The sequence below is a fragment of the Pantoea sp. GD03673 genome (genome assembly GCF_029844725.1).
Classification (GTDB): domain Bacteria; phylum Pseudomonadota; class Gammaproteobacteria; order Enterobacterales; family Enterobacteriaceae; genus Pantoea.
This window is the reverse complement of record NZ_JAOCKJ010000003.1, coordinates 400,705-489,892: the sequence shown is the minus strand read 5'-3', so window position 1 is coordinate 489,892 and position 89,188 is coordinate 400,705. Positions and strand designations below refer to the sequence as shown.

Here is an 89,188-nt window from a genome sequence, read left to right as displayed (position 1 = left end):
CTCAATGGTGCCGCCACCGCCGCTCCGGGCCGTCGCTGACGACTGGCTGCAGCCCGCCAGCAGCAGGGCACAGGCTGCAATGAAGTAATGATTAATCTTCATTTTGCATTCCTTTGTTGAATGATCAGATTTCGTGCACTTTGCCTGGCCATAACCGCGCGAGCAACGGTGGCAGAGGAGTTTCCAACAAATCGGCGAGCAGCCGGGCGGCATGAGCGTAATAGTGGCGGGCAGGCGCATTGGCCAGCAGGCGATCCAGCTCAGAATTAACAAACTGGACGCTGAACGGAATCAGCCTCTGTTTCAACCATTTACTACACCTTGGTCGCTCTACAGCGATATCAACTGGTTGCAGCCGTTCTGAAACGCACCGCCGTCCCAGTACCAGGGGCCACGGGCAGCGATTTGTGCATCGGGCAGCTTCTGGTATTTTTTCAGGTCGTGATAATCATCATCCGCCAGGTTACGCAGCGGGATCTGGTAATTGTCTTCGGTGCCCGGTTCTGCACTCTATCCCCAGTAAAAGCGAATAACCGGGGAACGACTGACGTCAGAGTAAGTGATTTTCCGAAGTTTTTTTCCTTTCTGATAAATATTTTCTTTAAGCTGCATATCAGGAGGCAAATTTAAACGTTCATTCAGGCCGTTGCAGAGATTTGTTTCTGCTGAATCATACCATTCACCTTCGGAGTTAACTCCATGAACAAAAATAATTAGCGCTGGAAGTTGAAGTGGGTGATAACAGGCAGAGCGTACTTTGATATTTTTATTTATGTCGTGATAATAAAAAATACCACCGTGCTAACAGTCCTTATAGTTTTGCAGGGTAAAAAACCGATGATCATCGATGCGGTCAATAACCTGCGGTGGCACATCAAAAACGTAATATTTGAAATCATTGCCAACACCTTTTGCCGCTATCGCCCCCAATGCAGCGCCAAACGCTGTACCTGATGTGGTAATGCAGTCGGTGAGATAAAAGCAAGAAATTATTATCCCTGACACTCCTGCAATCATAAAAAATGCATCTTTGATATGACACATTCTTATTTTCTTTTAATCAATTAAAAAATAATATCGTCCAGTGTTTATCCCTGAATCAACGGAGTTTTTCCCTGAGCATCTGTCACACCTTCCTGTACAGATCCATCCGGCAGTGTGAGGCGAAACCTTTGACTGGCGATAGGTTCCTCGCTAACAGGATGCAATCATGTAAAACTTTCATCGAAATTATCTGGCTCAAACGACTTCATTACCCCCTGCATACTGCCGGAGGCGGCTTTTTTGATGCCGGTAGTCTTAATAAGCAGCCTGCCCGGCCCGCCTATCTCCACGTTTCGCCCTTTATTCTGATGTAGCCGCCGCCGCATATCAGCATCAGCTCATCCTGTGCCGTCACGAGCAGTTTTTTACCGCTCGATATGTGCGTATCTTCTGTTGACCACGTCGTCACGCTCCCGACCTGCGCCTGTATATCAATATCGTTATGCGAGCCGAATAGTTTTGCATCCTCACGGCTGTACAGACTGAGTTGTTTACCTGCAGCCAAAGTGAAATCCTTCTGGACCCCGATATCCAGTTGCTTACCCGCAGTCAGCGTCAGATTGTCGCTGGCCTATAACTGCATATTTTCACCACTCACCAGCGCCATTCCTTCCGGCGCACTACCGACAATCACTTCCTGCTGAAGCTGCTCAATTTTCTGCTTCAAAAGCTTTTGCTGGCGGCTGACATCGGCCGCCAGCGCCTCTGCCTGCTGTGCACTGGCGGCCAGGGATTCCATCGCCATCAAGGCTGCTGAAAGTCGCGCCTGGGCAGGTTGCATCTCCAGCACCTGTCCCTGCGCCCCTGCCTGCCCATCAGCGCTGTGGTACCGACATGTCCTGATAAATGGCGTTCTGGTGCGAGCGGCTGAGCAGCATCCTCTCTTAGCTGATGCCGTGGTCAGCGCTGGTGAACGCCACCCGGTAGCGGAACGGTTCGCTCAGAGACTCGTGCCCCTCAAAGGCCAGCACACCCAGCTCAGATACACAGTCTTTGACCGCCAGCAGGTGGTGGTTGTGGGTAAATCTGCTGACAAACTCCGTACTCATGATGACTTGCCGCTGGCGGCGCTGAACGCAAGCGTGATCCCTTCATCGTCATTCCAGCCTAATGTCAGCATCTCTGGCTTCTGCTTCGCCGCCATGTGGCTCAGTAACTGCTGGCTCAGCACCGGTAGAATCTGCTGGTTCAGCAGGCTGTCAACGTTGCGCGCTCCGGTGTCCGGCAGCAGGCAGGCAGAAGTCAGTGCGTCATAGAGGCTCTCTTCCGTGTGCGTGATCAGACCATAGTGGCGTTGCAGCCGCTGGCTAACCTGCGCCAGCTTCATCTGTACGATAGTGCGCATCGCAGGTTCACTCAGCGGGCGGTAAATGATGGTCTGGAAGCGTGCCAGCAGTGCTGGCTGGAAATGATCGCGGAGGATCGGGCGCAGTAACGTCTGCAAATCGGCTTCAGTGGCGTCTGGCTGTTCGTCCAGGAGCTGCATGATGTGGTCGCTGCCGAGATTCGACGTCATCAGAATCACCGTGTTGCGGAAGTCGATTTCACGTCCCTCACCATCACGCATAAACCCCCGGTCAAACACCTGATAAAACAGGTTCATCACGTCACGATGCGCCTTCTCTACCTCATCCAGCAGTACCACGCTGTAGGGACGCTTGCGTACCGCCTCGGTCAGTATGCCGCCCTGACCGTAACCGACATAACCCGGCGGTGAACCTTTCAACTGTGAAACCGTATGCGGCTCCTGATACTCAGAGAGATTGATGGTGATGAGTGACTTTTCACCGCCATACAGCACGTCGGCCAGCGTGAGGGCGGTTTCCGTTTTACCGGTACCGCTCGGGCCGGTTAGCAGGAACACGCCCTGTGGGCCGTTTTCAGAGGTCAGCCCGGTTTTGGCAGCACGCAGACGCTGCGCAATGGCATTCAGCGCCAGCGTCTGACCGACAACGCGTCGGCCAATCTCATCATCAAGGTTCAGCAGTTCGGTCTGCTCATCCTTCATTAATGAAGAAAGTGGTACACCCGTCCAGTCAGCAATCACGCCAGCGACGGTACGGGCATCAACGTCTACCTGAATCAGCGCCTCATCCTGCTGTAATTTTTCCAGCGCCTGCTGCAGATCACGCACATCCGCATGGCCGTCCTTACCTGAGGTCTGGCGACAGGCCATCAGCCGTTCCGCCAGCGCTTTCTCTGCCGTAAAACGCTGCTGCTGGCTGGTGATATCTGCATCCAGGTCGTTCAGTCGCGTTTCGATAGCACTGAGTCGCTGAGTCTGCTCGTCGCCCCCGACCACGGCATCCCCGAGAAGCGCCTGTTTTTCAAGCTCCAGCGCTGTATGTTGCGCCTTCAGCCGCGTAATGATCTCCGGCATCGTGTCCAGGCTCATGCGAACCCGCGCACCTGCGGTGTCCAGCAGGTCAACCGCTTTGTCCGGCAACTGACGACCGGTCAGGTAGCGCCGCGACAGCGTTACCGCCGCACGCACCGCTTCGTCGGTTATGTGTACGCCGTGGTGTTCGGCATAGCGCGATTTTAAGCCACGCAGCATCAGGCAAGCCGTGTCGTCGTCAGGCTCGTCAACCTTCACCATCTGGAAGCGGCGCTCCAGCGCAGCATCGCGTTCAAAATATTGTTTGTACTCACTCCAGGTCGTCGCGGCAATGGTGCGCAATTCACCGCGTGCCAGCGCGGGCTTCAGCAGATTAGCCGCATCTGCCCCTCCCGCCTGGTTGCCCGCACCAATAATGGTGTGTGCCTCATCGATAAACAGCAGTACCGGCTCAGGAGACTGCTGTACCGCGTCGATGACGTTTTTCAGACGCTGCTCAAATTCACCCTTCACGCCCGCACCCGCCTGCAGCAGGCCCAGATCCAGCGTTCGCAGACTGACCGTTTTCAGCGAGGCTGGTACGTTGCCTTCGGCGATACGCAGCGCCAGCCCCTCCACCAGCGCAGTTTTTCCCACACCCGGCTCACCGACAAGGATAGGGTTGTTTTTGCGGCGACGTGAAAGGATATCCACCATCTGACGGATTTCTGTGTCGCGTCCAAATACCGGGTCGATACGGCCTTCACGCGCTTTTGCCGTGACATCCAGCGTGAACTTATCCAGCGCACTCTGTAGCGCGGGAGTGAGTTCACCCGGTTTTATGTCTGCCGCCGCTCCGGCCGGGCGGCCGATAAATTCGACGTCGCCGCCGTGCGACTGTGCCAGCGATGCTTCCTGCTGGACTTCAGGGCGTTCATCTGACTGCGCATCCAGCAGCGGGCGCAGACGTTCAAGCTGGCCCTGACCCAGAGTCAGCAGTGGCCAAAGACCATCACAGCGCACAAGCGCTGGCTTCTCCGTCAGTGCCATCAGCAGATGGATGCTGCGGATTTGCTCTTCACCAGCCAGCGATGCCCGCATCCAGGCTGCCTGCATCAGGCTCTGTATATTTTCAGCGAGCTGCGGACGGTTGCGCACCGAACGCGGCAGATTATCCAGCCAGCTCAGCAGCGCCTGCCACAGGGCATCCATGTCCCACTCATAACGGCGTGCCAGCACCGTAAGATCGCCCTCGCCCTGTTCCAGCAGTTTGAGCAGCCAGTGCTCGGGCAGGATTTCTGCATGCGCGCGCGTCTGACAGAGGGAGGCTGCACCCTCCAGGGCGCGGGCGCAGTAGGGATTGAGACGACGTAACAGGATGGCGGGATTTTCCATGTTCATAAACTCGCTGTCAGAGACCTTCAGGCACGCTACCGCCCCTCGCTTTCCTTAAGAGGAGCCTAAGCGCATCAGGTCAGATTTCTAGGGATATAGGGTGTTTTGCTCAGTGCCCGACTCGCAGGCACTCAGAAAAACTGCGGACAGGAAAACCTGTCCGCACAAGGCGATGGGCCTGAATAATTCGTACTGCCGGAAGGCGGCAGACTCAGGAGCGCTCGATCACACAGATTCCTGTGTCACCGGAATACGCAAACTGAGCCAGCGCACCTGCGGCGTGAAATGTGACGGGCGATTACGCGGTGGTACGTTCGTTCCATGAATCGGAATGAATGATGTTGCCGTCTTTGTAGGTCCAGGTGATTTTTTCGTAGCGCAGCTCAATCTGCTCAAGGTGATTGTGCTTCTCAAAAGCCATGTCCTTGATGTCATGCATCTTCGGCGCAACCTTCACCAGCTTCACGTTTTCCAGTTTAGTGTTGAAATACTCCACTTCCTGGCCCGCGTCGTTGATTCTGTACCACTTAAATTCGGCAGATTTCAGGGTCTGGCCGGTGGTCACCGCCTTATAGAGATACGGACTTGAGGAGTCGATCTCTTTGGTGAACAGGAATGGCGTGTGAATGCGGGTACCGGTCAGCTTGCCGGTATTGTTGTCGGTGGGGATATAGAGCTTGTGCTCCTGCGCCACCACTTCGATACTGCCTTCGCGGTCTTTCACATCAACGGAACCTTTGATGTCCGCACCGCCATCGTCTTTCAGCCACAGATATACCGGAATTGCCATGTTGAACTTCTCCATTTATTGAGTTGAAACGTCACTGTCATCCTGTGACGCGGGTACAGCATCTGGCATACGGCAGGCATCGGCCTGCGGTACCAGACTGATTTCGACACGCCGGTTCTGCCCCCGGCCTTCCGGCGTGTCGTTAGAGGCTACAGGGCGGCTATCGCCATAACCCTGCACCGCAAAACAGCTCTCCGGCAGGTCGCCGGTGTCGCGCATCCAGTCCCGGACTGCCTCGGCGCGTTCGCGGGAAAGCAGCTGGTTGCGCTGCGTATTACCGGTGATGTCGGTGTGACCAGCGACCACAATCAGCCAGCCGGGCCGGGCCTTAATGTCCACCAGTGCATTCACCAGCACTTTAGTTGATCCCGCCTTAAGCTCAGCTTTACCGGAGTCGAACAGCGACAGACTGTCGAGGCGGACTATTTTCGGTATAACGACCTTTTCTGGTTCGGGTGGTGGGGGTGGCGGTGGAATGTAAGAACGGATGGCTTCCAGCACTGGCATACGCAGGCGCTGACCGAGATAAAGTCCCAGACTCAACCGGACGGGTTCACCATTGCGTGCCCATTCATCAAGCTGTGCGGCATCCTGTCGAAGAACCTGAAGAGCATCGACTTTCGGCGCGTAGTTATCCGTTGAGATGCGATCATAGTGATCTATATCGAAACTCAGACGTTGCAGCAGTTGTCGGTTATTCCAGCCGCTGCACAGCAGGGCAGCCACGGCGGCCAGGGTGAACAATCCAAGTGCACCGCACCAAGCACGATCGCGGGGTGTCGGGCCCCGACCTTGCGGCAACAAAGGCAGAATAAAATCTGGCAAGGGTGAGATGGCCGCAGTGTCAGAATCCATCGGCTGCCAGCCTGCAACCTCTTTCAGGCCAGTGTGACGAATCAGCCAGTCGCTCCAGAGGGATGAGGCGAGACTGCCAGAAAGCCGGGGACCGCTACCCCATAACATCGCGGTGGGCATAACCGCGGCAATATCCGGGTTATCATCCACAAAAACTGCTCTGACGTGGTGGTGAAACCAGATCATCAGACTGTTCATCAGCACCTGCTGCTGCATCGCCATCGCGCTGCCCGTCGTCACCCAGACAGGAACAGCGTCAGGTACGGCAGACTCGCGCCAGACGCAAATACTCTCGCCCGGAGTAGCGGCCTGCCAGAGCAGTTCATTCATGATCGTGCTGCCAGTAACACCCATCAGTACGACCGGAACAGAATGACCAGACGTTTTACGAAGCTGGCTGATTTGCCAGCGTAAATTCATCAAGCGGCTGGTCAGTGCTTCAGTTTCTGCATGCATCTGGGGACAGACGCTGATCATCACCGAAAGCTGTTGTCCCCAGTCCGGACGCAGCAGCAGAAGCTGTCGCGCAACCTGATCGAGATCCTGATGATCCTCTACCCGAATCCAGCATCCCTGAGCCACGGTCAGAACCTGAGATTGCTCTGGCCACGGCTGCGACAGATCGCCGCAGACCAGGACGACCGGCTGCCGCCAGGTCACTTCCGGCAAATTTGACAGATCCAGGTTTACTTCAGGTGCTGCCTGACGACTCACCCGATATCCGACCCAGACCGCCGAAATCACTCCCCAGACTGCCAGTAAAATAAGTCCGGACATCTGCCAGGAAAGCGGCAGAAAGCCAAGGCAGACCAGAGCACTCAGCAGTGCGGCCCACAACGCCAGGAGTCGTTGCTGCGCACGACTCATTTCGTCACTCCAGGCAGCAGTGTCACCAGCAGGTGATCCAGCCAGCTGTTTAATCCCCACCACAACGCCACCACGACAGCAATACTCAGCGCGATGCGTGCGGGCCAGGAAGATAGCCAGCTAAAAAAAGCAGAACCCGCCGTGCTTTCGGCCAGAATCGGGGTGGTTTGCGGCGTGCTGAACGGAGGAACCCGATCGCTGAGTGCCTTCACAAGCTTCTGACGTTCAGCATCATCCACTGAACGAAAATGCCCGAGAAAGCCCAGCATCATGACGCGATGAAAACAGGTCAGCACAGCACGGTCTGGCGCAGGGTCGTGCAGAACACGCTGCATCCGTTCACACAAGGTGTCACCGGCATCCATTGTGCCAAGGAAATGCCCCTGTAACGGGATGTTGTACCACTGAACACAAGCATCATCCTGTACCCCTCGCCCTTTCACGGCCTCATCAAGCAGTGCGCATTGGGCGGTCAGAATATGCCGACAATTTTCCTCATCCAGCATGGCCGCTTTTAGTGCCTGCTGTACCCGTTCAGCCTCGGCGACGCAGCGGTTCCATAAAACCTGCCCTTCCCCCTCCTGAAACCGGGGGCCATAGCGCAGACTGATGACCTGCAGCCAGGTGTTCTGCAGCAAAGCATCAATATCAATCGCTGCGGCAGCGCCGTATTTGTCGTTGTTACTCATGTTCTCAGTACCGCAAAAAGTTCAAGCTCGGGTTCACCCAACATGCCTGGGGTATAAAACATGCAACTGCCGCTCTCCAGCATCTCCTGCGCCGCCGGGTGGGACAGGTCGAGCGAGAAATACTGATTTTCAAGTCGCAGTGGAATTGCTGCTGGCACATGACGAAGTGCCCGGAGTGGAATACCCTGGCGTGATGTATTCACCAGGCTGGTTACGAATTCCGGGCTACCCACTTTGCACTGCAGCGGGAACTGCTCCTGAAGCTGTGCCACAGGAATCGGAGAGCGCACAGAGAGGTAATAATCCGCCCCTTCACGCAGGCGGGGATCCTGCAGCCGTGCCTGCCACTGACGCAGCCGCTTATCATGCGTAAGTTCAACTGGCACTACACGGGACGGCAGACTCGCTTCCAGTAGCCCGGTCAGCAAATCAAACAACGGTGGAAAAACGGCGTTCAGCTGCGCATGCTGATAAACCGGAATTTCGCTGACCTGATGCTCCAGAGAGAAGGTCAGGAGGGAGCCCGCCAGCCTTGCCAGTTCGGGATACAGGCGCTCTGCCGGGCTTTGCGGGTAACGCAGAAACTGCCCGAGTACGGGTTCAGCACTGTTCAGCGCGTTAAGCAGCCAGAACAGGGAGACATCGGCCACGGCAAAATCGGCCATTCGTTCATTGCTTTCCCGACGCATAGCCATCAGACGAAAGAGACGGGCGCGAAGCTGGATCATCAACTGCTCAAGCTGCGTCACCAGCCAGCGGCTGCTTTCGACCCTCAGTAACGGAGGCAGAAAGGTGTCATCCAGCATCCAGTTGCCATGGGAGTCCTGCAGCAGACGTGCAACAGGACAGGTGAGATAGTCACTGTTGTCCTGATCGGCAAAGCGCAGCGACAGCGCTGGCTGCATTATGGCTATCTGGCGGGTATCTTCGCCAAACAGGTTACGAACATCATGCCAGCGCTGACGAAAGCGTACCGGGCGATCGGCCACTTCATCGGGCGTCAGACAATTGCCGCCGTTGGCGCGTAACAGTGGTAATGCCAGAACGATGCCTGTAACACCCGTCCGATCCTGCAGTGACAGCGCCGCAGGCAGACTGTCAGCATTATCAGTATCGATCAGCACGCCGTCCTGAAATCGGACATGCAGGTGGTGAGCCTGCAGGCGTCCGAGCCTGAGCATCTCAGGTTCAAATGTCGCCTTAATCACACCCCAGGGGTGATTAAGGCTTATCTGTGCAATTGATTCAGCAGACCAGGCTGCATAAGCAGCCTGCTGTTGAAAATGCTGGGGCGAGACCATCACGCCCCGGCCCCATAACGGTTGTTCCGTCTTCATTGGTTTCCTGCCTGAGTTACGATTTCGCCTTCGGCATCTGAGAAACCAGTGACAGATTGACATCCATGCCTTCCACCTGGAAATGCGGTACAGCATAGAGCCGCACGCGGAAGAAGCCCGGGTTGTCTTCAATATCCTCTACCATGACTTTTGCATCGCGCAGCGGGTGCGACGCCTGCAGTTCATCGCCAGGATCGGTCATCTCCGTTACCAGGCCCCGTACCCAGGTGTTCAGTTCCAGTTCCAGCAGACGGCGATCTTTGGTGGTACCAATGTTTTCACGCTGGATTAGCTTCAGATAGTGAGCAATGCGTGACAGCAGGAAGATGTACGGCAGACGCGCATTGATGCGACTGTTTGCTGTGGCATCTGCGATGTCATAGAGCGTCGGTTTCTGGGTGGAGTTTGCCGAAAAGAAACAGGCGTAGTCGCGGTTCTTGTAGTAGGAGAGCGGAATGAAACCCAGATTGGCAAATTCGAACTCGCGGGTTTCCGGGATCATCACCTCACTCGGGATTTTCACCTGATTACCGGTGCCCAGGTCATAGAGATGGATTGGCAAATCCTGCACCGCTCCCCCCGCCTGCGGGCCGCGAATCTGAACGCACCAGCCGTTATTGATAAAGCTGCGTACCATGTTGGCGGCGAAAGCAAACGACGCGCTGGTCCAAAGATATTTGTCGTGATCCGGGCCTTTTACCTCTTCAACGTAGTTGAAGCTGCGCACCGGTACGGTGTCCGGGCCATACGGCAGACGGCCCAGCACGCGCGGCATAACCAGACCGATGTAGCGTGAGTCATCCGTCTCGCGGAACGACTTCCATTTAATGTATTCAGCGCGGTCAAAGTAGTTGCCGATGTCCTTGATTGCGGCCACATCTTCCATCGACTCTTTAAGAAAGAATTTCGGGCCCGCTGAGCCAATAAACGGCATGTGAGCAGCCGCAGAAACTTTTGCGATGTTCCGCAGCAGCGCCACGTCCTGCGCAGAAGCGTCAAACTCATAAGAAGAGATCAGCGCAGCAACCGGCTCGCCTCCAGGGGTATCGTACTCATCAATGTAGGTATGTTTGTAGAGACCACTCTGGATGATCTCCGGTGCATCCTCGAAATCCTGTCGCAGGTCTTCCTTGGAGAGGTCGAGCAGTTCGATTTTGACGTTCTGACGAAAATCGGTTTTGTCGACCAGCGACTTCAGGCCACGCCACAGCGACTCTACCTGCTGAAACGTCTGGTGGTGCATTACCGCATCAAGCTGGCGACTAATCTGGTAGTCAAGCTCGGCAATGTGGTGGTCAATCAACGTCTTGTCCAGCTTTTCGACTTTCGCGCCCGCGTGACTCAGGCATTCAAGAAACACCTGCATGCTCGCGGTAAGGCGCTCGTCAGCAGTGGCATCAGACATTGCCTGATTGTCCTGCCAGTTCTCCAGCGCGCTCAGCGATGAAACCGGATTCAGATTGATTTTTTCAAAGAGCGACGCATAAACGCCACCCGCTTCGGGGCGATCCAGCACCACGTTTTCACCATCCGCGGCATTTTGAGTTTGTACAGACATCAGCATTCCTTAGTTAATCCGTTAATTGTCGCGGCCGTTATGGCTGTTCAGGGGTCAGAGAGGCCAGTTCGGCTCTCAGCTCAGCGCTGAGCGCCGGGTCGATCAGGATTTTTTCCAGCTCTTTACGGAAGGTGATGTTGTCGAGCAGGTTGGCCTTGAGGTCGCGGAGCAGGCTGCGCATGGCCAGCATCGCTTTCAGCTGGGGTATCTGGCGGGCGACCTGCTCCGGTTCAAAATCTTTCATCTCGCGAAAACGGAGGCTGATGCCCTCTTCAGAGCCGTCCCCCGCCAGGGTATTGGTGACTGACAGGTTGATGGCAGGGGCAAAATCGGCAAGTACACTGTCAAAATTGTTTTTATTGACGTTGATTTTTTTACGTTCGGAGAGTGGGCGCTGTTCACTGCCATTGCTGTAGTCGCCAGCAACGAGCATTTTGAGTGGCAGTTCGACTTTTTTCTGTGCGCCACCGGTGTGGACACTGAGCTGGATATTAACGCGGGCTTTGGGAATCTCGGACTGATAAGAGCTGGACATAACTATCCCTGTTTTCAAAATTACCAGATACCGTCAATGCCAGTGAGATGTGCTGAAATCGGCTTACCCTGCCATGAATCATTTCTGCTCTTAAACATTGTGTAAGAAGCAGATCCGGGGTCAGAAGCGAGTACATTCCATTTACTGGCGATATGACGCGGTGTAGAAGCATAAATCTCAAAAAGAAATTTTCAGATGAACACTCATGGCGCGAGTTTAGAAATAGTGAGTCATCTAATGGAAATGATAATTTGTAACTATATGTTTCATGAAAACGCTCAGGCTATAAATTTACACTCCGCTGATTTATAAGAGGTTTCTTAAGGGTATCGCGTCAGCCCGCATCAGAACCGGGCTATGCAAATGTTTCAGGAATGAATTGACAGAGGAGTCAGCTCGGGAAGGTCTGTGCACATAAAAAATGCGATCGCCATCTTTTTTACAAAGCTGTCCAGGGAGGGTGGAGGTTTAAGCAAAGCTGACAGAGTCATAAATTTTGTTAATGATTTGTAGCGTTTCTGAATGAGTGCAGGCCAGCACTCGTTAATAAACGTCGACCACCGGGCACGGCCGAAGCGTCACTGCCTGATAGCTGTGACGGCTATTCGTTGTGACGTCAGATGCCACGCTTAGCTCGCGTGTATTGCGCCGGGGGTAATGTCAGATGACAATTGAATGTGGCGTATGAATTGTCGTCAGACGGCAGTAAGGTCGTCCTGACCTGAAGATGATGACAGAAGAAAAGGCGTTACGGATGACGCTGACAGTGATTAACTGCTAAAAAATTCGATTATGAAAACCGGTAACCCCCCGGAAAAATCTGACAGACCGCCTGAAATGATAAAAGCCCTGACGGAAATTGCCAGGGCTTTTAAGTTACTGCAGATTTAACATTAACCATTAACTAACTTAATTGACAGGTATTGCTTCGATACTGCTATTTATGAACAGGTTCTGCGGATAATAATGAACACGAAACTTAAATGTCATTATTATTAGCGGTTTCAACCACCTGATAGTCTTTCAGGAGACAAAGACAGGTCAGGCCCGTATAAACCTGCACACCCCCATCGCGATATATACTCTTTGATGCGTTGCCTTACTTTCATTACGACGTTTAACCGCAATCGTATCCTGTCGTAACGTAACGTTCAGAACTACGAGGCCTTACATCATCGCGACGCGATACTGATCAAATCTACTCAGACTCCATTTAACAGCTTCATAATTAACTGACTGGCAGTTTATGAGCAACGTTTAACAGAACCACCAACGACCTGGACTTACCAAATTGTCGGCACCGTTTATGCATAACACCAGGGATTTTTTTGGTGTATCAGGGCAACTCTGCGCCGCTGATGTGTTTTAATTTACGCTGATAATAACTGATGTCAACACTGGTTTTAAATACATGTTTATATTTTCAGTAAATATGCCCAACACGAACTTTGCAGGTGAAAATTTCAGTCCTGTTTATTATCAGATGCGATTTAAATTGAATTCTAATCTATTTAATCTGAATAATTTATCATGTAACTATCCAGCCAGCCCCTGGTTCAGCATAAAAAAAGGCGCTCTGAAGCGCCTTATAAAAGTTCATGCATTTAGATGCTTAACTCGCCAGACTTGAGAGTAAGACTTTCGCTGTCTCAGCCGAGGAACCTGGGTTCTGTCCGGTAATCAGCAAACCGTCCTGAACCGTGTAAGATTTCCAGTCATCGCCGCGTGAGTAAAGACCCCCATTCTGTTTCAGCACATCTTCCACCAGGAACGGCACGACGTCAGTCAGGCCAACGCCCTCTTCTTCGCTATTTGTAAACCCGGTTACTTTCTTTCCTTTAACCAGCGGTGTGCCATCAGCGTTTTTCACATCACGCAGAACACCAGGTGCGTGACAAACCAGCGCCACCGGCTTGCCAGCCTGCAGGGTTTGCTCAATCAGCGAAATAGAGTGTTTGTCGTTCGCCAGATCCCAGAGAGGGCCATGTCCGCCCGGATAGAATACGGCATCAAACGAGTCCTGATTCACCGTATCCAGTCTGATGGTTGAAGCCAGTGCAGCCTGAGCTGCTGAGTCGGCATGAAAGCGGCGGGTTTCATCAGTCTGAGAATCGGGTTCATCGCTTTTTGGATCAAGTGGAGGCTGCCCACCCTTCGGTGAAGCCAGGGTAATCTCAGCGCCGGCATCCAGAAATGCATAGTAAGGTGCAGCGAGCTCTTCCAGCCAGAAACCGGTCTTCTTACCGGTGGTACCCAACTCATCATGCGAGGTCAAAACCATTAAAATTTTCATTTCCGATCCCTTTTTCAGCCAGTCAGTTTCAGGTCTAAGGATAGTCAGAATCAGCGGTTAAGCCGCCATCTTCTGCGTTCACCCACTAATCATGGCGGGCTTATGAATATTTATGAAATTTATTTCTTTAATTTCAGTTATTGACACAGCATTATAGCTCAATGAAATACGACCTGAATTTACTGCCGGTTTTACTGGTGATGATGGAAGAGCGCAATGTGACCCGCGCAGCGGAACGGCTTGGCATAACCCAGCCGGCGCTTTCAAATGCCTTAAACCGGCTGCGGGAAACGCTCAACGATCCCCTGTTTATCCGCGAACGCTACGGAATGCGCCCGACACCGAAAGCAGAACAACTGGCTCAGGTGGTGGGTCCTGCCCTGGCGTCTATAGACAAGGTAATTCTTGGTCAGCAGGATTTTGATCCGCTTCGCGCCACCCGGCTCTTTACGCTTGCACCCAACAGCTATGTTGAATTCATCATGATGCCTGCCATCGTGGCGTGACTGTGCCCCCGGTATCAGGCTTCGCTTAACCCCTTTTGGCAACGACGTTACGGAAACCGGTGTGATTTCTGGCAATACCGATATGGTGCTGGGCCGTATCGTTGATCCTCCTGATAATCTGGTAGTGCAGCACCTGATGAATGAAGGTCTGGCGTGTGTGATACGCGCTGATCATCCGCTGGCAGGCGATAGCCTCAGCGCAGAGCAGTATGAGCAGCTTAGACACGTGAACGTACTGCCGCCGGGCCGCATGCGCGCTGGTTTATATCAGGCACTGGAAAAGCGCGGCCTGCGGCGGCAGGTTGCCGTTTCGGTTACACATTTTCTGGCCGTACCGGAGATGATTGCGGTCACGGACTATTGCGCTACCCTGCCACGCCTGATCTGTCAGCATCTTTCAAGAGATCGGCGGCTCAGGATTCTTCCGGCACCGGTTGACCTCGGCACTTTTCCGGTTGAAATGGGCTGGCATGCACGCTATCGCGACGATCCTGCCCATCGCTGGTTCAGGACGTTGATTATGGAGACAGCTGAGACACTGGCTGACGCCGGGATAAACGGTCAGCATGGCCTGTAGTGAATAGGGAAACCTGCGTTTCATTACCGGAGGTCTGTCTCCTCTCCCTTTATTGTTCAGGAGGATGACAGTGATACCGTCGGGAGTCTTTCAGCAAAATAATTGCAGGCACGCTTAATGCGGGTGTTTTCATTATCGAGTCTGCCAGGTTAATCCTTTAACTCAGGTCAAAGCCCAGGATTTCATTACGGGCCGCAGCATTTCATTTACCCCTGCTATTTTCGACTTCACAGGTACTGTAACATCCTTCAGCTCTTTAGTATTGACCGCCGCCCCACCTGGATTTACTGCTTCTGCTATCTGATTTTCATCTCTGTTCACCGCCGGGATGGAAACCAGCATCCTGGACTGGGCTATCCCTGAGCATTGACATGCAAATTCACGAGGTATATCCATGCGAATCTGGCTAATCAGATCTGGCGTTATAATGCCAATTAAGGTCAGGCGGGAGTTTATTTGTAAATTGACTGAATCAGGTGCCTGGGGTTCGTTTTTTAAGGCACTATCTACCGCATCGGTAAAGTGAATCAGTCTGGCTGATGTCTGTTTTAGTCGGAAAGCGGAAATTTTTATTAGATAGATTACCTCTAAATTCCTGACAAAAAATGCGCTGTAAAGCCCTGATGCGTATGCAAAACTCAGCTGTCGAGCCAGCCACGGCCGGGTGTCCGAGAGGCAGCTATGCCTAAACCAAAGGCAGGCTGCAGATTTGCCGCGAGTGTTTTTGGGTTTGATGGGATTTATTCAGGAAAATAAAATAAGCAGAAGTCAAAAAGTCAGCACTGGTCCCGCAGTTTCCAGGCAAGCCAGTTATCCAGTTCACTTTCAGCCAGGGGCCGTGAATAAAAAAATCCCTGAGCATGGTCACAACCATATTGTGTCAGCGTGCTTGCCGTCTCAGCATTTTCAACTCCCTCGGCCAGGACCACATAATTCAATTCTTTGAGCATGCTGATGATGCTGCGGGCGATAATGCGTGACGCCGTATCGGAAGAGAGTTCACTAATGAGCGCACGGTCAAGCTTGATGACGTCAATCGGCATACGCCGAAGGTAATTAATATTGCTGTAACCTGAACCAAAATCATCGAGTGAAATGATGAATCCTTTTGATTTAAGTGCCTCCAGTGTCTTCAATGCATCCGGACTTTCAATAATCTCTTCAGTCTCCAGACATTCCACACCCAGGAGTGCAGCAGGAAGTCCTGCTCTGGTTATTTTATCATTGAGTGCCAGGGCAAATTCCGGGCGAGCCAGATCCTGTCCACTGACGTTAAACGTCACAGGAAGCTGAATGGAATTGTCACGCAAACGGGAGAGACGCAGAATAACCTGATCGGCCACCCAGTCTGTCAGGACGCAGAGCAACTCTGTCTGCTCTGCAAGCGGAATAAATGCTGCCGGAGAAAGCTCACCCAGCGTTGGATGCTGCCAGCGAATCAGTGCCTCAAGCCCCACAGGCAAGCCACTTTTCAGGCAAATTTTTGGCTGATAAACAAGATAAAGACCGGTATTGTTTCGAAGTGACAGGAGCAGATCGTTCATCAGAGTGAAGTCTCGTGTGCGACGCGCATCCGGAATTTCACTGAACTGTTGCCAGAGCACATTTTGCCCGATGGCTTCGTGCAGCGCACTCACAGATCGGCGGAGTACTTCCTGTGAAGGCAGTACATCTGCACAAAAGTCAACTTCTCCGGCACGCGGGGTAAGCGCTACCGTGAGCCCATCCCCAATATCAGCATGTATACCCTGAAGTTTGTCAGTAACCCAAGCGGCACTGAGTTTACTATCGGCTCGCGTCAGGATAGCAAAACGACCTGTCGCTACCGTGTAAATGGTATCCGTGGGATCCGGTCTTAACCGAAGCGGAAGCAACGTTGCCACATCTTTTAAAAGACTTTCTACCGGCCCCATGCCCATAGAACGTGCCAGTTCATAGGCATGAGACAGGTCAATACAGTCAATCAATATGAGTCGGCGCAGCGTTTTGTCACCTGCCGTTCCCAGAAACTGAAGATCACGGATAAGACGCTGGCGATTGGGCTGAGAAGTGACCGGATCGGCAAAACTTGATGCATGCCAGGCTTGCAGGAAAGACATCACCAGGGCTGCGAGCAGCTTGAGTGTCGTGACCTGCTCACCACTAAAGGTATGCGGAACAGCATCAGTAACACAAAGTGTGCCGAGTATTTCCCCTTCACTGTTCTTTAAGGGCGTGCCGGCATAAAAGCGTATGTATGGGGCACCGATTATCAGAGGATGTTTACTGAAACGATCATCACGGTGCGTGTCGGGAACAACCATTACGGTATCGCTGTCCACGACATAGCGACACAGGGAATCCGAGCGGGCAGATTCCTTTAATTTAAAATTTCTGGCCGCTCTTACATACTGTTTTTCATCATCGAGAACGGAAATAAAGCTGCCGGGGATGCCGAGAGCCTGAGAAGCAAGCCGGACAAATTTTTGCAGAACGTCATCCCGACTTTCATCAGGGGTGCGCAGCGCCAGCAAGGCACGACTACGGCGATCTTCGTCGCCTGTAAGATTCGTTAACATGTGTCCACCCGCCCTGGTGTTGGCGCGAAATAACGTGTGTAAGAACTTAAGAATCAGTTCTGTAAAAATCATTTTTTGACGTCTTAGCGGCTCTTTGCGGCCAGTAAGATTCGTCAGCATTTCCCATCCCGCCCTGGTGTTGGCGTGATACTTACTCTGTGAAGACTGCTAAATAATCAGAAGAAACTCTTAATTCACTAATAAAATCAGTATATTAATGAATTTTATCTTTGAGCAGTAATAGGGTTTCCTGCCAGCAGGATGGCTATCACGCTCCGTTTAATCTTTATAGCGCAGAATTAAATTTAGCGCCAACAATTTATGAATACTTTACTATTTCTTAACGGTATTATCGCTGTAAACACCTGACAAACAGTGATAATTAATCGAATCAAAAACGTTTCCGAACCCTGAACAGGAAAGCAAATGTAATCATCTGCCGACACCTTACCCCGCTCCGCTCTGCTGGTGTGTCTCCAAAGCACTGAAAGGCGATGTTCAGGATAATAAGGCTGCGAAACAAAGGCGGGTTGACTGAAATCCGGGCTGACGGGTATCAGGACACTACAGACCGGCCCGCGCATTCCGGCCAGCCAGCCTCAGAGGTAATGCTAATCGGTGACGTCAGCAACGGGATTTGCCGGATATTCACTGTCATACCCTCCCGGCATCCGTTTTTCAGATACGCATATTTTCATTCAGCTGATAGCAGGTTTCAGCGCTTTTCTGAACGGTCAGGCCTCTGTTCCGCGAGGTTCCTGAATAAGGTGCAATTCATCGGCTTTATCAGCGCTCACTTGGATGTGACAAAAGAGTCCGGCCAGTCCATAGGCCGGGTAAACCCGGCAACGTTCTGGTGTTTCCGAACGCTGCCTTACACGACCTGCTTTTCACGGCGTACAGTTGTCATCCTGCTTTGTCAGAAAGGGCAGCCAGCAACTGTTTACGAAGAACCGCCATATCCTCTCTCATTGCTGACAGTTTTTCGTATGGCAGACCTATTGCTGACACCACTTCATGCGGAACAGTGCTAGCCTGATTTTTAAGCGCAGAGCCTGCCGACGTCAGCGATATCATCACCTTTCTCTCATCTTCAGCGGCATTCCGGCTTCGGACAATAAATCCAGACTGTTCAAGCCTTTTCAGCAGGTGGCTGAGCGTGCCTGAATCCAGCTGAACCCGCCTGGAGATATCTTTAACCGTCAGCCCGTCCGCCTCCCACAACACCAGCATGACCAGATACTGAGGATATGTCAGCCCAAGCGCTTTAAGGTGTGGCTGATAAAGTCGCGTCATGGCAAGTGAAGCCGCGTAAAGCTCAAAGCACAATTGTTTTTCCAGTAAAACCGAAGGTTGTGACTCCTGAGGGCATTTCTCTGTCGATGTTTGCATTCAGACTACCTGCTGTGAAATGTTGATTATTCTGCACGTTACTCCGGGACAGGTCATCCCCCGCGATAGGGTCATATTTGTCAGCATCGCCCGTCAACGCCCGCAAAATGTATAAAGTCCTACTGCTTGTAATTACGTGGCTCAAACTCAGTTGTGTTAAATATAATCTGACACAACCATGAAGCCAGTCCTCATCCTGCCGATAGACATAAATAATTACATTATCCGCAGGAAAATAATATGAAGGTTTCAACACGTCTTGCCACTGGATTTGGACTGCTTGTTATTCTCCTGGTCATTTGCGCGGGCGTGGCATTACACGCACTGACGCAGGCCCAGAACGGCATGAACGATGCCGTTAACAACAAAATGAAGCGATTTTCTCTTGCTCTTGATATGCGGGGTGACATCCGCGATATGGCAATAGCGGCACGTAACCTCGCCCTGCTAAGCGACCCGGCAGAAATGCAGCCTGAATGGGAAAGACTCATCGCTCAACAGAAAAAATACCGGCAGGAAAGCGCGTTACTGGTAGAAAGCATGACTCACAGCGTTACTGCACGTGGAAAAGATATCCTTCAGGAGGTGCAGGCGTCAGAGAATGCAGCCCTGAATGCACTCATGACTGCGGGCAAACTCGGACTGGAAAACCGCCAGCAGGAAACCACCACTTACCTGTTGCAAACGGTCCGGCCAGCACAACGCAAGCTGCTCAATGTTCTCACCCAGCTGACAGACATCCAGAAGCAGCAAACCTTAGAAACGGTCAATGATACGGCTGCTACTGTTTCACGGGCCAGAAATACGCTGATCGTTCTGGTTCTGCTTTCCGTGCTGACGGCAGGGACCGGATGCTACGTCGTCAGCAGAAGTCTGATGCGCCAGCTGGGCGGAGAACCGGTCAAGGCACAGGAACTGGCCGCAACAATCGCAGCCGGAGATCTGACCACGAAGGTGACATTACGCCGCAACGATACCACCAGCCTGCTCGCCTCGCTTGATAGCATGCAGGCCAATCTTCGCGGGCTGGTCTCACAGATTAAAGACGCGTCAGCCTCAGTGGCGCTGGCTGCTGATGAAATTTCGCAGGGCAACACCGAACTCTCCTCCCGGACTGAGCAACAGGCCGCAGCCCTGCAGGAAACAGCCGCGAGTATGGAACAGCTGACTGCCACGGTGAAAAGTAACGCTGCCGGTGCCCGGCAGACAGCCGGGTCTGCACGTGAAACCGCGCAGCTTGCCCGTGTCGGCGAGACTGACGTTCAGCGCATGTCTGAAACCATGCACGAGATTTCAGTGAGCGCCACAAAAGTGCGGGACATCACCTCCGTCATTGAAAGCATTGCTTTTCAGACCAATATTCTGGCGCTTAACGCTGCGGTCGAAGCTGCGCGCGCGGGTGAAGACGGTCGTGGCTTTGCCGTTGTCGCGGGTGAGGTCAGAACGCTTGCCCAGCGTAGCGCAACGGCTGCACGCGACATTAAAACCCTGATTGAACAGGCCGTGTCACAGGTCGAGAGTGGCGTAGAAGTTGCGTCGGGAACGGGTCATAATATCCTCAAAATCGTGGGTATGGTGAGTGAGCTTGCTGAAGCCATGGACACCCTCTCCCTGGCCTCTTCCGAGCAGATGCAGGGAATCTCCCAGGTCAGCATCGCTGTCAGTCAGATGGATGGCGTAACACAAAACAACGCCGCGCTGGTTGAGGAGTCGTCTTCCGCTTCACAGTCACTCTCAGAGCAGGCCCATGCGCTGCGGGTCGTCGTGGAGACTTTCAAAGTCTGAACCGCAACGAATCTGACAGCCCTGAACTGAGCCGTTGCGTCATAAACTGTGCTGTCATGGATTATGAGGAAACCTGAACGCAGGCAGGCTGTCGCTGTGTAGCCTGTACGCGTTCTTCGTGGCGGATGCCGGTCCTGCCGGGGGCGCTCCGAAGATTAAGTTCATACCTCTTTTCGGATGCGCAGGTTCACAGTTCAGCCCGCGCAATGCCGTGCTTACACCCACGGCATTGCGCTTTTTGATGACGCGTCTGACGGCTGCCGCTGTAGTGCGATAGCTGACGGCGGGCCGTCTCTTCAGGCCAGCGCCATATCAATCATGATGAATAATTAATGGCCGCCCATCAGCTTTTTCACCTCTTCGGGTTTGTCATGCACGCCGAATCGGTCAACGAGAGTGCGGGTCGCGTCGTTCATTCCCCTGACCTCCACTTCAATGCCCTCGCGACGGAACTTAATTACGATGCGGTCCAGGGCGCTGACCGACGTGATGTCCCAGAAATGGGCATGGGTCACGTCGATAACCACGCGCTCCAGCACCTCGCGATAATCAAAATGGCGGGTAAACCGGTCAGCCGAGGCAAAGAAAAGTTGTCCGGTCACGCTGTAGGTGCGTGTACTGCCCTTCAGCACAGAGGAAACCGCCATAAAGCGGGCTACCATCGTGGCAAAGTTCAGTGATGCGATCAGCACGCCAGTCAGCACACCAAAAGCCAGGTTATTGGTTAGCACCACCACGGCCACGGTCGCCAGCATCACGACACTGTCTGAAAGCGGATGGGTGCGCAGGTTCGCAACCGATCGCCATGAAAAGGTGCCGATAGAAACCATAATCATCACCGCCACCAGTGCCGGCATCGGTATCTGCGACACCCACTCACGTAAAAAAACCACCATGAACAGCAGCACCACACCCGCTGTGAGCGTGGAAAGCCGTCCCCGTCCGCCTGATTTAACATTGATTACCGACTGGCCAATCATGGCGCAGCCCGCCATCCCGCCAATAAACGAAGTGCAGATATTGGCAATGCCCTGTGCCTTACACTCGCGGTTCCTGTCGCTCGTTGTGTCGGTCATGTCATCCACGATAGTGGCGGTCATCATAGATTCCAGTAGCCCCACCACGGCAAGTCCCGCCGAGTAAGGCAGTATGATGAGCAAGGTCTGGAGGTTAAGCGGTATATCAGGAATGAGAAACACCGGCAGGCTGTCGGGTAGTTTCCCCATCTCTCCCACCGTGCGCACGTCCAGGTGCAGCCACATGGCAATGACGGTCAGCACGATGATGCAGATCAGGGGGGAAGGAAGGGTTTTATTCAGGTACGGAAAAAGATAAATAATCCCGAGCCCGGCAGCCGTGAGCGCATAGGCGTGCCAGGTGACATGAGTCAGCTCCGGTAACTGCGCCATGAATATCAGTATTGCCAGTGCGTTCACAAAGCCGGTCACCACCGACCGCGAAACGTAGCGCATCAGGCTGCCGAGTTTCAGGTATCCGGCAATCAACTGGAGCACGCCGGTCAGCATGGAGGCCGCAAGCAGATACTGAAGCCCGTGGTCTTTCACCAGCGTGACCATCAGCAGCGCCATCGCACCGGTTGAGGAGGAAATCATCGCCGGGCGGCCCCCAAAGAAGGCCATGACGAGGGGGATACAGAAGGCTGAATAGAGTCCGACCTGGGGATCTACGCCAGCAATGATGGAAAAGGCAATCGCTTCCGGAATAAGCGCGAGCGCGACAACAATACCGGCAAGGACGTCACCACGGACGTTACCCAGCCAGTCCTTACGCGTCAGGGACAGCAGCATAATAGTTTCTCAGATTTTGAATACAGTCAGCCCGGGAGGGCGAAAAATTTCAGGTACGAAAACGTACATCCGCAAAAGGGATGTTCAGGGATGCGCGACTGACATGACTCAGTGCGACAGAGGAAGGTTACGACTCAGGGTGGCGTAAGGCGCATATTTTTGGGGTCTCCTTTACGGCATCAGAATGCCTTCAGGACGAAAGTAAACCCGCGCGTAACGATGTGATAACCGCAGGCCGTGATAGCTGTTCCGGGAGAAATGTCGACCAGAACAGCGCCATCACTATAAACGATAGCAGTGAGAGGTCAATCACAGTTGAAGCAGGTCAGTGCTTAACCCGTCAATGAACACAGACATCACCGCCGGTGTAAGAGGCGCAATCATTGTGCCTGATCCGTCCGCTTTTCATCAGGGCAAGCTGATGCCAATACGTCATTCCGTGGCTATTCTTACCGTGCAGTCAGATTACATTCAGTCAGGCTGAAGCCATAAGCGAAGCCACCGGACTTCTGCACAGGCGGGTGGCTGTGAAACAAAGGCTTAGATCGATTTGATGAAGACGCAGTAGCGTTATCTGTGTCTCTGATTCTTCTTTTTTAGCACTTTCAGCTCAGCACGGACCCACTGCTGTCGCACTGCTTTGCGTAGCAGGCGAACGCATGATGCGGAGCCGCAACAACAGACGTATTAAAAAGGTGACATGATGTCTAAAACGCGATGGCTTATTCTCCGGCTGACCCGACAACTCTGGTTTCGCAGTTCATTATTCGCGGTGCTGGCTATTATCACAGCCTTAGTCGCTATTGCACTTGGCCCCTTTATACCGGTTTCGGTATCAGGGATTGTGGGCAGTGACGCAGTCGATAAAATCCTGACCATACTCGCGTCAAGCATGCTGGCCGTAACCACCTTTTCGCTGAATATCGTGGTGTCGGCTTATAACTCTGCCAGCAGCAGCGTGACGCCTCGTGCTACTGTGCTGTTACTTGAAGATGGCACAACGCAGAATGTGCTGGCGACCTTTATTGGCTCTTTTCTCTACAGTCTGGTGGGTATTATTGCGCTGGGCATGGGCGCGTATGGCACCCAGGGGCGGGTTGTTCTGTTTTTTGTTACCCTGGTCGTCATTGCCACGATTATTGTGACTCTGCTGCGCTGGATACAGCATCTGGCGCAGTTTGGCTGCATGTCAGACACATCGCATCGCGTTGAGGAAGCCACAACACTCGCGCTTCACGATCGCCTTCGGGAACCCTGCATGGGCTGCTCTGCCTGGAACGGCGTTCTGCCAGAGGGTATCGCCCCGCAGCGTATCTTCCATCCGCAGACGGGCTATCTGCAACATGTTGACCTGCAACATCTTTCCGACTTCGCTCAGGAAAACGACTGCCATCTTTATCTTACTGCTCAGCCGGGCAGTTTTGTCCATAATGGTGCTCCGCTGCTCTGGTGCGATCAGTCACTTGAAGAGGATGACATTCAGCGGCTATGTAATGCCTTCACGCTGGGTGAACAGCGTTCCTTTGAGCAGGATCCCCGTTTTGGGCTGTGTGTGCTGTCCGAAATCGCCTCACGTGCTTTGTCTCCGGCGGTTAACGATCCGGGCACTGCCATCGATATTATCGGCCGGGCGGTCAGGTTGTTCACCCTGCCCCCGCATACGGACTCTGTCACCGCGCACTATCCGCGACTCTTTATGCAGCCCGCGCAAATCTGCGACATGTTTGACGATATCTTTACAGGGATTGCGCGCGATGGTGCCGCACTGGTCGAAGTTCAGTTGCGCCTGCAGAAAGCACTTCATTCGCTGGCAGTGATTTCACCCCATCGGTACGCCGCAGATGCGCAGCGTCATGCGTTGCTTGCGCTGACACGCGCAAATCACGCGATGAGCTGTGAAGCGGACAAGCAGGCCGTTAAAGTGCTCATTGCCGGAATGGCTGATTGAATAATGGCGATGGCGCATAACGTCGTGTTACCCACATGATGGCAGAGGCATTATTCGCAGGCTCTGAAAAAGACGCCGCAGCGTTATCCGCTGCGGCGTTCTCAAAAATTTAAGTGACTGGCATTTCACTATTTGATGTGGTGAATGAGTATGTGTGGCCGAGTTTAGTTGCCCGGCTGCTCTTCTGCCGGAACGGCCTGCACAGCCATGTCCGCTCTGAGCGAGGAGCGGACGTTACTGGATTAATTCCAAATTTCGTGACTCTGGCAAGCGGTCAGTAATGTGCCAGGCCGCCATCTACAGCATACTGACTGCCGGTAACATAGGATGCGTCATCGGACAGGAGGAAAAGTGCAACTGCAGCGGCCTCTTCTGCTGTTCCTGCACGACCCAAAGGAACCTGGCTTACCACAAAATCTTCAAACTGCTGACGAGACTCTTCTGGCATAAAGTGCCTGAAGTTAGTTTCAATCGGACCTGGTACCAAAGTGTTGGCACGGATGCCGCGTTCAGCAAACGCAGATGCCCAGCTTTTTACCATAGCGATAACGGCGCCTTTCGTTGCTGCATACAGGCTTGTCATCGCCGCTCCTTCATATACAGATGAGGATGATGTCACCAGAATGGACGCACCTGAATTAAGTGATTTGGAGAGAGCAGCCAGCTGTAGCATCGGACCACGCACATTAGCATTCATCATATGATTGAAAGAGTCTGCCGTTACAGATTCTGGAGAGCCTACCTCTGCAAAGCCGGCATTAAGCCATAATCCATCAAGTGAACCCCAGCCTCTGATAGCTTCCCCCAGTCCGTTTATGTCAGCTTCGCTTGCAGCATCACTTTTTAAAATAAGTGATGACGCAGGAAGCGAGCTGCGTGCACGTTCCAGCCTTTCTTCATTAAGCCCCGTAATAGCTACGTGGCCACCTTCAGTAACGATACGCTGAGCGCCTGCCAGCCCGATGCCACTGGAGCCGCCCGTGATCAGTATACGTTTACCCTGAAATCTTCCCATGCTTACTTCCTTTATTTAGCTGCGGAATCAGCATTTACCTTACGTAAACAAAACACTATTCGTCATCTGTTTCATTACGTAATCATAGGAACGGCTGGGTTGATGCCTGGACGTCCGCTTGTGGCACAGGACTGCTGTTGCAGCCCTCACAAGTCAGACTTCAATCGACTCTGATATCTCGAGGGCATCATCGACTTCAATACCAGGGCAACGTACGGTGCTTTCACTATTTGTGGCACAAAGTAATTAAATCGCCCGTAGATTCTTCGTTTTTTTATTAATCAGATATGGATTGGTTCTATGCGTGGAGTTCGTATTGTAGAGCGTTTCATAGAGTCCCAGCCTCTCACTCACTTCATGGAAAATACGATTATATTGTCTGGCTGAAATGTGTTGTGAAGAAACAATGCGGGACTGAAAAAGATAGTCAACACTACTTAGCCGAGCCATTTGACCCATGCGGCTACAGCTTCTCTGGTTCCCCTAATCAGCTCAAACTAAACAGGGCTGTCCGTTTTTTGCTGCAGTACTGTCGCTCTGCCTGAGACAAAGTGTCCATAGGCCACATCAGAAACTTTTAGCTTAACCAGATCTTAGCCCCAAAGTTTACTGTCAGAGCCATGTTAAACAGAGCTAAATCGCCGACTTTTCCTTCCAGTTAAAGGCGGATACGGATTCCCCAGATATGAGAGTTCTGAAAAGGTCGCTTCAGACTAATAATGTGGCTTTTGTTCCAAGGGGAAGCAGTCATATTCAGTCTCCATTGGGTCAGGAGATGTGATTACGGTTGTCCCATATAAGCGATAAGCGAACATATATTCATAAATTAAGGCAAGAAATCGCGTGGTGTTGAATTCAGAATGGCGCGAAAAGCAGCGGTAAAGGCAGCCGGACATGAAAACCCGAGCTTGTAAGCCACCTGTTTGATTGGGATGCCATTCGCGAGTAAATCTAGCGAAGAATAAATCCTTGCTCTCTGCTTCCAGACTCTGAAACTAAAACCCGTATCCTTAATAAACAATCGCGAAAAGGTACGTTCAGACATGGACGCGGTAAAAGCCAAATCACTCATTGATACGTCCCAGCGATGATCTACCACCAGTTCTCTGGCCGCAGCGAATAATCGTTCATCAGCTGGCATTGGAAGTTCCGCAGCTAAAGTAGGAGCTTCACTCAGTATTTCCAGAAGCAACAGTGCCATTTTCCGCTGGCTCGGTCTGTTGTAGTTCTCACTGAACAGACCCGTGATCAGTTCTTTCACTAACGGCGTAGCAGTAATGACATGCACCTGGTCACTCTTGGTGAAATTAGTGCATTCTGCGATAAGGCTGCCACTGAAATAGACGGCCCTGAGATCTGTGTGAGACAACAGATTGTAACTATGTATCTGCAGAGGCGGTAGCCATAATGCACGCTGGGGGGGGATAACCCAGCGGTTATTCTCGGTTTCGACCAGCATAACTCCTCTGGTTGCATAGAGCAGTTGCCCTTCAAGATGATGATGAGGAGGATCTGCTTCTCCACGCCGATAGTGAATAGCTGTGCCCGACCAGCCAGTGGATTCTTCATGTCTTGGCGCTTTGTCTATACTACCTGGCATTTCAAATTAAGCCTCTGCAACTATGATACTGACCACGAAACCTTCCATTTACGAACTTAATGTATGGGGAGGTCGTTTATCGTTCAGATTATCACAGGTAAGAGGAGCCTATCCTAATGCGGGTACACTTTATCGTACATGAGAGTTTTGAAGCACCAGGAGCTTATGAAACATGGGCCAGAAATCAAGGTCATGATGTGACTCACTCGCGTGTATACGAAGGCGATGCGCTGCCAATGGACGCCGAGGGTATCGATTTTCTTATCGTTATGGGCGGTCCGCAAGACCCGAACACTACACCTGAAGAGTGCCCGCACTTTGATTCTAAAGGTGAACAGGCGCTGATTAGTGCTGCCATTAAAACCGGTAAGGCCGTAATCGGAATCTGCCTCGGCTCCCAGTTGATCGGTGAAACTCTGGGCGCGCCGTTCGCTCACAGCCCTGAAAAAGAGATTGGTAAATTCCCGATCACCCTAACTGAAGACGGTAGCAAGGATGCGTTATTTTCTCACTTTGAGAAATCGCTTGAAGTCGGTCACTGGCACAACGATATGCCTGGTCTGACATTGGAGGCAAAAATTGTCGCTTTCAGCGAGGGCTGTCCACGCCAGATCGTATTATATTCAGACCGCGTCTTTGGTTTTCAGTGCCATATGGAAATGACGTTGGATGTTGTTGAAATGCTGATCGCTCATTCTCAGAAAGACCTGAGCCGTGCTGCAGATTACCGCTTCGTTAACACTCCTGAAGAGCTCAGAGCGCACGATTACAGTGAAATGAACCAGGTGCTGTTTGGCTTCCTGGATAAGCTGGAAACACGTTATAAAGCAGCTCAGGCGTAATCTTATACCCTGTGATGTTTGCCTCCGTTTTTTGAAAAACGTTAAGACTCGAACGTCCGCTTCTGGCATAAAGCGGACCTTCAGTCTTAATCCACGGTTAATATCTGCATCCAAAAAATTTAATTCTTACTCTGGCTATTCATCGCAATCATACCATTAAATAATTTAAGCGCAGTCGCCGATACATCGTACTCTTCGATGTTGGATAATACTGTAAGCGTAAACCCTTTTTGTTGCGAACGTATAAAATAACTTTCTCTGCCAAAAGTTGAACCAAGGTGGCAATAAATTTCACCTGAAGCATCTTCATCCCGCTCAATGCCAAAACAGTAAGGGCTATATTCTTCTATCATAACACCTGCTTCAGTAAGTGCTGGAAGAGGAGTAAGCATTCTTTTTATTAATTCCTTTCCCCCCACTAAGCCAGAGCAAAAGTTTAGCCCCCACTTCATTAAGTCACTGGCAGATGAGTACACAAGCCCAGCGCCGACCACATCCCATGGACTGAAAACAGGTGCAAATACGTTATTTTCTTTTTTCTGATAACCACTCACTGCCCGCTTTTCACTGTTCCCCTCAAAAACAAAGGAATGACTCATGCCTATAGGACGGAATACCTCCTGCTTCACAAAATCAGCAAAGCTTTTCCCGGTGATATTTTCAACTATTCGGGCAAGAAGAATATATCCGGTGTTGCTGTATTCATGCTTTGACCCTGGAGTGAAGTGGAGGTGCCTTTGTTCAAAAACCCCTGAGATTATTTCATCTCTGCTGAACTGAGAAAAATAATCTATTCCTTTTTCTTCAGCGATGTCGAACAGGCAGGGAAGTCCGGAAGTATGGTAAATCAGGTTCTCAATCGTTATATCATCCTTGAATACATCTGCTTCAGGGATGTAATGAGAAAGCAGGCTGTTTAATTTTAACTCCCCTTTCTTTTCAAGAAGAAGGATGCAAAATGCAGTAAATTGCTTTGATAAAGAGGCAATATCAAATATGCTATTTCTGTCTATTGGCGAGTTGGCTTGAATGCTCTCAACGCCAGAGCTGAATTCAAGAGACTTTCCATCATCGTATTGCATCAGGGCGATGACGCCGGGTTTATTTATTAATGATTTTTCCATAGTGCGAAGTTAAAGACGCTTTATTAGTAAGGGATAGACTGAGAGAATTATAACAGACAGCCACATATTATTGTAATGTTTACATTCAGACTAATCTTTAATAAGTGATTTTTAAAATAAATAAAAATTTACGATGGATGGCGTTCGCTGTATTCCCTTAATGTCCCCTTCCGTAACAAAGCGGTCCCTTCTACCCTTTGGTTTTAAGAGCCATCTTTTAAGCGCCTGTTCTATTTTCTCTGCGTCCTGTTCCACGAAAGCGCTCAGATGGGGGAACCGGCCTTCCTCCAGATAACGCCTGACAGAAGCGTTGCTTTACACTACCAGTCCGTGCGCACTCTGTTTAAGCAGATTAAAAACGCAACCGATGGTGCTGGCAATGGCTCCGGAAGGGATTGATTCAGTATGGCTGGTAAACACGCATTCGTTTTCTGGCAGCCCGGCATCGTCTGTTCCGGTTTAACCGATCGTTCTCTGAGGAGAATAATGAATGCCTTAAACAGGGGTTCCCGTCTGAATGAATGTCACGTTTTGCTTCTGTCAGAAACGACTGATCCAGCGATGGAAAAGACATTACCCGCAGACCAAAAAAAACGCCGCAGCGTTATCTGCTGCGGCGCGCTCAAAAACTTCACTGACAGGCATTATGCCCAAAAGCCAGCCTTTTTTAACCCATCAGGCAAGGCGGGTGGCTGGCGAGCTACCGGTGCGCCACCATAAAATAAGCGCGGCTAAGGCTATCGCCCCGAGAACCGCAAACGCCGTGCTGTAAGAATAACGCGCAGCGATCGCGCCAGTCATGGCCGGACTCAGCGCTGCGCCTGCACCCTGCATCAGCATAATAACGCTCTGCCCGGCATTAACATGGCCAGTGCCCCGCATCAGGGAAACAATATAGCCTGGCACCGCCACTCCCAAAATCCCAGCCGCAATGCCATCCAGAACCTGAACCGGAATGACAAACAGTGGCTCGGCAAAGCCTGCCGCAATCACCGCGCGCAGGGGCAGAATCATCAGGGCGACCATGATAAACAGGCGATAGCCGTGCGTTTCCACCCGTTTAGAGACCCACAGCGCGACCGGGATCATCACCAGCTGGGAGATCAAAACCGTTGCCGCAGCATAGAGACCCGGACTGACTGCGGCCTGCCCGCCTGCCGAGGCGACGCGCATACTCAGCATTGGCAGCAGCGCGGCATTGGCAAGATGAAACAACAGCAGCGTCAGGCCAGCAATCATCAGTGCTGGCTTACGCATCAGCATCGATAAGTTCAGCGCTGGCTGACGCTCTTCATTTTTTTCATAGCCTCGCGCCACCTCGTTATCGATCTCATCACCGCGAATCGCCAGTGTGGCGAAGGCAGCGAAAATCGCCATGACGGTCATAAGAATAAAGACCGCCCCCATCCCCCAGTACCAGGCTGAAAAACCCGCCAGCAGTGCTGCAATGGTGTTACCGCCATGATTAAAGGCTTCATTGCGTCCCATCTGATGGTTAAAACCGCGCTGACCGGTCAGCCCCAGGGTGATCCCCGCCAGGGTCGGGCCAATAAAGGCCGCAGCAATTCCTGCCACAATTTGCGAGACCATCGCGGTCCAGGTCTGATTGCTGTACCACAGCAGCAGCGTGGCAACGGTGATCACCAGACACCCCAGCAGCACAATCATTTTTTTATGGCGGGTAGCATCGGCGGCTATCCCGGCAGGCAGCGTAGCAAGTAATCCGGCGATGCCACCACAGGTCATCACCAGCCCGATTTCATCGGGACGCCAGTGCCGTTCCGTCAGGAAGATCCCCAGAAAGGGCCCCAGACCGTCGCGGACATCGGCCAGAAAAAAGCTCATTAAACAGAGCGCATAGAGTGAACGCTGAGACATGTTATTTCCCTGGAAGGTAAGTGTTAAAGGCAGTTGCGCTTCGGTTAACAGGAAAATTATGTGTTACAAAGAAGAAAGTCACATTTCGTTATAGTAACAAAATGAAAAAGGCCACCCGTAACACGATACGGATGGCCTTTCGCTTTTCACTTCACGCAGAACAATTTATTTATCCGTGCCGAAACCCTGCTTCAGCAATGCTGGCAGTACTGCCGGGAAGTAGATGTTTTTATAGTAACCGCTGACGCTTTCGCTCCAGCTCTCACCGTCGTGACGACCAATGTTTTTCCAGTGCTGAACCATCTCGTCGTTATAGGCCGCAATCTGCTGCTCCAGACCCTGCGTCTGATAGGTCTCATCATGGCGGAAGGTTGCCAGGGGCAGACGCGGTTTCTGATGTGCAGGTTCGTCAACGTGACCGATGACCACACCCGCAACCGGGAAGGTCAGCGGCGGCAGGTCCAGCAGTGAAATCATCGCCTGTGGATCGCGACGAATACCGCCAATTGGCACAATGCCCAGACCTTCTGCACGCGCAGCGGCCATGACCGAGCCCAGCGCAATGCCGATATCGGTAGAACCTGACACGATGCTCTCGATGCTCTGATGGGCGATCTGCTGCTGGTCGACAGCGGCCATGCCCACCGCTGATTTATGCATATCCAGCACGAAGGTAATAAACACCGGTGCTTTAGCAATCCAGGGCTGACCGCCAGCAATGGCGGCGATCTCTGCGCGACGACCTGCATCACGCGTGATCACCACAGAAACCTGCTGTGAGTTTACTGATGTCGGTGCGCGGTAAGCGGTACTGATAATACGATCCAGCACGGCTTCATCGACAGGTTGCTCAGTGAAACTGCGTTCACTTTTATGACTTGTAAAAATATTAATCAGTTCGCTCATGGTTCCTCCCATTTAAAGCGCAAGAATAGCAGTTAGTCACAGGGAAAAACTTAACCGCACTGGTCATGCTGCCGGGGCATTTTCAGCCTCCCCAGCGGCTTTTAAGATAGCTCACCGCCTGCTGTGTCTGCGGCTGATTCAGATAGTTTTCTCTGAACAGAATGGTGCCATTGATGTGGGGATTTGATTCATTCAGGTCGAGCTGCTTTTTCAGTTCAGGCACGCCACCCTGAAGCATCCAGTCAGGCTCAAGTTTTGACGGCTCGCCCACTTTGTAGAGCGCAAGACCGATATACAGCCGGGTATGGGTCGGTTTCACCACCTCTGCCCACCAGTTTGCCAGCACGTCGTAACGGGCAGCCTGACGGGCAAATGGCCAGTAGAGCTGCGGGGCGATGTAGTCCAGCAGGCCCTGCTGCACCCAGCGGCGGGTATCCGCAAAGGCTTCGTCGTACGCCGCAGCCCCGCGGGTATCGGAACCGGCAGGATCGTGCGAGAGATTGCGCCACACGCCCGCCGGGCTGACACCAAACTCAACCTCTGGCTTCAGCTGCTTGATGGTGCGTGATACCTGCTCAATCAGCTGCTGAGTGTTATGACGTCGCCAGTCCGCTTTGCTGGCAAAACCCTGACCATAGCGGCTGAAGGTCTGATTATCGCTGAGCAGTGAACCGGCCGATTCGGCATAGAAGTAGTCATCAAACTGCACGCCGTCGATGGGATAACGCGCCACCACCTCGGCAACAATGCTGGTGATCCAGTCGCGCGCCTCAGGAATGCCCGGATCGAGCACATAGCGGTCCCCTGCGGTGCGGATCCAGTCACGATGCAGCACAAACACGCTGGCCGGATGCAGTGACAGCGTGCGGTTCAGTTCGCTGACGGTAGACGCTTTGGTATTCACAGAAACCCGGTAAGGATTAAACCAGGCATGCACTTTGATACCGCGCTTGTGCGCCTCATCCAGCATAAACTGCAACGGATCGTAGCCTGGATCTTCACCGATTTTGCCGGTGAGCATATCGGACCAGGGCAGGATTTTAGAAGGCCAGAGCGCCGTCGCATCCGGCTTCACCTGGAAAAACACCGTGTTGATACCCAGGCTTTTCAACTTGTCCAGCTTGTCGATCAGCGATTGCTGTTGCATGCGGATTCGCTGCGCCGGAAGGGTGCCATTCACCGACGCCACAGGTGGCCAGTCGAGACGGGACACCGTGGCTAACCAGACGCCCCGCATCGGTTGCTTCACCTGAGGCTGTGCTGGCTTGCCGGGTGCAGGTAAGGGCTGTTTCGTTACCGGTGGAAACGGCGTCACCAGCGATTTCGGCGGTTCAGACGCGCAACTGACCAGCAGCAACGCCGCAGCCAGCGCAGCGCCGCGTTTAATAGCTGCTCTGGCCTGTGCAGAAAAGGGATGAAGGGCGATGATAAACTCCAGTATTGTCTGGTCGGGCCGCAAAGAGGTGTATTCTCGGTGACGCGGATTAAATGTCAATGTGTTAGCGCAGGCGCAGCCCTGAAACTGTCGCCGTTTCAACAGGCCACAGGAGCCGCTACCGTTGCGGACTGAAGACCAGACCCGCAGCCATCAGACAGGCTTTGAGTGTGCCAAAGGCGTCCTGACACTGCCGTTCATTGATGCAGGCATAACCCAGCAGCAACCCACGCGCCTCCTGCGGGTGCATGTAATATTGCGAAAGCGGCCGCACTTTGACCCCACGCTTCAGCGCCTCTGCCGCTATCGCCACGTCGTCAGCGCTTGCAGGCAGCGGCATCACCAGATGCAGTCCTGCTTCATGGTTGAATGCCGGTAAAAAGGCGGGCCCAAGATAGCGCTCGATCAGCCTGCAGAGAAACTGCCGTCGCTGCCGGTAAAGCAGGCGCATCCGACGGATGTGCGCCATGTAATGACCCAGCCGAATAAACTCCGCCAGCGCCCGCTGAATCAGCAGATGTCCGCCGCGATAGAGTTCCGCTGCCGCGATGCGCAATGGCTGTGCCAGCGGTTTCGGCACGACCATGTAGCCAATACGCAGCGCGGGATAGAGCGTTTTGCTGAACGTTCCCATGTAAATGACCGGCGCATCGGCTTCCAGCCCCTGCAGTGAGGGATGAGGCTGCCCGGAAAAGCGAAATTCACTGTCATAATCATCTTCCACAATCCAGCTCTGATGACGGCGTGCCAGTGAGATCAATGCCTGACGACGCGCCAGGCTCAGGTGTACCCCCAGCGGATACTGATGGGACGGCGTGACAAAAACCATTTTCGGTGCCGGCCCGCTGTCCGGCACAAGGCCCTGCTCATCCACCGGCATCGCACGAATCTTCAGGCCATTCATGCGCAGCAGATTACGCGTTCCCCAGTAGCCCGGCTCCTCCATCCAGACCCGATCGCCGGGATCACATAACACCCGTGTCACCAGATCAACGGCCTGATGTACCCCTTCGGTGATCAGGATCTGGTCGGCATCGGCCCTGACCGAGCGAGCCACCCGCAGATAGTCCACCAGCGCATGGCGCAGATCGGGACAGCCGCCGCCGCTGCTGTAGACCAGGCGGTGTACATCCGGTTCGCGGTTCAGCCGCGCCTGAATCTGGCTGAACAGCTTGTGGGGAAATTCGGTGACATCGGGCGCGCCAGGCACAAACGCGCCCCACTGATAGGGCGATGCGGTGGCATGGCCCAGCAGACTGGCACCCCGTTTTGACAGTGTCGCCGGGGGTTGCGCCCTCACCGCCTGAAGATCGGCAATCGCATCACTTTGCAGAGCGTTCTCCGGCAGCGTCTCGGCAATCCAGGTGCCGCTGCCGGTGCGGGCGGTGACATATCCCTGTGCCATCAGACTTTCATAGACATGCATTACCGTGTTTCGCGACACGCCGAGTTCACGCGCCAAATCGCGGGTCGGCGGCAAACGGCTTCCGCGCGGAAACACCTCTTCAGCGATCGCGGTCTGCATACAGTTCAGCAGCCGCTGATGTAATGAGCCGGTTCTTAGAAACTGTAACTGTGCTAATAGATGATCTGCGTACAAGAGTCGCAATTGGCTCCACCTTTCCTCTGACAATTGGCTCTGGCAACTCACCACGCCTCAGGCATAAATAAACGTGTTTGTCGGGAATTGTAAACACGCATATTAACGAGGTGGATGAAATGAGCGAAAATAATAACCTGATGCAGCAGCGCAAAGCACAGGCTCTCCCTAAAGGCATCGGTACGCTGTGCGACTGGTACGTTGCCCGGGCAGAAAACGCCACCTTATGGGATCAGGCCGGTAACAGCTGGATTGACTTCGCTGGCGGCATCGCGGTGCTGAACACGGGTCACCGCCATCCACGTATTGAAAAGGCGATTGCCGATCAGTTAACAAAGTTTACCCATACTGCCTTCCAGATCACCCCTTACGAGAGCTACATCGCCCTGGCCGAGCGTATCAATGACCGGGTGCCAATCGCGGGTGCGGCTATAACGGCCTTTTTCACGACCGGCGCGGAAGCGGTGGAAAATGCGGTCAAAGTGGCGCGGGCCTATACCCGCCGTCACGGCATCATCACCTTTGGTAACGCATTCCACGGCCGCACCTTTATGACGATGGCGATGACAGGCAAAGTGGCACCGTACAAACGGGATTTCGGCCCGATGCCGCCGTCGGTATTCCACGCACGCTATCCCAGCGCGGTTCAGGGCATCAGCATTGAGGCGGCACTCACCAGCCTGGACGAGATTTTCACCCAGGACATTGCCCCGCAGGATGTCGCCGCCATCGTACTGGAGCCGGTGCAGGGCGAAGGCGGATTCCACGCTGCACCTGAAGAGTTTATGGTACAGCTCAGGGAGCTGGCTGACCGTCACGGCATTCTGCTGATTGCGGATGAAGTCCAGAGCGGATTTGCCCGTACCGGCAAGCTGTTCGCGATGGAACACTACCCGGTGAAGGCCGACATTATTACTATGGCAAAAAGCCTGGCGGGCGGTATGCCGCTCTCGGCCATCGCCGGTCGTGCAGAGGTGATGGATGCGCCTTCGCCGGGTGGCCTGGGCGGAACCTATGCCGGTAATCCGCTGGCTATCGCCTCGGCACATGCGGTGCTGGATGTCATTGAAGAGGAGCAACTCTGCCAGCGTGCCGTTGAACTCGGTGCCCGGCTTGAGGCTGAACTGCAGGAGCATCAGCGTAAACATCCGGACATTGCCGACGTGCGTGCGCTGGGTTCAATGGTGGCGATGGAGTTCTATCAGGCCAGCACCGCGCAGGCGGTTCAGAAGAGGGCAATGGAACAGGGCCTGCTGCTGCTGACCTGTGGAGCTAAAGGCAACGTCATTCGCTTCCTCTATCCGCTCACCATCCCTGATGACCAGTTCAGCCAGGCGCTGACCATTCTCTCCACAGTGATCAATCACTGTGTTGCCTCTGCCGGACATCCCGTCGTCCTGGCCTGATTTCGCTGGCGCGTTAACGCCAGCCTGTTCCCCTTTCGTCCGACCATTCAGGCCGGGCGTCGCCTGGAGACGTTTACATGACGATGACTCAGAGTGCGAATAATGAAGATTCGCTGGCTCAAAACCTGAAACCGCGCCACGTGCGTATGCTCTCAATTGCGGGCGTGATTGGCGCAGGGCTGTTTGTCGGCTCCGGCCACGCTATTTCTGAAGCCGGTCCCGCCGTGCTGATCTCTTATGCGGCTGCCGGTGCGCTGGTGGTTCTGATTATGCGGATGCTGGCCGAGATGGCCGTCGCCTCACCCGATTCAGGCTCATTTTCAACCTACGCGGACAAAGCGCTGGGCCGCTGGGCAGGATTTACCATCGGCTGGCTCTACTGGTGGTTCTGGGTGCTGGTGATCCCACTGGAAGCCAATGCAGCAGGGACGATTCTGCACGCCTGGTTCCCTGATGTCGCCATCTGGCAATATACCTTTGCCATCACGTTACTGCTGACGATTACTAATCTGCTCAGCGTCAAAAATTATGGTGAGTTTGAGTTCTGGTTTGCCCTCATCAAGGTCGTTGCCATCATCCTCTTCCTGGGCGTGGCGGGTGCGGCGGTACTGGGTCTGCTGCCTGACAGCAAGACCAGCGGCCTGTCGCATCTTTATGACACGCACGGGTTCATGCCGAATGGTATGGGTGCGGTCGTGGCGGCCATCCTGACCACCATGTTCTCTTTTATGGGTACAGAAATCGTCACGATTGCCGCCGCCGAATCGAAGAATCCCGGCAAGCAGATCACCCAGGCCACGAACTCAGTGATCTGGCGTATTGCGCTGTTCTATCTGCTGTCGATCTTCTTTGTGGTCGCGCTGGTGCCGTGGAACACGCCAGGCCTGGTTGAACAGGGTTCGTGGCAGACCGTATTAACCGCGATGAACATTCCCCATGCCCGGCTGATTGTCGACCTGGTGGTACTGATGGCGGTGTGCAGCTGTCTTAACTCTGCGCTCTATACCTCATCGCGTATGCTCTACTCCCTCTCCCGCCGCAAAGATGCGCCTGCTGCCGCTTCACGCACCAATCGCAGCGGCACGCCGTGGGTTGCGGTGCTGCTCTCAACCGCAGCGGCGTTTCTGGCAGTGATTGCCAATTACCTTGCGCCCAGTGTCGTGTTTGAATTTTTACTGGCGACGTCGGGCGCGATTGCACTGCTGGTCTATCTGGTCATTGCCGTCTCGCATCTTGTGCTGCGTAAAAAGCGTGAAAAAGCGGGCGAAGTCCTGAGTTACCGGATGTGGTTATTCCCTGGTCTGACGTGGCTGACAATCCTGTTTATCTCGACGGTGCTGGTCATTATGTTGTTTGACGTGAAGCATCAGGCAGAATTGCTGGCAACCGGCGGACTAACGCTGCTGATTATCACCACCAGCCTTGTTCTGCGTCGTAAAAAGGAGAATCGGCAAAGCACTAAGTACTTTACCCAGCGGTCATCTGATCCTTATTAAGCAGCAGATGCGGCGCAGATAAATAATGCCCGGCTTTAATGTTAAAGCCGGGCATTTTTCATTTATGTTCTGAACAGATGCAACACCTGTTGTTCTCAGCGGTAAATTGAACGTTCGCGCGTTATCTGCTTATTTCCGTCTCACAAGCCCAATCAGGCAGAAAGCGGAGGCCTGTGCACAATAAAGTGCCTTACAGCAGGTAAGATGCCAGCCACACCTTTCAGCGTCGGGCTTAGTGAGCATGAATAAACAGGAAAGAAAATTAAAAATAGCTGACGTACATGACCCCGGTGGTTTTCTGGGGATTATTCCAGCGCATTTTCACTTCAGCAGGTAAAACCCTCAGCGATTCCGGCTTCGTCAGATCAACGGAAGTGATAATAGCCTTGCCACTGACAGGGTCGTGACATGCGATAACAACCGGCGTGGTAACCGTATTGATGTTGCACAAATCATGGGTAATGGTGCCCCTGAAACTGACACTCCCTGAATTCAGGTCTGCGCTCACATGCCCCGCCAGGCTAAACAGCAGCGTGGAAAAGCAGATCGATACAAAGGATTTCATTGTGTTTCCTCCAGGGGATTTACCCTTCATTATCGGCTCGGAGACCCGGAAATTCAGTGCTGAGTGCATGATAAAATCTCACCCTTAGCGCAGTGAAATCAGCTGTAAAACTGATATTAAGAATTATCCCAATCCAGAGAAGTCATGTGAGTGTAGTCCATCAGTGAAGAAGACCGCAGGCGTAAATATTTTTTATTCTTACATGACAGGCGCTACTTAAATCACCCGTCCTCTCATGCGGACTGGTAAGATTTACCGCCTGCGCCTCGCGCTGCCAGGGATGGTAAAGAGAAGGATAAACATGAAACTTACTGAGGAACGCGTTTATCTTTCGCGTTAAATAAAGGCAATCGCATTAAATAAAAACAACCGCTTTGATTTATTTAACTGAACGCTCAGACAACAACAGATTCAGCAAAAATCCGCTCACCCCCTGGCGCGCTTTGGTCAGTAATCATGCGAATGCCTTTTCGTTTATTCCAGATACTGACTGAATCGCAGCAGATAACCGTCCGGGTCCTGCACCAGAAACTCCCGCTGACAGGCGGTTGTCCCGCCAGTGTCATAGTGATTGTCCCGTAATGCCCGATAGAGCGGAACGGCATGCTGCGCTAAGCTCGCCAGCACAGGCCCGATGTCATCCACTTCGATCTGGAAATTAATGCCCCGCCCCAGTGGCCAGTGCAGGTCAGCCGTGTTCCATCCCCCGGAATGGCACTGCTCAATCATCAATTGAGCCTCACCATAACAGAGGTAAGCAAAATCGGGTTGCTGTCGCTGAATTCGCACCTCAAAACCCAGCACTGCGGTGTAAAAATGCAGCGACGCGGCAAAGTCAGTCACGGTCAGTTCCGGCACCATCCGGTTCCAGTACAGGTGGTTTTCGTCATTCACAGAAGACTCCATTGTTATCAGTTCGCTCCCCTCTCATCACCGGCTCTGAAGGCTGGTTTGCAGTTCATCCAGCATCATACGCAGGGCGGCAGACTGGTGTTCCCGCGACAGGTAAAGCCCCCAGATGCCAATCCGCTGTGGTTCATACTCGGTAAGGAGTGTCACCAGCTTCCCTGTTTTCAGCGCCTGGCGTGCCTCCAGTTCAGGCACCATCGCTATCCCGCAATCTGCTATCGCCGCCTCACACAGCAGTGACGAGATGCCAGCACTGAAATTCCCCTTTACGGCGACAGCGATTTTCTCACCGCCATTCGCTGTGAAATGCCAGCTCTGCCCGGCAAAACGGCTGTAATAGAGGCAGTTATGCTGCGTCAGATCGTCAGGTGTTTGCGGAATACCCCGCTTCTGCAGATAGCCGGGTGAGGCACAGAGGACGGAGTGACATTCACCGAGACGGCGAGCGATTGCCCCTGGCTCTGGTGCATCGGTGATACGGATAGCCAGGTCGATGCGCTCACTAATCAGACTCACCGGCTGATTGTTAATGTCCAGCTCGATGCGCAGGGCCGGATAACGGGCCAGAAAATCGGGGATCACCGGGCCAACGAGATGAAGTGCGGTGAAGTGGGCGCAGGCAATTCGCAGCGTTCCGGCCGGAACGCCCTGCGTGGTCTCCTGCTGGATCGCCTCTGAAAGCAGCGCCAGCTGGCGGGTCTTTTGCAGAATCGCCTCACCGGCTGGGGTCAGAGTCAGGCGGCGCGAAGAGCGATGCAGCAGACGGGTTCCCGCCCACTTTTCCATCTCTTCAAGATAACGGCTGACCATCGGACGGGAGATCCCAAGCGAACGTGAGGCGGCACTCAGGCTGCCCAGCTCGCATATCCGGTTAAACACGGCGGCTGCCGTTACTCTGTCCATCCCGCCCACCTGTTCGGATTATGAAACTCAGCATCTCTGATTGTGGGAATTCTAACAGATAATCAGATGCGTAAAATAGCACGCCTACCCTGAACATCGCCCACTGTCCCTGCCTGAGGCGGGCTTTTATCTCTGAGGATTTTCAATGAAAACTGTGCTGTTACCTGTGATGCTCGTTCTGGCTTCGGCCTCTGCCAGCGCGGCCACTCTGCAACTGGAAACCTATAATCCGCAGGAGAAAGGGATATTTGCCGTCTCCTCAACACTCGTCTCTGGGCCAACTGAAGCGATTCTTTTTGATGCCCAGTTCAGCACCCAGGATGGTGAAAAACTGGTGGAGATGATTAAAAAGAGCGGTAAAAAGCTGAAGGAGATTGTGATTACCTCAGGCGATCCCGACTTCTACTTTGGTCTGGAGCCCATTGTTAAAGCCTGGCCGGACGTGAAGGTCGTTGCTGCACCTGCGGTGGTGAAGCATATCCAGCAGACGCATGACGCCAAACTGAAATACTGGGGCCCTCAGATGAAACAGGGCGCGCCGGATAAGGTTTTTGTGCCAGCAGTCACGCATCAGACTCGCTTTAGCGTCGACGGCGAGGTGCTGGAACTGCGTCATCCTGATCAATACGCCGCCTACATCTGGATCCCCTCTCTCAGTGCTGTCCTGGGCGGTACGGCCCTCTCCTCTGGCATTCATGTCTGGACGGCTGACACGCAGACCGCTAAGAGCCGCGCTGAGTGGCGTCATATTCTGAGTGAGATGCAGACGCTCAACGCGAAGCAGGTTATTCCGGGTCATTATCTGGGTGCGCGTCCGGCCGGTTCGCAGGCCGTGGATTTCACCCTGAAATATCTGAAGAGTTTTGAAGCGGCGCTGTCAGAACACAAAACCTCAGCGGAGGTGATTGCCGCCATGAATACGGCCTGGCCGACACTGGCTGAGCCAGCGTCACTGGAACTCAGCGCGAAAGTGAACACCGGCGAGATGAAGTGGTAAACCTGCAGAGGGGCCAGCGAACGGCATAGTCTGCCGCTTCCCGGCGACGAATCTGCACGGACGCCGGTAACGGACCGTCAGGAAGACCGGGCGCTATCTTTTGGCCAGATAGCGCCTGTCGTCACGCGCCTGTAAACGTGCTTCTGCCGGTGTGGGAAAGATGTAGTCAAACAGGTCGCGGTAAAAACTCAGGTGCTTCAGCAATCCTTCCTGGATGGATTTACTGATGTCTTTGATCAGAAATTCCCGGGTGGTATTGAAGTTAGTCATGCTGAAAAAGGTTTTATCATAGACATTGACCACCCCTTCCCATTTCATCACCTGCTCTTCCGCAGACGCGCCTGCCGAGGCGATAAACATGCCTTTATGGGATTTCACACCCTGTTTACTGACATAGGTGGTTAACGCGTCATAGCCGCGCTTGTTGCGCCAGCGGCAGAATTCATACGGCACATCATAATGGGGCAATACAAAGTCCGGGCTGCGGGAATGTTCATCGCCGATCAATCCATCCAGCGTGACCGTGAAATGAAGAAAGTCCTGGAGGAAGTCGAACTGCCGGGTTTTGGTCAGCGTGACATTAATGGTGTAGTGGCCCGCCTGCACATACCAGTAATTGGTAAAGCCGGTGACCAGAATACAAAACGCCTGCCAGTCACTGAGCCTTCTGTCGCCCGCCAGTCCCCTGAAACGGCTGATCATCATCCGTGATTTGGGATGCTGATACGCTTTCAGCAGCGGATCGTTCATACTTTTCAGTAGCATCAGGCACACTCCTTGATAGATTGCGCTTATCCTGCCACGCCCTTATCAGGGTGAAAAGTGTCGTTGTTCTGAATGTGAGCACATTAAAATCTGGCGGGAGGCATGAATCGCACGATCTGATTTGGCGAATGAGGAACAACGTTAACCTGCCGGACATCACAGGCCGACAGGGTTTTCACGGTAATCGTGCGACGGATGAAATAGTGTGTTTGATATCAAAAAAAGAGGGTGTTTTGAAACATGTAGTGGCTGCCGGTGATAAACGTCCGCTCTGAGCGAGGAGCGGACATAGGACTTTCCGAACTTACAAGGTAATCTAATTTGTAGGGTTATCACGTGATAAATGGACAGAATTGGCAGATTTTAAAGGCGTTAGACATCAAGGAATGATTTCCATGTCCCGCAGGACATACCGCGCTTTGAGCCGGTTTTGAAATTCAGTTTTACTCTCGTCCTTCTGTAAGTTCTTCCGCTTCCAAGCAAAATTGAGGCTTTAATTTATCTTGATAAACACCGCCAATTAGTTTGAATATGGTGCAATTTCTCAACACAGGGTTTACCCAGATGGCTATGTCACCTCCTCCTATTTTTGAAGGCGACGACTATTACAGCGTCTCTGAAGAATTTTTTAGCAAATTACCAGCTGATCTAAGATCGCCTTTTGAACAAATAATGAAGAAAGGGGCGGAGATTATTAGCAGTTGCGATAAAGAGATTGAAAGTCTGATTAGACTTATAAAGGTAATACCTACTACAACAAGCCTTAGTTACATTTATCATCGGCTTCGTACGACCAAGTTTGAAATCACTACTGAGTCGATGCTGGAACAGGAGATGTTAACAACCGCTTTTGTGGTCAGCTATGCACGCTTGTTCGCCAAAAGCAATGGCACTTACGTTCTCCAACGGAATGATCTCCCTGTCCACCTACGGGCTGTTCATGATGATCTGTATAAAATTCGTAACGAACGTTATGCCCATAACGGAGGCCATAAATCGATTGACAGTTTAGTAGGGTTTGCGTTCAGCGGCACACAATTTTATGTGAAGGCACAAATGAGTTTAGGGCTTCATATAGGTGGAAGAAATGAGTGGGAAGACCTAATAAAATTCATCGACTCTTCAATTCACGAACGGCTTTATAAGATACTTGCGCGTTTGAAGGAGCAAACGGGCTATGAATGGATATTTCCAGACGGCCCGACACCAAGTTGGGTGGGCGATTACGGCGATTGAATAAGTCGTGCGAATTGATCTGCATCATTGACCTTCAAAGCCCTCAGTCAATAGGCACGCTTTTAAACCTCTTTTACGGAACACCGAAACCGGGCCATTAGCCCGGGCTAGAGCGGCAGAGCTAAATTTTTCTCTTCAATTTAGTTCAGGTAGGATCAATAACGGCAAGTTAGGTCCATTCCTGAAAACCAGCTGTAATGAGATCTTCTTTTAATTCTTTAAGGCATGATTGTGGTACAGCCAGAACAAGTTCTTTGCCCGAGTTATTGCGACATACCCGATACGACCTTCTTCATCACCTGTACCTGAAAGCAGTGCTTTGATATTGGATTTCTTAGCCACATACATAACCGCACCGATAGACTCCCCTTTAACCTGATGAACCGTCTCGACTCTTAGCCCGTGTCCTTGAGCCGAAACTGTACTGGTCAGTGTCTGATCTGGCAATAATTTCTTAGTAAGTTTAGTTCCTACTTTGCCAGCAACTTTATATCCGCAGTGCTTTTCAATCTCTGCGAGAAGCATTTTAACATTCGTTAATAGCTTGGAGTGCCAGTCAGTCTTAGCCACAAGCGCAGACGAAGGGAGTCCCAAATCAGCGTTGCGACTGAAACACCATAGTAATCGCTTTATTCCCTTCATCTCAGCATAATGTGATACCCCCTGAAGTCTAGAACTGAGGCTATGGGGAATATCCTCCAATAAGCTGAGAATAGCCCGGGAGACCAAATTAAAGCATCCATGGTAGTCACTATGCTGATCCCTTAACAATGATGCTTCTGCTAACAGCTTGACCATACCTTGTCCTGGAGGGACAGTCCTACCCGCAATTACTGCGGCTCTGTCTGCTCCCCGACATAGGAGCACAGCATCCTGATGTTGCATGCCTAACTCATCAATATGGGCCTTGAATGCATCAATTAATTTGGGAAGTTCCAAATCCTTGTATCCAATGAAATAAGCTCCACCTTGCTCTCCCTGGCGGTATGGTTCGTCTTGGCGGCCACTAAGAATGTTGGCGATATTTATGATTGGAAGCAGGGAACGATAATTGCGAGTAAGCTTGTAGCCGGTCACCTCTGCACGATCCTCATAGCTATTCAGGAACTCACCGTCAGCACCAGCGAAGCCATAAATCCCCTGATTAACATCCCCGATAAGCGTAACTTGAACCCCTGCAGTAATGAGTTGCTTTAAAATTTCCTTATGCAGTGTTCCCAAATCCTGAGACTCATCGACAAGTATTTGCGGGTAGCGGGTTGCCAGCGCCCTCAATACAGCAGGTTGAGAATCTAGGGTCCTATATACCCAGTATCGACCAATATCATGAGTGTAAGCCCCTAAACGTCCAAGATCATGAACAATCCTTAAAACCTTAGCTTTATCAATTATTTCGATGGCATTTCTTGTATCGGAATAAAAGACAAAGTCCCCATTTAATATGCTTATTTTTATGTCTTTTAATGGCATAGGGGGGTGACCTTCACGCCAATATTTAAACCTAGCAAGAAAAGGTTCAGAACCTGACACCAAGTATGCAGCCTTAGGTGCGGCCATAGTCCTGTAAGCATGGGGACGTAAAACATGTTTGGTAAAAAACCCGTCAAGTGTATCTACTTCCACCCTTCGACGACTAGCATCGTCTGGTAGGCCAGCAGCGATTTCCGCATATCCTGCATTGAAGGTATTGACAGCAACATTGGAGAAAGATAACAGCACAACGCGGCCGCGACTGTTTTGCATTTTCTGCCGAATGGCGATCAGGCGCCGAATGGCTGTAGCTGTCTTCCCGCTTCCTGCGCAAGCAGTGACAGCAATTGGCCCTAAAGGTGCTTCTATGATATCTATCTGTTCCTTTGATAGTTTCAAAGCTTGACCACTCCCTGACATACATGCTGAATAGCTTTTGTGAGGTACTCAGGGACTTCAAAATCACCTTCTTTCAAAATCTGTTCTGCTAATGCCTGGGCGAATCGACCTTTCTGAATATTGCCGTTGCCATTTCGCTCAAACATTCCGCAGAACAACGCTTTGGTTTTTGCGGTATTGTCTGGCTGTGCATCAACTATATTACGCAGAGCTATAGAGATTTTTGGATGCGGGTCGGCTAATGCAGTAAGCATTGGGTCGCGGTTCGCCTCAATGAGTGCCAGATCATATTCAAGGGTCTTCAATCCATGAAAAACTTTTACGAAATTATCCTCCAGACTCTTCATCTTGATGGTGTTTGCCGATAACCGCACCTGATCTCCCAACGCTGGGTAAACCTCTTTCCTTTTAACTTTTTTCTTTTTCTCAGCATTGCCAGCAGGCTCTTCATCATCAAGAGTATCTGTTTCTTCTTGGTAGGCAGCCTCAGAAAGTAAGTCATCAATTTCCTTTTCAGCCTGTTCACCCTCTGCAACGGCTTCAACTTCTTCTTCTTCAAATGGATCTGCATCGGTTACTACAGCGACGGGGATTCGCAGCCCCCGCTCTCCAAAAAGCGGGAGGAAGGAGTCAAAATTAAGTCCCTCAACGCTAATGAGACTGACCCCATATCCCTTGAGATCAAAGTTTATCTTCTTAGCAAGCGCGTCAATCAACATGAGTTCTGCTGCGCCCTCAACAAAAATCACCCGGCGTGCAAAAAATAGTTCAGCCCTTGTTACGTCCAGATACCGCTCTAACTTTTCACGTTTTCCTTTTTCAAATTTGATATCACGTGGAAAGAAGGTCTCAACGCCAGCTTCGTTTTCGATCAAGCATACAAGAGAGTCCAGCTTTGAATTACTGGCAAAGTTTGGGGAATGGCTGGTGACAAATAGTTGTACAGGCTTTTCGCCTTCACTCGTTGGAATTCCTGCAAGGTATTGCAGCAATACGCGCTGCAATTGGGGATGCAAATGCGCTTCAGGTTCCTCAATAATCAAACTCCTGAAAGCAGAATCAGTATTTTTAGCCAATTCACTAAGTACTACCGCCATGAAGATCAGATTATTGAAGCCCAATCCATTCTTATCAATTTCCATGGCTTCAGCTGTCAGGGTCAGTCGGGAAGAGAGGCGCTGAAAATCAGTCACGCTGAGCCCAACGGCAAGCTCCTGCGCTAGCTGAGCACCCATCATGGTATCATGTCTGGTTGATATCGCTTTATGGGTACTCTGAAGGGATTTGTCTTGTTTAAGTGTTTCGTCAAGTTGCTTTAAAGCTGTATTTATTGTGTCACGACCTGCATCATCGGTGAGCAAATGAAGTAATCGAGCCAGCTGGCTATTACGGTTAGGTCGAAGGCCCTGCGCGGCATCGCGGAGAGGCTGGAGATAGACCCCCCGAAGATTCTCCATCATATCTGAGGTAAGCGAAACTTCTGGGTGATCACCGCACCAACGCCGGACTTTGAATCGTCCCGTCTTATCCATATCGGTATACTGGACATGGATATGCGCCTCCATGGTCTTGTCCCCATTTGGCTTGAGGGCAGTAATAAAGTCCGCTTCATCTTCAAGGCTAAGATCACGGAAGACAAAATGGAAACTTATATCACCAGTTGGATCACCCTCATGCGGACGGTGTCTATCAGAACCATCGAGGCGAGGATAATTCTCATCATGACCTGCAAGAAGCGTTCGGAGTGCATCGATTGCTGCACTTTTCCCTACGTTGTTTGGGCCTACCAGAACATTTAAACCGGGTTGAAATTTCAGCGTGGCTTCGCGCAGTTTGCGAAAATTCTCTATAGTGAGCTCTGCAAGATACATAAAGATCCCTGTCCTATGTTGCTATGCTGAATAAATTACGCGAAGCGTGAAATTATTCCAGCTTGAATAAGCACGTATCCATTGACCTGCGTCCAATTTTTTGACATGAAATTTCTATCGAAACTTCCGCTTCTGGCACAAAGCGGACCATTAATTTATTCAGATTGAGTAGTGATGTGCATAGCCTGCTTCACCCAGAACCTTAAATTATTTGCTCAGCGGTATACCCAATCTTTTTGGCCTCTGAACATCTGACTCGTCCTGGCATAACGTGTCAACGCCATTCAGGACGAATCACGCTCTCTGCATCAGGCTGATTTTAGCGCCCTTTCTTCTTGCGTCCAGGCTGGACAAAGCGCTTACGCGAAGCACCAGTGGCATCGGCTTTTTCAGCCGGTTTCGCACCACTCCTTTGCGGCTTCTTAGCTGCCGTCGTTTTGGCCGGGGCTTTGGCTTTCTTTGCAGGTTTATCCTCTGAAGAGGAGTTCTCCAGCAATTTAAACAGCTCAATCAGTTCATCATCAGTGAGGTCGCGCCATTCCCCGAGCGGCAATCCCTTGAGATTAACGTTCATGATGCGCGTACGCTCAAGCTTCGTCACTTCAAAGCCGAAGTGTTTACACATGCGGCGGATCTGACGGTTCAGCCCCTGAACCAGCGTAATGCGGAAGACAAACGGTGCTTCCTTTTTCACTTTGCACTTTTTGGTCACCGTGCCCAGCATCGGCACGCCTGCGCTCATCCCGGCAATGAATTCGTCGGTGATCGGCTTGTCGACCGTCACGATATACTCTTTTTCGTGGTTATTACCGGCACGCAGGATCTTATTGACCAGGTCGCCGTGGTTGGTCAGGAAAATCAGTCCCTGAGAATCTTTGTCGAGTCGGCCAATCGGGAAGACGCGCTTGCTGTGGTTGACGAAGTCACTAATGTTATCGCGCTCGCCCTCTTCCATAGTGGTGATAATGCCCACCGGCTTATTCAGAGCAATCAGCACCAGATCGTCTTCATCGCGTGGTTCGATAAGCTGACCATTCACCTTCACCACATCGCCTGCAAATACCTGCGCGCCCACAGTGGCGCGTTTGCCGTTAATAAAAACGTTGCCCTGCTCGATGTAACGATCGGCGTCACGACGGGAGCAGATACCGCTCTCGCTGATGTATTTATTGAGACGAGTTGATGAGCCAGTCAGCATGATTCCTCCAAAAAACGCGGACTATACCTTACCGGCGGGGGCTTGCGAAGTCTTTGCGCGGGAAACTTTTGCCCGGCTTCGCCAGCCTCACGACCGCAGGCAGTCACAGGTCAATCGCCATCTCAAAACAGCGTAAAGCGCTGCCCGCCAGCTTTGACGGATAGAGACTTTCACCCCGCGACTGGAAGCCATGCTGTTCGTAGAAGCTGACGGCATTTGGCGTCGATGCGAGCGTCAACTGGCGGTAGCCACGCTGCCGCGCTTCTGACTTGATGGTGTCGATAATCAGTCCTGCCATTCCCTGTCCGGTGAAGTCGGGCAGCGTAAAAATAGCTTCAACACTGGCGGCGGCAAGATCCAGCGCCCCCGTCGCCACCGGTGCGCCATCCGGGCTATCAATGACGAAAAAGGGATTTGCGCGGATCATCGCGGGAAAACTGGCGGGCATCTGGTCCGGCGTCCAGGCCGCGAGCACATCGGATGGGTAAATTCGCTGACAACCGAAGCGAAGAGCCTGATTTCGGATGCTCCATAGTCTGTGCGCCTCTTCAGGTGATGCCTGTCTGACAATCATGATTTCCTCCGGCTGCTGGCGTGTCGCGCTTCGCTACGTTACCACAGCACATGCCGGTTAACTGCCATTCTGGACCGGTTATTGCGAATATCATGACGGGATGCGTCCACCGATCCAGGTGGCTTCCTTGCAGTGCTGCTGCATTGGCAACCCGGCTGCCTTAACCGTGTCGCATTTGCAACACGCTAACCTCAACCGAATCTGAATACTGCTTTAAAAACAGCAAATTACTTTATGGCACGGTTACTGCTTAGCTTTTCTTTATATCTGAAAGTTTGGAAAAAATTCTTGCCCCACTAATTCAGCTATATAAGGAGAGACCATGTCAGCGACACAACCTTTACAGTTTGCCTACTGGGTACCGAATGTCTCGGGCGGGCTGGTGATCAGTCAGATAGAGCAGCGTACCCGCTGGGATGCCGGTTACAACCGTAAACTGGCACAGATTGCAGAACAGGCGGGTTTTGATTATGCGCTAACGCAGATCCGGTTTACTGCCGGGTATGGCGCAGATAATCAGCATGAATCCGTCACCTTCTCGCAGGATTTGCTTAGCCACACCTCGACGTTAAAAGTGATCGCCGCACTGCTGCCCGGCCCGTGGAATCCGGTATTAGCGGCAAAGCAGATCGCCACCATCAGCCATCTCTACGGACCGCGCATCGCCGTTAACATTGTCAGCGGCTGGTTCCGGGGCGAATTCAAAGCAATAGGCGAACCCTGGCTCGATCACGAAGAGCGTTATCTGCGGTCAGAGGAGTTTATTCGCTGCCTGCGCGGCATCTGGCGCGAAGAAAACTTTACCTTTGCAGGCGATTTTTATCGTTTCCGTGATTACGCCATGAAACCCAAGCCGCTGTCACCGCTGCCAGAAATCTTCCAGGGCGGCAGTTCACGTGCAGCGCGAGACATGGCTTCACGGGTGTCAGACTGGTATTTCACTAACGGGAATACCCCGGACGGCGTTCGTGTGCAGATTGCGGATATCCGCGAAAAAGCGGCCCGTAATCAGCATCAGGTCAGAATCGGACTGAACGGATTTGTCATTGCGCGGGAGAGCGAGCAGCAGGCGCAGGCAGTGCTTCAGGAGATCATCCGTAAAGCCAACCCGGATGCGGTGAAAGGGTTCCAGCATGAGGTTAAAAATGCGGGCAGTGCTTCACCTGAAGGCGAGGGAAACTGGGCGAAATCGTCGTTTGAGGATCTGGTGCAGTATAACGACGGCTTCAAAACCAATCTGATTGGCACGCCCCAGCAGATTGCTGAACGGATTATTGAACTGAAGCAGGCGGGTGTCGATCTGCTGCTGCTGGCGTTCCTGCATTTTCATGAAGAAGTGGAATTCTTTGGCCGCGAAGTCATACCCCGCGTTCGTGAGCTGGAGGCGCAGGCGGCACTGGCCGAAGCGTGAAAACCACACGCCACTATTGAGAGTCACGCCAGAACGCCCGGCGCAATGAAAAACGCGCACTGCTTACGCCACGTCGTCTGCCGCCATCCTTTCAGAATGCGGCAGACGGCCATTTCACGGTCTTCTTATATTGTGACCTGTTCCTTAAAAACGGGCGTTTAGTCCGACATTCCAGGTCACCTGATGATAATCGCTACGGCCTGACACCGCTGAAACCCCAGCAAACGCGTTCACCGATGCGCCAATCGGCACGCTTGCGCCAAGGGCCATATCGATCCAGTTATCATCCCCTGATCCGCTGCTGCGGGTGAAGGCGGTGCGGGTCGATTTCAGACCGGCGGTCACAGCAGCGTCGCTGTCGCCAAACTGATGGTTATAACTGACCTGCGCCCAGGGGTTGATCAACAGATCTTTGCTGTCGATGCGCCAGCCCACCGAGCCAATTTGGGAGTGCAGCGTCTGATCGCTGAAGCGCATTGCGGTGCTGCTGTTGCCCTCTTCTCTGTAGCCATCGACCTGGGTGTAGTCGAGTGCATAGCGGGCCACAGGACCCGTGGAAACATAGCGACCTAGCGGCAGATCCCAGCCGGTCTGCACCCGCATGCCCAGCATTTTGCCCTCACTGCTGCCCTTCTCCGTGCGGGTCGCCGGTCCCAGCCTGACCTTACGCTCAATATCATCAACGTTGAGATCAGCATAATGGGCATCTGCATTAATCCATCCCCCATCCAGATAATTTAGCTGACTCCACAGCGCCACCAGATTGCCGCGTAAACGGTAATCAAAGTGCGATGAGGGATCCTGCCGTTGTGAGGTAGCAGAGAGCATCGCACCGGCCTGCCAGTGTTCAGTCAGCTGATAGCCCACCCCTACAGTACCGGTGGCACTGGTCGCATCGCCATCCTGCAGGCTGTCGCCGCGAAAATCACGCTGCTGCCCGGCGTAACCGCCGAACACGGTAAACTCACCGGCGCGGCCAGCCTGCTGACGCTGCTGTTGCAGATGCCCATCCAGCGTATTTTGCGCATCGGCTGCCAGTATCGACGGGGCCTGACTCAGCGCCGCCACCTGCAGCGGCGCATTCAGCACTGACTGAATATAGTCGGCGATCAGCGCATGCACCGCCGGACTGGGATGCAGTCGGTCGGCAAACAGATACTGCTGCGACGGTGAAAATCCTGGCGTGGACGAGGTGCAGTCCATTGATGAGACGCCTGGCGGGCAGGCCATGCCCGCCGTATTGCTGAGCCCATACAGCCGCGGATTATCAATCACCTCATTGAACAGGTCATTGATATCCACGCGTGCAATGTTGCCGCGTGCTGCCACCAGCCCCTGCTCTTCCGCCTGATTGTAACGATCGGTGAGGGTCGCCGCCTCCTGACTCAGCAACTGCCAGGCGGCAATCAGCTGTTGTGCAAGGGCATCGCGGACAACGGGAATGGTGGAAACCTGCCCGGCTGCCTCGTTAAGCGCGGTTTCAATCGCCTGCTCTCTTGCGGCACGGTCCGGTGTGGTGGTCGTGCTCAGTGACTGAAACAGCGCCGCCGTGGCGGGTTGCGCCGCCGGGCCCAGCACCTGCAGAATCGCCTGCAGCAGCGCGGGCGTCGCCCCCACATTCGGCACCGTGGGGACAACCACCGTTCCGGCTCCGGCATCCAGTAACCGGCTGACCTGTGAGGCCGCCGCACTGGCGCTGTTATCCACGATTTGCCGGGCAGCGAGGGGGGCAAGGGCTGCCGCCGCTAAATCATTGCCGCCAATCCAGTGAATATAAAGTCCGTCCGCATCCGCACGTCCGCCACGCGCCGCCAGGTAGCTATCAAGCTGATCCTGCGTATTAAACAGCGGATTGATGGCGGGCACCGCGACGGCACCGCCTTCGGCATAGTTGCTCCCGCCCTGGGATGAGGGCCGCAGGGTGTCGCCCAGCGACTGCGCCAGGATCTCGTCATACAGCGGATGGGTTGCGCCATCATAGGTAAAGCGTCCCACGTTGCCGCCATCACTCAGGCTATCGCCAAACACGGTGAGGTCGCTCCATGCCACCGCAGGCAAAGGCGACAGCAGGCTCAGGGTTGCACAGCAGAAAAGGTATTGCGCGTGAAGGGGTTTCATCAGCAGCTCCGCACAAAACAAAGGAAAGTGAGAAAGAGGAAGAACCGCACCCGGAGGTGCAGCACGCTCTAAGCGTAGTCGCCCTGGTAGACGGGCTGATGAAAAGACGCGATCGCGCTCGCAAAGCGAAGAAATTTGACTTAATGCGCAGCCGCGACGGTCAGCGTAACGCGGAAGTCCGGGCTGTTCCGGTCACGACTGCGTGAGACAGGTTATTTCTTGCTGGCAGGCTTAAGCCCGCGATAGAGGTCCTGTAACCGTTTCATGGTTTTAACCGTACGCTGAGGCAGCGTCGAAGCAACTGACAGGATCAGCATCTCCAGACAGACCATAATGGTGCCGTGCAGGGGGATACGCCCCTTCTCACCGCCACGGGGTACATTGATAACCACCTCTGCCTCGCGTGCAAAAAAGGAGTCGGTGGCGTTGGTCAGCAGAATAATGGGAATGCCCAGGCGTTTCGCTTCACGCACCACGGTCGTGCCTTCCCGGTGTGCCGACTGCTGAGCCATCATCACCAGCACGTCGCCCCGCTGTAGCGCCAGCATCTGTTCTGCCAGCGCAATACCGGCCCGGTTCAGGGAAAAGGCGGGCAGACCGATGCGGTTCAGCAACCGCACGCTGTAGTCCGCCAGAATACCTGACGCGTTTATGCCAAAAATCGCCACTTCCCGCGCTTCGCCCAGCAGCGCGACGGCATCCGCAACTGCCACCCGATTCTGCGGCTGCGATAAAATCTCACAGGCGTGCCGGTGGCCAGCAAGCACAAAGTCGATGGCGCTATTCACGTCACTGGTCACCTCACTGACCGTGGTGATCATTTTATCCTCAGAGGTCAGCGAGGGACCAAACCAGGCCCGGAGCGTCTGTTTAAGGTCGCGCAGTCCGCTGAATCCCAGCGCCTGAATGGCGCGGATCACGGTGGCATCAGAGGTGTCATTCGCTTCCGCGATCGCTATCGCCGTGCTGTCGAGCACCGTTTCCCGCTGTTGATCGATATAGTGCGCCACCGCCAGCAGGCGGGGAGAAAGTTGTTTTTCGCGGGCGCGAAGACGCTCTGCCACCACATCCACTTTGTTCTTAACGGGCCTGTTCTGTTTCATGCTGCACCTGTTGCTCGCGTTAAACGTTTTAAAATGCGCCCTGGTTCGGTTTATGCGGAGGCATTTCATGGCGTAAAGATGTAGTGAAAGCCTGAATCTGTTTCCTTTTTCACCTGATAAAGATGTGGGATTATGCCTCATCCAGCCTTAAAAATTAAAATAAAATGCGTTTATTCATCGCGTTAGAATAAATATTTATTTGCCTGCCTGCAAAAATAACCCAAGCCGTAAATGTAGTGATTTCCGTGCAAATTATGTTTACTACTACATTATCGAGTGTTTGAATGATTCTCAATTACAGATGAGAAGTATTGTCGTCCGGGTGCCGTCATGTTGCGGGAATCCTGATGCTGATCGCTTCTTTTTATACTGCTGCATCGTGCAGAACACCTCCAGGGAAGCCCTGAGTGACAGACAGCCTGTCATGCAGGGCGTAATGTGCTTCAGAAACAGACATGAAAAGAAAAATGAAAAACAAAGACTTACGATATCCGTCCCGACATCCCGCGCTTGTCGTGGCGATTTGCACCAGCATGATGCTGCCACAGGTCAGTGCAGCAATGGATAGCGCACCGGATATGACCGTGACCGCAGATGCCAGCTCAGAGGGCAATTACAGCGCCAGCGAAACCAGCGTTGCCAGTAAAATGCCGACTGCGCGAATCGATGAGGCGCAATCGGTCAGCGTGGTAACGCAGCAGCAACTGGAAGATTTTCAGGTCAGCTCTCTGGCCGATGCGATGCGCTTTGTCAGTGGCGTCAGCGAAGCGAATACCCTGGCCGGAACCGAAGATGGCTTTGTACGACGCGGCTTTGGCAGCAATGCTGATGGGTCGATCTACCGTGACGGCATTCGCAGCAGTCAGGGACTTAATGTTGATGCCACGACCGAACGGGTTGAGGTGCTGAAAGGCTCCTCCTCGCTGCTGTATGGCATTCAGAATCCGGGCGGCATTATCAATGTGGTCAGCAAAAAACCGCAATACAGCTGGCACACCAGCGTGACAGGACGTTACGCCAGTGAAGGCGGTGGTGCAGGCACGCTGGATGTCACCGGGCCACTGGGCAACGGCTTTGCCTTCCGGCTGATCGCGGAAAAGCAGAATCAGGATTACTGGCGCAACTTTGGCAGCGAAGAGCACACCCTGGTGGCACCGTCGCTGCAATGGTTCGGCGAGCAGGCCAGCTTTTTGATTAGCTATGCCGACTACCGCTATGACATTCCTTACGATCGCGGCACGGCCTTTATTGACGGCAAGCCAATCGATATTGGGTATAAAGATCGGCTTGATGACAAAGCCAACCACGCCTGGGGCCATAATAAAACCCTCAATGCCCACTATGACTGGCAGTTTAATGATGAGTGGCGCACCCGGTTAACCCTGGGCTGGAACCAGCGGCGCTATGACAACAATGAAGTGCGCGTGACGGCGGTGAATGCCACTACAGGCGTGGTCACGCGTCGTGCCGATGCCAATCGCGGGTTTAACCACAAAACCAAATACGTCAGCTGGGATCTGCTCGGCAACCCGGAGATTCTGGGTATGCAGCACGCACTGGTGGCAGGCACTGACTATGAGATGAACCAGACTTACCGTGCCCATCAGTATCAGGGCAGGGTTAACCGCCAGTTCAATTACTTCAGTCCCGACTATGACATGCTGTCACCGGTTACGGACGCCAGCACGGAAAACAGCGCCAATGCTAACAACCTGAACCGTATTCATAGCCGTTCGCTCTACGCTAAAGACAGCATTTCGCTTTCATCCGACTGGATTGTGGTGCTGGGGGGTCGTTATCAGCATTATGAACAGCGCGCCTCTCGCGGCTTTACGCCGCAGGTCGAAACCCTGAACGATGAGGGCAATAAGTTTCTGCCGCAGGCAGGGGTGATCTACAAACTCACGCCTGACGTCTCTTTCTACACCAGCGTCAGCAAATCGTTCACGCCTTCCACCGACGTGGATGATGACGGCAATGTCGGCAAACCGGAACAGGGCACCAGCTGGGAGGTGGGCAGCAAATGGCAGATTTCGCCAACGCTGTTCGCCACCGCAGCGCTTTACCGGATTGACGAAAAGGCGATGTCGCTGAACATCAATGGCAGCACGCGGGCGATTGATAAGGCCCGTTCCACCGGCGCTGAGTTTGAGCTGAACGGTGAGATAGCCCCCGGCTGGGACGTGAGTGCAAACTACAGCTATGATCAGGCAGAAATCGTCAGTGATCGGGTCAATCCGGATAACAACGGCAATCGTCTGCAGAACGCGCCGCGTCATGCCGGTGCACTCTATCTCAGTCATGAGTTGCAGGTCAGTGGTCTGCCCGGCTCGCTGCGTCTGGGCGGCGGTGCGCGCTATGTCGGCAGCCGTGCGGGCGATCCCGATAACAGTTTCACCCTGCCCGACTATGTGGTGGCCGACAGCTTCGTGGCGTGGAACAATCGCCTGTTCGGTGAGAAAACCCAGCTGCGTCTGAATATCAATAACCTGTTTAATCAGCACTACTACAGTTCAAGCGGCGGCAATCTGCGCGTCCGTGAAGGTGAAACCCGTAATCTGATGGTACAGGCCCGTGTGGAATTTTAATGCGCTACGTGCTGCGCTGCTGACGCTTACCGTGATGCTGGCCAGCGCCGCCACAGAGGCACGCACGCTGACTGACATCACCGGTCGTCAGGTCACGATCCCCGACCACCCGCAACGCATTGTGCTCGGTGAAAGCCGGATGCTCTACAGCGTCGCGCTGCTGACGCCCGGCAATCCGTTGCAGCATATTGCTGGCTGGCCGCAGGATCTGAAAAAGTATGATCCCCAGACCTGGCAGATTTTTGCCCGTCAGTTTCCGCAGATGGACACCATTCCGGTATTGGGACTGGATGGCGTCAATGACATGAATCCCGAACAGGTGATCGCACTTCATCCTGATGTGGTGATCCTGCCCCAGCTGGCACGCGGCAGTGAAAACGGCGCGGTGCTGGAGAAGATGCTCAGCGCGGCGCACATTCCGGTGGTGAAGATCGATCTGCGGGTGGAGCTGCTGAAAAATACTGAACGCAGCATCGCCCTGCTGGGTGAGGTACTGAATCAGCCGCAGCGGGCTGCTGAGTTTACTCAGTTTTACCGCAGCCACATGCAGCGGATTGCGGATCGACTGGCGAATTATCACGGCCCGAAACCCTCCGTACTGCTGCAACTGCATCTTGGACGGCGCAGTGAATGCTGCGTCACCTCGGTGAACGGCAATCTGGGTGAGCTGCTGAAGTTTGCCGGTGGCAATAATATTGCCAGCCAGCAGATCAAAGGCGTCTTCGGCAGGCTGAGTGAGGAGAGCGTGATTGCTGCCCAGCCGGAATACTATTTTGCGACCGGCACCGGCAGCGCCGATGAAGTGGGTGCGCTGAAGCTCGGCCCCGCCGTGACACCGGCCCAGACCCGGCAGAGCCTGCTGGTGCTGACCGGTCAGCAGAACGCGCTGAAACAGCTGACCGCCCTGCGGGCGGGCCATGCCGGGGCCATCTGGCACAATTTTTACCTCAGCCCGTGGCACGTGGTGGCGACAGAGTTCTTTGCCACTACGCTCTATCCGCAGCTGTTCCGCGACGTTGATCCTGAAGAAACATTGCGGCAGCTGTTCCGTGATTTCCTGCCAGTCCCTTATTCGGGCAGCTACCTCTACCGGCTGGCACCCGAGAAAACGCCGGGATCAGGCGGCTGACCGTCCACGGTTTTTCACCCGGACGATATCGGCCATAACCGACAGCGCGATCTCCGCCGGGGTTTTGCTGCCGATGGGCAGGCCGATGGGCGCATGGATGCGGTCCAGCTCGGCCTGATCCATTCCGGCAATCTGCTGCAGTCGCGCCCGTCGTTTTTCGCTGTTTTTCACCGAGCCCATGATGCCGATGTAGAACGCGGGGGTGGCGATGGCCTCCATCATCGTCAAATCGTCAATGCGGGGATCGTGAGTCAGTGCCACAATCGCCACCGCAGCGTGTGCCCCGTTCAGCTCCAGCCAGCGCGCCGGATGCTGTGACACCAGCGTCACGTTATCCGCGTCGCTGAAATGGCGCTCCAGCTCCGTCATCATCGCCGGACGGTGCTCACAGACCCGCACGTGAAACCCCAGCATCTGCCCGAACCGGATGCACTCATGCGCCACGCTGGAGTAGCCTGCGATCAGCAGTTCCGGAATCGCACCCACCGGCAGTAACATCTGCTCTTCACGGGCATCCAGCGCGGGCAACTGCCTGTCGGCGGCGAGGGTTTCCCACTGCGCACGCTCGCCCGGCTTTATCATTTTTACCAGCGGCTGTTGCCCGCTCAGTGCGCGCTGCATCGCCGTCAGCAGCGCCAGCGTGGCGTCGTCGGGCGGCAGAAACTCAATGACAATCTCCAGACTGCCGCCGCACGGCAGGCTGACGTCAGGCCGCATCCCGCCCTCGCCGTAGCGTACCCGCTGACTGCTGGCGCGCCAGGCTCCCGCCGCCAGCTGCGCCAGAAAATCCTCTTCAATGCAGCCGCCCGACAGCGAGCCACAGTACGCCCCGGTTTCGTTCGCCGTCATCAGCGTGCCGGGTGCCCGCGGTGAGGAGCCGTAGGTGCGCAACACCGTGCAGAGCCAGACCTGCTGACCCGCCTGACAACTGCTCAGTGCCGCATTAATGACGCGTTGATCCAGCGTTATCATGAAAATTCCTTTATCAGCTGCAGATCGGCAGGGAAATCGATATCACACAGGCAGCCGCGATCGTGAAGCGGCAGCCTGACGGCCTGAGATGTCACGATCGCCTGAGGCCCGGCATCACCCTGTAATGTGCTCAGCACCGGAAAATAGCGCTTCTGAAACCCGACCGGATGGCCCGGTCTGCCCTCAATGGCGGGCCTGACAATCGGCGCATCCACCAGCGCAGCGCTGACGGCGCGATAACTTTCAGGTGCCACAAATGGCATATCACCCAGCGCAATCAGCCAGCCGTCATAGTCGCGGCTGGCGTTAACCCCGGCCGCGATAGACTCGCCCAGCCCGCCGCTGTCGCACAGGACTAACCTGGCCTGCGCGCAAAGCTGCCGGATGGCCAGTGCGTCGGGACGCGTCACCACGAACAGGTCAAGCGCGCTGGCCGCCGCCTGCTCCAGCGTGCGTTGCAGCACCGGTTTGCCATCCAGATCAGCGAGCAGCTTATGCTCACCCGCCTGCTGGCGAAAACGGTGACTCAGCCCGGCGGCCAGCACAATCAGCGCTATCTTCACTTTTGTTCTCCGCTCAGCGTGAAAAACGGGCGCAGGATCAGACCCGCGCCCGCACACCCCCTGTCAGGCCTGCTGTCAGCAGGTCATAAACAGGCTCAGATAAGCTTGTCGAGGGTAATGGGCAGATCGCGTACGCGCTTGCCGGTGGCATGGAACACCGCATTACTGATGGCCGCTGCAACGCCGACGATACCCAGCTCACCAACCGCTTTACCGCCCATCGTGGTCGCCTCAAAATCGGGCTCGCCCACGTTGATGGTGGTAATGCTCGGGATGTCGCCGTTAACCGGCACCAGATAGTCCGCCAGATTGTTGTTTATCACCCGGCCATTGCGTGGATCGACAATCCCCTCTTCCATCAGTGCCTGACCAACGCCCATGATCATGCCGCCAATCCACTGGCTGCGCGCCAGTTTAGGGTTGTAAAGCCGACCGCTGTCGAGCGCCGCCACCATCCGTTTAACCCGGATGGTGCCGAAATCTTCATCGACCCGGACTTCAACAAACTGCGCACTCCAGCTGTGGGCAGAGAATTTTTCAGGACGGCTCATGTCATTAAGGTTGCGCACCATCCTGTCACGCTCGCTTTGTGACATATCTTCCGGGAACGTCCCGCCGGTGATGGTAAGACTCTCAGCCGGGGCCAGCGTCGCCAGCTGCAGGAATGAGACCGCCCGATCGCTATGCTGATGATGCTGTACACCGTCGCCTTTCAGCGTGAGCTGAGACGCAGGGGTGCCGTTCAGTGGCGACCGGGGCAGCTCGCTGGCCAGCTTCAGCAGATGGTCACGCATTCTTTTGGCCGTGTCGTTCACCGCTGCGGTCACGTTACCCGCCAGCTGCGATCCCCCTGCCACACCAGAGCGCGGCAGCTCAGTGTCACCCAGCTGCACCTCAATGGTGGTGGACGCAACCCCCAGAATATCGGCCGCGGTCTGCGCCAGAATGGTGTAGGTTCCGGTGCCGATATCTGCCCCGGCGCACTGCACCACGAAGTTGCCCTGCGGCGTCAGGATGATCTTCGCCTCTGCGGGCAACCTGTTAACCGGATAGGTGCCGGAAGCCATGCCCCAGCCTATCAGTTCGCGCCCTTCACGCATTGAACGCGGCGTCATGATGCGCTTGTCCCAGCCAAAGGCCTCTGCGCCCTTCTGATACGCCTCTTTAAGACGTCGTGAACTCCACGGCAGATCGAGCTGATAGTCTTTATCGGCCCAGTTGCGCAGACGCAGCTCCAGCGGATCGATGTTCAGGGCATAGGCCATCTCATCCATCGCCACTTCCAGCCCAAAGGCGCTGGGGTTTTCACCTGGCGCACGCATCCAGCCTGGGGTCACGGTATTGATCGGTCTGACCTGGTGTTGAGCTGAGACATTGCCTACCGCATACATGCGGGCGGTCACTTTGCTGCAGTTCTCGGCAAAGACATCAATGAGTGAGGTTTCACTGAAGCTGCGCTGGATAATCGCCTGAATTTTGCCGTCACGCGATGCCCCCAGCTCCAGTTGCTGCGAGGTAGCCGGACGTCCGCCGAGTCCGGTAAAGGTCTGCGGACGGGTCAGTGACACTTTTATCGGGCGCTTCAGTGCGCGTGACGCCACGCTTGCCAGCGCAACGTGGGTGTAAGGCACCGGCTTTGAGCCAAATCCGCCGCCGACATAGGGCGAGATGATGCGCACATCTTCCACCTCAATGCCCATCCACTCGGCAATTTCCACCTGCGCGCCTGCTACCCACTGGCTCGGCTCCCAGACGGTAATCCGTCCATCCTGCCACGACGCCACACAGGCGTGCGGCTCCATCGGCATGTTGTATTCACGCGGTGTGGTGTAGCGCTGACTCAGACGCACCTCGGCCTGCTGCATTGCGGCCTGCGCATCACCCATGTCGATATCCTGCTTTGAAACCGGCTTCGGCTCGACGCCCTCGTCGGTGGCGAAAATCAGCGCGGGTGAGGTTTCATACCCGATCTCCACCAGCGAAGCGGCATACGTTGCCTGCTCAAAGGTTTCTGCCACCACCAGACCGATGTTCTGCCCGTTATGAATAATCACATCATCCTGAATCGGGGTGTAGGTTGACTGCGCTGCGCCGCCATCGGCAATCGCAGTGGGTTTGTTGATTTTCAGCGGGTTCAGATGGGTATAGATCGCCAGCACCCCGGAGGCCTGCTGCGCTTTTTCCGTTGACATGTGGCTGATACGGCCGCTGGCAATGGTAGACTGAATCACCACGCCATAGAGGGGATTTTCCGGCTGATGTTCAACCGCATAACGTGCTTCACCGGTGACTTTGACTTTGCCATCACCCCGCGAGCGGGCGGCACCCAGCCCCTCAATCGTCTTCGTGGTTTCAGGTTCAGCCGTGGCCGTATCACTGGCACTGGCTCGCGGCATCTCCAGATCCGGGCTGCCTGTCGCTGACGTTGCCGCCGTTGTCTTCAGGACATCCTCGTTTACATCACTCATGCGGTTTCTCCTGCTGACATCAGCGCGCGGGCAATTACACGCGGTGCCAGTTTTACTTTGTAAACGTTGTGGGTCAGCGCCTGCGTTTCCTGCGTAATCCGTTCGGCGGCCTGGAACACCGTCTCTTCATTAAACGGCTGCCCTTCCAGTGCCTGCTCCACCGATCTGACGCGCCAGGGTTTGGTCGCAACGCCGCCCAGGGCGATATGGACATCACGCATCAGGCCGTTTTCAAGCGTGAAGCCTGCGGCCGCGCTGGCTGCCGCAAACTCATAAGAGCTGCGGTCCCGGACTTTAAGGTAGTGCGAGTGTCGGAGTGAATCCGTTTGCGGCACGTCAATGGCCACAATGATTTCGTCATCGCGCAGGTCATGCTCACGGTCAGGGGTATCGCCCGGCAGCAGAAAGAAGTCGTCAATTGGCAGGCGACGAATTTCGCCCTGCTGATTCTGCAGAACAACGATGGCGTCAAACGCCACCAGCGCCACGGCCAGATCGCCGGGATAGACCGCAATGCAGCTATCGCTGGCACCCAGAATCGCATGACTGCTGTTGACGCCATCCAGTGCAGCGCAGCCGGAACCGGGATTACGTTTGTTGCAGGCAGAGAACGTAGCCGGGTCACGGTAATAGGCACAGCGGGTGCGCTGACGTAAATTCCCGCCCAGCGTAGCCATGTTACGAATGTGCGGCGAGGCGGCCTGCCACAGGCTGCCATAGATAGCAGGTGCGTTCTGCTGACAGGCGGGATGATCAGCCAGCTGACTCATTGTCACCAGCGCACCGGCCGTTATTTTCTCGTCGTCAAACTGCAGATGTTGAAGCGTCGTTAAGCCGCTGATGCCGATTAACTGCGGCGGCGTGAAGACGCCGCATTTCATCAAATCGAGCTGCGTCGTGCCGCCCGCCAGTAACTGGCTGCCCGACTGCTGTTTCAGTGTGGCAGCCTCTTCAGGCGACCGGGCGACTTTCCAGCTGAATTCATTCATGCGGACTCCTTCGCCATCTCAGCAGCGGCCTGTTTTATCGCATCGACGATGTGCGGATAAGCGCCGCAACGGCAAAGATTGCCGCTCATGTATTCCCGAATCTCATCGTCGGAACCGGCATGACCTTCTTTAATGCAGGCAACAGCAGACATAATCTGACCCGGTGTGCAGTAGCCACACTGAAAGGCATCATTCTCCATAAAGCAGCGCTGCACCGGATGCAGCTCACCTTCGGCGGTAGCCAGCCCTTCAATACTGGTGACGTCAGCGCCATCTGCCTGAGCCGCCAGCGTCAGGCAGCTCAGCACCCGCTGACCATTAATCAGCACGGTACAGGCACCGCATTGCCCCTGGTCGCACCCTTTTTTGGTCCCGGTCAGGTTAAGATGCTCGCGCAGCGCGTCAAGCAGGGTGACGCGTGGATCAACATGCATCTGCTGCGACTGACCATTGACCTGCATTGTTAGCGATATTTTTTCCGACATTGTCTGCTTCCCATTGTTGGGGGCTAAAAGATGTAATTTTTTATAGGTTGAATTCTGACGGGAGTTAAATCGGGGAAAATCGTGATAACCCTAATCTTTACACGCGTATTGCTGTCTTAAGGTTTAGCAGCTTTTTGGCGGTCTGGCAGAGATGTCGGGAAAAAGTCAGCGTTATCTGAGGCGGAGAGGAAAATAAATCGCTTTATAATTCACAATACAGCGAATGCAAACTACTGTTTTATGGTATTATTTCATAAATAACGCAACCCTGTGTCGTTTACAGGGCTGAAGCGACCGACTCATTAATTTTTCACAGGCGTTCAGCCCTGACGGTCTTTAACACTCGCCGGGGAGTCCCAGATCAAAGCCTGCTGTTATTCTCTGACCGGACTTAGCTCAGCGCCGCAATCAGCAGGTGTTATTGCAGACAACGCGACGCCATTCAGACTCATGAACGTCTGCGGCATCATCCGTCAGTGGCCGGACTGAACCAGACGGTGTGAGAAGGCGGTTCAGCTGATAGCGCCACTTAGGGCAGTAAAACGGCCGTTTTCTGTACCGCATTTCAGGCGTGCTGAATTGTAATCAGCTGCCGCCAATAAGATGCTGACAACGATTTCTGGCATCCCAGTTATTCCGGGGAGGCGTTTTAAACGTCGAGGCAATTCTTGCAGGGTCGGAATGAACTGTAATGGCATAATCAGCCGAAATCTCCCGCGCACCATATTTGGCATCAAGAAAATAGCGCTTACCCGGTTGCGGGATAAACGGAACCCACTGTGAGAGCAAATAGCTTTGCGAGAATCGCGTTTTTTTTCCGTACTGGTCGTAATCGCTCTCTATCGTGTTGAGCTGCTGAAAAGCCATGAGCCTGCCCGGCTTTACCTTTGCTGTCATAACGCGCCCTGCTGAGGGGATAAGATTTGACGCCAGCTGATAACGATCAATCCTGTCATAGCAGGTGCCTTTCTTCTCATAGACTGAAAGATAAAATGTCCCCACAAATCCCTGAGGATTGATGGCCACAACAGTCGCTGCATCTTTACCTTCGTAATCTGTGTAATTAAGGGGCAAAAGCGTGGAACAGCCAGTGAGGAAAATAACGAGGAAAAACGCAGAAATTCTCATGATGTTTGGGATGACAGGCATTTATTTTCTCTTCCTAAGATGCGTTATGCTGGACGCTATCAGCAAGCGGGAATGACATTTGCAGATGTTTATCGACTTGCTAAGAATCAAAATTAATAAAAAAATCCGCGAGTTTACTGAACTGCAGTAATTGCCGACAATCGGTAATGCATTGATTTAATCATGTATTTATAGAAAGCATCACATAACAATCTTTATAAATAAACCATTAAAAAGCCCCATAGGGGCTTTTAGTTTAAATGATCATCAGACGTGCAGATCCCAATCAGAAACGGTATTGCAGACCGGCTGTAATGGTATAGTTTTTATTAGATATACCAGCCGCATCGCCACCAATGGATGCTGATTCACCGGAGAATCTGTCAATAATCTGAGTGCTGCCTTTGCCTTCTTCATATTTGCTGTAGGTAAATTCAGCAAAAACTTTAGCATTTGGCGTGACATAATATCCGGCATCTACCGAAGTACCGTAGTACCGCGAATTCGTCGTTTTCTCACGGAAGGTGAGATCGCGCATGTAGTGCTCATCGTTATCATGTGCCCGTACCCAGTCACTGAATTTAAATAAGGCATTAAATTCAAAATCATTAATACGATACTGGCCCGCAAGGCCAACATATGGCATGGAGAAACGCTGACTGTAGCCAATACCACGCTCGCCTCTTGGGAAATCACCGGTAGAAGCGCCGTTGTCGTAATTGTATGAACCGCCGAAAGCTGTCCAGCTGAAACGGGTTTCCTGATAACCCGCAGTCAGCCCGGCCTTATAGTTATCGCCCTGCAATACCCAGCCTTTTACGTTGAGATCGTATTCATTGGCGTAATTAACATCTGTGCGGGGATGAGATGAATGATCTGTCCAGTCAGACTGGTTGTCATCCAGCCAGTCATAGTCATCCATATGACCCGAACCCGAAGCCAGTGAAGTCCAGCCTCGCGCATTCAGCGTCAGAAAGGAGTAGGCATCCCAGGATAACTCGCCTTTGAGAATAGCAACATTCTTTATTTTCCAGTCCAGCTGACTGACTTTCCGGCCGGTTTCGGTGTCGTAAACCATCTCATGCGATTTGCCACTCAGCATCCCGGCTGACGTCGACACGTTAAAGCTTTCCGGAGAAAAATTCGGTGAATAGCGACCTGCTTCTGCACAGGCTCCGCCTGACAGAGTTGCCATCATCATCACTGCAACGGTGCTTTTTTTCATTTCAATTCCATATCCATAGAGGTAATCCTTGTACAGCAGCGCCGTTCTTATCGAAGCACGGCTGCTGAGCTTCTATACTCACCTGCGGGGTACAAGCCCCGGCCCCCCGGCGAAAAGCTGCGCGACGGCTCATGTGAAACCGCGGGTTTCTTCCACCTTTTCGCTCGCAGCTTTGCTGCCGTTAAGGCAAATTCCTTCATCGGCTGCTTTTTGAAAAACATTAATTTTTTTGTTATTTCGCCGTTTTTGAGTCGCCAGTCTCTCTTCTGCCCGGCCAGAAATGTCATTCAGGCGAGGGGGCGTTGTGACTGGCAGAAGTCAGTCCTGCGGATAAAAAAGCGAGGCGATCGCGACAATAGGGAGGGATAGCTGACTTTCGCGGGATTAGGTGGTAACAGGGGATGCTTTATTCTCCCCTCTATCCATTCTTGTTCTTTTACCTTGAATCAGAAACTGGAAAACGAATGTTGTCTGCGCGCTGAATAACAGGCAGGCGCCTGTCAGCCATTATCACCTGCCGGAAAAGCCGCCCCCGGAGGCGCTGAGACTGGCGGGGCCTTCAGCAGACGAACGCCACCGCCAGAGGAGATCACACCTGAAACGCTGCCACCCTACCCCGCAGCGCGTGCGCCTTCTGAGAGCGACTGAGTGGCTGAAGAGAACGCTTCAACCAGCGCTGCTTTATTCTGCGTCACGGCGACACTAACCTGAGATATGTCCTGCATCTGCTCTGACGAGAAGCTATCCGCTTTGAAATCTCACATTCACCGCGCCGTGTGATGGAATTAAGGTTGTTTATCCCTTCAGACGCCCTTTTCGTTATACCGATGTTTCAAGCGTTCCCGCTGCCGGGTTTTTCGCCCCGCGATTACCATCGCCACGACAAATACCAGCGCAAACAGCACCACGATCGTTGGCGCAGGCGCGCTGTCGATAAAGAACGACAGATACACCCCGCTCAGCGACACCAGCACCGACACCGCAACAGCCACCAGCAGCGCATGTGAAAAACGGCGGGTAAGCAAAACGGCTATCGCGCCCGGTGCAATCAGCAGAGAGATCGACAGGATGATCCCCACGGCTTTCAGCGTTGCCACAATGGTCAGTGAAACCATGCAGAGCAGCCCGTAATGCAGCAGGCGTGCGGGCAAGCCCGAGACCTGCGCCTGCTGCGGATCAAAACTGAACAGCATAAAATCACGCCACTTCACCGCAATGACCATGACGATCACCGCGGCGATAAGTGATGTCTGAAGGATGTCCGCGCCGGTAATGCCGAGCATGTCCCCAAACAGAATGTGATCAAGGTGGACTTCAGGTTTCACAGCGATGTAAAGGATTAGCCCGGCAGCAAACATGCCTGAGAAGACAATGCCCAGTACGGTGTCCTGCTTAATGCGACTGTTGTCCTGCAAAAATCCACTGGCGACAGCACAGAACAGACCCGCGACAAACGCGCCTACGGCCAGCGGCAGTCCCGCCATCCAGGCGAGCACGATACCGGGGAAAACCGCATGGCTCATGGCATCGCCCATCAGCGCCCAGCCTTTCAGTACCAGAAACACCGACAGCAGCGCACAGGGGATCGCCACCACCAGCGCGATTAACAAAGCGCTGTTCATAAACGCGAACTGGAAAGGTTCAAGGATCCACATCAGCCAGGCTCCTTTTCGGGTTGCTGACGGCCACGACGCCGGTTAACCAGCAGGCCATGTTTCGGCGCAAAAACAAACGCCAGCAGGAATAGCAACGTCTGCGCTACCACGATGATGCCGCCCGTTGCGCCATCCAGGTAGTAGCTCGCCCAGGCCCCGAGAAAACTGGTGATGCTGCCAATGGCAACAGCAATGATCAACAGACGCGGAAAGCGATCGGTGAGCAGCCAGGCGGTTGCGCCGGGCGTCACCACCAGACAAATCACCAGGAACGCGCCAACGGTTTGCAGTGCTGCCACGGTTGAAACCGCCAGCAGGGTAAAGAAGAGGACTTTCAGCCGTTCAGGCCGCAGACCGACAGCGCGCGCATGATTCTCATCAAAGAAGGTCACCATCAGATCTTTCCACTTAAACAGCAGAATGATGATCGACAGCCCGCCAATCAGGGCCAGCTGGAGAATATCGGCTGGCGCAATCGCCAGAATATTACCCAGTACAATGGTCTGAATGTTCACTGCAGTCGGATTAAGCGACACCATAAACAGGCCCAGACCAAAGAAAGAGGAAAAGATCAGGCCAATAATCGCATCTTCTTTTAAGCGGGTGCGCTGATTGAGCAGCAGCATACTGCCCGCTGCCAGCCCACCTGACAGAAATGCCCCCAGCGCAAACGGCAGACCCAGCATGTAAGCGCCTGCTACACCCGGAACGATAGAGTGTGAAAGCGCATCACCAATCAGCGACCAGCCTTTGAGCATCAGATAGCAGGAGAGAAACGCGCAGAGTCCGCCCACCATCGCGGAAACCCACATTGCGTTGAGCATGTAGTCATAACCAAATGGCTCCAGTAGCAGCCCCATGATCAGCTCCCCTCTTCCCGTGCAGCATGCGGCGCAATAAAAGGACGTTCATCATCGGTGATGATCTGATCGTCCAGCCCCTTCACCATCACATGTCGCAACACGCCGCTGAAAGCCCGCTCAAGATTGGCGGCGGTAAACGTGGTCCGGGTCGGGCCACTGGCCAGAACAGTACCTTTTACCATCACGGTGTAATCGCAGAATTCCGTCACCGAACCCAGATTATGGGTTGAGACCAGCATGGTCTTACCTTCATCGCGCAGCTCGCCCAGCAGGCTGATGATTCTGGCCTCGGTCTGAACATCCACGCCGGTAAACGGCTCGTCCAGCAGAATAACGCTGCCCTGCTGGGCAATGGCGCGTGCCAGAAATACCCTTTTCTTTTGTCCGCCAGAGAGCTCACCGATTTGACGATGGCGAAAATCCAGCATATCCACCCGCGCCAGCGCATCACTGACAATCTGCTGGTCGTGCGGTTTCGGCCGCCGCAGCAGGCCCATATGGCCGTAGCGGCCCATCATCACCACATCTTCCACCAGCACCGGAAACGACCAGTCCACCTCTTCTGATTGCGGCACATAGGCCACCAGACTCTGTCGCAGCGCCTGGCGGGTCGGCATACCCAGCACCGAAATGCTGCCGCTGGCGAGCCGGACAAATCCCATCAGCGCTTTGAACAGGGTGGACTTGCCTGAGCCATTCACGCCGACCAGCGCGGCAATCGACCCTCCCGGCACGCTAAAGCTGGCGTCATGAAGCGCGGTGTGGCCGTTGCGATAGGTGACGGTGACGCCGGAAACCACGATGGTATCTGTCATTGCGCTTTCACTCCTGTCTGGATGCCCTGCACCAGCGTCTCCGTGGTGACTTTGAGCAAATCAAGATAGGTCGGCACCGGTCCCTGAGCATTGCTCAGGGAGTCGACGTAAAGCACGCCACCGTAGTGCGCACCGGTCTCACGTGCGACCTGACGGGCTGGCTTGTCCGACACCGTGCTTTCACTGAATACGGCCGGGATCGCATTTTTCTTCACCTGGTCGATCACTTTTCTCACCTGCTGGGGCGTGCCCTGCTGGTCAGCGTTGATTGGCCAGAGGTAGAGCTCTTTCATGCCCAGGTCACGTGCCAGATACGAAAACGCACCTTCGCTGGTTACCATCCAGCGTTTGCCTTCGGGGATGGCGGCAATCTGCTGGCGTAATGGGTCCAGTGCGGCGGTAATTTTTTGTTTGTAGGCGGCAGCGTTCTGCCGGTAGGTCTCGGCGTTGACCGGGTCATATTTCACCAGCGCGTCACGGATGTTATCAACGTAGATCAGCGCGTTATCCGGTGACATCCAGGCGTGCGGATTCGGTTTACCGTTGTAAGGGCCCTCTCCAATGCCCATCGGCTTTACCCCGTCAGAAACCACCACTTCCGGCACCCCTTTCAGATGCTGATAAAAGCGCTGGAACCAGCGTTCAAGATTCAGTCCGTTCGCCATAATCAACTGCGCACCCTGCGCCCGTTTGATATCGCCGGGTGTGGGCTGATATTCGTGTATTTCAGCACCGGGTTTGGTAATGGATGTGACCTCTGCGGCATCACCCGCCACGTTCTTAGCCATGTCGGCTATCACCGTAAACGTCGTCACTATCTTAAATTTTTCTGCTGCATGACTGCTGCTCGCCATCAGGGTTGTCAGCAGCGCACTCAGTAACAGCGTGGTGAGTTTTTTCATCGGGACCATTGGGCGAACTCCAGAGGTGATTAAAAACAGAACATTATTAGCATAGGCTATTTTTTATAGCACAGGCTATACCTTTGGAACAGCGCAGAGGTGTGAAGTTTCTTCAGCGATTCACCCCGGGCGTCAGTTTTTGTAAATATTCCGGCTTAACCTCTGATATGATTAGTAATGTTTTTCATGATGCCCGGCATTCCGCAGGCAGAAGGCGTCGCGATAAGCGGGCTATCCGGCAGCGTCATTAACGCTCAGAGAATGTGTGGAGGGACAGAAGCACTAAAGCTACTGACAGGCGCTGATCGAAGGAGACTGGATTTTCAGATGACACGCCTGTTACAAAGGCATTAAATGCACTATTAAAATAATCTTATTGATAGGCCAAATTAATTAAGGCTGATGAATTTTTTTGCTACAGTTAATATTACTTACCGCAATCACTCAGGAGGATATTTTGTATTTTTCCAGCGACGAAAAAGCGAATGTCATCATTGGCGAAGCTGCAATGAACCTGTTTAATGCCGGTCAGGATGTGAACGTTGAATTGCTGATTAAAGAGCTTAAGGTTATGGCTGATTCAGAAGTGAATGAGTACCGCCTTGAGCAGATGCAAAATGCACGTCAATGGCTGACGGGTTTTAAAACGATTGGTTCACGCAGTACCAGCCCGGCAAACTGGTTATCCAGAAACACGGGTAACGAACCGGCTGCAAGCGCATCTGCTGATGATATTTTCTTCAGGCATTAACATTATCGCCTGCCCTCTGCCGACCTGAACCCTCAGGTCGGAGCATGAGAGGGATTGCTCCTGTACAAGATTATGGTACAATTTTCACCTCGCAACACCCTCCTCGTAACATCTTGTTTTAAAAACCATAGCACTTTTTGCACAAAAAAAATAATTCCAAAAATCCAAAATCCTGTACAAGTTTTTTAAAAGATGTATAACTTGCGCATCTGAAGTGCTACATATTTATACCACCTGAGGACACCCCTATGCGTCAGAACGGACAAGCCCCGGAAACAATTAGCGACATTGCCCGTTATTTCAATCAGGCCAGCTCACCGACGCAACAGGAAACGCTGGGTTCGGTTGTGGTTGAAATTCTGCGCGCAGGTCACACCCTTAGTCGTAAAACGATCTGCAGTAAACTGTTGCGCCGCCTTGAAGTGGCTGCAACGCCTGAAGAAGAGAGCCATCTGCATGAATTAATCGCGATGCTTTTTCGTCGCGAAGAGTAATGCCCGCTCACAGCTTCAGAGTTTTTTCACGACGCCAGCTTTCAACAACATTCAGGATGATTTACCCACAGGAATGAAGCCCAGCACTGCTTTGCCGTATCTGGTGCACTAAGTTGCACCCGCTGACCTATACGGACCCGCAGCATGGCCATTGATTCGCAATCAGAGAAGCCAGTATGTACAGAAGTGAAGATGAGAAACTGACAGATGTCATGATCGGCGAAGCCGTTCTGACGTTGCTCAAGTCAGACAAACCGGTATCCAGTAACGCTCTAATCGCACAGCTTGAACTTATGGCCGCTGACGCCGATGACGACATGAAAGTGTCAGTGATTCGTAAAGCCATCACTGAAGTTCGAAATGGCATGGTGGCCGCGCGTAAACGTGTGCAGGGCGAGGGTGCTGAACGTGATAAGGCTACGCATCGTATGAGCAGCGACGGCCCACCTGATGGGTCTAAAAAGCACTGATAAAGGGTATTACGTGCCTGTTACACACGGCTAACGTTAAGCGAAACGGCAGCCTTTAAGCGAAATTTTTTTTGGCAGGCTGGGCAAAACGAAAACAGCGTCTACACTCGTTTTTGACTTCACCCATTGCGTATAACGAATTTTCCTCAGAGAAAGAAAAATCATGCAACACTCTTCATCAGATTTATCCATCATTGACTACTTTCGTAGTGAAGGCGATTTGCTGGCACCGGAGACCGAACTGCTGGGCGCGGTGATTCGTGACATCGTGGCCGATCAGGGACGTGTGACCAATAAAGCGATAATTCTGTATCTGATCGCCGAACTGGAATGCACTTCCGACGTGATCAGACTGGATGTGTTGCGCAGAACGCTGGAAATTGTGGTTGGCCGTACCCCTGACGACGCTGATATCTGATTAACGACCCTGCGTTGTCGGTGACAACGCAGGGTAATCCCCTGAATTTTTCTTTTCCAGACAGCTCACTTAATACACGCCAGTGCAACAGAATCCGAAGCAAAATAAAACTCTGCGGCATCCTGCTGATAATATAGAAATTTCTTATAAGCCACTTTGAAGTAAGTTTTTCATCGCCCCGCCTTCTGAATAATACGTAAGGCCGGTGAAATTATTTATTGAGATTGACGTGTCAGGCTCAGCCCCATATAAAGCTGTTCTGCCAGAATTTATAAAGGGGTAATTTAAACGCGCTTTCATGAGGCGCGTTCAGTCCACTTTAATCAGCCTGTTAAATGCGTTTTATTCTCTGGTATAGCGACTCTGCGAAGTCAGGGTGACAGGGTAAGGTTCCGGAGGGCGCACGCCATGGGCGCCATCGGCGTTAATGCATCTTGCGGGTAAAAAAGCCAATTGCTTCCAGGCACAATGCTTTAAGTTTGCTGTCACGCGTCTCTTCGCTCAGGCGAAACAGCGCGTCCGTAATGTCATGAAAATGAACCGGCTCTCCCGCCTTGATCAAATCACTGACGACCGCACCAACCAGCGCACGGATCTCATTATCGTTGTCGTACTTCACACGACCTCCCGATGGTGTATGCATATACAGTCTAACATTATCAGGAGTAGAAAAACAAAAAAGCCACCATAACGCAAATATAAGCGAAGCGGCAGAAAGGTTATAATTTATACAAAGCAGAGGTAAAACCTGTTTAATTACAGCCGGCGTTATGCGTTGCCATTAAATAGCAAAAAGGGTGAAAAAATTGCCCGAATCTTTGTCTGCAATTACAGACCTGAGCTTTTCAATTTTATTTCCGTCACCCTGCTGTCTGGTTTATAAAACCGGACAACCCTGGTGCTTTGTGCCCCCTTTGCGTCAGCCTGCCTGTGACCCGCGTGTTTCAGTTGAGCCGCTGTTATCAGCCAGTGGTATGATAAAACTGTCATTATCCTCTGCTGTCGCGAGTCGCCTATGGCTAAATTCACCCTCAAACAGATCGCGGCCCAGTCGGGCCTGAGCCTGGCTACCATCGATCGAGCACTTCACCAGCGCGGCAACGTTCATGCCCGCACCCAGCACCGGGTTCAGCAGGCTATAGCGGACCTGGAACTGCTGCAAAAGACCGCGCTGGCGAAAGGAAGGACGATCTATTTCGACGTGATCAAGCAGACGCCTGACCGCTTTCAGCCACTGGTACGTGAGGCGCTCAGCAGCCAGATCGCCAGCTTTGCTGCTTTCAGGCTTCAGTTGCGTTTCCACTTTGGCGCAAATCTCACAGCAGACGCCATTAATGCACTGCTGAACAAAAAGGCCTTTCACAGCCACGGCGTCATCCTGAAAGCGGCCTGCTCTGATGAACTGAACCCCACCATTGAATCGCTGCTGAAACAACGCGTTCCGGTGGTGACCATGATGAGCGATCTACCCGGCAGCGCTCGCCTGCGCTATATCGGCATGGATAATTTTGATGCCGGAAAGGTGGCGGCTTTTCTGATGTCAAAATGGCTGCGGGTCAGCCGTTCACATATTATGGCGGTAACCGGCAGTCGCGATTTCATCGGTGAACAGGAGCGAATCCAGGGTTTTCAGCGTGCGATGCAGCAGTTTGCGCCCCAGCATCAGGTGAGCGTCGTAGCAGGCGGTTATGGCATTGATGCGCGGATGCATCAGTCGGTGACGCAGTTTTTGCAGAGCCATCCCGATACGGACGCGGTGTATACGGTCGGCGGGGGGAATCCCGGCATACTGCGCGCTTTTGCCGAACAAAAGCGGCACGTGAACGCCTTTATAGGTCACGATTCCGACCGGGAGAACTGTGCGCTGCTGCAGGCCGGTAAGATTGATGCACTCATCGAGCATAATTTACAACTCGACGCCTTGCACGCCTTCAGAACGCTGCTGGAATTTCATGGGTTTCTGCCCGCATCGGCATCGCCCGCGCCCTACTCCAAAATCAATATTATTACCCGATACAACATGACAGCCTGACGTTGCCTGCGGACTCACCGGCGAATCAGCGGAGAAGGCGCATCGGTGGCATCACTGTATGGCTCGGTTGACTGGCTGGAGCCGGTCAGCCCTGTCCGCACGGAAAAACAGCCTGTCATGCCTTATCAGAGTCTGACGTGATCGATCAACGCCCTTAGCTTGGGGGCCAGATTTTTACGACTGGGAAAATAGAGATAAAACCCGGCAAAGCTGGGTAACCACGCATCGAGTACCGTAACCAGTTCGCCACGGGCGAGGTAAGGCTGGAATGTCTCTTCCATGCCAAAGCTGATGCCGCCCCCGGCGCAGGCGGTGCGGATCATCACCCCCATGTCGTTGGTGGTGAGCTGCGGATTAACGGCGACATCAAACTCACGCCCCTGCCCGGCAAACTCCCAGCGATAGGGTGCCAGGCCTGGCCCTTTTCGCCAGCCGATGCAGCGATGATTCACCAGCTCATCGGGATGTTGCGGTGTGCCCGCACGCGCCAGATAAGCGGGTGACGCCACCGCCACCTGACGCTGTGCGGTTGATACCGGCACCGCAATCATATCCTGAGCAATCACCTCGCCCAGCCGCACGCCTGCGTCATAGCCCTGCCCGACAATATCAAACTCCTCATCGGTCACGGTGATATCCAGTTCAACCTGCGGGTACGCAGTAATAAAGCTTGCCAGCAGTTCGCCGCCCAGCATCCGCTCAGCAATCGAGGAGATCGCCAGCCGCAGCTGACCACGCGGCTCAGCCGCCAGTTCGGCAATTTCGGTAACGGCGCGGTTAAGCTGGTTGATCGCCGGAGCCACCTCCGCATAGAGCCGCTGTCCGGCTTCTGTCAGCTGCACCGAACGCGTGGTGCGCTGCATCAGCGTGATATTCAGCCGGTCTTCCAGCCGCCGCAGACTCTGGCTGATCGCCGGACGCGAAACGCCAAGCTGTTCCGCCGCCAGCCGGAAATTTCGCGTCTGCGCCACAACCACAAAAACGTCGAGAGCATTAATATCAGCATTCATTGGTCAGATTTGGTTACCAGTCTGTGAAGCGTCAGGTGGATTATCTTTATAATCCAGCCGCCGTATGATCGCCAGTGACAACCTGACTGGAGAAACACAATGACGCAGAAAGTGATTTTAATTACCGGCGCTTCAAGCGGTATCGGTGCAGGCATCGCCCGTGAGCTGGCAAAAACCGATGCCATTTTGTTACTGGGCGCACGGCGGGAAAACCGGCTGGCGGCGCTGGCCGAAGAGCTGCGGTTTAACGGATCTGAGGTGGCGATCAAAGCACTTGATGTCACGCGCCGCGAAAACGTTGCACAGTTTGTGGATTTTGCGCGGGAGAAATGGGGCCGGGTTGATGTGATCATCAACAATGCCGGGATAATGCCGCTGTCACCGATGGCCTCGCTCAACGTAGACGAGTGGGATCAGATGATTGATGTCAACATCAAAGGGGTGCTCTATGGCATCGCGGCGGTGCTGCCAGCCATGCTGGGCCAGCAGCGCGGTCACATCATCAACATCGCGTCAATTGGTGCGCTGGCCGTGTCGCCGACGGCGGCAGTGTATTGCGCCACGAAGTTTGCGGTGCGGGCGATTTCTGATGGATTACGGCAGGAGAACCGTCAGCTGCGGGTAACGTGTATTCATCCCGGTGTGGTCGAGAGCGAGCTGGCATCAACCATCACTGACCCGACAGCTGCCGAGGCGATGCAGCATTATCGCGCTATCGCGCTGCAACCGGACGCCATTGGCCGCGCCGTGCGCTATGCCATTGAGCAGCCTGAAGAGGTGGATGTTAACGAGATTGTTGTGCGGCCAACCCGCGCTCAGCAATAAACAACCGGCCCAATGCGCGATGTGCATCGGGCCGGCCTGTCAGTAAAGGCTTCTCCGGGTTCGCTGTACGGTAACCGCAATCGCCGTTAGTGCGACCAGCATCAGAAACACGCCCAGGCCAACCATCGCGTTGAACCCGTAGGTTTTAAACAACAGTAAACCGGCAATACAGCCGCTCAGGAAGGAGAACACCGTGGTCAGATGGGTGTGTAAAACCTTCTGGAAGAATCGGCGATCGTCGGTTTCAAGATGCACAGCGTGAGACGTATGCGCGAAGATCCACGACCCCAGCGCAATGCCCGCATCGGTCAGCGTGCCGGTAATGTGTGTTGATCGGACGCGGCCATTGGAGAGCTGCGTCGACGTCGCATTGTGAATCCCCATTAAAAAGCCCAGCATCACCAGCACTTCCCCGTTAAAGCTTGGCCGGTAAAACACAATTTCAAAGATCGACGCCGCCGTCAGCGCCGCACCCTCAGCCAGAATAATCAGACAGAAAATGGTGCGTAACTTATGTTTGTGCCCCACCACCACCGCCAGCCGCGCAACGGTACAGCCCACGACAAAGGCAATAATCAGTGCCATTAAAAACAGCATCGTGTGAAGGTCGCTGGTGGTAACTTCCTGGGATATCTGCGACGTGTTACCGGTCATATGCGACGGGAAAAAGCCAAACGCGCCCAGCGCCATAGCATTGAGGATGCCGGCAGTGGTGGCCAGCACCAGCGCCAGCAGACGGTCTTCGGTATGAGAACGAACTTTCTTCTTTTTTATCAGCACAGGCTTCCCCACATCAGGTGAATGCAAAACGTTCTTATAAGGCTTCAAGCATACAACCTGATGAAAATTATTCCTGTCAGAACCAGATAACTCCGATGAAATAAGCCATTAATTTTGCTGATTTTTATAAAGCAGATTCAGTTTACTTTTAAAAGTGTCAACGACGCGATGATCTGCCATGCCCGGCAGAGGCAGGCAGCAAACTCAGTCAACGATAAAGAGCTGCGCCCCTGTGGTTGTAAAAGACCGGTGCGGTTCAGCATCATCCGCCACCTGGTAGCTCACGCCTGGTGTCAGTACGAAACGGCGGCCATCTGCCAGTTCAGTGTGCAACTCACCCGCCATACACAGCAAAATATGGCCTTTTGTACACCAGTGATCGGCGATGTATCCCGGCGAGTACTCGACCATACGTACCCGGATGTCGTTAAATTTTACCGTTCGCCAGGTCGCCTGGCCCTGATCGCCAGGATGAATCGTCTCGTCGATCTGGTCCCAGTGCGTCAGGCCAAACGGCAGATTGTCAATTTTCATGCGATTTCCTTATTGAGGACGAACGTTAAGAAAGAGCCTGGATAACCGCCTCTTCCGCGTGGATCAGTGTGGTATCAAACAGCGGCACGCTGGCATCGGTGGCATCAACCAGCAAAGTGATTTCCGTGCAGCCCAGAATGATCGCCTCAGCCCCCTGCGCCACCAGCGCCTGCATAATTTCCCTGTAACGACCACGAGATGCGGGATTAATTTCGCCCAGGCAAAGCTCGTGGTAGATCACCTCATGCACAAACAGACGATCGGCTTCTTCGGGCGTAATCACCTCAAGACCAAACTGCTGCTGAAGTCGGCCGCGATAAAAATCCTGTTCCATCGTGAACCGTGTTGCCAGTAACCCGACCCGGCGTATACCGGCCTGCTGAATACGGCGTCCGGTGGCATCGGCAATATGCAGCAGCGGGATGTCAGTCGCCGCGCTGATTTGCGCGGCGACTTTATGCATGGTGTTGGTACAGAGCACGATGAACTGCGCACCTGCCCGTTCCAGATTGCGTGCCGCTTCAGCCAGAATCTCGCCCGCCTGCTGCCACTCACCAGCCGCCTGTAACTGCTCAATGCGCTGAAAGTCGACGCTCCAGAGTACCAGCTCCGCCGAGTGCAGGCCGCCCAGCTGCTGTTTAACCTGCTGATTCAGAATGCGGTAATAGAGCGCGGTTGACTCCCACGACATACCGCCTAACAGACCAATGACTTTCACACTGCACTCCGGGTTAAGGGGGGGTGATTCCAGCATGCCAGATCGCCAGTGTTCGGCAACGGCTTTGTTCAGGCTCCACGCTTATCGGGTCTGAAGCATCGGGCCATCATCATCAGCGCAACCACGCCAGCGCTCATCATCAGCCAGGCCTGGGTCAGTGACGCGCCGCTGTCGCGCACCCAGCCTGCCACCAGCGGCATCAGCGCCGCAATCAGGTATCCGCCACCCTGCACGCGTGAAAGGAGAATGCTCGCTTCCGGGGCACTGCGTGCAGAATCCAGCGTAACAATCAGCGACAGGGGGAAGAGTGCGCCGATGCCTGTGCCCAGCAACACGACAGAAATCAACGGCATCGCATTCGGGTAGAACACCAGGCTTAGCAGCCCTGTCAGCAACAGGGCCAGCACGCCGGACAGCAGCGGGCGGCGATCGGGAAAGCGATGTAATGTTGCTGAGACGATGAAGCCTGCCACCACTTCGGTTAAGGTCAGCGCCGCGAGCAGGTAGCCGCTGTGCCGCGCACTCCAGCCCAGCTGAATGTAGAATGGCGGCAGCCAGGCCAGCACCAGCGTGTAAGCCCCCGTGCCAATGCCGAAAAAGAGCGTCAGCAGCAGGGATCGCGGCGCAGGCAGCATCGCCGTCTCAGACGCCACGCTCATCTGCGGCGTTCGCCTGACTGAAAAGAGCCAGATTAATAGCGTCATCAGCGCTAACCCGCCGGAGAGCGCCAGCGCGGGTTGCAGCCCCAGCCAGGAAAACAGCGGTTCGGCACTGGCTGCGGTCAGCGCCGCGCCTGCCATAATTCCCGTGCTGAACAGCGCCATCAGCGTCGCCGCTGCGTGAGCAAAGCGTTGGCGGATCAGCGCGGGCATCATTGCCTGAATCACGCCAATGCCTGCGCCACCCGCCAGCGCGGTAAGCATCAGCTGAGCGGCGGTCAGGCTAACGCCGCGCCACAGGCAGGCGAGGGTCAGACAAATCAAACCGGCCGAGATCCCTGTTACCGCCCCGAAACGGGCGATCAGCCACGGACCAGAGAGTGCCGCCAGGCCCATCATCGCCACCGGCAGTGTGGTCAGCAGGCTGAACACCATCGCCGATAACCCGGCCTGCTGTTGCAACACCGGAAACAGCGGACCGATAATAGCCAGCATCGGGCGCAGGTTGAGCCCGACAAGAAAAGCGATGGCGGCAAACAGAATGGGAAACAATACCTCTTTTTTCATCATCAGCGCCTTAACAGAGAATTGACGATGACAGCACCGGGCTGTCACTATTTATCTTAACGTTAAGACAAATAATGGTCGCTGTTAAGAGGCTGAGCACAACCCGACAACATAACCCCGACATTTGCAGGTGATTTATGCACGATCATATTGATTTCGTTGTCAGCCAGTGGGACAGCGCGATGCCCGACCTGGACGCTGCTTCCATGCAAATCTTCGGCCGCGTGCTGCGGCTGATGAAACATCTGGCGAAAGCGCGCAGTGAAGCACTGGCACCTTTTGGTTTTCAGGAGGGAGAATTTGATGTGCTGGCGACATTACGGCGGGCAGGATCACCCTATCGCCTGTCACCCACCCGGCTTTATCAGGCGCTGCTGGTGACGTCCGGCGCAATGACAAATCGCCTGAACCGGCTGGAGCAGCAGCATCTGATTGAACGAATCGCCTCCCCGGAGGATAAGCGCAGCATGCTGGTCGGGCTGACGCCCCACGGCAGGCAGCAGATTGAGCACGCGCTTCGTGTGCATACGGCAACGCAGGAGGCGGTACTGGCTCCGCTGGCCGCGTCAGAGCGCGACGAACTGGCGAGGCTGCTGAAAATGCTGCTGCTGGCGTTTCCCGGTGAAGCGACAGCCGCAGAATAGCGCCGTCAGCGCTGTAGCTCGGCCACCGTCATGGTGAAGATAACCGGCTGTGCATTCGCACTGGCGTAGGCATGCGGCATATCCGTACGCGCCACGGCCGCGCAGCCCTGCCGGACGACAAGAGTCTGTTCACCCACGGTTAATGCCAGCGTTCCCTCTTCAACGTGCAGCAGTTCGAGTGTACCAGACGGGTGCCCGGCGGAACTGAACACCTCGCCCGCAAACATCTGCCAGCGCCAGAGCTCGATCATATCGGGCCCGCGTGTCCCGGCCAGCAGCTGCGCACTCCCGCCCTGCTCACCCTGCCACAGCATCGGCATGTCGCTGTTCTCAATCAGCCACGCGTCGGGTGCTTGTGAAACGTTAACGATATCCGCTACCGAGACGCCCAGCGCGGCCGCCACCTTACAGAGGATGGCAATGCTGGGATTGGCGGCACCCTTTTCAATTTCGACCAGCATCCCTTTACTGACGCCTGCCCGGCGGGATAACTCATCCAGTGAGAGTTTCTGGCTTTTTCGCCAGCTTTTTATGCGGTCTGAAACCGCCTGATTGACGCTGGCGAGATCGGCACCTGCGTCGGTCATTATATTGACTTTTCTGGTCATCGGTCATTACTATGATATAAATTAGTCATTGAGAGAGTATCTGATGTTATCCGTTCATCCGTCAATCGACCCCGCTGTTTTTGCGCTTGCTCCCGGCTTTCGTGCCATGAGCATTGTGGTGGAAGCCACACCCCTTACCCGTCCAGAGATCGCCAGCGAAGCGCTGAAAAGCGCCTGTCAGCAGGTGGTAAATAATGATGCGGCTTGGGCAGACGCGCATCTCGCCGCCTGGGCTGAGGTGTTTAAAGCCTTTGGTGCCAAAGCGAAGCGCACACCCTGTTCTGCTGACGCATTACGCAGGCGCGTGCTGCGGGATGGCACACTGCCTGCAATCGATCCGGTTGTCGATCTCTACAACGCCATCAGCATTCGTTACGCCCTGCCGGTGGGCGGCGAGAATATTGCGGCTTATGCGGGCGCACCGCGTCTGGTGATTGCTGACGGCAGTGAACGTTTCGATACCGTCAAAGAGGGCGAAGTCGTTTATGAATCGCCGGAATCGGGCGAAGTGATCTGGCGCGACGACCAGGGCGTAACCTGCCGCCGCTGGAACTGGCGTCAGGGCGTGCGCACCCGACTGGATGCCAGTGCGCGTCAAATGTGGTTTATTCTGGAAAGCCTGCCCGCTATGCCGCTCTCCGCGCTGCAACAGGCCAGCGACGAGCTGATCTCGGGATTGCAGCAGATGATGCCAGGTGCGCAGATCGGTAAGACGCTGATCGAAGCGCCTGCCCTCTGAACAAAGCCTCAACACCGGCTAAACAAGGTTAACGGTGGACGGAATCTGTGGCAGGATACGCGCCCTGTGTCTGCCATACCCGGCTGACTGACCTGCTGACAACCGGTGAAAAGAATGGCTAAAATAAAAATCCTCCTCCCCCTGCTGCTGATCCTCGCCCTCGCCGCGTGGTGGTTTATCCCGCACGACAGTGAGGAAGACAAAGCGTATTACGTCGCGGTGTTCTGCGCGATTGACCATCACGGTGAGCAGCCACTCGACCAACAGATGCGAAATGTCATTGAAGGCGGCAATTCTGACTATGCGCTGCAGAAAATTGCGTATAAACCGGCGCTGGGTCGCAGCATGATACGCCGCTGGCAGCAACTGACGCCCGATGAGAAACAGCGCGCCGCACAGGACAATGTCATCTGCCAGCAACTGCTGAAGCCTTAAGGTGTGGCGGGGGAATAATATCTGATGATTCAAATGATGAAGGAGACAATATGACCTTGCCAGAACGCAAAAATTACCCGGAACTGGGTGAAGTCAACGCGCCTTATGTGCACGCAGTGAAACAGGGTGAGACGCTGTATGTCTCCGGCCTGACCGCCTTCGGCACGGCGGCTCAGCAGGGGAATATGGCTGAACAGGCAGAAGCCATTTTTAAACAACTCAAAGCCCTTGCCGCCGCTGAAAACAGTTCGCTTGCCGCGCTGTTGAAGGTCACGATATTCATTACCTCTTTCGCAGAAATCACCGCACTGCGGGAAGTGCTCTATCGCAATTATGGCGAGCACCTGCCCGCCAGCTCGCTGGTTCAGGTAAGCGGACTGTTCTCCGCTGACCTGCGCATCGAGATTGAGGCCATTTTTGCCCTCTGAGTGGCAATCCGCAACAACGCTGCGGCTACAGCTGCAAATCTGACGCGGCAGCGCCTCGCGCCAGATAACCGATGCGATAGACCTCCGGCCCGGACGCAGATGGCTGTCGTGATGCGCTAACTGTTAATCCCTGCCAGCGGGTCACATCCCAGGCGCTGAAGCCTGTGGTCATCGGCAGCGTTGCCAGGTGCGTATGCGGCGAAATGGTCCAGCGGTGCAGGGCCATAAAACGGGCTTCAGCCAGATCGGTGATGTGAGTCTGCTCGTCAAACGCCAGCCAGCTTTCGATGATCGGCCAGCCAAAATCCCTGACCAGCTTCATAAAGCCAGGGCTTTGCAGGAAACGCTGCATGCCGCTCGCCTCCCGCCAGAAATAGAGCGGCGCATAGCGATTTTCATTGAGTCCCCCCTCCTCGCGGCAGGCGTAAAGATACGCTTTTGCCACCAGCCCCGGAAAGCCATCCAGCCGGGCACCGTTCAGGCTGATGCGCTGTGCAATGATGCCCATGTCGTAGTCCGCAGGCAGCGTAAAGCGGTAATGCATGATAATCATAACGCCTCCTGTGCCAGCATCTGCCCGCCGCTGAAACTCCACTCTTCGCTGCTGTTAAACTGAATGATGATCATCACATCATCAGGATCGATTGCCATTTCTGCCTGAAGCGCGGCGCAGAGGGCGTGATAAAACCGTTGCTTCTGTTGCCGTGAACGCGGACGACCTGCCGTCACCTGAAACAGCACGAAATTTTCGCTGCGACCGCCGCTGAGATAATGGCGATCAAACACACGCTGTACGTCAGGCAGCCTCTCAATGATCTGAAAGCAGTCCTGCTCAGGCACGTCAAACTCCGCAACCAGCGCCTGCTGAAGCAGCGTGGAGAGCAGATGCAGATCCGCATCGCTGTAACCCTGACGCAACGTAATTCGGGTGAAAGGCATCAGAGATTTTCCTTCAGATAGCCGAGCGCGGTGACGGCGGCGGGCCAGCCTGCATAAAACGCCAGATGCGTGAAGCTCTCCACCAGTTCATCCTGCGTCAGTCCATTTTGCCGGGCGAAATCAATGTGCCACGGCAGCTGCTGGACGCGCCCCAGCGCAGTCAACGTTGCCAGCGTCAGCAGGCTGCGTTCACGCGGTGACAGCACGTCGCGCTGCCAGATGTCACCGAACAGCACCTGCTGCGTCAGTTCAGCCAGTTTTGGCGCATGCTGCGCCAGTGTTTCCCGATCCCGTGAATTTTTCATTGCACACTCCTCTTTGGTCAGAGAGAGTGTCACTCAGGCCATTAATCCTGAAAATCAAATTAATCAGCACTTACCATCCGTATTTTGAGGACAATAATGAACAGGGTACCGGAGTCACTTGATATGGATGCGCTCCGCAGTTTCGTGGCGGGCATTGATGCGGGCAGCTTTGCTCTTGCGGCACAGCACCTCTGCCGGTCCACCTCAGCCGTCAGTGCGCAGCTCAAAAAACTTGAGCAGCAATGCGGTACGGCGCTGGTGATGAAAAAAGGGCGGCATCTGCAATTAACCCGCAGTGGCGAGCAGCTGATGAGTTACGCGCGCCGTTTGTTGTCACTGAATGACGAAACCTTGCGGGCAGTGAAAGGCGAAGCGTTGCAGGGTGAAATTCGCATCGGCATGCAGGAAGATTTTGGCGAGGCGCTGATGCCTGCCATTCTCGGCGCGTTTAACCGGCAGCATCCGGACGTGATGCTGACCGCACGCGTCGACAGAAATCTGGCGCTATTAACGGCACTGGCCCGCCATGAGCTGGATTTGGCTCTGCTGTGGCAGGCGGAACAGCAGACGGGCGCGCAGTTGATTGGTCAGTGTCCGTTAGCCTGGATACAGCATCCGGCGTTTGATCTGGCGGGCATTCTGCAGCGCGGCGAGCCGCTGCCGCTGGTGGTGTTTGATGCGCCTTGCGTGATGCGATCCCGCGCCACCGGGGCGCTGGATAAGGCAGGTATCCCGTGGCGCGTGGTGTTTACCAGCCACAGTCTGAGTGGCATCTGGGCCGCGCTGCAGGCCGGGCTGGGGATCACCCTGCGCACCCGTGCGGGGTTGCCGGAGGGGCTGGTGACAGAATCACAGCGTTTGCCGCAGGCTGGCCATCTGGGTATTGCGCTGGCCCGATCAGACGCGGGTGAAGATCCCGCGCGTGCCCTGTTGCAGCACCTGATCACCGACGCCGCCCTGCCCTTTGTTCAGCGCTGATTTAAAATGCCTGCTGAATCAGTAACGAACAGTATTCCGCTGAAACGTCGCGGTCACCGAACAGGATATGGAACATCACGGGAGCCACCGCCACATCAACAAGGCGATCGACGTCAAAGCCCGCTTCACCCCGTTCCAGTGCCCGGTTATTGAGGGTTTCAAGATGCTGATAGGTGAACACACAGCATTTCTGGCTGGCTTCTTCAGCATAACTGCTGATCACATCGGCCAGCAGTTCACGGCCAACTTTCGAGGACATCTCTTCGGCATATTGCTGCAGGAACGCGATGAGATCCCCGATCATCGACCCGGTATCTTCCGGATCGGCAATCGGCCGCATCCGCGCAACAGCCACATCCGCCAGCAGTTGGGCCAGATCACCCCAGCGGCGATAAATCGTGGAGGGCGTGACGCCTGCCTGTTCGGCGATCATCGGAACGGTAATGGCGGAACGATCCAGCGTTTCCAGTAAGCGGTTAACGGTGTCATGCACTTCCGCCTGAATACGGGCGCTGCGCCCACCCTGACGAATCATCTCCCTCGCCATCTCTTTCTCCTGCTTTTATCAGCGTCAACGTTTTGGTTAACGCAACGATGTTGCATTAACAGATAGCGGCAGTGTACCGCATCTCAGACTGAGCAGGCGTCAAAGTGTGCGATCAGGCAATTCACAGTCAGGGCTGAAGTTTACCCAGGCCCGCTCTGACGTGCTCTGCGCCTGAATGAGACGCACGGTTATCTGATGCGCCTATCCATAACAGACTGACTGCCATTACCGCTGAAATAAAAATTGTACGAATGTCCATAAATCCTCCCCTGAGTAAGGCGGGTAAGGTAATTCAGTCAGCAGGGAATTAATCGCGGGATAAGAGAGGGTTTCTCAGGGGTTTAAGGCCGTAAGAGGACGCAGACAACGCCGCGTCCGAATCACAAAGTGAGAAGTCAGACGTTAGGGACGTTGCCCGCGTCAAGCCATTCACGCCGGCTAAGGGCATACATCAGGCTGGGAGGCAGCCCTTCCAGATCGTTGACCTTTTTCAAAAACGTTAAGCCTGCTTTTTCCAGCACCCGGCGCGAAGCCAGATGGTTTTCACGCACCACGCCCGTGATGACGCTGAGCCCGGCCTCTTCAAATCCATAACGAATGGCTCTGCGTGAAAGCTCAGTGGCATAGCCTTTTCCCCAGGCATCTGGCTCAAACCGGTAACCGAGATTATTGGTCTGACGACCGTCAAACTGGCTTCTGAAGACGCCACCAAAGCCGATGATTTTTTCCGGATGGGCTTTCTCAAATATCGTCCAGTCGCCAAAACCCTGATCCCGGTAGCCATCCTGGATACGCTCCAGCGCCTGAACCGCATATTCCCTGTCAGGCCACGGGCCTCGGGGGTTAAATTTATGCGTTTCCGGGTCGCCATAAATTCTGAAGAGGTCGTCGAGATCCTCACGAAGGGTAAATCTGTAGAGCAACCGCTCTGATTCCCAAACCATCCTGTGCTCCTTTTGGGTACTGATCAGGTTAATCCTTTATATCAGCCGCCGTTCCAGACACCAAGAGCCGGGTCTTTGAGGTTAGCGGTAACTCGCTGAAAGTGTGACTGGCGGGCGGGCTCCGGGATTGACGCAACACAGTGACGCGCGATCACAAAGGGCCGCGCGGTGCTCTGACTCTGCTGCTATTGGTGTTAAAGTCCTGCATGAATCTGCGCGTCCGATCTGTGACGTATCATCGTCAGGGTCATGAGGATCAATCAATGAAAGGAAAGTGCAAAAATGGCTGAACAGAGCAGCATAATTACTGAACTGACCGAACTTGAGCGTCTTTACGGCACTGTCGCCCGGCCCTCAGTGGCTAAGGTGACCGATCATATTCACCCCGCCTATCGTCCCTTTATCGCTGCCTCACCCTTTGCAGTTCTGGCAACATCAGGAGCGGAAGGACTGGATGTTTCACCGCGTGGCGATCCGGCCGGATTTATCGAAATCGAAGATGACAAAACCCTGCTTTTACCTGACCGACGCGGTAATAACCGTATCGACAGCCTGCGCAACATTCTTCAGGACAATCGGGTCGCGCTGATTTTTCTGATCCCGGGCATTGGGGAAACGTTACGGGTCAACGGAACGGCCGCGATCAGCACCGATCCGGCGCTGCTTGAGCGATTCGCTGTCAATCATCAGCGACCAAAAACCGTACTGCGCATTACGGCAGAGCGCGTTTTCTTTCAGTGCAGCCGGGCAATTATCCGCTCCGGGTTGTGGGATGCTGAAACGCAGATCTCACGGCAGGCGCTGCCCAGCACCGGGTCGATTCTCCGACAGATTGCGGAGATTGATGGCGATGCCTATGACAAAGCGCTGCCGGAGCGATTGAAGAATTCGCTGTATTAAGCGACAACGCAGATCTGCAGGACTCATGAGCGCCGGGGGAGCTGCGGTGTTAAAGGCGCGCTCTATGGCGACAGATCAACACGTCCCTGCAGGTCGTATACCCGAACCCGACCGGATTACTTCATGTTCTCAAGAATCTGTTTGGCCTGAAGGTAATCGTAAGACGTCACTTCGATTTTATTATTACTGAGATCGCTAAAATAAACGGACATGGACACGTCGTGGTCACTGACGCTGAAAGGGATTTTATTCTCTGTAAGGACAGGAATAAGGTCGACAAAAGATGCCGCTGCCACCCCAAAAACCACCGTATGGCCAGGAGGCTGAGACGTTCGCTGGAAAAGGGAAAGTGATGCCCGGTTATTGCTGATGACTCGTGGCCCACCCTGTTCAGACCAGAAAGAGAGGGCACTGTCGCGAGTAAATCCCAGAATCTCTTTGTACCATTTTTCTGCCTGCTCAATATCGTCTACGTACAGATGAATATGATCAATCTCCGCTATCTCCATAATCCGGCTCCCTGACGGTTATTTGCTGTGATACTCGCCTGAAAATTATAGATTATCCTCCCGCAAAACACATGAATTTCTGTCAGGTAAGCGGCAGGATTCAACGATCGGCTTGCTGGCTGTTCCGGGTCAAACCCTACGGCATGCCTGCTTCCTTGTATATTTTTGGCAGAGCCGGGATGGGTCTGAACTTATCCTGTGTTTTTACTGATGCTTCAGCACGATCGACATCCTGGAATTAACAAGCCCGCGGGTGAGCACTATGCGCAGCATCACTATCAGCTATAGCGCGAACAATAGCCTGATGCATCAGAAGCCCGTATCTGTAAGGCAGGGAGAACTGAAATGAGCAATAAAACATCTGTCGGTATTGATGTATAGAAGTTCGCTTAAGATGTCTTTATTGATATCAGCGAGACTGTTAAAGGAACCGGGAGGCCTTCATGTATCAGCGTTGTCATGGAGGCAACAAGCCGGTATCACTCTCATGCTGAATCAATGCTGATTTCAGCGGGTTGCCTGTTGCTGTCATTAATCCGCGACAGATAAAGAATTTTGCCCGGCAATGGGGAAGGTGGCGAAAAGCGATTCTATCGATGCCAGAACAATATGCGAATATGGTCGTCGTATGAAACAGGAATTCAGACTTGCCAGCGGACAGTTTCGCGGTAAAAGGCTATCCGGGGAGGCAGGGCTGGCCTACGGGCAACACTCTAAATGGTGATGCTTTCCGCGGTTCGATATAACCCTCAGAGTAAAGACTTCTATACATCCCTCATTTCACGTGGAAAAGTAAAAAAAGTCGCGATCACAGCCTGTATCAGGAAATTCATAACGATACTCAATGCTATGTTCAGGGACCAAAAGGATTGGATATATAGCTGACGAGACAATTTACGACTCTGGATGAAGCAGACGATACGTAACTCTGTTCAATCTGAACGAATAGAGGGTCCGCTTTGTGCCAGAAGCGGACGATTATCTGCATTATTCATAATTCATACACCCTTTACTTAAAAATTATCTTAATGCACCGTTCTCTTCACTTGCATAAGGGATAGTGCTCGGAGCATAGATATATTTAGCTGGATTGGGAGTTAAACATTCTCTTAATCGCTTTACCGAGACAGCCTGAAACGCATATTTGTAATTCAGTCGCGAAATATTATCCGGCCTCTGATTATTCAACCTGTCCATTTTCAGGGCGTAACAGAAACAGCACCAGCGAGGACATGCACACTGCTGTCTGAATCCCCCCTAAGGCGACAACTGCAGGTATCGGCAGAATAGAACTTATCCAGGTTGTGGCCGCAGCCGTCGCCATTGTCAAAAAACCCAGCAGTGAGGACGCGAGACCTGCTTCCTTTCCGACCGGCCCCATTGCAATAGCGGTGCCTGCGGGGTTGCCCAGTCCCATACCCCATAAAAAAACTATCATCGAAAAGGCATACCATCCGAGTCCTGGCGTTTGCGGCCCGATTAGCAGCAAAATTCCGCCGACAAGAGCGGTGAATATGCCAAGTGCAGTAGTTTTCGCGGCACCGAAGCGATGTGTCAGTCGCGGGCCAGAAATACCGGCGGCAAAAACCACAAAGACGGTTGCGAAGAAGAAAATTCCGGCCTGTAAGGGTGACAATCCCATTCCGCTCATGAGAATCGCCGGCGCAGCAGCGAATGATGCGAACAAACCACTCATCAGAAGGCTGACCGCAAATGCGGGAAAGATAAATGCGCCGTTCAGGAACAGGCTGATGTAAGCCTTAAAGACGCCGGTGAGAGAACGCCTGATTCTCCGCCCGGCGGGGTGTGTTTCGCCCAGAACTCTGATATAGAACATACACACTGCGAGAGCCAGCAGGCCGACCAGAATAAAAATCGACCGCCATCCCAGCGTGACGGTAATAAGGCTACCCACCAGAGGAGAAAAACCCGGGGCTGTTGCGGTCGCAATCATCGTCAGAGCCAGCGCCCGCGCCAGTCTTTCCCCTTCAAACAGGTCACGGGAGATTGCCCGGGCCAGAACGGAGGCGGCACATACCCCGGATGCCTGGATAATGCGTCCGACAATCATCACATTAAGTGAGTCTGAAAGGCCACTGATAATGGTTCCGGTCAGGAAGATGGCGAGCCCGCCGGAAACAATTTTTACCCGCCCAAAGCGATCGGATAACGGTCCGACTATTAGCTGCGCCAGCGCAAAGGTAATAAAAAAGCACGACAGCGTCAGGCCAAGCTGGCGTGAAGATACCCCAAACTGCGTACCGATAGCCGGAAAAGCGGGAAGAATAATGTTCGTGGATAACGTGCTGATGGCGGAGAGACTGGCAAGTATCATTATAATTTTTCCAGTCAGCTGTCGTTGTTCCAGTGAACTTTTGTAATTATCAGCGACTGCCTGGGTTTTTTTTAAATTCATACTCTTCTCTTTGAACTATCGAAAATAAGCTGCTGTTATTTTATGGGAAAGAGAATCGCAGGCTCTGCACCCTTTATCAGATGCAGAGCCTGAAGCCAGGCAGTCAAATCAGAATGATTTTATTTGTTGCCGAAAGATGAAGCCTGTCTTTTTTGTAAGACATACTACTCCACCTTAGTGCGCTAATATCATCTGCTATTCACGTGTCTGAATGATTTGCCTGAAGCCAGCTATGACACTCAGATCAAACCGCTTCCCACTGGCGAAAGAGAACGCTGGCATTCACGCCGCCAAACCCAAATCCGTTCGATAACGCATGCCGGATGGCAGAATAACGCGCTTTTAATGCAACCAGGTCCAGCCCCTCTGCTGCTTCATCTGGATGGTGTAAATTCAGCGTCGGCGGAATAACCTGATCCCGCAAAGCCAGCACGGTAAAGATGGCCTCAATACCGCCAGCCGCGCCCAGCAGATGCCCGGTAGCCGATTTGGTCGAACTGATGGCAACTTTGCTGAATTTGCCAAATACGGACCGGATGGCCGAGAGTTCACCTTTATCCCCAACCACCGTTGAGGTGGCATGAGCATTGATGTGCTGTACATCACCGGCACTCACATCTGCCTGAGCCAGGGCCAGCTCAATGGCTCTTCGGGCTCCGCTTCCATCTTCAGGGCCGGCAG

General features: G+C 53.6%; 81 protein-coding genes and 4 pseudogenes (1 of these 85 cut by a window edge). 25 read left to right on the top strand and 60 right to left on the bottom strand.

Features of this window, described 5'->3' with window-relative positions:
- Positions 1-124 precede the first annotated feature (124 nt).
- From N5J69_RS08165 to N5J69_RS08110, 12 genes and pseudogenes are all read right to left on the bottom strand, one after another.
- A complete protein-coding gene (locus N5J69_RS08165; protein ID WP_279769422.1) occupies positions 125-307 on the bottom strand; it encodes a hypothetical protein in 183 nt (60 codons plus the stop codon).
- 494 nt (positions 308-801) lie between these two features.
- Complete coding sequence (locus tag N5J69_RS08160) at positions 802-1,044, bottom strand: hypothetical protein (protein WP_279769421.1); 243 nt, start codon at positions 1,042-1,044, stop codon at positions 802-804.
- A 44-nt stretch (positions 1,045-1,088) separates the two neighbouring features.
- Positions 1,089-1,867, bottom strand: a pseudogene (locus N5J69_RS08155) (DUF2345 domain-containing protein); the annotation flags it as partial.
- Positions 1,866-2,093 (bottom strand): annotated as a pseudogene (locus tag N5J69_RS08150) (hypothetical protein); the annotation flags it as partial. The pseudogenes N5J69_RS08150 and N5J69_RS08155, both read right to left, overlap by 2 nt.
- Positions 2,090-4,756 (bottom strand): type VI secretion system ATPase TssH, encoded by a 2,667-nt coding sequence (gene tssH / locus N5J69_RS08145; protein WP_279769448.1) that lies wholly within the window; start codon positions 4,754-4,756, stop codon positions 2,090-2,092. The pseudogene N5J69_RS08150 and the gene tssH, both read right to left, overlap by 4 nt.
- A 298-nt stretch (positions 4,757-5,054) precedes the next feature.
- Positions 5,055-5,546 carry a type VI secretion system effector Hcp gene (gene hcp / locus N5J69_RS08140; protein ID WP_279769417.1) on the bottom strand — a complete coding sequence of 164 codons (492 nt, stop codon included), beginning with the start codon at positions 5,544-5,546 and terminating at the stop codon, positions 5,055-5,057.
- Between the two features lie 15 nt (positions 5,547-5,561).
- Positions 5,562-7,268 carry an OmpA family protein gene (locus N5J69_RS08135; RefSeq protein ID WP_279769414.1) on the bottom strand — a complete coding sequence of 569 codons (1,707 nt, stop codon included), beginning with the start codon at positions 7,266-7,268 and terminating at the stop codon, positions 5,562-5,564.
- The gene (gene tssL / locus N5J69_RS08130) at positions 7,265-7,957 is read right to left on the bottom strand and encodes a type VI secretion system protein TssL, short form (protein ID WP_279769413.1); all 693 of its coding nucleotides are present in this window, start codon (positions 7,955-7,957) and stop codon (positions 7,265-7,267) included. Before tssL ends, N5J69_RS08135 begins: the two co-directional genes overlap by 4 nt.
- A complete protein-coding gene (gene tssK / locus N5J69_RS08125; protein WP_279769412.1) occupies positions 7,954-9,294 on the bottom strand; it encodes a type VI secretion system baseplate subunit TssK in 1,341 nt (446 codons plus the stop codon). Before tssK ends, tssL begins: the two co-directional genes overlap by 4 nt.
- Before the next feature lie 16 nt (positions 9,295-9,310).
- On the bottom strand, positions 9,311-10,858 hold the full coding sequence (gene tssC / locus N5J69_RS08120; protein WP_279769411.1) for a type VI secretion system contractile sheath large subunit: 1,548 nt from the start codon (positions 10,856-10,858) through the stop codon (positions 9,311-9,313).
- A gap of 31 nt (positions 10,859-10,889) precedes the next feature.
- The gene (gene tssB / locus N5J69_RS08115) at positions 10,890-11,387 is read right to left on the bottom strand and encodes a type VI secretion system contractile sheath small subunit (RefSeq protein ID WP_279769409.1); all 498 of its coding nucleotides are present in this window, start codon (positions 11,385-11,387) and stop codon (positions 10,890-10,892) included.
- A gap of 1,612 nt (positions 11,388-12,999) precedes the next feature.
- On the bottom strand, positions 13,000-13,680 hold the full coding sequence (locus tag N5J69_RS08110; protein ID WP_279769408.1) for a type 1 glutamine amidotransferase domain-containing protein: 681 nt from the start codon (positions 13,678-13,680) through the stop codon (positions 13,000-13,002).
- A gap of 161 nt (positions 13,681-13,841) precedes the next feature.
- Here N5J69_RS08110 and N5J69_RS08105 point away from each other — a divergent pair, with 161 nt between their 5' ends.
- Together N5J69_RS08105 and N5J69_RS08100 are read left to right on the top strand one after the other, a co-directional pair.
- Positions 13,842-14,186, top strand: coding sequence for a LysR family transcriptional regulator (locus N5J69_RS08105; protein ID WP_279769407.1), 345 nt, complete (start codon positions 13,842-13,844; stop codon positions 14,184-14,186).
- Positions 14,170-14,763 (top strand): LysR substrate-binding domain-containing protein, encoded by a 594-nt coding sequence (locus tag N5J69_RS08100; RefSeq protein WP_347882074.1) that lies wholly within the window; start codon positions 14,170-14,172, stop codon positions 14,761-14,763. Before N5J69_RS08105 ends, N5J69_RS08100 begins: the two co-directional genes overlap by 17 nt.
- 776 nt (positions 14,764-15,539) lie before the next feature.
- Here the strand turns inward: N5J69_RS08100 and N5J69_RS08095 are convergent.
- Together N5J69_RS08095 and N5J69_RS08090 are read right to left on the bottom strand one after the other, a co-directional pair.
- A complete protein-coding gene (locus N5J69_RS08095) occupies positions 15,540-17,321 on the bottom strand; it encodes an EAL domain-containing protein (protein WP_279769446.1) in 1,782 nt (593 codons plus the stop codon).
- Between the two features lie 906 nt (positions 17,322-18,227).
- Positions 18,228-18,713 carry a MarR family transcriptional regulator gene (locus N5J69_RS08090; RefSeq protein WP_279769405.1) on the bottom strand — a complete coding sequence of 162 codons (486 nt, stop codon included), beginning with the start codon at positions 18,711-18,713 and terminating at the stop codon, positions 18,228-18,230.
- Between the two features lie 240 nt (positions 18,714-18,953).
- On the opposite strand from N5J69_RS08090, the gene N5J69_RS08085 reads away from it, so the two are divergent.
- Entirely contained in the window at positions 18,954-20,498 is a 1,545-nt protein-coding gene (locus tag N5J69_RS08085) for a methyl-accepting chemotaxis protein (protein WP_279769404.1), read from the top strand.
- 329 nt (positions 20,499-20,827) lie between these two features.
- On the opposite strand, the gene N5J69_RS08080 is transcribed toward N5J69_RS08085, so the two are convergent.
- On the bottom strand, positions 20,828-22,306 hold the full coding sequence (locus N5J69_RS08080; protein WP_279769403.1) for a SulP family inorganic anion transporter: 1,479 nt from the start codon (positions 22,304-22,306) through the stop codon (positions 20,828-20,830).
- Between the two features lie 703 nt (positions 22,307-23,009).
- Here N5J69_RS08080 and N5J69_RS08075 point away from each other — a divergent pair.
- On the top strand, positions 23,010-24,254 hold the full coding sequence (locus tag N5J69_RS08075) for a DUF2254 domain-containing protein (protein WP_279769401.1): 1,245 nt from the start codon (positions 23,010-23,012) through the stop codon (positions 24,252-24,254).
- A gap of 274 nt (positions 24,255-24,528) precedes the next feature.
- Here the strand turns inward: N5J69_RS08075 and N5J69_RS08070 are convergent, their stop codons facing one another.
- The 3 genes and pseudogenes from N5J69_RS08070 to N5J69_RS08060 all read right to left on the bottom strand — a co-directional run bounded on the left by N5J69_RS08070 (position 24,529) and on the right by N5J69_RS08060 (position 26,869).
- A complete protein-coding gene (locus tag N5J69_RS08070; protein WP_279769398.1) occupies positions 24,529-25,269 on the bottom strand; it encodes an SDR family oxidoreductase in 741 nt (246 codons plus the stop codon).
- A gap of 153 nt (positions 25,270-25,422) precedes the next feature.
- Positions 25,423-26,020: pseudogene (locus N5J69_RS08065) on the bottom strand (integrase).
- A gap of 75 nt (positions 26,021-26,095) precedes the next feature.
- Positions 26,096-26,869 (bottom strand): helix-turn-helix transcriptional regulator, encoded by a 774-nt coding sequence (locus N5J69_RS08060; protein ID WP_279769396.1) that lies wholly within the window; start codon positions 26,867-26,869, stop codon positions 26,096-26,098.
- A gap of 116 nt (positions 26,870-26,985) precedes the next feature.
- On the opposite strand from N5J69_RS08060, the gene N5J69_RS08055 reads away from it, so the two are divergent.
- Complete coding sequence (locus tag N5J69_RS08055) at positions 26,986-27,711, top strand: type 1 glutamine amidotransferase (RefSeq protein ID WP_279769394.1); 726 nt, start codon at positions 26,986-26,988, stop codon at positions 27,709-27,711.
- A gap of 119 nt (positions 27,712-27,830) precedes the next feature.
- On the opposite strand, the gene N5J69_RS08050 is transcribed toward N5J69_RS08055, so the two are convergent.
- The gene (locus tag N5J69_RS08050) at positions 27,831-28,835 is read right to left on the bottom strand and encodes a serine hydrolase domain-containing protein (RefSeq protein WP_279769392.1); all 1,005 of its coding nucleotides are present in this window, start codon (positions 28,833-28,835) and stop codon (positions 27,831-27,833) included.
- Between the two features lie 405 nt (positions 28,836-29,240).
- Between N5J69_RS08050 and N5J69_RS08045 the strand changes: the two genes are divergently transcribed.
- Positions 29,241-29,555, top strand: coding sequence for a hypothetical protein (locus N5J69_RS08045; protein WP_279769390.1), 315 nt, complete (start codon positions 29,241-29,243; stop codon positions 29,553-29,555).
- On the opposite strand, the gene N5J69_RS08040 is transcribed toward N5J69_RS08045, so the two are convergent.
- The 4 genes from N5J69_RS08040 to N5J69_RS08025 all read right to left on the bottom strand — a co-directional run bounded on the left by N5J69_RS08040 (position 29,511) and on the right by N5J69_RS08025 (position 34,663).
- The gene (locus N5J69_RS08040; protein WP_279769389.1) at positions 29,511-30,713 is read right to left on the bottom strand and encodes an MFS transporter; all 1,203 of its coding nucleotides are present in this window, start codon (positions 30,711-30,713) and stop codon (positions 29,511-29,513) included. The genes N5J69_RS08045 and N5J69_RS08040 overlap by 45 nt on opposite strands.
- A gap of 165 nt (positions 30,714-30,878) precedes the next feature.
- Complete coding sequence (locus N5J69_RS08035) at positions 30,879-31,619, bottom strand: nitroreductase family protein (RefSeq protein WP_279769388.1); 741 nt, start codon at positions 31,617-31,619, stop codon at positions 30,879-30,881.
- An 82-nt stretch (positions 31,620-31,701) separates the two neighbouring features.
- Positions 31,702-33,078 carry a glycoside hydrolase family 10 protein gene (locus tag N5J69_RS08030; RefSeq protein ID WP_279769386.1) on the bottom strand — a complete coding sequence of 459 codons (1,377 nt, stop codon included), beginning with the start codon at positions 33,076-33,078 and terminating at the stop codon, positions 31,702-31,704.
- A gap of 94 nt (positions 33,079-33,172) precedes the next feature.
- Entirely contained in the window at positions 33,173-34,663 is a 1,491-nt protein-coding gene (locus N5J69_RS08025) for a PLP-dependent aminotransferase family protein (protein WP_279769384.1), read from the bottom strand.
- Between the two features lie 110 nt (positions 34,664-34,773).
- Here N5J69_RS08025 and gabT point away from each other — a divergent pair, with 110 nt between their 5' ends.
- Entirely contained in the window at positions 34,774-36,060 is a 1,287-nt protein-coding gene (gene gabT / locus N5J69_RS08020; protein ID WP_279769381.1) for a 4-aminobutyrate--2-oxoglutarate transaminase, read from the top strand.
- Between the two features lie 83 nt (positions 36,061-36,143).
- Positions 36,144-37,556, top strand: a complete 1,413-nt coding sequence (gene gabP, locus N5J69_RS08015) for a GABA permease (protein ID WP_279769445.1) — start codon at positions 36,144-36,146, stop codon at positions 37,554-37,556.
- Between the two features lie 262 nt (positions 37,557-37,818).
- Here the strand turns inward: gabP and N5J69_RS08010 are convergent, their stop codons facing one another.
- From N5J69_RS08010 to N5J69_RS08000, 3 genes are all read right to left on the bottom strand, one after another.
- Positions 37,819-38,190, bottom strand: coding sequence for a type 1 fimbrial protein (locus tag N5J69_RS08010; RefSeq protein ID WP_279769380.1), 372 nt, complete (start codon positions 38,188-38,190; stop codon positions 37,819-37,821).
- Between the two features lie 405 nt (positions 38,191-38,595).
- A complete protein-coding gene (locus tag N5J69_RS08005) occupies positions 38,596-39,015 on the bottom strand; it encodes a VOC family protein (RefSeq protein ID WP_279769378.1) in 420 nt (139 codons plus the stop codon).
- A 36-nt stretch (positions 39,016-39,051) separates the two neighbouring features.
- A complete protein-coding gene (locus N5J69_RS08000) occupies positions 39,052-39,933 on the bottom strand; it encodes a LysR family transcriptional regulator (protein ID WP_279769377.1) in 882 nt (293 codons plus the stop codon).
- A gap of 145 nt (positions 39,934-40,078) precedes the next feature.
- On the opposite strand from N5J69_RS08000, the gene N5J69_RS07995 reads away from it, so the two are divergent.
- A complete protein-coding gene (locus N5J69_RS07995; RefSeq protein ID WP_279769375.1) occupies positions 40,079-40,930 on the top strand; it encodes a Vmh family MBL fold metallo-hydrolase in 852 nt (283 codons plus the stop codon).
- A 93-nt stretch (positions 40,931-41,023) separates the two neighbouring features.
- Here the strand turns inward: N5J69_RS07995 and N5J69_RS07990 are convergent, their stop codons facing one another.
- Complete coding sequence (locus N5J69_RS07990) at positions 41,024-41,695, bottom strand: hypothetical protein (RefSeq protein WP_279769374.1); 672 nt, start codon at positions 41,693-41,695, stop codon at positions 41,024-41,026.
- A gap of 564 nt (positions 41,696-42,259) precedes the next feature.
- Between N5J69_RS07990 and N5J69_RS07985 the strand changes: the two genes are divergently transcribed.
- Positions 42,260-42,931, top strand: a complete 672-nt coding sequence (locus N5J69_RS07985) for a hypothetical protein (RefSeq protein ID WP_279769373.1) — start codon at positions 42,260-42,262, stop codon at positions 42,929-42,931.
- Positions 42,932-43,141: 210 nt separating this feature from the next.
- Here the strand turns inward: N5J69_RS07985 and N5J69_RS07980 are convergent, their stop codons facing one another.
- The 4 genes from N5J69_RS07980 to N5J69_RS07965 form a co-directional block, all read right to left on the bottom strand.
- Positions 43,142-44,800 carry an ATP-dependent helicase gene (locus tag N5J69_RS07980; RefSeq protein WP_279769371.1) on the bottom strand — a complete coding sequence of 553 codons (1,659 nt, stop codon included), beginning with the start codon at positions 44,798-44,800 and terminating at the stop codon, positions 43,142-43,144.
- On the bottom strand, positions 44,797-46,671 hold the full coding sequence (locus tag N5J69_RS07975) for an AAA family ATPase (protein ID WP_279769369.1): 1,875 nt from the start codon (positions 46,669-46,671) through the stop codon (positions 44,797-44,799). The genes N5J69_RS07980 and N5J69_RS07975 overlap by 4 nt, the downstream gene beginning before the upstream one ends.
- 319 nt (positions 46,672-46,990) lie before the next feature.
- A complete protein-coding gene (gene rluF, locus N5J69_RS07970; RefSeq protein ID WP_279769367.1) occupies positions 46,991-47,869 on the bottom strand; it encodes a 23S rRNA pseudouridine(2604) synthase RluF in 879 nt (292 codons plus the stop codon).
- Between the two features lie 103 nt (positions 47,870-47,972).
- Positions 47,973-48,443, bottom strand: a complete 471-nt coding sequence (locus tag N5J69_RS07965) for a GNAT family N-acetyltransferase (RefSeq protein ID WP_279769365.1) — start codon at positions 48,441-48,443, stop codon at positions 47,973-47,975.
- A 322-nt stretch (positions 48,444-48,765) separates the two neighbouring features.
- Between N5J69_RS07965 and sfnG the strand changes: the two genes are divergently transcribed.
- A complete protein-coding gene (gene sfnG / locus N5J69_RS07960) occupies positions 48,766-49,854 on the top strand; it encodes a dimethylsulfone monooxygenase SfnG (RefSeq protein WP_279769363.1) in 1,089 nt (362 codons plus the stop codon).
- Between the two features lie 144 nt (positions 49,855-49,998).
- Here the strand turns inward: sfnG and N5J69_RS07955 are convergent, their stop codons facing one another.
- Together N5J69_RS07955 and N5J69_RS07950 are read right to left on the bottom strand one after the other, a co-directional pair.
- Positions 49,999-51,972 (bottom strand): autotransporter domain-containing protein, encoded by a 1,974-nt coding sequence (locus N5J69_RS07955; RefSeq protein ID WP_279769362.1) that lies wholly within the window; start codon positions 51,970-51,972, stop codon positions 49,999-50,001.
- 212 nt (positions 51,973-52,184) lie between these two features.
- Positions 52,185-53,075, bottom strand: a complete 891-nt coding sequence (locus N5J69_RS07950; RefSeq protein ID WP_279769360.1) for a MurR/RpiR family transcriptional regulator — start codon at positions 53,073-53,075, stop codon at positions 52,185-52,187.
- Positions 53,076-53,542: 467 nt separating this feature from the next.
- Here N5J69_RS07950 and N5J69_RS07945 point away from each other — a divergent pair, with 467 nt between their 5' ends.
- Together N5J69_RS07945 and N5J69_RS07940 are read left to right on the top strand one after the other, a co-directional pair.
- Entirely contained in the window at positions 53,543-55,663 is a 2,121-nt protein-coding gene (locus N5J69_RS07945) for a TonB-dependent siderophore receptor (protein WP_279769359.1), read from the top strand.
- A 34-nt stretch (positions 55,664-55,697) separates the two neighbouring features.
- Positions 55,698-56,792: an ABC transporter substrate-binding protein gene (locus tag N5J69_RS07940; protein WP_279769444.1), complete on the top strand. Its 1,095-nt coding sequence runs from the start codon at positions 55,698-55,700 to the stop codon at positions 56,790-56,792.
- On the opposite strand, the gene N5J69_RS07935 is transcribed toward N5J69_RS07940, so the two are convergent.
- The 12 genes and pseudogenes from N5J69_RS07935 to N5J69_RS07880 form a co-directional block, all read right to left on the bottom strand.
- A complete protein-coding gene (locus N5J69_RS07935; protein WP_279769357.1) occupies positions 56,781-57,764 on the bottom strand; it encodes an XdhC family protein in 984 nt (327 codons plus the stop codon). The two genes, N5J69_RS07940 and N5J69_RS07935, sit on opposite strands and share 12 nt — an antisense overlap.
- Positions 57,761-58,327, bottom strand: coding sequence for a nucleotidyltransferase family protein (locus tag N5J69_RS07930; protein WP_279769355.1), 567 nt, complete (start codon positions 58,325-58,327; stop codon positions 57,761-57,763). Before N5J69_RS07930 ends, N5J69_RS07935 begins: the two co-directional genes overlap by 4 nt.
- Before the next feature lie 95 nt (positions 58,328-58,422).
- On the bottom strand, positions 58,423-60,795 hold the full coding sequence (locus tag N5J69_RS07925; protein WP_279769354.1) for a xanthine dehydrogenase family protein molybdopterin-binding subunit: 2,373 nt from the start codon (positions 60,793-60,795) through the stop codon (positions 58,423-58,425).
- Positions 60,792-61,784, bottom strand: coding sequence for a xanthine dehydrogenase family protein subunit M (locus tag N5J69_RS07920; RefSeq protein ID WP_279769353.1), 993 nt, complete (start codon positions 61,782-61,784; stop codon positions 60,792-60,794). The genes N5J69_RS07925 and N5J69_RS07920 overlap by 4 nt, the downstream gene beginning before the upstream one ends.
- The gene (locus N5J69_RS07915; protein WP_347882073.1) at positions 61,781-62,245 is read right to left on the bottom strand and encodes a (2Fe-2S)-binding protein; all 465 of its coding nucleotides are present in this window, start codon (positions 62,243-62,245) and stop codon (positions 61,781-61,783) included. The genes N5J69_RS07920 and N5J69_RS07915 overlap by 4 nt, the downstream gene beginning before the upstream one ends.
- A 609-nt stretch (positions 62,246-62,854) precedes the next feature.
- Complete coding sequence (locus N5J69_RS07910; RefSeq protein WP_279769351.1) at positions 62,855-63,418, bottom strand: hypothetical protein; 564 nt, start codon at positions 63,416-63,418, stop codon at positions 62,855-62,857.
- A gap of 265 nt (positions 63,419-63,683) precedes the next feature.
- Complete coding sequence (locus N5J69_RS07905) at positions 63,684-64,622, bottom strand: omptin family outer membrane protease (protein ID WP_279769349.1); 939 nt, start codon at positions 64,620-64,622, stop codon at positions 63,684-63,686.
- Positions 64,623-65,211: 589 nt separating this feature from the next.
- Positions 65,212-65,367, bottom strand: a pseudogene (locus N5J69_RS07900) (chemotaxis protein); the annotation flags it as partial.
- Positions 65,368-65,425: 58 nt separating this feature from the next.
- A complete protein-coding gene (locus tag N5J69_RS07895; RefSeq protein ID WP_279769347.1) occupies positions 65,426-66,277 on the bottom strand; it encodes a metal ABC transporter permease in 852 nt (283 codons plus the stop codon).
- On the bottom strand, positions 66,277-67,137 hold the full coding sequence (gene sitC, locus N5J69_RS07890; RefSeq protein ID WP_279769345.1) for an iron/manganese ABC transporter permease subunit SitC: 861 nt from the start codon (positions 67,135-67,137) through the stop codon (positions 66,277-66,279). Before sitC ends, N5J69_RS07895 begins: the two co-directional genes overlap by 1 nt.
- Before the next feature lie 2 nt (positions 67,138-67,139).
- Complete coding sequence (locus tag N5J69_RS07885) at positions 67,140-67,955, bottom strand: manganese/iron ABC transporter ATP-binding protein (RefSeq protein WP_279769344.1); 816 nt, start codon at positions 67,953-67,955, stop codon at positions 67,140-67,142.
- Positions 67,952-68,866, bottom strand: a complete 915-nt coding sequence (locus tag N5J69_RS07880) for a metal ABC transporter substrate-binding protein (RefSeq protein WP_279769342.1) — start codon at positions 68,864-68,866, stop codon at positions 67,952-67,954. The genes N5J69_RS07885 and N5J69_RS07880 overlap by 4 nt, the downstream gene beginning before the upstream one ends.
- A 448-nt stretch (positions 68,867-69,314) precedes the next feature.
- Here N5J69_RS07880 and N5J69_RS07875 point away from each other — a divergent pair, with 448 nt between their 5' ends.
- From N5J69_RS07875 to N5J69_RS07860, 4 genes are all read left to right on the top strand, one after another.
- A complete protein-coding gene (locus N5J69_RS07875) occupies positions 69,315-69,608 on the top strand; it encodes a hypothetical protein (RefSeq protein ID WP_279769341.1) in 294 nt (97 codons plus the stop codon).
- A 248-nt stretch (positions 69,609-69,856) separates the two neighbouring features.
- Positions 69,857-70,102, top strand: coding sequence for a regulatory protein YcgZ (ycgZ, locus tag N5J69_RS07870; RefSeq protein WP_279769340.1), 246 nt, complete (start codon positions 69,857-69,859; stop codon positions 70,100-70,102).
- A 176-nt stretch (positions 70,103-70,278) separates the two neighbouring features.
- Complete coding sequence (locus N5J69_RS07865; RefSeq protein WP_279769338.1) at positions 70,279-70,572, top strand: hypothetical protein; 294 nt, start codon at positions 70,279-70,281, stop codon at positions 70,570-70,572.
- A 163-nt stretch (positions 70,573-70,735) separates the two neighbouring features.
- Complete coding sequence (locus tag N5J69_RS07860; RefSeq protein WP_279769337.1) at positions 70,736-70,990, top strand: biofilm/acid-resistance regulator YmgB/AriR; 255 nt, start codon at positions 70,736-70,738, stop codon at positions 70,988-70,990.
- A 424-nt stretch (positions 70,991-71,414) separates the two neighbouring features.
- On the opposite strand, the gene N5J69_RS07855 is transcribed toward N5J69_RS07860, so the two are convergent.
- On the bottom strand, positions 71,415-71,609 hold the full coding sequence (locus N5J69_RS07855) for a hypothetical protein (RefSeq protein WP_279769336.1): 195 nt from the start codon (positions 71,607-71,609) through the stop codon (positions 71,415-71,417).
- A 396-nt stretch (positions 71,610-72,005) separates the two neighbouring features.
- Here N5J69_RS07855 and N5J69_RS07850 point away from each other — a divergent pair, with 396 nt between their 5' ends.
- A complete protein-coding gene (locus N5J69_RS07850) occupies positions 72,006-73,022 on the top strand; it encodes a LacI family DNA-binding transcriptional regulator (protein WP_279769335.1) in 1,017 nt (338 codons plus the stop codon).
- A 125-nt stretch (positions 73,023-73,147) separates the two neighbouring features.
- Here N5J69_RS07850 and N5J69_RS07845 read toward each other — a convergent pair whose 3' ends face one another.
- Positions 73,148-74,032: a LysR family transcriptional regulator gene (locus tag N5J69_RS07845; protein WP_279769333.1), complete on the bottom strand. Its 885-nt coding sequence runs from the start codon at positions 74,030-74,032 to the stop codon at positions 73,148-73,150.
- Positions 74,033-74,131: 99 nt separating this feature from the next.
- Here N5J69_RS07845 and N5J69_RS07840 point away from each other — a divergent pair, with 99 nt between their 5' ends.
- A complete protein-coding gene (locus N5J69_RS07840; RefSeq protein ID WP_279769331.1) occupies positions 74,132-74,857 on the top strand; it encodes an SDR family oxidoreductase in 726 nt (241 codons plus the stop codon).
- 39 nt (positions 74,858-74,896) lie between these two features.
- On the opposite strand, the gene N5J69_RS07835 is transcribed toward N5J69_RS07840, so the two are convergent.
- From N5J69_RS07835 to N5J69_RS07820, 4 genes are all read right to left on the bottom strand, one after another.
- Positions 74,897-75,637 carry a YoaK family protein gene (locus tag N5J69_RS07835; RefSeq protein WP_279769329.1) on the bottom strand — a complete coding sequence of 247 codons (741 nt, stop codon included), beginning with the start codon at positions 75,635-75,637 and terminating at the stop codon, positions 74,897-74,899.
- A gap of 204 nt (positions 75,638-75,841) precedes the next feature.
- Positions 75,842-76,171, bottom strand: coding sequence for a DHCW motif cupin fold protein (locus N5J69_RS07830; protein ID WP_279769327.1), 330 nt, complete (start codon positions 76,169-76,171; stop codon positions 75,842-75,844).
- A 25-nt stretch (positions 76,172-76,196) separates the two neighbouring features.
- Complete coding sequence (locus tag N5J69_RS07825; protein WP_279769443.1) at positions 76,197-76,889, bottom strand: aspartate/glutamate racemase family protein; 693 nt, start codon at positions 76,887-76,889, stop codon at positions 76,197-76,199.
- Positions 76,890-76,957: 68 nt separating this feature from the next.
- Positions 76,958-78,115: an MFS transporter gene (locus tag N5J69_RS07820; RefSeq protein WP_279769326.1), complete on the bottom strand. Its 1,158-nt coding sequence runs from the start codon at positions 78,113-78,115 to the stop codon at positions 76,958-76,960.
- Between the two features lie 137 nt (positions 78,116-78,252).
- On the opposite strand from N5J69_RS07820, the gene N5J69_RS07815 reads away from it, so the two are divergent.
- Positions 78,253-78,759, top strand: a complete 507-nt coding sequence (locus N5J69_RS07815; RefSeq protein ID WP_279769324.1) for a MarR family transcriptional regulator — start codon at positions 78,253-78,255, stop codon at positions 78,757-78,759.
- A gap of 5 nt (positions 78,760-78,764) precedes the next feature.
- Here the strand turns inward: N5J69_RS07815 and N5J69_RS07810 are convergent, their stop codons facing one another.
- The gene (locus tag N5J69_RS07810; protein WP_279769323.1) at positions 78,765-79,367 is read right to left on the bottom strand and encodes a helix-turn-helix transcriptional regulator; all 603 of its coding nucleotides are present in this window, start codon (positions 79,365-79,367) and stop codon (positions 78,765-78,767) included.
- A 43-nt stretch (positions 79,368-79,410) separates the two neighbouring features.
- On the opposite strand from N5J69_RS07810, the gene N5J69_RS07805 reads away from it, so the two are divergent.
- The 3 genes from N5J69_RS07805 to N5J69_RS07795 all read left to right on the top strand — a co-directional run bounded on the left by N5J69_RS07805 (position 79,411) and on the right by N5J69_RS07795 (position 80,969).
- Positions 79,411-80,106, top strand: coding sequence for a B3/4 domain-containing protein (locus N5J69_RS07805; protein ID WP_279769322.1), 696 nt, complete (start codon positions 79,411-79,413; stop codon positions 80,104-80,106).
- 114 nt (positions 80,107-80,220) lie between these two features.
- Positions 80,221-80,541, top strand: a complete 321-nt coding sequence (locus N5J69_RS07800) for a hypothetical protein (protein WP_279769320.1) — start codon at positions 80,221-80,223, stop codon at positions 80,539-80,541.
- A gap of 50 nt (positions 80,542-80,591) precedes the next feature.
- Entirely contained in the window at positions 80,592-80,969 is a 378-nt protein-coding gene (locus tag N5J69_RS07795) for a RidA family protein (protein WP_279769319.1), read from the top strand.
- Positions 80,970-80,994: 25 nt separating this feature from the next.
- On the opposite strand, the gene N5J69_RS07790 is transcribed toward N5J69_RS07795, so the two are convergent.
- Genes N5J69_RS07790 through N5J69_RS07780 form a run of 3 tightly spaced genes read right to left on the bottom strand, consistent with a single transcriptional unit; the run spans position 80,995 to position 82,213 of the window.
- Positions 80,995-81,522, bottom strand: a complete 528-nt coding sequence (locus tag N5J69_RS07790; protein ID WP_279769318.1) for a DUF4865 family protein — start codon at positions 81,520-81,522, stop codon at positions 80,995-80,997.
- Positions 81,519-81,908, bottom strand: coding sequence for a tautomerase family protein (locus N5J69_RS07785; protein ID WP_279769317.1), 390 nt, complete (start codon positions 81,906-81,908; stop codon positions 81,519-81,521). Before N5J69_RS07785 ends, N5J69_RS07790 begins: the two co-directional genes overlap by 4 nt.
- Positions 81,908-82,213, bottom strand: coding sequence for a carboxymuconolactone decarboxylase family protein (locus N5J69_RS07780; protein ID WP_279769316.1), 306 nt, complete (start codon positions 82,211-82,213; stop codon positions 81,908-81,910). The genes N5J69_RS07785 and N5J69_RS07780 overlap by 1 nt, the downstream gene beginning before the upstream one ends.
- 96 nt (positions 82,214-82,309) lie before the next feature.
- Between N5J69_RS07780 and N5J69_RS07775 the strand changes: the two genes are divergently transcribed.
- Positions 82,310-83,191, top strand: a complete 882-nt coding sequence (locus N5J69_RS07775; protein ID WP_279769315.1) for a LysR substrate-binding domain-containing protein — start codon at positions 82,310-82,312, stop codon at positions 83,189-83,191.
- Position 83,192: 1 nt separating this feature from the next.
- Here the strand turns inward: N5J69_RS07775 and N5J69_RS07770 are convergent, their stop codons facing one another.
- Together N5J69_RS07770 and N5J69_RS07765 are read right to left on the bottom strand one after the other, a co-directional pair.
- On the bottom strand, positions 83,193-83,738 hold the full coding sequence (locus tag N5J69_RS07770) for a TetR/AcrR family transcriptional regulator (protein ID WP_279769314.1): 546 nt from the start codon (positions 83,736-83,738) through the stop codon (positions 83,193-83,195).
- Between the two features lie 395 nt (positions 83,739-84,133).
- The gene (locus N5J69_RS07765) at positions 84,134-84,682 is read right to left on the bottom strand and encodes a GNAT family N-acetyltransferase (RefSeq protein WP_279769312.1); all 549 of its coding nucleotides are present in this window, start codon (positions 84,680-84,682) and stop codon (positions 84,134-84,136) included.
- A 282-nt stretch (positions 84,683-84,964) separates the two neighbouring features.
- On the opposite strand from N5J69_RS07765, the gene N5J69_RS07760 reads away from it, so the two are divergent.
- Complete coding sequence (locus N5J69_RS07760) at positions 84,965-85,582, top strand: pyridoxamine 5'-phosphate oxidase family protein (RefSeq protein ID WP_279769310.1); 618 nt, start codon at positions 84,965-84,967, stop codon at positions 85,580-85,582.
- Positions 85,583-85,698: 116 nt separating this feature from the next.
- Here N5J69_RS07760 and N5J69_RS07755 read toward each other — a convergent pair whose 3' ends face one another.
- From N5J69_RS07755 to fabF, 3 genes are all read right to left on the bottom strand, one after another.
- The gene (locus N5J69_RS07755) at positions 85,699-86,091 is read right to left on the bottom strand and encodes a VOC family protein (RefSeq protein WP_279769308.1); all 393 of its coding nucleotides are present in this window, start codon (positions 86,089-86,091) and stop codon (positions 85,699-85,701) included.
- A 1,180-nt stretch (positions 86,092-87,271) separates the two neighbouring features.
- Positions 87,272-88,507, bottom strand: a complete 1,236-nt coding sequence (locus N5J69_RS07750) for a multidrug effflux MFS transporter (RefSeq protein WP_279769307.1) — start codon at positions 88,505-88,507, stop codon at positions 87,272-87,274.
- Positions 88,508-88,751: 244 nt separating this feature from the next.
- Positions 88,752-89,188 carry the 3' portion of a beta-ketoacyl-ACP synthase II gene (gene fabF / locus N5J69_RS07745; protein WP_279769305.1) on the bottom strand. Its footprint extends 850 nt past the window's final position, so the window shows 437 of its 1,287 coding nt (coding positions 851-1,287); its start codon lies off the right edge, out of view — the gene reads right to left on this strand; it ends in the stop codon at positions 88,752-88,754.

What these genes read in the sequence shown, in the direction of transcription:
- N5J69_RS08160 (WP_279769421.1), bottom strand. Translation starts at nt 1,044, where the DNA reads ATGTGTCATATCAAAGATGCATTTTTTATGATTGCAGGAGTGTCAGGG.
- tssH (WP_279769448.1), bottom strand. Translation starts at nt 4,756, where the DNA reads ATGGAAAATCCCGCCATCCTGTTACGTCGTCTCAATCCCTACTGCGCC.
- hcp (WP_279769417.1), bottom strand. Translation starts at nt 5,546, where the DNA reads ATGGCAATTCCGGTATATCTGTGGCTGAAAGACGATGGCGGTGCGGAC.
- N5J69_RS08135 (WP_279769414.1), bottom strand. Translation starts at nt 7,268, where the DNA reads ATGAGTCGTGCGCAGCAACGACTCCTGGCGTTGTGGGCCGCACTGCTG.
- tssL (WP_279769413.1), bottom strand. Translation starts at nt 7,957, where the DNA reads ATGAGTAACAACGACAAATACGGCGCTGCCGCAGCGATTGATATTGAT.
- tssK (WP_279769412.1), bottom strand. Translation starts at nt 9,294, where the DNA reads ATGAAGACGGAACAACCGTTATGGGGCCGGGGCGTGATGGTCTCGCCC.
- tssC (WP_279769411.1), bottom strand. Translation starts at nt 10,858, where the DNA reads ATGCTGATGTCTGTACAAACTCAAAATGCCGCGGATGGTGAAAACGTG.
- tssB (WP_279769409.1), bottom strand. Translation starts at nt 11,387, where the DNA reads ATGTCCAGCTCTTATCAGTCCGAGATTCCCAAAGCCCGCGTTAATATC.
- N5J69_RS08110 (WP_279769408.1), bottom strand. Translation starts at nt 13,680, where the DNA reads ATGAAAATTTTAATGGTTTTGACCTCGCATGATGAGTTGGGTACCACC.
- N5J69_RS08105 (WP_279769407.1), top strand. Translation starts at nt 13,842, where the DNA reads ATGAAATACGACCTGAATTTACTGCCGGTTTTACTGGTGATGATGGAA.
- N5J69_RS08095 (WP_279769446.1), bottom strand. Translation starts at nt 17,321, where the DNA reads ATGTTAACGAATCTTACAGGCGACGAAGATCGCCGTAGTCGTGCCTTG.
- N5J69_RS08090 (WP_279769405.1), bottom strand. Translation starts at nt 18,713, where the DNA reads ATGCAAACATCGACAGAGAAATGCCCTCAGGAGTCACAACCTTCGGTT.
- N5J69_RS08085 (WP_279769404.1), top strand. Translation starts at nt 18,954, where the DNA reads ATGAAGGTTTCAACACGTCTTGCCACTGGATTTGGACTGCTTGTTATT.
- N5J69_RS08080 (WP_279769403.1), bottom strand. Translation starts at nt 22,306, where the DNA reads ATGCTGCTGTCCCTGACGCGTAAGGACTGGCTGGGTAACGTCCGTGGT.
- N5J69_RS08075 (WP_279769401.1), top strand. Translation starts at nt 23,010, where the DNA reads ATGTCTAAAACGCGATGGCTTATTCTCCGGCTGACCCGACAACTCTGG.
- N5J69_RS08070 (WP_279769398.1), bottom strand. Translation starts at nt 25,269, where the DNA reads ATGGGAAGATTTCAGGGTAAACGTATACTGATCACGGGCGGCTCCAGT.
- N5J69_RS08060 (WP_279769396.1), bottom strand. Translation starts at nt 26,869, where the DNA reads ATGCCAGGTAGTATAGACAAAGCGCCAAGACATGAAGAATCCACTGGC.
- N5J69_RS08055 (WP_279769394.1), top strand. Translation starts at nt 26,986, where the DNA reads ATGCGGGTACACTTTATCGTACATGAGAGTTTTGAAGCACCAGGAGCT.
- N5J69_RS08050 (WP_279769392.1), bottom strand. Translation starts at nt 28,835, where the DNA reads ATGGAAAAATCATTAATAAATAAACCCGGCGTCATCGCCCTGATGCAA.
- N5J69_RS08045 (WP_279769390.1), top strand. Translation starts at nt 29,241, where the DNA reads ATGGCTGGTAAACACGCATTCGTTTTCTGGCAGCCCGGCATCGTCTGT.
- N5J69_RS08040 (WP_279769389.1), bottom strand. Translation starts at nt 30,713, where the DNA reads ATGTCTCAGCGTTCACTCTATGCGCTCTGTTTAATGAGCTTTTTTCTG.
- N5J69_RS08035 (WP_279769388.1), bottom strand. Translation starts at nt 31,619, where the DNA reads ATGAGCGAACTGATTAATATTTTTACAAGTCATAAAAGTGAACGCAGT.
- gabT (WP_279769381.1), top strand. Translation starts at nt 34,774, where the DNA reads ATGAGCGAAAATAATAACCTGATGCAGCAGCGCAAAGCACAGGCTCTC.
- gabP (WP_279769445.1), top strand. Translation starts at nt 36,144, where the DNA reads ATGACTCAGAGTGCGAATAATGAAGATTCGCTGGCTCAAAACCTGAAA.
- N5J69_RS08010 (WP_279769380.1), bottom strand. Translation starts at nt 38,190, where the DNA reads ATGCACTCAGCACTGAATTTCCGGGTCTCCGAGCCGATAATGAAGGGT.
- N5J69_RS08000 (WP_279769377.1), bottom strand. Translation starts at nt 39,933, where the DNA reads ATGGACAGAGTAACGGCAGCCGCCGTGTTTAACCGGATATGCGAGCTG.
- N5J69_RS07995 (WP_279769375.1), top strand. Translation starts at nt 40,079, where the DNA reads ATGAAAACTGTGCTGTTACCTGTGATGCTCGTTCTGGCTTCGGCCTCT.
- N5J69_RS07990 (WP_279769374.1), bottom strand. Translation starts at nt 41,695, where the DNA reads ATGCTACTGAAAAGTATGAACGATCCGCTGCTGAAAGCGTATCAGCAT.
- N5J69_RS07985 (WP_279769373.1), top strand. Translation starts at nt 42,260, where the DNA reads ATGGCTATGTCACCTCCTCCTATTTTTGAAGGCGACGACTATTACAGC.
- N5J69_RS07975 (WP_279769369.1), bottom strand. Translation starts at nt 46,671, where the DNA reads ATGTATCTTGCAGAGCTCACTATAGAGAATTTTCGCAAACTGCGCGAA.
- rluF (WP_279769367.1), bottom strand. Translation starts at nt 47,869, where the DNA reads ATGCTGACTGGCTCATCAACTCGTCTCAATAAATACATCAGCGAGAGC.
- N5J69_RS07965 (WP_279769365.1), bottom strand. Translation starts at nt 48,443, where the DNA reads ATGATTGTCAGACAGGCATCACCTGAAGAGGCGCACAGACTATGGAGC.
- sfnG (WP_279769363.1), top strand. Translation starts at nt 48,766, where the DNA reads ATGTCAGCGACACAACCTTTACAGTTTGCCTACTGGGTACCGAATGTC.
- N5J69_RS07955 (WP_279769362.1), bottom strand. Translation starts at nt 51,972, where the DNA reads ATGAAACCCCTTCACGCGCAATACCTTTTCTGCTGTGCAACCCTGAGC.
- N5J69_RS07950 (WP_279769360.1), bottom strand. Translation starts at nt 53,075, where the DNA reads ATGAAACAGAACAGGCCCGTTAAGAACAAAGTGGATGTGGTGGCAGAG.
- N5J69_RS07945 (WP_279769359.1), top strand. Translation starts at nt 53,543, where the DNA reads ATGAAAAACAAAGACTTACGATATCCGTCCCGACATCCCGCGCTTGTC.
- N5J69_RS07940 (WP_279769444.1), top strand. Translation starts at nt 55,698, where the DNA reads ATGCTGGCCAGCGCCGCCACAGAGGCACGCACGCTGACTGACATCACC.
- N5J69_RS07935 (WP_279769357.1), bottom strand. Translation starts at nt 57,764, where the DNA reads ATGATAACGCTGGATCAACGCGTCATTAATGCGGCACTGAGCAGTTGT.
- N5J69_RS07925 (WP_279769354.1), bottom strand. Translation starts at nt 60,795, where the DNA reads ATGAGTGATGTAAACGAGGATGTCCTGAAGACAACGGCGGCAACGTCA.
- N5J69_RS07920 (WP_279769353.1), bottom strand. Translation starts at nt 61,784, where the DNA reads ATGAATGAATTCAGCTGGAAAGTCGCCCGGTCGCCTGAAGAGGCTGCC.
- N5J69_RS07915 (WP_347882073.1), bottom strand. Translation starts at nt 62,245, where the DNA reads ATGCAGGTCAATGGTCAGTCGCAGCAGATGCATGTTGATCCACGCGTC.
- N5J69_RS07910 (WP_279769351.1), bottom strand. Translation starts at nt 63,418, where the DNA reads ATGCCTGTCATCCCAAACATCATGAGAATTTCTGCGTTTTTCCTCGTT.
- N5J69_RS07905 (WP_279769349.1), bottom strand. Translation starts at nt 64,622, where the DNA reads ATGAAAAAAAGCACCGTTGCAGTGATGATGATGGCAACTCTGTCAGGC.
- N5J69_RS07895 (WP_279769347.1), bottom strand. Translation starts at nt 66,277, where the DNA reads ATGTGGATCCTTGAACCTTTCCAGTTCGCGTTTATGAACAGCGCTTTG.
- sitC (WP_279769345.1), bottom strand. Translation starts at nt 67,137, where the DNA reads ATGGGGCTGCTACTGGAGCCATTTGGTTATGACTACATGCTCAACGCA.
- N5J69_RS07885 (WP_279769344.1), bottom strand. Translation starts at nt 67,955, where the DNA reads ATGACAGATACCATCGTGGTTTCCGGCGTCACCGTCACCTATCGCAAC.
- N5J69_RS07880 (WP_279769342.1), bottom strand. Translation starts at nt 68,866, where the DNA reads ATGGTCCCGATGAAAAAACTCACCACGCTGTTACTGAGTGCGCTGCTG.
- ycgZ (WP_279769340.1), top strand. Translation starts at nt 69,857, where the DNA reads ATGCGTCAGAACGGACAAGCCCCGGAAACAATTAGCGACATTGCCCGT.
- N5J69_RS07865 (WP_279769338.1), top strand. Translation starts at nt 70,279, where the DNA reads ATGTACAGAAGTGAAGATGAGAAACTGACAGATGTCATGATCGGCGAA.
- N5J69_RS07860 (WP_279769337.1), top strand. Translation starts at nt 70,736, where the DNA reads ATGCAACACTCTTCATCAGATTTATCCATCATTGACTACTTTCGTAGT.
- N5J69_RS07850 (WP_279769335.1), top strand. Translation starts at nt 72,006, where the DNA reads ATGGCTAAATTCACCCTCAAACAGATCGCGGCCCAGTCGGGCCTGAGC.
- N5J69_RS07845 (WP_279769333.1), bottom strand. Translation starts at nt 74,032, where the DNA reads ATGAATGCTGATATTAATGCTCTCGACGTTTTTGTGGTTGTGGCGCAG.
- N5J69_RS07840 (WP_279769331.1), top strand. Translation starts at nt 74,132, where the DNA reads ATGACGCAGAAAGTGATTTTAATTACCGGCGCTTCAAGCGGTATCGGT.
- N5J69_RS07830 (WP_279769327.1), bottom strand. Translation starts at nt 76,171, where the DNA reads ATGAAAATTGACAATCTGCCGTTTGGCCTGACGCACTGGGACCAGATC.
- N5J69_RS07820 (WP_279769326.1), bottom strand. Translation starts at nt 78,115, where the DNA reads ATGAAAAAAGAGGTATTGTTTCCCATTCTGTTTGCCGCCATCGCTTTT.
- N5J69_RS07815 (WP_279769324.1), top strand. Translation starts at nt 78,253, where the DNA reads ATGCACGATCATATTGATTTCGTTGTCAGCCAGTGGGACAGCGCGATG.
- N5J69_RS07810 (WP_279769323.1), bottom strand. Translation starts at nt 79,367, where the DNA reads ATGACCAGAAAAGTCAATATAATGACCGACGCAGGTGCCGATCTCGCC.
- N5J69_RS07805 (WP_279769322.1), top strand. Translation starts at nt 79,411, where the DNA reads ATGTTATCCGTTCATCCGTCAATCGACCCCGCTGTTTTTGCGCTTGCT.
- N5J69_RS07800 (WP_279769320.1), top strand. Translation starts at nt 80,221, where the DNA reads ATGGCTAAAATAAAAATCCTCCTCCCCCTGCTGCTGATCCTCGCCCTC.
- N5J69_RS07795 (WP_279769319.1), top strand. Translation starts at nt 80,592, where the DNA reads ATGACCTTGCCAGAACGCAAAAATTACCCGGAACTGGGTGAAGTCAAC.
- N5J69_RS07790 (WP_279769318.1), bottom strand. Translation starts at nt 81,522, where the DNA reads ATGATTATCATGCATTACCGCTTTACGCTGCCTGCGGACTACGACATG.
- N5J69_RS07785 (WP_279769317.1), bottom strand. Translation starts at nt 81,908, where the DNA reads ATGCCTTTCACCCGAATTACGTTGCGTCAGGGTTACAGCGATGCGGAT.
- N5J69_RS07780 (WP_279769316.1), bottom strand. Translation starts at nt 82,213, where the DNA reads ATGAAAAATTCACGGGATCGGGAAACACTGGCGCAGCATGCGCCAAAA.
- N5J69_RS07775 (WP_279769315.1), top strand. Translation starts at nt 82,310, where the DNA reads ATGAACAGGGTACCGGAGTCACTTGATATGGATGCGCTCCGCAGTTTC.
- N5J69_RS07770 (WP_279769314.1), bottom strand. Translation starts at nt 83,738, where the DNA reads ATGGCGAGGGAGATGATTCGTCAGGGTGGGCGCAGCGCCCGTATTCAG.
- N5J69_RS07765 (WP_279769312.1), bottom strand. Translation starts at nt 84,682, where the DNA reads ATGGTTTGGGAATCAGAGCGGTTGCTCTACAGATTTACCCTTCGTGAG.
- N5J69_RS07760 (WP_279769310.1), top strand. Translation starts at nt 84,965, where the DNA reads ATGGCTGAACAGAGCAGCATAATTACTGAACTGACCGAACTTGAGCGT.
- N5J69_RS07755 (WP_279769308.1), bottom strand. Translation starts at nt 86,091, where the DNA reads ATGGAGATAGCGGAGATTGATCATATTCATCTGTACGTAGACGATATT.
- N5J69_RS07750 (WP_279769307.1), bottom strand. Translation starts at nt 88,507, where the DNA reads ATGAATTTAAAAAAAACCCAGGCAGTCGCTGATAATTACAAAAGTTCA.